This is a genomic window from Neptunicoccus cionae (assembly GCF_002860325.1).
In the GTDB taxonomy this organism is placed as follows: Bacteria; Pseudomonadota; Alphaproteobacteria; order Rhodobacterales; family Rhodobacteraceae; genus Amylibacter; species Amylibacter lutimaris.
Window position 1 is genome coordinate 1 of record NZ_PKOJ01000004.1, and the last position, 115,343, is coordinate 115,343.

Genomic DNA, 115,343 nt, shown 5'->3' on the forward strand with positions numbered 1-115,343 from the left:
GGTGTCCCAGTCATCGTTGCAGCCGATGCCGATATCATATTCGGAACGACGCGTTTCAAAGGCGGTATTCACTACAACGCTGTCAGTGTAGATATCGGCATTGGGTATGACGACACGGCGACCGTCATATGTTTTGATCAGTGTCGCGCGTGTCTCGATCCGCTCCACCGTACCCTCGTGGCCCCCCGAAACAATCTGGTCGCCTATTTCGAACGGCTGGCGCAGAAGAATAAGAATGCCCGCAAGCATGTTCTGCAAAATGTCTTTGAAGGCAAAGCCGATTGCGACAGAGCTGACCCCGAGACCAGCAATCAGGTCCCCCGGTGAAATCGTCGGGGCAACAATGGTGACCGCAAGCATAACTCCAATGATCACAATCGCCCATTTGACAAGTGACCCGCCGACATCTGCAAGGCTCGGGCGGTCTCTTTTGCTGGCGTATCTCCTCACAAGCGAGCTGACGCCTTTGGCTATCAGCCAGAAAATGACCAGCACCACAATCGCCACTGCTATATTGGGCAGCAGTTTGAACAGGCCATCCAGCCATGCATCTATTTTGTCAAATATCAAACCGGGGTTTGTGTCCACTTCATCCATATGCCTATCCTTATTGTTTATGTTAATTGAATTAGGGTCGTGTGGGATATTGGCAAACCCGCTTGTAAATTACGTGGATTGGCGCAGGGAACGCAGGACAGACAGCAAGAGCCATATTGTGGAAAATCAAGCTGGTGTTGTGCTTCCCAAACGGTAGAAGTCATGCGTGGGGAGACGGCAGCCACGAAAGGACGTTCCGATGAACATCGTTGAAGCATCTATCGCAGACCTCCGCCATGGTCTGGAAAGCGGGGAGATAACCTGCGTGGAATTGGTGAGGGCCTGTCTGGAGCGGATCGCGCTGTTGGATAAAAACGGGCCCTGCCTGAACGCGGTGCCTGTTCTGAACCCCGATGCCCTTCGCGAGGCAAAAGCTTCGGATGCGCGGCGCAAGGAAGGCCGCTGTCTCGGCCCGCTTGATGGCATCCCCTATACTGCGAAGAACAGTTACAAGGTGAAAGGTTTGACCGTCGCAGCCGGTTCACCGGCTTTTGAGACGCTGGTTGCAAATGATGATGCTTTTGCAATCGCGCAGTTGCGCGGGGCAGGCGCAATTCTCTTGGGTCTGACCAACATGCCTCCGATGGCGAATGGCGGAATGCAGCGGGGCGTGTACGGGCGGGCTGAATCGCCCTACAATCCTGACTATCTCACGGCGGCGTTTGCTTCTGGCTCGTCTAACGGCTCGGGCACTGCGACCGCTGCAAGCTACGCTGCATTCGGCCTCGCAGAGGAGACGTGGTCAAGTGGCCGTGCGCCTGCTGCAAACAATGGCCTTTGCGCCTATACGCCAAGTCGCGGCGTTATTTCGGTGCGGGGAAACTGGCCACTTGTGCCTACAATGGATGTGGTGGTGCCCCATACCCGCAGTATGACCGACATGCTGGAGCTTCTGGATGTTCTAGTAGCAGATGATCTTGATACGCGCGGCGATTTCTGGCGTTGTCAGCCTTGGGTGTCCTTGCCTTTGGCTTCGGAACACCGGCCTGAATCTTATGCTGCTCTGGCTGGACAATCGCTTCGGGGTAAACGCTTTGGGGTCCCTGCCATGTATATCAATGCAGACCCGCTTGCTGGAACTGCGGCAGACGGGGGGATAGGAGGACCGACCGGACAGAAAATTGACACCAGAGATTCTGTCATCGCTCTTTGGGAATCTGCAAAAAAAGCGCTGGAAGCTGAGGGTGCGGAAGTGATTACTGTCGATTTTCCGGTGGTGACGAACTATGAAGGCGATCGCCCTGGAGTCCCCAAAATTACCACCCGTGATCTTCTTCCGGCGGGGTATCTGAAGCGCGAAATCGTTGATCTGTCAGTTTGGGCATGGGATGATTTCCTCAAAGCCAACGGCGATGAACAAATTCCCGAACTGGCAGTGGTTGACAGGGCGCAGATCTTTCCTGCTCCAACAGGGGCACTGCCGGACCGGTATACAGGTTTTGAGGATGACATCGCCGACTATCCGAACCATGCCAGAACCCATCCGGTGAACAGCTTTCTTGAAATTCCCCTAATTGAAGAAGGTTTGCACGGACTGGAAGCGATCCGGCGGGTGGACCTTGAAGACTGGATGGACGATCTGGCGCTGGATGCCGTGGTCTTTCCTGCGGTGGCGGACGTGGGACCGGCCGACGCCGATGTAAATCCGGACTCGGCAGACAAGGCATGGCAGAACGGTGTCTGGGTGGCCAATGGAAATCTGGTGATCCGCCATCTGGGCATCCCGACGGTCACAGTGCCGATGGGGATGATGTCTGACATACGGATGCCGGCAGGGTTGACCTTTGCGGGCCGGGCCTATTCCGATGCCGCGCTGCTCTCCTATGCAAGCGCCTTTGAAAGCACCGGATCCTATCGCACGCCACCCCCGCTGTAATTCTTCGAATCCGGCGGCGGGCTAACTACTGCTACAGGATACGAATCACGGGTTCGCGAATTGCGGTGCCCGCAGGAAAGCGCTCGCGTGATCGTTTCCTTCCTGTCTGCCTGTAACATTTCTCCTTAACTATCCCGCAGATTTTAAATCGAAATTCTGTTGTTGGCCCATTTGTGTGACATTGTCACAAATATTAAGTGACATTGTCACATAATATGATACACATGTTAATTAGGGAGACAGGGGATTAGCGACGTGGAAGTAGAAACCGAGTATAAGGAATCCGTGGAAGAAACGCAGATTGAGAACCTTTCCGAGGCTCTCAGCTTTCGTATCTCCCGCCTTGCCGCGATAAACGAGCGGAATGGTTCCCTTTATTTTCGAAAGCATCTCGGGCTGAGCCTGTCGGAATGGCGTGTCATTGGTCTGGTCGCGGAATCCGAACCGATGCTGACGAGCACCCTGCGGGAAATCCTTGTGATGGACCACGGTTTGCTCAGCCGCGTCGTGAAGGAGCTGATCGCGCGGGGTTTGCTTTCGAGCGAGCCCTGCGAAGCGGACAAGCGGCAAACCGAATTATGTCTGACGCCGGAAGGCCACAGCCTTCATGAACAGTGCATTTCCTTCACGATCCAGCGCAACGCGGTGATGGCCTCTGTGTTGTCCACAAAAGAGCAGGCCGAGCTTCACCGCCTTCTGGAACTGATGATCACACATAACGCCGCATTGCTAAAAGCCAAACAGGAACCGAGATCATGATTGATACGCCGCTGCCCCCAAGAAACCCCCTACAGGTGCTCGGACGGGCGCTGGCGGTGGCGTTTTCTCTGCTCATTATTGCGATCATTGCCTTTTTTGTCGTCGACGAAGCGAACGCCCGTTTTGGTGTTATGGCGATCAGCCTGGCGATTGTGGCACTGACGTCTGACAAGGGGCGAATGGGCCGCTTGGGTTGGGCGATAGACTTGGGGCTCATTCTCGCGTTCTGTTATTCGGCTGTCTGGTTCTTCCGCGTGAAGGCAGAGCTGTACACAGGCTTTTTCACAGCGACCCCTGAAAACATTGTGGCCGGGCTGGCCGGTATGCTGGCAATCGTCGTTCTGTCGATCCGCTGTTGGGGTGTATCCCTTTCGATCATGGCCGTTGCCTTTGTCCTTTTCGGGTTTGCCGGTCCACACCTTCCCGGAATTCTGGAACATTTCGGAATGGATATGGGCAGTTTTATGCAGATCAGCTGGTATTCTTTTGACGGTGTTTTCGGTCGTGTAACGGGGCTGGTTGCGGATAACGTCCTTATCTTCCTGATCTTTGGTGCGGTGCTGGAGCGGACCGGAGCAGGGGCGAGCCTGATCCATCTGTCAACCGCTCTGACGGCCCGTGTGCGTGGCGGGGCGGCCCATGCCGCTATCGTTGCCTCTGCTGTTTTTGGTATGATGAGCGGGAGCGTCGCTGCCAACATTGCCGGAACCGGCGTCTTCACCATCCCGATGATCAAACGTCAGGGCTTTTCCGGTAACTTCGCCGGTGCGGTTGAAACGGCCGCTTCGTCGGGGGGGCAATTAACGCCGCCCATCATGGCAGCGGCCGTTTTCGTGATGGCCGATCTTGTGGGTATGCCGTTTGTGATGGTCATGGCTGCGGCTGCAATTCCTGCGCTGTTTAAATACATCGGACTTTTTGCTCAGGTGTATGCAGAAGCGATCCGGTTGGACATCAAGAACCTGCCGGAAGACCAAATTCCGGCCATTACCGCGCGGGACTGGCTGAACTCTGCTTTGGTCTTTGTGCCAATCGGTGCTTTGATGGTGGCGTTCCTTTCCGGAAAAAGTCCGGCAATGGCCGGTCTTTACGGCCTGCTAACTGCGATTGTCATGGGGCTTATCCTGAACCCTGATTTCCGCCGTGAACCCAAGCGCGTTGTTCACGCGCTGGCCGATGGTGGTGTCAGCGCTGCGCAAATCATACTGGCCGTTGGGGTTATCGGGATTGTGCTGGCCGTGGTGAATGAAACCGGTGTTGCGATCCGTTTTGCAACGTCTATCGCTGCCGCCGGCGAAAGCAGCCTGATACTTGCTTTGATACTGGCAATGTTCGGGGCGCTGATCCTTGGTATGGGGCTGCCAACCCTTCCGGCCTATCTGATTATCGCGATTATGATTGCTCCGGCCATTATCAAAGCAGGTGTCGAGCCGATTGCAGCACATATGTTCGTGCTCTACTTCGCAGTCTACTCCTCCATCGTTCCCCCGATTGCCTATGGCTGTTACGTTGCTGCTCCGATTGCGGACGGCAATCCGCTGGCTACATCATTCGTAGCATTGCGCATTTCGGTGATCGGGCTGGTTGTGCCTTATGTTTTTGTCTACTCGCCCTCGCTTCTGCTGGTTGCGGACGGGTTCACCTGGGTCGAGTTCGCCTGCACCATTGTCCGGTTGCTGGCCGCAGTCTGGATGTTGGCAAGCGCCTTTGGCGGAGCGGATCCCCGTTTGGGCCGGCTCGGGACGGGGCAGCGGGCCGTCCGGCTGGCCGTGGGTGCCGCCGCTTTGATGCCTCTGGCGTATTTCTGGATACCAGCCGTCGCGGCGACCCTTGCTGTAGGGCTGTTTTCCAAAACCTCACCCAAAACAAGCTTAATAAATACCACACAACAGGAGAAAATTTGAATGCTTAACCTTATCACAAAAGCCAAGCAAATAGCGCTGGTCAGTGTGCTGGCCGTCAGCTTGCCCTCGACCGCAGCATTGGCTGAACTCTACAAGGTGGCTTCCACCGCGCCGGGCATGTCCCCTTTCGTGGTGAATACCGCAATCGCCAAAGTCGTTAACAAGCATCTGGACGACGTAGAGTTTCAGGTCCGCGCGACTGGCGCGGCGACCAAACACATGGTTGATGCAGGCAAGGGGAAGGTGGATTTCCTCTTCGGTTCTGCGACAATCAACTGGTTGATGGCAGAGAACGTTGGTCCATTTAAAAATATGAAGGATGCGCCGGAACTGGAAAAAAACATCGGTATGGTGTTCTCTTACCAGATCGGGCCGTACCACTACGTGACCCGCGCGGATTCCGGTATTGAAACGATGGCAGACCTAAAGGGACACACTGTATTTGCAGGGCCTCCGGGTGGCGCGGCAAAAGGCGTTGTGCTGCGTGCAATCAAGGAAACGACCGGTCTGACCGAAGAAGACATGAACGTTCCGACCTATGGCTATGATGCGGCAATTCAGGCCTTTCAGGATGACAAGATTGATGTAATCGTCCTGCCGACAAACATGCCAAGCCCGTCTATCCAGCAATTTGCCCTGACCAAGAAAATTCGCATTCTGGATGTCGATATAGACAAGCTGACGATTAACGCGAAAGTTGGCGGTACGGCGAACACAATTCCCGGGGATGTCTACGGCAGCAATCAGGTCGGCGGCGATGCACGAACCCACGGCGCGATTGTGAATTTCTCAGCGGGAATGCACGTGGATGAAGAAATTGTTTACCAGGTAACTAAGGCAATCTGGGAAAACCTTGGGGAAATCCACGAAACGGCCGTCTGGATGCCCTCCACGATCCGCAAGGAAACCGGTTTGTCACAGATTGCAAGCCGTCTGCATCCCGGAGCAGAGCGGTACTACCGTGAGATGGGTTGGGACATTCCCGAACCCGTAACTTTCGGTAAGACCAACTGATCCCGTTATACGGGCCATGAAGTGATCCCCGTTGCATCATGGCCCGTAGCGCTCCTGACACGACACCGCAGGAAAAATTTCATCAAAGGTTTTGCGGGCTGATAAAGTCCGCGAGCCGAATTCAAACGCCTGAGAGTACGATGACTGATAAACCACGCACAGAATTTACCGGCTCCGAGCTGTCCCGTTTGCAGGCTTATGAGGTGGTCGAACTTCTTAGACGTAAAGAGGTTTCAACAACCGAGTTATTGGACGTGAGTTTTGCGCGGATCGAAGCGGTCAGCCCGTCGATCAACGCCACACCGACTGTGTGCCCTGATAGGGCGCGCCTTGCTTCAGAAAACATTGATGTTTCAGACAACGACCATCCCGGTAATCTTTACGGGTTGCCAATCGGAATCAAGGATTTGACCCCCGTACAGGGCGTGCGCACCACATTTGGCACCAAGGGACTCGCGGATAATATACCTGACACCAGCGATCCGCTTGTCGAGCGGTTGGAAGAACGCGGCGGCGTTGTGGTTGGCAAGACGAATACGCCCGAATTTGGCGCAGGTGGAAATACGTTCAACGATGTCTTCGGGCCGACTCGCAATCCATGGAATACGACCCTCAACGCTGGCGGATCTTCCGGTGGTGCAGCAGCGTCCCTTGCCGCAGGCGAAGTGTGGCTTAGTCACGGATCCGACCATGGCGGCAGTTTGCGCACACCGGCAGCTTTTTGTGGCGTGGTCGGCCTGCGCCCCAGTCCCGGCCGCATTAGCAGCGGCAATTTTGACAATCTTTACATGATCGAAGGCGCGCAAGGCCCGATGGCCCGCTCTACACGGGATTGCGCATTGTTCCTTGATGCCATGTCCGGTTTTGACGGGCGCTATCCCTTGTCCATTCCGGCACCGGAAACTTCTTTCCAGGATGCGGTTCTACAGGCAGACGGGAAGTTGCGGATCGCCTACTCTGCGGATCTGAACGGGTTTTCACCGGTCGATGCGGAGGTGCGCGAACATCTTGACGGCGTTCTGGGACTTTTGCAGCGGGAAGGGGCGATCGTCGAACAAACATGCCCTGACCTGACCGGACTGGACAAGACCTACAGGAGCCTGCGCGGTTTGATGTGGGCAGCTATGGGGCAAGGGGTGAAGCCTGAAATCCGCGCCCATTTCAAAGCCGCATTAGAAGAGAACATTGCCAGTGGCGAAGCCCTTGGAGTTGCCGATATTGCTGCGGCGCATCGAAACCGTTCTGCGCTTTACACCAGAATGGTCGCATTGTTTGAGCAGTTTGACGTGCTGGCTTGTCCCACTGTTGGCTGCCTGCCCCACGACCAGAGCGAAGAATGGGTAAGGACAGTCGGTGGTGTCACCTTTGAAGACTATCTCGGCTGGTTGCGGTTTGCCTACCTTGCAACCGTGACCGGACTGCCGGCAATTTCTGTCCCGGTGGGGATCGGTTCGCGTGGGTTGCCCGTGGCCTTGCAACTCATCGGGAAACCGCGCGGTGAAGCAGGGCTGCTTGCTGCTGCACGTGCGGTGGAAGTGGCTGTGGGCGGGCCGCTTGGTCCGATTGACCCTAATGTCACCCACACCACAGCGGCGGCCTGATCCGCGATTTAAAATACTCGAAAGGCGCTTACATGCTCAAAGCGGATACCATATTTCTGAACGGCCGTGTTCTGACACTGGACCCTGCACGGCCCCATGCCGAAGCAATCGCTGTGGCAGGCGGTCGGGTGTTGGCCTGTGGTAGCAACGATGACATTGACGCATTTGCAGGCCCGCAGACTCGGAGAGTCTCGCTTGGCGGGCAGTTCGTTATGCCCGGGCTTATTGAATCCCATACCCATGCGCTGTGGGGAGCCTGTCGAGATTTGTTCGAAGTTTACGTCGGCTATTCCGCAACCACTGATGCACTGGCACAGGCGCTACGCAAGCGGGCCGGGGCGACAGAAATAGGTAGTTGGATCAGCGGTGGACCCTGGCGTTATGAGATGCGCGACGGTCTGGGTATGACGCCGCGGGCGTGGCTTGATTTGTTGGCTCCGGCACATCCGGTGGCTTTGTTCGATACGAGCCAACACGCAGTCTGGTGCAACAGTCGGGCGCTATCTCTATGCGGTTTCGATGAAAACAGCCCTCCCATTGAGGGCGGCGTGATCGAGCGGGATACTAACGGCAATCTGACTGGCATGTTGGCAGAAGCCGCACTTGCTCCGATGCGAAACAAGATCAAGGAAACACCGGAACAGCTTCGAGAGGCTTGCGATTACGCTCTGCGCTATCTCAACAGTCTGGGATATACGGGGTTTAAAGAACCTATGGCAGACGAGCGGACGCTGGCCGCGTATGCCAAAGCCTGCGATGAGGGGCGGTGGAGCCTCCACGCAGCAGCACACATCACTGCATATTCCCCTCTGTCCGACGGCAATGTCCCGCTGGAAGAAATCGACCGCCTGCGGGATACCTATTCGCGGGATGATCTACGGCTGAATTTTGCCAAGCTGTTTCTGGACGGGGTGGCACCGGCGCATACGGCATCTTTCCTTGATCCGTATCAGCCGAAGGAAGGTTACGACCCGACGGCCCATGACCCTGATGCCACATTGCTGATGTCCCCGTCTGCGCTTAACGATAGGGTGACGGAACTGGACCGCCACGGTTACGTCGTCAAAATGCATGCGGTCGGGGACAATGCGGTCCGCAAGGGACTTGATGCGATCGAAGCGGCACGAAAAGCCAACGGACCTTCCGGTTTGCGCCATGAAATTGCGCATTCCGCTTTTGTCAGTGATGCAGACCTGCCCCGTTTTGCAGCACTTGACGCGGTTGCCGAAGTCTCTCCGAAACTCTGGATGCCAAACGGTGCCACCCGCGCCCAGATGGGTGTATTAAACGCAGAGCAGATGGGACGCCTGCACCGTATCCGCGATCTTCTCGATGCACAGGCGCAAGTGATTTTTGCAACGGACTGGCCCGCAAGCGCGCCGGATGCGGACCCGTGGAGCGGGCTGGCCGGAATGTTGACCCGACAGGATCCAACACAACAGTTCAGCGGAACCATGAATGCAGGGCAGGCAGTCTCTCTGGATCAGGCGCTCAACCTGTTCACGGTAAATGCTGCCCGTGCAATCGGTCTGGCTGGCGAAACCTCTGTCCTGAAACAAGGCGCATTTGCGGACTTTATCATTCTGAACAGTGATATCCGGACACTGTCACCGGCAGAAATTTCTGCTGTGCAAGTGCAGGAAACGGTTTGGAAAGGTGAAACCGTCTTCGCACTCTAGAGCGGCTTCGGGGTGCTGGGGGCCGAGAAAGTTGACCGGTCTATCACATCTTAGTAGGCTTATCACGAAGACGTGATCCTTGGGCGCACTCTCGCGCCGGCACAATTTTGCGTTAATCGGATTTCGTCAGTGTTTTGATGGAGCTGATTATGAACAAGCCCAATACCCCTGATGGATTTGAATTTTCAACGAAAATCGCCCCCGCAATAGAATTGCCAGAGATATCCCTGAAGGGGTTTGATGCCGGAGTCGGGGTAGACGACGCATCGGAATCGGCTGGTCTCCTGTCCGCACTGGCACGTAGTTTGAAAGACGTGGCTCATTCGGCTGATCTGTCTTCTGACACTTTGGCGGGTGCACTTTCAGAAGCGCTCGGGCTTGCCGGTTTTGCCGACGTACAGGTCCGGGAAAACACCTTGGAGGATTCCTTCACACTGGATCTGCTGCAGCCGGACGAGGCCGGAACATTTCAGTCTGTCCTGACTGTAACAGCCTATTCCTCCGGCTTCAGTTTGTCCGCTGGAGGGAACAGTTACAATTTTGACAGTTCGGGCGCGTTGGTTTCTTTGCAACCGGCGACAGGATCGCACAGTTCGGGCTGGCCTGCAGCTGGCGGCGCGAGCGCAGGGGCCGCACCACCTGCAGCCGGAGGCACCGTATCGCAGGCGCAGCTTGTGATGCTTGCAGAAGGTATTGAAGGCGCGCTGAGCGACCTCCATCAGAAGATTGTTGAAAGTGTTCTGGCCGAAGCGCTGCCGCTGATTGGTACGGGGCTCGCGCTCGCTGCCGAAGCAGAAGAGGTCGCCCTGACTGCAACAGCTGCATTGGGTGACGTTCTTTCAGAGGCTCTGAGCAGCATTGCGGATGTTGCTTCCCGTACTCAGGCAGAGGTGGAAGCCACTTTGGAAGCGGCATTGGCTGCAGCCGGTTTTGGCGGGAATTCCGTTGTTGTCTCTGTCGGGACAAGTGGCGTGCGTATTGCTTTGGAAACGCAAAAGATCGGCAGCTACTTGCAGGACCTTGCAAGTGATCTGGGGATGGCAGGGCTTGGGGCGACCGGCGGTGGCACATCAACGATTGGCACCACATTTGATTTCGACCTTGGGTTCGGTATCAGGAGCGGTGATTTCCTGATGGATGTTTCCGCCGGTGAGGATGTGTCGGTCGGCTTCACAGTGGATGATGTGGATTTTGACACGACGTTCGAGATTTCGGGGCAGGAGTTTGATCCGCTGGATGCCGGAACCGAATTCTCGGGGACATTTTCCGTAGATGTGCAGGGGACCGGAGGGCGGCTGTCCTCTTCTCAGGTGGCCAGCGCGACGATGGATGCCAGGCTGAATGGTACTGCACGTCTGAATGTGGAACTCGATGCGCAGATTGCCGGAGATATGGTTCCTTCGATCGGAACGACCCTGTCCACGGAATGGGATTTCACCGGAGCCAGAGTTGACGTGAGCGATGATAACGCCAGTTTCGGTGACAGGCCGGATGTGGCGTTCGAGACCGTGAAGATGGACCTTGGCAGGTTCATGGAAGATTTCATCGGCCCGCTGGTCGAGAAGGTTGATGCGCTGGTGGAGCCGATCAGGCCTTTGCTGAACGTGCTGGATGCCTCAATCCGCCTGTTGGAAGTCTTGCCCGGAATTGGCGGATTGATGGACAGAAACGATGACGGTCGGGTGACACTGATCGACATTATCGAAATTGCCTTCCCAAGAGTAGATACAACCGCTTTTCGCACCTTGGTTGATATTGCGAGTGACGTTGCCGACTGGGCGGCGTTTCTGGACAGCACCGGCTTTGCAGAAGGGGATCTGATCCTTGGGGATATTGAAATCGGGGCTGCGGACATCCGTCTGCCAGATTTCGATTTTGCTTCCGCCCTTGCCAAGGCCGGAGGACTGGCCGATGACATCGCTGATGTGATCGATGACCTTTCCGGTGCCGGTTGGGATACACGGGATTCAGGCAGCGGTTTTACCGGGGCGGAAATCCTCGATGAGATGGTGAACGGTGGAATCTTTGGCCTGCCAATCCTTACAGACCCCGATCAGTGGATAAATTTACTATTGGGTAATCCGGCGGAACTGGTGGAGGTCGATCTGCCGGAACTGGTTATCGGACAGGACAAATCCGTTAATCTGTTCAAGTTCCCTGTGTTCCCCCTTGTGTTCGTCAATATCACCGGATTTGCAAAGGCTGTTATCAATCTTGATTTCGGTTTTGATACCCGTGGTCTTCTTGACGAAGAATTGCAAGCAATCGACGGGTTTTACATTGTCGATGATCCGGACAGCGCCGAAATTGTATTGGAGTCCGGTGTGGGAGTTGAGGTGGAACTTAACGCCTTTGTCGCCTCGATCTCCGGTGGTGGCGATGTGGCAGGCACCATCAACCTTGATCTGAACGATGATTTGGGCGCAACGGCAGGCAAGCTCTATCACGACGAATTCATAGCAGCGCTGGAAAGCAACCCGTTTTCCATTTTCGACGCCTCCGGCTCGATCACTGCCGGTTTCACTGCTGTTGTCGATTCCCTCTTTGGCGAACTGTGGCGCTGGAGCAGCCCGAGGCTGACCATCGGTAACTTCGGCTTCGAGGGTGTCGGCGGCGGACACAACATCGCCTCCAAGTCCGGCAATACGTTGACCTTGCATATCGGTGATTTGTCGATGCTGCGCAGTCTGTCCGCCGGAATATCGGACGAGGAGGATCTGGTAACAATCGGGGCCTCGCCGAGTGAAGGAAAGATCACTGTAACGCTGAATGATGGATACACCGAAGAATTCAATAATATTACCAAGGTCGTGGGGGACGGGGGTAAGAAGGAGGACAGCCTCTATCTGGTCGAGGAAATGGCCATCAGCGCCGATTTTTCCGGTGGCGCGGGCGATGACATCCTGAGCGGTGCCGCCTTGGGCGACACGCTTGAAGGTAACGCTGGCAATGACATGCTGTGGGGGAATGGTGGCGATGACACCCTTCTTGGCCTGCTTGGCAACGATGTGATGATCGGTGGCGCTGGCGCGGATATCATCGACGGGGGGGACGGAGATGACCGTATCAGCTATTACAACAGTCTTGAAGCTGTAGACATTGATCTGGACCGCACGGTGCAAGCCGGCGGTGATGCGGAAGGTGACGCACTGACCTCTATCGAGTTTGTGGAAGGTACGCTCTACGACGACGTTATTAAAGGATCGCAGGGGACCGGTAGCATCTACGGGCTTGGCGGGAATGACACAATAGAGGGTGGTTCCCATACGCAGGGGCTTTTCGGAAATGCAGGAGATGACTTGCTTGAAAGTGCCAACTCCGGCGACACGATGTCAGGCGGCGAAGGAGATGACGTTTACATCGTGCGCGCCGACAACATCCGTTTGAACGAAGACGAACTGGATGAAATCAACGATGTGTCGGACAGCGGTTACGATTGGGTTAAAGGCCACGTGTCGATCGATCTGCGCGGCATGGACAATCACATTGAACGGATCAGTCTGTTTGGTACGGCAGAGGATGCCTTTGGCAATGATATTGATAACCTCATCACCGGCACGGGCGGTGGTAACGGGCTTTATGGACAGGCTGGAAATGACAAATTGCTGGGCCTTGGCGGAGAGGATGTAATCTACGGGCACAGCGGAAAAGACAAAATGTTTGGCGGCTTTGGAGACGACGAACTGCGCGGTGGCAGTGAAGCGGACAAGATTTTCGGCGGCTTCGGAATGGATACGATCTATGGCGGTGCGGACGCAGACAAGTTGCGCGGCGGCAAGGAAGCTGATTTCTACAAGGTGGACTCCCTTGATGAGGTGCGCGAACGCAAAGGTGGCGGGGCGGATTATGTCTGGGCGGATGACGATCACACCCTGTTGAAAGGCCAGCACGTAGAAGTGCTGTCGGCCTATTATTGGAACCCCGGAATTTTGTTGGCGATCACAGCCTCTGTTCTGAGTGGCAACTATGAAGCGGTTCGCGTGGCTGCCGGAACGATTGGCACGCTGGCAAGTAATCCGGAGGTTAACCTCACCGGCAACAACAAATCCCAGATACTGATCGCTGAAATGTCCGACCCCGATGTTTCTTATGTAAACACCTTGGAAGGTATGGCCGGTGCGGACGTTATTCTGGGCGATGGCATTGCGGATTTCGCGGCCTATACCCAATCGGATGCGGCTGTGACGATAGATTTGTCGGTGAGCAAGCAAACGGGCGGTCATGCAAAGAAGGATATTCTGCTGGGTATCCGCCATGTTGTCGGGTCCGAACACGACGATACCATTTCGGGTGAAAGCATACTGGCCGGAGCGGATGTCGAATATTCAAACACGCTGAAAGGGCTCGGGGGGGATGACCTGCTGGACGGGTTCGGCGGTGACGATGTTCTGTTCGGTGGTGATGGTAAGGATACGCTCTTCGGGGGCGTAGGCAACGATACGTTGAATGGCGGTGCGGGCAATGACACATTGGACGGCGGGGCAAATGACGACCGGTACATCGTCACGCTTGGCGATGAGATCATTGACAGCGGAGGCACGGATACTGTTATCGCGACAGAAGATTTCTACCTTGCTGCCGGTTTGGAGATCGAGGTTCTGGAAGCCTTCGCCGTTGGAGCCGAGGATATTATTCTATTCGGAAATACCTTCGATCAGACGATTACAGGCAATGCGGGGAACAATGTAATCCACGGCGGTGCAGGCGCAGACGTGATTGACGGCGCAGAGGGCGACGATTTCGCAATCTATACCCTGTCAGGCGCGGGTGTGGATGTTGACCTTAACCGTCAGTTGCAAAGTGGCGGCCATGCAGAACTGGACTTCCTTGAAAACGTCGAAAATCTGCGGGGTTCGGTTTTCGATGACATTCTGGTGGGGCAGAACTTTGCGAAAGTCACCGGCTCTCCGGACAATACCCATTACGGAGAGGCGGGCGACGATATAATCTCGGACTCTTACGGCAATAATACGCTCTACGGCGGTAAAGGTGCCGACACTCTCACCGGAAGCGGCAAGTTCTCCTCACTAGGAAGCGCTGGCAGTCTGCTATTCGGCGGGCTGGGGGCGGATACGCTGGAAGGCGGTGCAAGTACCACAATTGGCGGCGACACGCTTGCAGGGGGTAAGGGTGACGATACCTATCGTGTCACAAGTGTTGGCGACATTGTTGATGAAAACTTTGCAGGTGATATTCCGGACGGTGTTGATGGGGGACATGACCTGATTATCGTGGACGTGGATGTCTGGGATATGGACACACCGGGGCAAGCGGACATCGAAGATGCAGAGCTTGGGACCGGGCACACCGTCCTTGCCAATGATCTGGATAATACACTGACAGGAAACGCGCTTGATAACGAGATTTCGGGTCGCGGCGGGGATGACACCATTATAGGCAATGCTGGCAACGATATATTGCGCGGCGGGGACGGGGACGATCTTATCAAAGGGGGCACCGGCGACGACGAGATGTACGGCTGGTCCGGCGATGATGTATTTCTGGTCAACTCCGCGTTGGACACGGTTATCGAACTGGAAGGCAATGGTGTTGATCTGATCAAGTCCAGTGTCACTTATACACTTTCTGAGAACGTCGAAAATCTGCGACTGATTAACAGCGCGGATGTAAACGGGATCGGCAATGCTCTTGATAATGAGATCGTCGGGAATGACGGAGATAATGATCTGAACGGCCGTCTCGGAGCGGACACGCTGACAGGCGGGGACGGTGAAGACAGGTTCATTTTCCGCGTGTCTTTGGAGGACTTCGATACGATCACCGACTTTGAAACGGGCGTGGATGAAATACGCCTCGATGATGCAATTTTCACAACGCTGTCGACCGGATCACTGGCGGTGACGGCATTTGGGTCCAACCTGTCCGGCTCTGCTTTTACAGCGGCACAGCGCATCATCTACAGTGAGTCAACGGGTAAGCTCTATTACGACGAGGATGGTAGCGGCGGTGCGGACAGAGTGCATTTTGCGACGCTGGATGCCGAGCTCGACCTTGGTGCGTCCGACTTCTCCATTTTTTAATCTGATCAAAAATGCGTCGTTCTGGATAGTTTCTGAGCCTTTTTTAGATCGGAAAGGCTGTCAGATCGTGTGGTTATTTGTGTGTTTGAGTTTTTGTTTAGTAAATCCACAAAAACGCACTAATACATAATTATACTCAAATCAGCTTTTGATTCGGGTCGAAAGAAAGGCAGTAATTCCGAGGTTTCAGAGAGAGGATTCCGGTGGAACGGCTGTTAAACTTGGAACAGGGATTTATAAAAATGTACAAAAATGCGATTAAATTCTCCGCTTCTGCTCTGGCGCTGTGTGCAGCGTCTTCCGCTTTTGCAGAGTCGCTGACCGTCTATACAGCACTGGAAGAAGAAGAGGTTGCGATCTATTTGGATGCGGCCAAAGCGGCGATGCCAGACCTTGAAATCGACGTGTTGCGCCTGTCGACAGGCAAGCTGGGCGCGCGGTTGCTGGCCGAGGCGGGCAATCCGCAGGCAGATGTGATCTGGGGCTGGGCTGTGACCGCGATGATGGATCCGCAGGTTCTGGAACTGATGGCACCGGTAAAAATCGCTGGAACCGAGGCACTGGCCCCGCAATTCCGTGATGCGGAAGACCGCTGGTTCGCGCAAATCGGTTATATGGGGGCCTTCTGTGTGAATACGGCGCGGCTGGAAGACAAGGGTCTGACCATGCCCACAAGCTGGGCCGATCTGGCAGCGCCTGAATTCAAGGGTGAAATCCTGATGCCTGATCCCAATGAATCCGGCACTGGTTATTTGCATGTGAACGCGGTTCTTCAGGGCATGGGGCTGGAAAAGGGTTGGGCGCAGCTTGAAGCGGTCGATCCGAACATGGCGCAATACACGTCTTCGGGATCAAAACCTTGTAAGTCGGCGCGCACAGGGGAATATACGGTGGGTATTTCGCTGGCCTTTACCGCGATGCAGTCGATTGAGGAAGGCTATCCGTTGGCCATGGTGTTCCCGTCCGAGGGCGTTGGCTACGAGCTGGAAGCATCCGGTATTCTGGCCAGCAGTGACCAGCAGGAAGAGGCTAAAAAATTCCTCGACTGGACCATGTCCGCCGAAGCAATCGAACTGTTCGGCCAGTATAAGGCGCTGGTGACTGTTGCAGGGGCCAAACCGTCCGACACAGCCGTGAAAGCGGGATTGCCAAGCGATATTTCGACCGTTCTTGCCCCTGTGGATTTTGTTGAATCTGCTGGCCGCCAGAATGAGATCAAAGCCGAGTGGCGCGAAAAATTCGGCCGTTAATCAAGCCTTCGGGCTGTGGGGGCGCAATGTCCCCGCGGCCCGTCTGCGTGATTTTCCCCTTCATTTAATACCCGTTCGGCCCCGCGCCGAACCCCCTATTCAAGGCATGCGGTCATGTATCTTACCGTCAGCAATGTAACCAAGCGGTTTGGCACTTTCACCGCACTGGACAACGTTTCTATTGAAATCGAACAAGGCGAATTTGTTTGTCTGCTCGGCCCGAGCGGCTGTGGTAAAACCACCTTGTTACGGCTGATTGCAGGTTTGACCGATGTAGATTCCGGAACAGTGTCGCTTCAAGACGAGGTGCTGAGCAATTTGCCTGCACGCGAACGCGGCTTCGGGATTGTGTTTCAATCCTATTCTCTGTTTCCCAGCATGACGGTGGCTGAAAACATTGGGTATGGCCTGAAAATCCGTAACGTCCCGATGGCCCGTATCAATGCGCGAGTGTCGGAGTTGCTGGAAATCGTCAAACTGCCCCATCTGGCAGACAAGTTTCCGGGGCAGTTGTCTGGCGGTCAGCAGCAACGCATTGCGCTGGCCCGTGCGATTGCGGTTGATCCCCGTGTGTTGTTGCTGGATGAGCCCCTGTCCGCGCTGGATGCCAAGGTGCGCGGCAGTCTGCGGGACGAAATCAAACATTTGCAAAGAACGCTGAAAATTCCGACCCTGATGGTGACCCATGATCAGGAAGAGGCGCTGGCGCTGGCGGATAAAATCATCTGTATGAACCACGGTGTTGTGGTGCAGGCTGGCACGCCCGAAGACCTGTATCACCGCCCCGCCACGCGGTTTGTGGCGGATTTTATGGGGGTCAGCAATCTGGTTTCCACCGAAGTGATCCGCCGCGAGATGCCAGCGCTTCTGACAGCGCGTCCCGATGCGCCTGACGATCAGTTCGACGCCTGCATCCGCCCCGAAAAAATCGGGCTAGTTGCCGATGCTGACGGGGCGGCGACGGTGCGTTCGGTCGGGTTTCTGGGCAATCTGACCCGCTATAAACTGGATAGTGCTTTGGGCGATCTGGTGGTGGAATCCCACGGCTCCCTTGGTCTGACAGAGGGGCAGAAGGTTGCGGTGCAAATTGTGCCGTCTGATTGCATCTGGGTCGCCAATGACGGCACTGAGGTGTCTGAATGAGCGTCTCGGCTGCCAAAGAGTACGCGCCAAAACAGCGCTTGCGGATGGACAGTGACAAGCTGCTTGCGGCGGCTTGTATCCTGATCCCGCTGATCGGCCTGACGCTGTTCTTCCTCTATCCGATGGTTATCGTGTTTCTGCGCTCCCTTACTACGCCCGACGGGACTTACGGGCTGGGGAATTATGCTGAGGTTTTGTCATCCAAAGGGTTCTGGCGTGCAACGCAGCATTCCATGACCATGGGCGTGGCCACCACTGTGGTCAGCGTTTTTCTGGGCTTTATCATCGCCCATGGTCTGCACCGCTGCGCCTTTCGTGGGAAATGGCTGATCCGTGGCGTGATCGTCTTGCCGCTGCTGGCACCGTCCCTGGTGCAGGCGCTGGGGTTGATTTTTCTGTTGGGGCGCAACGGGTTGATTTCCCGTGCCATCGGGACGGAGCTGGATATTTACGGCTTTTGGGGATTGTTGATTGCCAACACGCTGTATGCGCTCCCCCAAGCGGTGATGATTATCGGCGCGTCGCTGGTTCTGCTGGATGCCCGCACCTATGAAGCGGCAGAGGTGATGGGCGCAAAGCCGATGCGCCAGTTCCGCGATCTGACCCTGCCTGCGATCTTTTTCGCCCTGCTGAACAGTGCTTTTGTTGTGTTCATCATCACCATCACCGATTTTGGCAATGCGGCGGTGATCGGCGGGGATTACTCGGTGCTGGCCACGGAAATCTACACCCAGGTGATTGGTTTGCGGAACTTTAACATGGGGGCGGTTGTGGGCATTATGCTGCTGCTGCCAACCGTGGTGTCCTATTATATCGAACGTCAGTCGATGAAGCGGCAACAGGGGTGGCACGCGACCAATGTGCAAAAGTTTGTGCCGCGCTTTTATCCCAACCGCGATATCCCGATGGCGGCGGCCTGTTTCGCGGTGGTGGCGATGATCCTGTCGGTGATCGGCGTGGTGATCTATGCCAGTTTCGTCAAATTATGGCCCTACAACCACGATCTGACTTTCAAACATTTCGATATTACTCTGGCGGGGGGCTATGCCTCGCTTTGGATTACTATCGCGATCTCGTTGGGGGCGGCGGCTGGCGGGACGGTGCTGATTTTCATCATGGCTTTGGGGCTGCGCAAGCTTTCGGGCGGAATTGCACAGGCCGTTCAGGTTCTGGCGGCGATGCCTGCGGCGGTGCCGGGCATTGTGCTGGGGCTGGCCTATATCCTGACGTTCAATTCAACCGCGACGCCTTTGTATCTGCTTTACGGCACGGCGACTTTGATTGCGGTGATCAATTTCTATCACTATCACACACAGGCGTTTTTGACGGTAATGACAGGGTTTCGCCAGTTTCCCACCGCACTGGAGGAAGCCGCGAGCACCCTTGGCGCGGGGTATGGCCGCACGGCGGTCACGGTAGTTGCCCCATTTGTGGCACCGATGCTGATTGCGGTGTTCTTCTTTCTATTCATGCGCTCCATGGTGACGCTTTCGGCGGTTGTTTTCCTGACCACAGCCAAGCTGGATGTGGCGGCTGTAACGATCATGCGGCTGGATGATGCGGGGCTGACATCACAGGCTGCGGCGTTCTCCACTTGTGTTATGGCTGTGGTGTGTCTGGCTTTGGGCATGATGAAACTGGGGCTTCGGCTGATGTCTCGGTCCCCCAAAGTGATAAAAGGGGGTTAGCATGTGGTCACAGGAACGCCATCATCGGATTTTGTCATTGCTGCAAAGCAGTCGGCAGGTCAGCGCAAATGAACTGGCTGATCTGCTGAATGTGTCGCGCGAAACGGTGCGCCGTGATCTGCTGGAACTGGAGCGCGGCGGGCTGGTAGACCGCGTTCACGGAGGAGCGGTGCTGCCGCACCGTGAAAGCGAAGCCCCGTTTGAAGCCCGCAAAGGGGCGCATCACAGGGCAAAACAGGATATTGCACGCAAGGCGGTTTCGCTCATTCCGGCAGGGTCTTCGATCATGGTGGATGCGGGCACGACCACTACCGTTTTTGGCGAGGTGCTGGCCAAATTGTCGGGGATCATGGTGGTGACGAACAGTATCGATATCGCCCAAACCATTCGTGCGGCGGGGTCTGATATTGATCTGATCCTGCTTGGGGGGCAGATTGTATCGGACGTGCCTGCGACCTACGGCGAACTTACCCTGTCGGAAATTGCGCGCTTCAATGTGGATCAGGTTTTTATTGCGCCTGTGGCTGTGAATGCCGCCGATGGGGCTTTTTCGTTCGAGTTTAAAGAGGCCGAAGTGGCCCGTGCAATGGTCGCGCAAGCCCGTGAAACAGTGCTGTTATGTGATCGGAGCAAGCTGGGGGAAACCAGCCGTGTGCGGTTTTGCAAAACAGCGCGGATCGACACGCTGGTTACAGACAGTAAGGCACTACCAGAACAGATCGCTCCGTTTGAAGCGGTTAACACGACCATAGTTATCTAGGTCTGAAGAGGAGACTTCCCTATGACCGACCCTACCGCCAATCCGGCAGGTGGCATCTGCCTACATCAAATTCTGGCAGATGGGACAGATTTTGTGCAAGCGGCTGGCGCAACGGCGCGCAGTTATTTCCGTCAACACAATGCGGTGGAGTTCAAAGACGACGAAAGCCCCGTTACCGTAATTGACCAACGGATCGAACAGGAGTTGAAAAAGGCGATTGCCGCCAAATACCCGATGGACGGAATTTTCGGCGAGGAGAGCGGCGTGGACGGCGGCCTTGATGGCAATCTCTGGGTCATTGACCCGATTGACGGAACACGCTCTTTTATTTCAGGGAACCCGCTGTTTGGAATGCTGCTGGCATATGTCCGTCACGGTGCGCCTTTGGCAGGGATTATTTCGATGCCGGTGCTGGACGAACTGTATTGCGGCGCGATCGGGCAAGGGGCAACATGTAACGGTGCGCCGATTTCAGTGTCGGATCAGCGCAATATTGACGACTGCACGCTTTACATTAACGAAGGCGAGAAGCTGATGGCAGAGCATCCCGAACCGCTGGCGCGGCTGCTGAAAGCAGGAAAGACTCGGCGGTTCGGGTATGATTGCTACCCCCATGCGTTATTGGCGGCAGGGCATATCGATGCGGTCGTGGATTATGATCTGAAGCCATATGACTATCTGGCGCTGGCTTCGGTGATCACGGCGGCAGGGGGGATTCTGACCGATTGGCAGGGCAGGGCGTTGGACCTGTCGTCCGACGGCGCGGTGGTTGCGGCTGCGACGCCCGAACTGCACCGCGCGCTATTGGCCCTGTTGAACGATTAGCGTGGCAGGCTGGTACGGTACTTCGCCTTTATCGGCTCAAATCTGCTGCGGTATCTTTGTCGCTACGAATGGGCGTTGCCGTACCAGAAACCATAGGGTCGAGCACACGGTGCCAATCACAATCAGCATCACGGCGTAGTTCCGGATCAGATCGTGGGAGTTTGCCGAAACGATCTGCACCGCAGCCGCCCCTAATAACGTGCCGCTGAACTGGATCAGGGCCGCAGCCGAGCCGGTGTCTTTAGATTGTTGATCAAGCAGAAGGTTCGTGCCCGGAACGCGCAAGACGATCACCGAAACAGTGACCGCGGCTGCCACTGCTGCAAAAATCCATATGGAGATACTGCCGGCAAAGAACATGGTTAATCCGCCAGCGATTATAATGAAGAAACACCCCTGAATAATCGATTGGACACTAATAAAACGGGACATGCGGATGTACAGATATGGCCCCAAAGTTGCGCAGGCGGCGTTAAAGGCAAAGATAATACTGAAAGCCTGTTCGCTCAGTCCGAAACCGTCGATGTAGACGTAAGCCGCAATGGCGAGAAACGCCATGATGCACATTGGTACGAGTGAGAACAGGACAAGCAGATAGGCGAAATGGGGGTTCTTCAAAACAACCGCCAACCGGTTCCATGATCGCAAGGTCGGCTCTGTTGATTTCTCAATCAAGGTTTCCTGATAAAGCATGACCAGTACGGTTGCAAAACAGGCAAACACGGCCAGCACAACGAACATTGCATGCCAGGTGGCAACCTTGAGCAGGAACGCACCGATCACTGGTGCAACCATCGGAGCAATGATCACCAGAGACATGACCGTTGCCATAACCTTCTCGCGCTCTCTCCCGTCGAACAGATCCTTGACGATCGCAGTGCCGACAACAGTAATACCACCACCCGCAAGACCTTGAAAAATGCGATAGATGATCAGGTTTTCAACGGAATTTGCCATAGCGCACAACAGAGTCGACAGGATGTAAATGGCAAGTGCAGCAAAGAGGATCGGCTTGCGTCCGGTCTTTTCGCTTAACGGGCCCCAGAAAAGCATCCCGATGGCAAAAGATACCATGTAGGCACCCAGTGTCAGGTTGATCATACCGTGGCTGGTGCCAAAAATTTCCGCCATACGGGGCAGGGCGGGCAGATACAGGTCCATCGTCAAGGGAGGAAACGCACCAAGAATAACCAGAAGAAAAAGCGTCCCGCGTCGTTGCAGCTTTGGTTGTTCTACGTTCATGAGCAGAGTCCTGTATTCAATGGTATTTTGTTAACAGCACTGCAGGTAATGCCTGCGGCGCTGTCGTGCTGATATCTGACATATGTTGTCAGGAATGGCGAGTTGCATAATCGTGATGATCTCGCCAAATCTGTTGAATTACCTACACTTACCCCCAAATCAGTACACGGTTTCAGTCCGGTCTATTCTGCAAGCGGTCCAGATTTGAATGGATAACCTCACTCTCACGCAAAGTTTTTGCGAATAGTTCGCAATAACAGTTGACAGTTGCGAGTGATTTGCATTTACAGGAGGCAGATTTATTTACAGGAGAACGATATGCTTCCCCGATTGTTAAAAAAGACATGCCTTGCGGCTGCTCTCATCGTTTCCGCAACAGGCTCTTACGCTGATGACAAAATGAAAGTGGTTACGACTTTCACTGTGCTGGCTGATATGGCTGCAAATGTAGCAGGCGAGGCGGCGGATGTGGTTTCGATCACCAAACCCGGTGCTGAAATTCACGGCTATGAACCGACACCGCAAGATATTGTCCGGGCTTATGATGCGGACCTGATCTTGTGGAACGGGTTAAATCTGGAGCTTTGGTTCGAACAGTTTCTTTCGAATATGAAAACCGTTCCCGCTGTCACACTTACAGAAGGGATCGAGCCAATTTCCATTTCGTCGGGCAGCTACGAGGGCAAGGCCAATCCCCATGCCTGGATGGGTTTGGATAATGCGTTGATCTATATAGACAACATTGTAGAAGCCTTCATCGCACAAGACCCCGACAATGCCGAGACTTACACTGCAAACGCCACGCGCTACAAAGAACAGTTGCGAGCCACAATCGATCCCTTGCGCGCTGCAATCGCGGCTATTCCCGAAGAGCGGCGCTGGCTGGTGACTTGCGAAGGCGCCTTCAGTTATCTGGCCCGTGATTTCGGGCTGAAGGAAATGTATCTCTGGCCGATGAACGCTGATCAGGTCGGCACGCCCCAACAGGTGCGCTCGGTGATCGACGGCGTGCGGGAAAACAACATTCCGGTGGTGTTTTGCGAAAGCACTGTGAACACGGCGCCTGCCGAACAGGTCGCCCGCGAAACCGGTGCTGCCTACGGGGGTGTACTTTACGTCGACAGTCTGAGCGAGCCGGAAGGGCCGGTTCCAACATACCTCGATTTGTTGAGCGTGACGGCACGGACTGTAGCAGAGGGGCTGTTGGCGGCACCGAAGTGACACTATATGAAATCTGAAAGAGCTTGCGGTTCAGAATCCGCAAGTCATTTGTTTAAGAAAAACGGGTTTATCCCCCAAAGGACATAAAATGCGCGATGACGCAATTTCTACCGGACCGGAAGACAGGGCCGTCGTGGCCGGTCTATCTGCCAAGGATGTAACGGTCACCTACCGCAACGGGCATACTGCGCTGTGGGATGCAAGTTTTGAAATTCCCCGCGGTACGGTAACAGCCCTTGTCGGTGTGAACGGCGCTGGCAAATCGACACTTTTCAAGGCCATTATGGGCTTTGTGCCTGCTGCCAGAGGCAGGATAAAAATCCTCGGGCTGGATGTGAACGAGGCTCTGGCAAAGAACCTTGTCGCCTATGTGCCCCAATCCGAAGAAGTCGACTGGGCCTTTCCGGTGCTGGTGGAGGACGTGGTCATGATGGGCCGCTACGGCCATATGGGGTTCCTGCGGCGGCCCAAGCAAGAAGATCATGCTGCGGTCGATCAGGCACTGGCCCGTGTTAATATGCAGGACTTCAGGAAACGGCAGATCGGGGAATTGTCAGGCGGGCAGCGCAAGCGTGTGTTCCTCGCCCGTTCTCTGGCGCAAGACGGTCAGGTCATCCTGCTGGATGAACCTTTCACGGGTGTTGATGTGAAAACGGAAGAGCAGATCATCCGGCTACTGCGGGAGTTGCGCGACGAGGGGCGCGTGATGCTTGTCTCGACTCACAACCTCGGGTCTGTGCCTGAATTCTGCGACCGTACGATACTGGTAAAGGGAACGGTTCTTGCCCACGGGCGCACCGAAACGACCTTTACCCGTGACAACCTTGAAGCGGCCTTCGGAGGCGTGCTTCGCCACTTCACCCTTGGCGGTGACGCGCTGCATGACGATGATGATGGCCGCGCTGTCACGATTTTCACCGATGACGAACGTCCACTCGTGCAATACGACGATAAAACCCAGCGCACGAAACGGGGCAAGTGATGGACTATCTGCTAGAGCCCTTTTCCTACGGCTACATGACCAATGCCATGTGGGTATCGGCACTTGTTGGCGGAGTGTGCGCCTTCCTGTCGGCCTATCTGATGTTGAAAGGCTGGTCGTTGATCGGTGATGCGCTGTCCCATTCGGTTGTGCCGGGTGTAGCCGGGGCCTACATCCTCGGTCTGCCGTTTGCCTTAGGTGCGTTTCTTGCAGGCGGCCTTGCGGCGGGTGCCATGTTGTTTCTGTCCGAACGGTCCGGTCTGAAGGTCGATGTCATCATCGGCCTGATCTTCACATCCTTTTTCGGATTGGGCCTGTTTATCGTTTCGGTCAATCCGATGTCCGTGTCGATCCAGACCATTACCATGGGGAATATTCTGGCAATCACACCGCAGGACACGCTGCAACTGGCAATCATCGGATTTGTCTCCCTTGCGGTTCTTGTGGCAAAGTGGAAAGACCTGATGGTCACGTTTTTCGATGAAAATCATGCGCGCACGATCGGACTGCGCCCTATGCTACTGAAGGCTGTGTTTTTCATCCTGCTGTCAGCCTGTGTTGTGGCGGCGATGCAAACGGTTGGGGCTTTTCTGGTAATCGCATTGGTGGTGACACCGGGTGCAACGGCATATCTTTTGTGTGACCGGTTTCCACGATTGATCGTTGTCTCCGTCGCAATCGGTTCCATCACCAGCTTTCTGGGCGCGTATGTCAGCTATTTTCTTGACGGTGCTACGGGGGGGATCATCGTAACCTTGCAGACCCTGATCTTTCTTGTTGTCTTTGTCTTCGCTCCGAAGCACGGTTTGCTGGCTGCCAAACGCAAGGCAAAACAAGCATTGGAACGTGGCCCTACAGGTCTGCCTGTGGAGGTGAAAGGATGACTCTCGACACATTGCTGCTGCCGTTCCAGTTCCCCTTTATGCAAAACGCCTTCCTGATTTCCATAATCGTTTCGGTGCCGACGGCTTTACTGTCCTGTTTTCTGGTGATGAAGGGCTGGGCGCTGATGGGGGATGCTGTCAGCCATGCTGTGCTTCCCGGAATCGTACTGGCCTATATCCTTGGTATTCCGCTGATAATCGGGGCGTTCGCTGCCGGTATGACTTGTGCGCTTGCGACCGGCTATCTGTCTACAAACAGTCGGGTCAAGCAGGACACCCTGATGGGTGTGGTCTTTTCGGGCATGTTTGGCCTTGGCATCGTGCTTTATGTCTCGGTTGAGACGGATGCGCATCTTGACCACATCTTGTTTGGCAACATGCTGGGGGTTGAGACACACGAGCTTTGGACCGCAGGGATCATCGCGCTTGGGGTAGGGCTGATCCTGACACTAAAATGGAAGGACTGGCTTTTGCACAGCTTTGATCCCGCACAGGCCCGCGCGTCCGGACTCTGGGTCAACTGGCTTCATTACGGGATGCTCGCCGCTCTTTCGCTGACAATCGTAGCCACGCTTTCAGCAGCGGGGTTGATCCTTGCAATCGGTTTGCTGATTGCACCGGGCGCAATCGCTTTTCTGATCGTGCGCAAGTTTTCGACCATGCTTTGGGTGTCTGTAATCGTCTGTATGGCGTCGATGTTGCTGGGAACTTATGCCAGCTTCTTTCTCGACAGTGCACCTGCACCTACGGTTATCCTTATTATGACTGTGCTGTTTATTGCTGCGTTTATCCGTCGTCAGATACGCACGCGGCGCACATCCATGCTGCGCGCCGGAGAGAAGCAAGGCGTTTAAGCCTTTTCAATGTCGCAACATGTTTTGGCGACCAACCCTTCGGGATGACCGTCAGAGGATTGCTCCGATTTCCCGTCTTTATCCTTGTCCTTGCGCCGTGCTAGCACCGGAACCATGACTGCATCCGCCCCGCCTTTATTGTATTCAACTGTTTCGCGATTGTTTATCGCGGACTGGCTGGAGGCGCTGAGGCCGCTATATTCACAGGCCGGATACCAATCGCTTTTAAATCGTGCGGATTTGACGGTGGAGCAGGATCTTTCCCAAGGGCGGGTGACGCTCGACCAACTGGTTTGCCTTTACCAGCTTGCCGCAGTAGAGACCGGCGATGAAATGATGGGTCTGTGGAGCCGTCCTGTAAGGCCCCGCGCTTTGCAACACCTGCTGACCTCGGTCCGGGAAGCAACGTCGCTGCCTTCTGCCTTGTACCGGTTTTCTACCTTCTGGAATTTGATACTCGATGATTACCAGTTCGTCCTGCACGAAGACAAAACCGCGTGGAAGCTGTCCCTTGAACCACTAGGCAAAGGGGGTGTTCAACGGTTCGGGCATATGTTGATACTAAAGCTGGCCCACGGTCTGCTCTCGTGGCTGGCCCGTCAGGAGGTACCCGTCAAAGAGGTAGGGTTTGCGTTTGAGAGGCCGGTCTTCGTGCAAGATTATGCGGTAATTTATCCGGCACCCGTCATCTTCCAAACCCGCGCCACTTATATTTCCTTCGCGCCTGAAGATATGGGACCGGTCGGGATGCGTAGTACGGCCGATCTCGACCAGTTCTTGGAAAACGCGCCCCGCGACTGGATATTCACACGCTCGCGCGAGCATACCCAAGCCCTGCGTGTCCGCAGTTACCTGAGCCGGACCGGATGGGAACAGGCTAACCTTACAGGCGCTGCGCAATTCTTGAACATGACCCCGCGTACCTTGATCCGAAAACTTGAAGCGGATGGTACGTCCTTTCAACGGATCAAGGATGACCTTCGCCGCGATATTGCGATCCGCTATTTGTCCGCGGGCGGGAGAAGTGTTGAAACTGTCGCCCATGAGGTTGGTTTTTCATCCGCGGCCAATTTCCATCGAGCGTTTCAGCGTTGGACTGGAAGCACGCCGCGCTCTTACCGTCGCCAGAGCAAGTCTTGAGCCGAATTTGTCATTTTTGGACAATAGGCTGTCAGCTGCAGAGATGGTTGCGGGTTTTTTGATTTGCTAACTGCGTATCAAGAATAACTTATTGAACATTCTTGGCATCTGTTATGCGCATCCTTCTTCCGAATGGTGGCGCTATAAGAATATGCCATTTTGAAAGGAGCTACCCTTGTCAGATAGAATTACCACAATTCTGAATGCCGCCCGCAGACACGCAAAAGAAGTAATCGCGCCGAATGTGGATGCTTGGAATGAAGCCCGAAAATGGCCACGCGATGCCTCTGATCAAGCGGGAGCCGCCGGCTTGACAGGGCTTTACGCTCCAGAAGCCTATGGCGGTCAGGGATTGCCTCTGTCCGAAGCGATACAGGTGTATGAAGAACTTGGCGTCGGAGACGGGGCCTATGCCTTTGCCCTGTCGATGCACAATATCTGCACCTATGCGGGATGTGGCTATGGGACGGAGGCTTTTAAGGAGGCTTGGGCGCGGGATCTGACGGCGGGGCGCAAGCTGGCGAATTTTGCCCTGACCGAACCACAATCCGGTTCCGACCCGATGAACATGTACACAAAAGCCACGATCAACGGCGACGGAACCTGGACGATCAACGGGGCAAAGGCCTGGGTCAGTCTCGCGACCGAAGCCGATATATACTTTGCGGTGGTTAAAACCAGTGATGTGCCCGGACACAAGGATATGGCGATGATTGCTATTCCTGCGGATGCGAAAGGCGTCAGCTTTGGCCCGCTCTACGATACGCCGTCTTACCGGTTCATGCCGCTTGCGGAAATGTATCTCGACGAAGTTGTTGTCAGCGAAGACAACATCATTCTGCCAATCGGGCAGGGGCTGCAGGGATCGCTTATGGCGATTGACATTGCACGGGTGTCTATCGCCGCGGGATGTTGTGGCTTGATGCAGGCTGCCCTTGATACGGCGCTGTCTTATTCCAAGAATCGTAAAATGTTCGGCGGAAAGAACCTCGACCTTGATGGCATCCAGTGGATGCTTGGAGAAGTATCAACCGAACTCGAAGCTTCAAAACTGCTCTACCGCAAAGCTGCCGAGGCGCTTGGCACAGATGATGGTCCCCTTATGGCGGCTCACGCGAAACGGTTCGTACCCGATGCTGCTTTGAAAGCAGCCAATACCTGTTCTCAGGTATTGGGCGGGATGGGGCTGTTGCAACCCTACGGATTGGATCGCCTGTCCCGTCTTGCACAGATGTTAAGGATCGTTGACGGAACCACTGAAATCAGCCGGTTGGTGATCGGACGCGCATTGCAGAAACGAGCGGCCTGCCTCCCTGATCTGCTAGTGCCAAAAGGATATGGTGAGACCTGAACCGGAGGCGGTTGATCAGACCCGATTCATCCGGCGCCCGTCTGCGTCCGATGATCGGCAAGGTTGGCGATCTGGCTGTATTGGTCTCGGGCAAGCATATTTCGCTCGGCACGATCAAGACGGGCGAGCGCTTCTGTGTCGCTGGCGCCCTTTGCGCGCGCTGCCATCCAGACGCGGCGGCAGGATGCGGGGGACCAGGGAAGGGCGGCCCCCGCGATCCAGCGCCGCAGGGCAGGGGGAAGTGCGTCATAGGCTGCCATCGGGTCAACCGTGCGTCTCCGACGGCGTAACGTGGTTGCGCCGAGATTGCGTTTCATATGGCCTCCTGCGGATCATGAATCGGATCGAGAACCAACACGAGACGGGTCTCGCCGGTGCCTTCGATCGGGGGCGAGCGGTGAAGCAGACCGGAGGCAGGGCGCTCGGGCCAATCGGTGCCCCGCAGGACAAAAGGGGCACCGGTCGGCACAGTAAAGACGCGCGACGGTGCCTCTGTATCTGCGGAAAGACCATACTGCGTGCCAGCTCCGCGATAGGTGCAAATCAACCGTGCTGTCAGGGCGTCAATATGGAACCTGCGGCAGGCGTTACTGCTTACGGGCGACAGCCGCATTCGAAGATGCTGGGCTTTCATCACAGCTGCAAAGACATGCGCCAGTGCAGCGATGTCATCAATCAGAAGTGTCCGTTCGGGACATTCCGGTGTTTTGTGAATTTCGCAAATTTCGGTGACGGCCCTGCGCACATCGCTTGGGCGCAGGATGATGCGCGCGGCGGGCAGAAGGGCGGGGTCAAGCCCGTCGATCCATCGCTGGAAGCCGCTTGCGGGTTGTCGCCACCATAACACCGCTGCGCACGCACGGTCTCTGATCGCGCCCAGTTCTTCCGGTGTGTCGCAAACGACGATACCTGAGCTGGCGTTCGCAATGATAGGGGTAGGTGACGGACGGTTCATGCCGTTGCCCCTGCTTTTTGCCAGCGGGGAAAAGGATCGCTCAACTGCGGCAAATCATCGACCCGACTTGCCGCATCCTGTGGCAATAGTGCTGCATCGAGACTTGATTTCAGCGCGGCCCAGTCAATGCCGGCACCAATAAAGACGATCTCCTGGCGTCGGTCGCCCCAGGGTTCTATCCAGTGTTGGCTGAGATAGGCCCTTCCGGTTTCATTGTCCGGCCAACGTTCCGGTGGTACCGTTGCCCACCACGTGCCCAAGGGTTTGACGGAGGATAACGCTCCGGCGAGGCTGAATTCTGCTACCCAGTCTGGCCGCGTTGCCAGCCAGAAATGACCTTTGGCGCGGATGACGCCGGGCATAGGCCCGTTTAAAACGGCGTGGATCGCTTCGGGTACAAAAGGCTGGCGTGCGCGGTAGACAAAAGACGCGACGCCGTATTCTTCGGTTTCCGGAATGTGATCAGCAAATCCGTAAAGTTCCTTCGCCCACATAGGGTGATCGTGGGCCTTTTCGAAATCAAAAAGTCCGGTGTCCAGAATTGCGTCAGCGGGCACTTCGGAGTGGGAGGTCTCGATGATACGGGCATCAGCATTCAGGGATCGGATGATCTTGCGCGCCGCATCAACCAGATGCGGTGCGGCATCTGCTACTTTGTTCAGGACAATGACATCTGCAAATTCGATCTGTTCGACCAGCAGATCAACAAGGGTCCGGTCGTCCCCGTCACCAGCGGTATCGCCTCGGTCTTTAAGAAAATCGTGGCTGGAATAGTCGCCAAGCAGATTCACGGCATCAACGACAGTAACCATCGTGTCCAACCGTGCCACATCCGACAGGCTATCGCCTTCAGCGTCTCGGAATTCGAATGTTGCGGCCACGGGCAGGGGCTCTGATATGCCTGTAGATTCTATCAAAAGTGTGTCGAAGCGATCCTCCGCTGCAAGCCGCCGGAGCTCTACCAGAAGATCGTCGCGCAACGTGCAACAGATGCAGCCGTTTGACATTTCGACCAGTGTTTCTTCTGTGCGGCTAAGATCAGTGTCGGCGCGAACATGATCTGCGTCGATGTTCACTTCGGACATGTCATTAACTATGACGGCTACACGCCGTCCGTCCCGATTGTTCAGAACGCGGTTCAGCAGTGTGGTTTTACCCGCCCCGAGGAAACCGGAGAGTACTGTTACGGGAAGGCGTGTATCTGGCATTGCAGGCTCCGTTGCAGATTATTCAGGTACCGGAACTTACAAGGTTGGTTATCAAGCGCAATAGAAATGTTATAACGTAACTATGCTTGTTATTGTGTCTGCTGAGAGCGGGCTGTCGATTTGGGATACAAGAATCGTATAATAATTGTTATGTTAATTTATAAATTTTGTCCCGCTTGTGACCAGAGAGCCGGTCCGGCAGGGAAAATCACTGCCGGACCAGTTTCTTGCAACAGGAAGTCAGACCATGTCTTCGATCCCGCCGAGCACTTGTTTACCTATTACCTTACCGCTTTCCTGCCGGAGGTGTGCTGCTTGCAACGCTTCAACAGTCAACGCTCCACCCCTCTCGGTTATTGTGGATTGCAAGGCGCCCGCGTCAATCATATCGGCGACGCGATTCAACAGATCCCGCTGCGCACCGATGTCTTTGGTGCCGAACATCGATCGGGTGAACATAAACTCCCAATGGATACTCAATGCCTTGGGTTTTGCCGCTTTAATGTCAATGGCTTCGGGATCGTCAATCAATGCAATCTGGCCCCGAGGCGCGATTAGGTCGATGATTGCGGGCCAGTGCTGATCCGTTGCGGTCAGCGCTGCGACATATTGCGGAGCTCGGCCAATTTCGGCAACCTGCGCGGAAAGATCGCCGCGATGGTCAACTACATGATCCGCGCCCATTTTGCGGACCCAATCTTGGGTTTCCGGGCGGGAGGCGGTTGCAATAACCGTCAGGCCAGTCAGCGCCTTGGCCAACTGTATCAGGATAGAGCCGACTCCACCGGCCCCACCGACTACAAGCAGGGTCTGGCCTGTGCCGTCACCTTCCTTCAACCGGAAGGATTCAAAAAGCAACTCCCAAGCGGTGATCGCAGTTAGCGGTATTCCGGCCGCTTCGGTAAAGTCGAGACTGGCAGGTTTGCGACCGACAATTCGTTCATCAACCGCGTGAAACCGGGCATTCGTGCCCGCCCGTGTGACGTCACCTGCGTAGAAAACTTCGTCCCCGACCGTATAGCCCGTAACGTCTTTTCCAATCTCCGCAACCACGCCTGCCGCATCAAAGCCGAGCACGCGTGGCCCTGTATCCGGCGCCACGGCTGCACGCAGTTTAACGTCAACCGGATTGACGGATACACCTTTGACTGCAACCAGAAGATCGCGCGGTCCGATCGTCGGGCGCTCCACACTGACAGGTTCCAGTACTTCGACAGAACCTGCTGTATTATATCCAATAGCGTTCATTCGCTTTTATCCTTTGTTCAAAGTTGTCGCGAAGATAACCCTTGCATAAACCATAAGAAGCAGGTGATTTTAGAATTGATTATTCGGATCGGGAATATAATCGAATGGACACCGACAATTTGCGCCTGTTTGTTATGGCAGCGGAACGCCTGAACATTTCAGGCGCTGGCAGAGAACTTGGCCTTGCCCCTGCGGTCGCGAGCGCGCGCCTTGCAAAACTGGAACAAGAACTTGGAGTGGAACTGTTGCGCCGGACCACGCGCAAGGTTTCCCTGTCACTCGACGGGTCCGATTTCCTGCCCTACGCCCGTGAAATTCTGGCCCAGACCGAAGCGGCCAAAGCGGCATTGGGCGGAAGCGAGACCGGCCCGAAGGGAACCTTGCGCTTCGCTGCTCCAAGCAGTTTTGCACAGCGCCATATCATGCCCTTGCTGCCGGAACTTCACAGGCTTTATCCTGATCTGACGCTTGACCTGCGTTTGTCTGATACACAGATCGATGCGATTGAAGGCAGCTATGATCTGGCCCTGCGGAGTGCGCCACTGACGGACAGCAGCCTTAAGGGTCGCAAGCTTGCCGAAGACACCCGCGTGCTATGCGCGTCGCCCGCCTATTTGCAATCGCACGGTACGCCCGAAACTCCGGCGCAATTAACGGACCACCGATTTCTTGCCTGGATTGATCTTGAACCTCGGGAACTGATTGGTCCGGACAAGGAGGTTTTCAAGCTTGATCCGGCCACCATGACCTGCCGCACCATTGTGAACGATGGCGATGCACAGCGCGAAGCAACACTTGCGGGTGCGGGCTTGTCGATCAACTCTCTGTGGAGCGTTTCGGAAGAGCTGGCTTCCGGCAGGCTGGTCCGGCTTTTGCCGGACTGGAAACTTAACGATAAGTCCGTTTTGTGGCTGGTTTACCCGCGCTCCAACGTTCTGACGCCCAAGACCCGGATATTCATCGACTTCCTGATTGATCGCCTGAAAAATCGTGCGGATTGGGGCGTTGCATAATTACGGGGCGACCGTGCTGAACCTGTAACGATGGTTTCGCCATGATCTGCGAAGACAGATTGCCTCTACCTATCCCTCGCGCCGCCAGTAAGCCGTGCTGAGTTGAGAGGTTTTGTCCAGCCCCAACCCTGCTTTGAAATGTTTACGCAGGGCCTGAGCATTGGAAAATTCGCCGGCGAAAAACCCGTAGTCCGTAACTTCGGCTCGGGTCAGACGAAGAGCGTGGTCCAGCACCTCGTTTTCAAACACTTCCGGCGGCAGTGCATGGATGGTAAGCGGTGTTTCCGGAAAATAGCTTTGCGGCGAAATTCCGTCCGGAAGGGCGACGACTACGTCACCACAAGCCGTAGCTGGAAGGTTTTCAAGGAAGCGCGCAATCGCGGGAAATCCGGTTCCGTCCGCGGCCAGAAAATAGGACTGTGCCTTCGGAAGGTTTACCCGCCCTGTCGGACCCATCGCGCCAACAATTTGGCCGGCTTGTGTATTTTGAGCCCAGCCGGATACCAGCCCTGTACCGTGGCGGACAATATCGATATCGACTTCCTGCACATCGGCGCGGATGTTTTTCAGGGTGACATATCGTGCATGCAGGGCGTCTTCTCCCTGTGGCCAGACAGGAGCGCCGTTTTCTCCCATGACCGGCCAGACCGGAGTGCGGGCCGGATTGAGAGGCATTATCAAGCGCAGGTGGATTCCGTCTCCCTGTAGGCTGTCGATATCCGGATAGTGCAGCGTGACGCGCTGCATACCGGTAAAAAGTATTTCTGAACGCTTTACAGTCAGCAGCCGGAAGTTTTTTGGAAACTCCCCGACACTTGGCGCAGCACCGGACCAGCGGATTTGCTGCGCTGCATCAGGATCCAGTTCTGCGACGTGGTGCACAATGCCTTCTTTGGAAAAGATCATTGCATTGTCGTCAGGCGCTTCCAGCCGGATCCGCAAGGCGCTGGATTGAACACTTAACTCCACCACGTAACCATCCTGCGCAAAGCTGTGGGTGTTATCACCGGACCGGTCAAATACCATGCCGTGGTCATCCAGCAAATGGGACAGAAACCCCGACAGCAAAGCCTGCGGAGAGTCGAGCGGAATGAGGGTTTCTGCGGTGGCTTTTTGCATGGCGGGCCTGCGGGAGTAAGCGTTGATGATCAGTGGAACAAAATAACGGGGCGGCGTATTCAATTGCGCCGCCCCGTCTCCCACTACTTCTGAATTGTTACCACTTGTGAGAGAGTTTCAGCTGAACCTCCCGCCCCGGGCTGTAGAAATCTGCATAGAAGCCACCGTAGGCAACGTGCTTTTCGTCAAACAGATTGGTCACATTCGCGGACAGCGTGGTTTTTTCGGTCAGATCATAAGAAACGCCTGCATCCACGACAAAGAAGCTGCCGGTTTCGCCTGCGGTGTTGCTGTCGTCATAGTAATAGCCACCATTGTAGCGGGCACCCAAGCCGACTGTCAGATCACCAGCGCCCACGTTGTCCCATGTCCGGCTTGCCCAGATCGAAGCGATATGCGTTGGCACCAGACCGGGCGTATTGCCTACATTGCCCGAAGTTCCGTTTTCGACGATTTCCGCATCGAGAAAGCTGTAAGACGCCGTCAGATCATAGGAACCAAACTCTGCTTTAGCTTCCAGATCCAGTCCGCGTACGCGTACTTCACCGATTGGTTCACTCAGGAGGGTCACCGGGTTGGTGCGGGTGATGTTGGTTTTGGACAGGTCATAAACCGATGCAGCGAACAGGGCGTTGGTTCCTTGTGGTCGCCATTTTACACCCAGTTCATATTGCTCGCCCTCTTCCGGTTCAACACCGGTTCCGGCAGGTACAACGGATTGTGCATAGCTGCCGTATACAGAGAGATCAGGCGTAATTTTGTAGGTTAGTCCCAAACGGCCCGTTGTCGCACTGACAGATCCGGATTCGACCGTGCCCGCCAGACGATCCCATTCGGTCGTGTCGATCCAGTCGTGGCGCAGCCCGACAGAGGCGATGAACTTGTCGCTCCAGTTCAGTTCCTGTTGCAGATAAATCGCCTGACCTTCGGTTTCGGTACGCAGGCTGGCATACATCGGTACGCTTGTCGGTGCGCCGGTATAGACCGGGTTCGTCAGATCAATTGAGGGTGCGGCTCCGTAGTAGCGCATATCCGAGGCTTCGGACTGGGACGCTTCGATCCCGACCAGTGTCGTGCTTTCCACGCCGCCGATGAATGTTTCATAACGCAGGTTCACATCACCGATGACACCTTCATTGGTGCCGTCACTGGCAAAGAAGGCGCGGTTCACGGTGGTGCCACTTGTTCCGGCCACGTATGCATAGCCGAAATCATCAGCGCTATCGCTGAACCGCAACGTTCCCGACAGTTTCAGCCCGTTGCTGAAATCATGGGACCCTATAACGGAAACTGTTGTACGCTCTGTTCCGCGATAGTTGTAATCCGGCTCTCCGAAGAAGGTCGAACTCCGGTCAAAATCATACCCGATCGGGAAACCGCCACTGCCCGGAACAGAGTCGCGATCGAGGTGATCCACCAGAACAGTCAGTTCTGTTGCATCGGTCGGGCGCCATGTCAGGCCGCCTTGTACGAAGACTTCATCATTTTCGGAGTATGGGTATTCCAGCTCCCCTTCGCGCACCAGACCGGTAATGCGATAGGACAGCGAACCTTCCTTGTTCAGGACATCGCCGAAATCTACGCCCACTTCAGTGGAACCGAAAGAACTCACAGAGGTATAGGCTGAACCGAACCGTTCAGCGCGGGGTTTTTTGGACACGTAGTTTACGCTGCCGCCCGGATCGGAGACGCCAAAGGTCGCAGAGTTTGCACCTTTGAAGACTTCTACCCGTTCGAAAGCAAACGGCTCTTCGCGGATACCACCAAAGTTTGCACCCAGCAGCAAACCGTCGCGGTAGGTGTAGGCTTCAAAACCGCGGATGGAGAAATAATCGAAGCGGTCATCCGCACCATAGCCGTCGGTGGTAGCGCCGGAGGTATAGTTCAGGACTTCTTCGATCGTGTCTGCACCACGCGCGGATATTTCCTCGCTGGTCACAACAGAGACACTGGCCGGAATATCGAGAATATCGCCGGACATTTTCCCGCCAGCAGTGATTTCCGTAGCCACGATTGTTTGGGAATCCGGTGCTCCTGCGCCCTCGTCCGATGCTTCCAGAATAACATCGTCCAGTTGGTAGCGATCCTGTGCGACAGCAAGGCCTGGCAGCAGCGCAGAACAGCAGAGCAGCACAGAACGCAGGGAACTGCGGCGGCGGGATCCGAAGGGTGAAAGAGTTCGGGACACAGAGGCCTCCATATTGTTGAGTGAATCAGTTGGTTACTGACTAACCCACTCAAACAAAAGGCTCCACCCTTTTCTTAGTGTTTCTATCAGATTTATGCGATCTTCCGGTTGCAAGACCTTGAAACAACTTTGTGTCGCCCTATTGGGACCATTGAGGGGGTGCCGGAAACGGGATCGGTGATGATGCGCGACTCCAGTCCGAACACTGCCTTGACCATCGATTCTGTTAAAATCTCTGAAGGTGGGCCCTCGGCGTGAATGCCCCTGTCGGCCACGGCGATCAAATGGTCTGCATAGCGTGCGGCAAGATTAAGATCGTGCAACACCATAGCAATCGTTGTGCCTCTACTGGTGTTCATATCCACCAGCAGGTCCAGCACTTCTATCTGGTGGGATACATCCAGAAAGGTGGTCGGCTCATCCAGCAGCAACAGGTCGGTTTCCTGCGCAAGAGCCATTGCAATCCACGCCCGCTGTCGCTGGCCACCCGAAAGCGTGTCGATCTCCCGCTCTGCCAGTTTTTCAATACCGGTTGCCCGCAGCGCCTGTTCGACAGCGTGATCATCCGCAGCCCCCCATCGGGAAAACAGGCTGTGATGGGGGTGACGGCCGCGTCCCACCAGATCGGCGACTGTGATGCCTTCAGGTGCGATCGGGGATTGGGGCAACAACCCCATAATCTGCGCCAGCTTGCGCGAGGGCATGGCATGAACAGACTGCCCGTCCAGCAATACAGAACCGGACACAGAGGGCAAGATCCGCGTCAGGGTACGTAATAGTGTGGATTTTCCCGACGCATTCCCGCCGACAATCGCGGTAATTTTTCCCGCCGGCAGGGCTATGGAAACATCATCCAGAATGGCCTGTTTTTCATATCCTGCGCAAAGGTTCTGCGCTTCAAGGCGGTGATCAAGGCTCATATACTTCCCCCGTTTTTATTGGCCCGCACGATAAGGTACAAAAGGAACGGTGCGCCCACTGCTCCTGTCACCACACCAACCGGCAGGCGGGCTGGTAAAAGAAACTGCCCGGTAAAATCCCCCGCCAGTACAAGAATTGCGCCTGTCAGCGCCGACGCCGCGAGAATTCCCGTGCTCCCGCCAAGCAGTCGGGAAGCGATGGGACCGGACAGAAAGGCGACAAAGGCAATCGGTCCGGAGGCAGAAGTGGCAAAGGCCACCAGCCCGACGGCTGCCAGCGTCACCAATAAGCGTGTTTTGTCAGCCCCGACGCCAAGCGCGCGGGCCGTATCATCGCCCAACCGCAGGACATCCAGATCCCGTGCGGACACAGCCAGAAGCCCGCCAAACAGGATGAACGCTGCGAAAACCGGCGCAACTTCCGACAGTTGCGCCCCGTTTACACTGCCTGTCAGCCAGCGCAGCGCCTCTACGCGGTCCCATTCAGGTGCTTCAAGGATGATATAGGCGGTCACACTGTCCAACATTGCCGAAATGCCGATGCCGACAAGGATGAGCCGGCCACCTGCCCCGCCCCGCCCTGATGACAGCCCCCATATTGTGAAGGCGACCAACAAACCCGCGCAGACAGCGACCAGTGACACGATCCAGCCGTTCAGGGAAAGGATTACAATCGCAAAAACGGCTGCTGCCCCAGCACTGGCACTGATGCCAACTATGTCAGGGCTGGCGAGCGGATTTCGCAACATGACCTGAAAGGCAACTCCGCCCAATCCGAAGCACAGCCCCGTCACGATCGACATGGCAGCACGCGGAAACCGCAGATCGTTTACCACAAACGAGGCTCCGGCGCTGTCGCTTCCAAACAGGGCCGAAAGCACCGCGCTTGGCGCAAGACAGCCGCGCCCGCAGCTTAAGGTCAGGGCGAACAGAAAAATAACCCCTCCCCCGAGCAGGCACAGAACAAGCGCACTGCGGCGGTTGATCCGCCTGCGCGGGGCGGTGCGGGGCGCGGGAAAAGTGATTGCGATACTCATAACCCGCGCATCCTTTGCCGCCGGACCGTCCAGATAAAGAAGGGCGCGCCTACAAAGGCAGTGACAATACCTACGTCCAGTTCGTTCGGGCGTGCAATGATGCGACCCAGCACATCGGCAAGCCCAAGCAGGCACGCGCCTGCAACAGCGGACATGGGCAGTAAGAGGCGGTAGTCAATGCCGAGCGTCAGACGGCAGACATGGGGGACAACCAAACCGACAAAACCGATCGGACCACAAAGCGCTGTGGCTGTGCCGCATAATACGATTGCGCCGCAAGCCGCCAGCGCACGTCCTGTCGCAATGTTCTGTCCCAGCCCTGCGGCCAGTTCCTCGCCCAGTGCAAGGGCATTCAGAATACGGGCCGACGCAAGGCTTAGCAGCAGTCCGGCCCCCAGAAACGGTAATGCAGGCAGGATGGTGTCAAACCGCGCCCCGCCAACACCGCCCACCTGCCAGGACTGGATGCTGCCTGCGATGTCATTTCGTGGCAGGACGACTGCAATGATAAAGGCCGATGCCGCGATAGACGTCGCCGTTCCCGCAAGGGTCAGTTTCAGAGGCGTTGCACCACCCTGCCCCGTGGATCCGACACCATAAACGAAAACCGCCGCACAACCTGCACCCGCAACGCCAAGCCACAAAAACGTGGTCGCGCCACTGATGTCAAACCACGCAATACCGATCACCACGAATAGGGCCGCCCCTGCGTTCACCCCGAGAATACCCGGATCGGCCAGTGGGTTGCGGGTCACACCCTGAATGACAGCCCCCGCCATACCGAGTGCTGCGCCCGCCAGAATAGCAAGAACCGTGCGCGGCACCCGCACCGACACAGCCGCCGCGCCGATAGTATCAATGTGGCCGGTCAACCCGTCCCAAATCTCGGCCCAGGGAACCGAGCGTGTGCCGATGGTCAGCGACAGGAATGCTGTCAGCATCAAAACGGCGATCACCACGATGATCCGCAAGGACAGATTGGGACGGGCAAGGTTCATTTTTCAGCGCGCGCCACGGCGTCTGACAGACGTTGCAGGTAGTCATCAAGAACGTAGTCGATGGACAGGGGTGTCGGGTTTGCAGCGGTGCCCATGGGATCATTTGCCAACAAAACGACAGACCCCCGCGCCATCGCCGGAAAACGTGCAATCAACGGGTTTTTAGCCAGTTCTTCCATGCGGTCCTGATCCCCGTATGTCACCACGAAATCCACATCGTCAAACATGTCGATCCGTTCGGCGCTGACGCGGCCGGAATACTTCCCAGCCTCGCTGGCCTCCTGCACGGCCTTTGGCGTGGTCATGCCCAGATCTTGCAGGAACTGCACGCGCTGGTCAGCAGCAGCGTAAAACCCGATTGTGCTTAGGTCGCGCACATCCAGATGGGTCACAAACATACCTGCCTTGCCGTGCAGTTGCGGATATTTGGCGGCGGCGGTTTCGATCCGGCCTTCAATTTCGGAGACCAGTGCCGCGCCCTCCTCTGCCATGCCCAGTCCTGCTGCGTTCTGGATGATCATTTCGCGCCAAGTCGTGGTCCATGCCCCTTGCGGATAGGCAACGACAGGCGCAATCCGGCTGAGCGTTTCATAGTCGGATTTTGAAATGCCGGAATAGGCCGCCAGAATGACATCGGGATTGGTTGAAGCCACGGCTTCAAAGTCTACCCCGTCGCCTTCATCAAACAGTACTGGTGTTTCTGCGTCCAGTTCTTCCAGTTTTTCCGTGACCCAAGGCAACAACCCGTCACCGTCATCATCCCCCCAGGACGCCCGTGCAAACCCCACCGGCACAATGCCAAGCGCAAGAGGAACTTCATGGTTGGCCCAACCCACAGTCGCAATACGCACGGGGCGCTCTTCGATGATGGTCTGCCCGAAAGCATGCTCCACAGTGACGGGAAATTCCTGCGCAAGAGCGGCAGGGCTTAACAAGGCGAGCCCAATTCCCAAGAGATATCGAAGCATGTGATTTCCTTTTCCGATTAAAATAGTAGGTTAATGCCTGATAGGCAGATTAAACAAGAAGCGCAACCCGTCATTGCCCCTTGATTCTAATAGAGAATTGCCGTCTTGCCCCAGCAGGTGGCGGTGGGAACGGAGCGGCTTTACGGATCAGTCGCACCGCTGCCTGATCAAGGGCCGCAGAGCCGGAACTGCGGGCAACAGATACAGCGGAAAGCGTGCCTCTGGTTGAAACCGAAAAGGCAATTACTGCTGTTCCCCTTGTCCCGACACGGGGTTTTCCGGCGCGCGCGATGCGGCGCATCACCTTGCCGGGGTAATTGCTTGCGACAGCATTCCCGGACTGGTTCGCCTGTGCTTTGCGCTGGCCTGTCTGAGTCGCCTCTGCGGCCTTGTTCTGACCGCTGTTTGCACCTCTTGTGTTGTTGCGCTTCGCATTGCCTTGAGGTGCTTTCTTGGCGGGCTTTTTTACAACCTTTGGTTCGGGTTTTTCGAGCGCTGTCCTGATTTTTTCAGGGTCGCGCGCTTTTGGTCTGGCTGATTGTCGGGGCGCAGCGGTTTCAGGGTCCTGCGCGACCAGAGCTTCGGTCTGTTCTTGTGGTTCAACCGCTTCGAGCGGTTCTATTGCGGAGGTGAGAAGTTGCGGCTCTGCCGCAGGCGGGGCTTCAGCGAGCGGCACCGGCAAGGCCTCTGCAACGGGGAGAATTTCGCTCGGCGTCAGTTCGGCAGGTTGCGCCGCATCGATCTGCGGTTCCGGTTGTTCCGGCTCGATAACGTCGGGCACTACGGGTTCGTCCACCAGTTCTTCGGTTGGTTCCGACATCAGGCTGCCAACTACCATATCTTCGAACTGTGCACCCATGCGTGCCTGCTGCTCGGGGCCGCTGCCGGCCATCTCGGTACCTGCTTCTGGCAGGCTGAACATGCTGGCACCGGCGATAATTCCCGTGGCGAGAACCAGAGAGACGACCTTGGCGGAAGGGGAGTGGAAGATCATTGCAATGACCTCTCTGTCGCCAGCATCACTTGTTTCACGCCTGCCGCCCGCAAATCACGGGTGAGCGTTACAAGGGTACGGGCGGGCAGTTCCCGATCCGGCAGCAGGCGCACTGTGGCGCGGTCCTCTTCGGACAAACTTTCGACAAATGCCGAAACATCGGTCTGGTCAGATCCTTCATAGGTCAGGCGCCCGTCCGGATAGACCACCAGAGCATTTGGCGGGGCTTTGCCTTCAAGTTCATCGGTCCTGACAAGTTTCAGAGCCGGATCGAGAGGTTGGGACAAGGTGCCAGCCACCATAAAGAATACCAGCATCAGAAATACGATGTTGATGAGCGCAATGGTCGGTTCCCGTTGCGGTTTTGCTTTTTCCAGACGCCGCATGATCTACCCCCCGAGAACCGAAACCTGCACCGAAGGAAGCCCCTTCAAGGCCACAAGTAAATCGGTAAGTCTTTGGGCATTGACCTCGCCTTTCAGGGACACCAGTAAAACCGTGCCCTGCTCCGCCTCTGCCAGATCGCTTTGCGCAAGGGTTTCAAGCATCAGATCCTCGCCGTTCAGCCGCAGGCTGTCCGGGCCAAGTTGCAGAAAGTACGGTTTCCTGTCCGATGCGACAGATGCACCAGAACCGGCCGCAGCAAGCTCCACTTCTGCGAATTTGGAAAAGGTGGAAGTAAGCATGAAAAATAGCAGCAGCAGGAAGATGACATCAATCAGGGATGTCATCGACAAACGCCGCCGCCGTCTACGGGTTCTAGCCATGTGAAGGGACCGTATCCGCCAGTGCTTTTTCGCTGCGCACCGCAGGAGACAGGATTGTCAGGATCGCCTTGTCTGTGATGACCCGCTCGGCTTCCATACGTTGTTCAAGCCAACTCAGGATCAGGGCCGTTGGCATGGCAACAACCAGTCCAACTGCTGTGGTCAGCAAGGCAACCCAGATGCCGCCTGCCAGAATGGACGGATCCACCTGTGAACCGGCGGCCTGCAAGGATTGGAACGCCTCGATCATACCCAGCACCGTGCCGAACAATCCCAGAAGCGGAGCGAGTTGTGCAACGGAATCAAGCAGGCGAAACCCGCTTTCCAGCCGCGCAAAACGGGTTTCAGCCTCTGCCTGCAACCGTTCCAGATCGTCTTTGGCCGAAGACATCGCCATCGTCACCACTGGAACGAGATAGCTTTTGGAGCGGGACAAGGCCTGCTGCGCCGCCACGGTGTCACCGCGATCCCAAGAAGCAACCGCTTGGGAAAGCGCCTTATGCCGCCCGACAGCAGACATGCGGAACTGCCAGACTTTGTAGATTGCTACAGCCAGCGTCAGCACAGCAACGCCCATCAGGACAACAACCACCGGACCGCCGGTTTGGGCAATCTGGCGAAAGGAGTCTACCAGTGTGGAAATCAGTTCCATTACCCGACAACCTCTATTTCAGTGCGGGTGGACGGCTCTAGGCCCGCGTCGCAGGCGGCAGGGTCAACCCCCTCACCCTCACAGGCGTTCGCGCCATTGAACAAAACACGGCCCAGACCGTCACACTGCGCCCCGGGCACCACCAACTGACGCACGCGCGCACGCTTCACGGGCAGACTGCCGAAGTTAAACAGGGTCAAACGGTCCACTTTGCCGGAGGTGTCAAATAAAACCGCCTCATAAACCAGTTTGTCGAGCGGGCTTCCCAGACTGTTGGTCAAGACAAAGGTGAGCTTACAGGAACCGTCGATCGATTCTGCAGCGTTCAGTTCGATAGCCAAAGTGTTCTCGGCGGTCTCGGAAGTGGCGGTCTCCGCCAAAGCCATATGGGGCAATAGAAAGAGTGGCGCCAGCACCAGCGCCTTTGGAAGACGGGACATAGGGGCTCCTGTCCTAATCAGAATGGAATGTTTTTGCTGAGATGGCGGGCCATCTTTGGCTGATCTCGCATCGACCACGAACGGGCGTGCGACATGTTCGCTGGGTGCATAACAAAGGTCACATAAAAGCGCAATCCCGACTTTTCTTGTCGGAAACCTGCCCGTGCCCGCGTAACTGAGCGCTGGAAAAGAATTTTCCGTCACGGATTCCACACGATCAAACGTTCCTAAACGCAGCGGACCTTGGCTGTTTTTAAGGCATATTCCGGTCCGGACGTGCCGGCTTTTGCCTCCAACACACCGCTATTGTTGACATATCTGCCTTTGCTAAGTTGTATTGCCCTGAATGCTGTTTCAGGCCTAACTTTTTAATTTATGTCCGCGATGCGGGCAAAAAGACGAATACCCAAGGACGCACGTCATGTACGATTTAGCGGATTATCCCTCCTCACCGACTGTTTTGACTGTAGGAAGCACCTACACAATAACATCTAAAGGCGCGGACCTCGGGGGCTGGTTTTCTTTTTGGGCCGAGTACGATTCTCTCTATACAATCATCGTTTCATCAAGTGATGAAACCTTGTCCAATGCCATCGGTTCGCTGGATGTCGAATCTACCTCCTTCGCCCCGATCGGAGTTAGCTGGCCAGCAGGCTCGGATACCTATGCCGGAGAAGGCGCGGTTCAAATTGCCGGTTATGACAGCGTCAATGCGGACTATTACACCCGTGTTACGCTGGAAACGGCTGCGGCCGACAGCTTCTACAGTTCGATCTTCGGTCCTGACGATTTATCCGGCTGGTATGTTGCACCGGTAGATGCTTTTGAACCGTATTACGGGGCGCGCACAATTGATCCGGACGCAACCTACACCTATCAGATTTCCGTTGTCGAAGGCGACGGGACGGATTTCGTCGTGGATGACTGGGGTGATGATGTAGCCAGCGGCGGTCGCTTTGACAAAGAAGCAGCGGCATCACTGACTTCGCCAGATCAGGTGATATCGGGGGTGATAGAGGAATCCGCTGACAAGGATGTGTTTAACATCACTTTAAGAGCCGGTTTTACCTATGACATCCATGTTGCTTCCGACGATGGCACGCTGATAGCGGACGGGTTGGACTTTATTGATGTCGATGTGAATCTGGCGAGCGGTCTCTGGCTGGGTTCGGGTCACTACGATCCGACTAGCGGAACGGAATCAGGAGCTATCGCGACGGCCGGTCTCTCACTGGACTGGCAGGGAAGCTGGACACCGGGACAAGACGTGGAAGCGGCTATTACCGTGCAGGGCGCGGTAAACCCTCTCACAGGGGAAAGGGACATTGGCGCTTATACCGTATGGGTTACGCCAGCGGATGATCGGGGCGGCAACGCGCTGACGCCGGATGTAATCTTTCGCAACGACAAACAGGCAGGCGTCATTCAGGAACCTGATCCGGAATCGCTGATCAACCGATTTGGCGAGGAAGATTGGTACCGTATTGACGGCGGGGTGATAGAAGGCTTCACCTATGTGATCACCGCGAAATCCCTGTCAAAGGACATGTCCGCGCTGGATCTCAGTCTTTATCAGGACACTGGCGCATTGCGGGTAACACCTCGCAGGGATTTTCTGGTCTACGAGGCCGATGCAACCGAAGACATGCTGATCGCGGTGGAGGCGGGTTTTGACGATGAATACGGCGCGTATGAAATCGAGTTGGGACAGTATTCGGGCAAGGTGAAAATCTACGAAGGCACCGATGCCAAGGTCGTGACAGGCACAGGCGACAGCGATTTGGTGTTGCTTGATAAGGGCGATGACCGGGTCAACGGGCGTGGAGGAGACGATACAATATCGGGTGGCGCCGGTGACGATTTCCTGTCTGGCAAAGGCGGGCGGGACAGTATTTCAGGAGACGGCGGCAAAGACAGTATCGAAGGTGGCAATGGCAGCGACAGCCTTTCGGGCGGCGGCGGCAAGGATACCCTGTCCGGACAGAAGGGAAGCGATATTCTGTTCGGCGGCGGCGGCAGTGACAAACTGTTCGGTGGAGGTGGCAGTGATAAGATCAGCGGCGGCGGCGGCAAGGACAAGCTGACAGGCGCAGCAGGTAAGGACACTCTTGATGGTGGTGCTGGCAACGACAGCCTGTTTGGTGGCGGCGGGAAAGACACCCTATTTGGCGGCGGCGGGAAAGACAGCCTTTCCGGAGGCAATGGCAGTGATCTGCTTGAAGGTGGCGGCGGCGCGGACAAGCTCGACGGGGGGGCAAAGGCCGATACCCTGAGCGGTGGCGCTGGCAATGACACACTGAGCGGCGGGGCAGGCTCGGATGTGCTGCGGGGCGATGCCGGTAAGGACTGGATAGAAGGCGGCAGCGGCGATGATCTGATTGAAGGCGACGTCGGGAATGATGTGTTGCTGGACGGTGCAGGTGATGACTCGCTGTTCGGTGGTGAAGGCAATGACAGTTTGCTTGGCGGAAACGGGTTTGACGTGCTGTTTGGCGGCGACGGAGATGACCTGTTGATCTGGTCGTCGCACAAAAATTCTGCTGGCGGGACGTTCTACGGTGGCGACGGTGTTGATACAGCACGCTTTTATGTGGACGCCGAACTGGCCGCATCTGCCGAGTTCCGTTCGGAGCTGGCGCAATATCAGCAACAGCTTTCCCTGAGCGCAGGGGCTGTCCCTTTCCGTTTTGAAACAATCGGCGTGACGCTGGCGGGAATTGAAGAAGCCAGTTTTCTTGTACAGGCCGATAAACTGACTGCATATGCGGATCAGGCTGCGCTTGATGCGTATCGTTCGGTTACAGGCAATGTGCTGGACAACGACGGATCGGAAAGCCCGTTTGACAGTTTGAAAATCGTGGCTGTGGCGGGCCAGAAAGCGTTGGTCGGTGCAGATGTCGCAACCGACTACGGGGTTTTGCGGCTCGAAGAAGACGGCAGCTATACCTACCAGTCAGAGTATTTTTCCCCTACAACCCAAGGACTTGCGGCGGGGGAGGTTGCACGCGACCAACTGACTTACACAGTTGCTACCGCAACCGGCAAGGAAACCGCGACGCTAACCTTGGAAATTACCGGCACCAACGAATTCCCGACCTTTGAAGCAGTAACCTACGCTGCGGTCGAGGACGGGTCTGCTGTGACGATCGACTTGCGGGACCACGCTGATGATATTGACTCTGACGATGACAGCACAACGCTGACCTATTCGGTATTCCGGCAACCCGCCGAAGGTTTGGTCTCTATTGACGGCACTTTCATGACCTTCGAACCCGGTGCCGATTTCCAGGATCTTGGTGAAGGGGAAACCCGCGAAGTTTCGGCAAGCGTAATGATCAAGGACAGCCACGGTGAAAGCAATCTTGGCACCGTTACCTTCAAGGTTGAGGGTCGGGCAGATGTGATTGATCCCAAACAATACGGCTTCCGAATTGACGGCGTCGATCCTGATGATGGCGTCGGATATGCTCTCTCTTCTGCAGGTGACATAAACGGGGATGGTTTCGATGATATTGTCATTGGCGCCTATAAGTCAGATCCGGATGGTTCAAGTTCCGCCGGTTTGGCCTATGTTGTCTTCGGAACAGCCGACTCCCCCGCGGCGCCGGTTGATTTGTCGGCTCTCGACGGCATCAACGGATTCACTCTGAACGGTGCTGCCGCGGGTGATTTTTTCGGGTTCTCCGTGTCGGCTGCCGGTGATGTAAATGGCGACGGCATTGATGATTTCATGATCGGGGCTTACGGCGTTGATTTCGGTCGCCAGCTTGACGCCGGAACGACCTATGTGGTCTTCGGGTCCACTTCGGGCTTTCCGGCCAATCTCGACCCGTCGGCGCTTGACGGAACAAATGGCTTCGCCGTTATCGGGAAGGGCTACGTCAATCATTCCGGATTTTCTGTTTCGGATGCCGGAGATGTTAACGGGGACGGATTTGCTGATATCCTGATTGGTGCCCCGAACAATGTGACTGGCAACAAGGCTTATGTGATCTACGGATCGGATACGGGGTTTGATGCCAGCCTCTATCCTGACGGGCTGGACGGGACACACGGCTTCGTGGTGTCTGACAGTGAGGACGGCAGCAAATTCGGCTATTCCGTCTCTGCCGCCGGAGATGTGAACGGTGACGGTATCGACGATATTATCATCGGCACGCCCTACTCTGATGAAGGCAGCTTCTTTAACGTTGGTAAAAGCTATGTCGTGTTTGGCACGGAAACAGCCCGCAGCAGCATTGATGTATCCGCGCTTGATGGAACAAACGGCTTTGAGATGTACCGCGCCAACGGCACGAACCGCTTGCTTGGATCAGAGGTTTCATCTGCGGGGGACATGAACGGGGACGGCATTGATGACATGCTTGTTCTGGAATCCGACAGCCGCGGGTATGTGGTGTACGGCAGGACAGACCCTTTTAACGCCCGTGTGGATCTGGCCAGTCTGGATGCAGCGCAAGGATTCGAGTTGCATACGGGAAGCGTCAAAGAAGTCGCGTTCGTCGGGGCCTCTGCCGGTGATGTAAATAACGATGGTTTTGATGACATCCTGATCGGTGCGAGGGGGACTGAAGTGGATGGCGCGGCTTCTGCTGGCGAAACATACCTGATCTTCGGTCAGGCAGAGGGGTATGAGGATGTCCTTCGTTTGACCGATCTGGACGGGACAAACGGCTTTGTGTTCCATGGAATGGATGAATTCGATTTGACCGGAAGCGCGGTTTCTTCTGCTGACGTGAACGGTGACGGAATTGCCGATGTAATTATCGGGGCAACCGGCCACAGTTCCGATCCGGGCAAGAGTTATGTCGTTTACGGCGGGGAAACAGCTCTGGCCGATTACGACGCGGCAGATGGGACACCTGATGGCCGCATTGCCCTGTCCTATCTCGGATCAGATCCTTTCGAGCTTTATGCCTAAAACCTGACGAAGCGGGGGCAGTCTGCTTTCAAGTCTCACGAAGTTGAGAGTTTAAAAAAGGTGATCTTGCATAGTAAGGCTTGCTTAATATAAGTATGACTTTCAACAAACAGGTCCCGTGAATGAAAAAACCTATCGACAGTGACAATTTTTCCTTCCTGCTGTTGGACGTGGCGAGGCTGTTGCGGGCGGATTTTGAACGGCGGGTCGCAGATGCTGCGCTTTGCGTGACACCGGGGGAAGCGCGGACGCTTGCGAATGTGGCGCGCTTCGGCCCGTTACGACAACATGATCTGGCCAATCTGACCGGCATTGGCCCGATGAGTGTGACAGGCATGATCGACAATCTGGAGAAAGCAGGACTGGTGGAACGAACACCTGATCCTGACGACCGCAGGGCGAAGCAGGTTCAGATCACGAATAAAGCGCACGCTTTGCTGGAAGAACTGCACCGGATCGGAGAGGACGTTCGCGCAGTCTCTCGGGGTGGCCTTTCGGCTGACGAGTGGGACACCTTCCACCGCTTGTTGAAAACTGCGCGGGACAACCATTTAAGCGCGCACCACAGTAGACGAAGCTCGGGAAAGACAGAGCCATGAGTATTGCAGAGACTATTCACCCGCAAAAAACCGCCACGGACAGTCCTAAAATGTCTGCCCGCAGGGTAAGCCTGCTCGGGGCGCTGTTCATTGCAACCGGCCCTATTGCGATGGCACTTTACACGCCGGCCATGGCCGAGGTTGTCACGGCTTTCGGTACAACGAACTCATTAGTAAAGATGACGTTGACGCTTTATTTTGCGGGGTTCGCCTCTGCGCAACTTATCGCGGGGCCGGTCTCGGATGCTTTGGGGCGGAGGCCGGTGATCATCGGGTTTATGGCCCTGTTTGTCGCGGCAAGCCTGCTGGCACTGGTGGCACCAACAATTGAAACACTAATCGCTGCACGTTTCATGCAGGGGGTCGGTGCCAGCGCGGGGGTTGCGATTTCGCGTGCCTTGATCCGCGATATGTTTGAAGGCGATGAGTCTTCCAAAATCATGAACCTGATGGGGATTATACTGGCTGTTGCCCCGGCGATGGCCCCTGCCCTCGGGGGAGTGGCTGTTACCTATGCGGGGTGGCATTCGGTTTTCGGCTTGATGATGGTGTTTGGACTTGTCGTTATCACTCTGGCGGTGTCAAGCCTTGAGGAAACCATCGTGCCGGACCGCAGCCGCCTGAATTTGCGGGCGCTTGGCGGGTCTTATCTGACTCTTTTGTCCAACCGCCACTTTATGGCGACAACGCTGACCATCGCAGGTTCTATCGGTGCGATCTACGCGCTTGCCACCATCCTCCCGTTTATCCTGATGCAAAGGCTGGGGCTCAGTCCGACTGTATTCGGGCTGTGGATGTTGTCCCAGTCCGGCAGTTTCTTCATCGGCTCCCTGACAGTAAGGCGGTTAATGAAAAACCGGAGCGCTTACCGGCTTGTGACACCGGGTCTGGTTGTGATCATGGCTGGCAGCGCCATGATCCTGTCCCTGCTTTTCGCTGAAGTCTCCGTTCTCCGCGTTATGGTTCCGGTTGCTTTTTATACTTTTGGCATCGCCTTCGTTATGCCAGCAATGTCAACGGCTGCTTTGGCTCCGTTTCCCAAAATGGCGGGCGCGGCATCTTCGCTAATGGGCTTTTTCCAGATGGGTGCAGGGCTTTTCGTCGGTTCGCTTGCGGCGTTGTTCGCTGACCCTGTGATCGCTCTTTCGGTTCTGATTCCCGCAATGGGAACAGTCGCCAGCCTGTCCTATATCTTCTACCGGCGGAATCCCCATCTGGCGGAACCTGAACCGCGCAAGAATGCTATCAGCGGGCCGCCTGTTGGCCGGTCTTGGATGCCATCCCGTAAGGATTAGGAAGAGAGGGGCAAACGGGAGTTGCGGATTTTCTGTTCCCGAAGCGCCGCCAGTCGGTCCCATAAATCCTGCGCGGTTTTCCACGCGATCTGTTGTTTTTCAGCGCTGCTTAGCCTTGCTGGTGCCAAAGCGTGACCATAAGGATCATCCTTGAAAATCGGATAATCCGATCCCAGCATCAAGCGGTCCGCGCCATACAACTGAACTGCCGCTTCCAATGCGCGTGGCCCGAGAGAAGCGCAATCATACCAAAGACGGCGCAGTCGATCTGTCGGGAAAGGGTCATCCGGCGTCCGGTGCCGCGCAATGCTTTCAATGCGTTCAAAAACAAACGGCAAAGTGCCCCCCAAATTCACCACCTGAAAGCTGATATCGGGGAAAGCTTCCAGCATATCCGACAGGATCACCGTCAGGGCCACCTGCGACGCGCTTGATTGCAATTCGATCGCAGAAAGTCTGAATTGAACGTTGTCTTGCGGTCGTGGCGGCAGCACTTGCCCGAGCTTCAGGCCGGGATGCAACATAATATGGCATCCATATTCGTTGGCGGCTTGCAGCAAGGGCCGCATTTCTTCGGCTTCCGCAAGAGAGTTGAAATAGTTAGAGGGCAGAATGATGCCCGGCAAGCCGAGATCCCGCCGCACTCGGATCACTTCGGCGCAGGCAAGCTCCATGTCAGCCAGCGGCACGCCCGCAAGCCCGATCAATGCGCCCTTTGTGTCTTTGTTAAGCTGCGCCAAACCGGTGTTAAAGGTCGAGATTGTCTCTGCAATTTCAGCAGCGGGCAGCAGTTCGACCCCCAAAGCGCCGGGAAAGGTCAACAGGCGGTGGGTCAGTCCGGTGGCCCTCATCTGCTGCAACCCCACGCGGTAGTCGTGATAGTGTTCGGTGAATTCAAACTCGCCATTCATAGCAACCATCATCAGCCTGCCATCATCGGCGCGTCGCAAATAGGGCCGTTCGCTACGGGACATCAGGGCTTCCACCAGCCCGCTCCCGTAGAAATGCGAATGCATATCTATGCGTTTGTCGATATTGCTCATGTTTGGTCTGAAAATTCGTTGGCAACTGTCATTTAAGCGAACGCCTTTAGATACGCTTTCTGTCTGTGCATACTCTTGTGGCACTTCGAATGCGTCAACGGTCTTCGCAAACTCGCCGGAGAATTCGTGTTTGCCGGCAGGGGCGCTTGCCTCGCTTTCTTATTCTGGATGACCGAAGAATGCTGAAAACCCCTTCCTAAGGGCATTCTTATGTTTTATATGTGCATACATATTATTAACGGAGTCGCGTGGATGATTTTTGCAAACCGAGCTTTGCTCCCGACCGGTTGGGTGGAAAACCTGCGCCTGACCCTGTCTGAGGGGCGGATTGAAACGATTGGTGTCTCGCAAACCGCCCGCGACGGAGATACGAGGGTGGATGTCCTTCTGCCCGCACTTGCAAACCTGCATTCTCACAGTTTTCAGCGGGCCATGGCGGGGATGACCGAATATCGCAAAGCCGGAAAAGACAGTTTCTGGACATGGCGCGATCTGATGTATCGGTTCACAAAAGAACTGTCACCGGATCAGATCGAAGCTATTGCCGCGCTTGTATTTATGGAAATGCAGGAAGCGGGCTATGCCAGTGTCGGAGAGTTTCACTATGTGCATCACCAGCCTGATGGCACACCTTACGACGACCTCGCCGAACTGTCGGGGCGGATTGCCGCGGCCGTTGCGGAAACAGGCATTGGTCTGACACATCTTCCGGTTTTATACACTTATGGCGGTGCCGGACAGGTGCCGCTGCAAGCCGGTCAGGCCCGCTTTGGCAACACGGTAGACCGTTACAACGACCTTGTGGAACGGGCACGTTATCTGCTTCGCTCGCTCCCCGCCGATTGTCAGGTCGGCATCGCACCCCATTCCCTTCGGGCCACCTGCCCCGAAGAACTGGGGGCGGTCTTACAGGATCATGGCAAAGGTCCGGTTCACATCCACATTGCAGAGCAACCCAAGGAAGTTGCCGATATTTTGCAATGGCTGGGCGCGCGTCCGGTAGAATGGTTGCTTGAAAATGTGGGTGTCTCCGACAAATGGTGCCTGATTCACGCAACTCACATGACCGAAGCCGAGACACGGGACATGGCCAGATCCGCTGCTGTCGCAGGTCTCTGTCCGATCACAGAAGCTAATCTCGGCGATGGACCTTTCAATGGCCCGTCCTATCTGGCGCAGGGTGGGCGGTTCGGGATCGGTTCTGATTCCAATGTCCTGATTTCCCTTACAGAAGAAATTCGAACGCTCGAATACTCCCAAAGACTGCGGGATGTGGCCCGGAATGTCATGGTTGTTGGTGAAGGTTCTATTGGCGAAACGCTCTATCGGGGGGCAGCCAGAGGTGGCGCGCAGGCATTGGGCCGTGGTACAGGTGAAATCGCCGTCGGGGAACTGGCGGATCTGATGGCTATAGACAGTACAGACATTGCGCTTTGCGCTTTGCAGACCCATCAGCTTATCGACGGCCTCTGTTTTGCCGGACGGGACCGCGTTGTTACCGACGTCTGGTCGGCCGGGCGGCATTCGGTCAGGGGCGGACAACATATCGGACGGGAACGGATTGTTGCGAACTACCGCACGGCTATGAAAAACCTGATGTCGGCGCTTTAAATTGTGAAACAGGGTAACTGCCTGCCCATGTTCTCGCTTCGGGGTTATCCATCGATGGGCTTGCTGGCCCCTGCCCGTTCCGCGTCAATCATCCGCTGTAGTTTCATTCGAAAGGTTTTCGCACCGAGATCCAGTCCAAGATCAATATTCGGCGTAACCATTTCCGCCATGTTCTTGTGAACAGCTTCCAGAACTGCCTTGTCTTCATTAAAGGCCATTATCGCCCCGTCATTCATCTGCTTTGACACTTCAGCATCATGCGGGTCGGTATTGCGGTGCTGGAACCAGATGTAACGGGTGTTGTTCTCATCCACCGGCGTCATGAAGTTGTAAGAGATGTTGATGTAGGTGTCATCCATAAGTGGCGCGTCGTCACCGCCGGTTCCGGCTGGTGTGTAAACCGACTTGTTCAATGCGATAGAAGGCAGACACAATTCGTAATGCTGTTTTCGATCGCAGTTGCCTTTGAACTTTACCAAGTTCTTATAATATGGCGAGGGGGGCTGATCTAATATCCAGCGTGACACGATTACTCCACGGTCTGTTTGTTCCATCTGCAATGGTGCATCATCGGTGCCGCTGCCCCCGAATGAAGTGACATGGACCCATGCGACATGGCTCGGATCAAGCAGGTTGTCACAGACCCAAAGATAATTGCAGGCGATTGGCAGTGTACCCCCGTCGGTGTAGCCCCAAGCCGGATTGTCGTAGTTCTCGATCTCGAATATTGCGTCCGGATCAGCCATTGCAGGATCACCCATCCAGATCCACAACAGTCGGTAGCGGTCGACTACCGGATAGGATTTCACCACAGCCCGACGCGGGGTCATGCCCCTTTGAGTTGGCGAATCTGTGCAGTTTCCGGTGCAGTCGAAAGTGAGCCCGTGATACCCGCACACAACGGTATCGCCTTCAAGTTGCCCCATCGAAAGCGGCAGTTTCCGGTGCGGGCACGCATCTTCCAGCGCAACCGCAGCTCCGTCGGACCGGCGATAGAAAACGATATTTTCGCCGAGTAGTTTCTGAGCCTTCAACTGACGGCCATAATCCTTACTCCAACCCGCAACATACCAGCAATTGCGCAGAAACATCGGCATCTCCTACTCGTACTTCGGCTTCAGGTTAAGTCGGACAAAGCATGGTTACAATTCATCATTGTTTATAAGTATCTTCAGCTGACCTTATGGACAGCGGCACGGCTTCCGGTCAGTGACGGAGAGAGTTTTCTTCACAACCCATGCAGAAAAGAGCCTTGGAATCGGGCAGCCCGCACTGTCTTGCCATTTCCCGGGCACAGACCTAGCATGAGAGGACTTAGTGAAATGCGGGTAAAGAAATGCCGCGCCTCACGGCGAAGTCTTGCAACCATGCGGCGCCAGAACATGAGCCTTGTCCGGTTCTGCAACCTTGTCCGTATCGCGCAATATTCGGTTACCCAACTCCTTTGGAAATTTGTCTGTTCATGTTGAAAACCCTGCCATTCAATGCCCTCAGAACGTTGGAAGCCGTGGTCAGGCTTCGCGGTTTCGGACGGGCAGCCGATGAACTGAACATTTCGCAAAGTGCTGTAAGCCAACATATAAAGCAGCTTGAAGACTGGCTTGGCCACCAGCTTATGATCCGTAAAAACCCCAAGGTTTTACCGACGGACGCGGGTGTCCGTCTGGCGACTGCCGCACGCAACGGGTTTGGCATGGTGGAAACGGTTTGCGACAGCCTTCGTGACAGCAAAGCAGCGGCGAACAAAGGGTTGTTGGTCGCGGCCCCGCCGGGGTTTGCCTTTATCTGGCTGTTGCCGAGATTGCTCGACTTTAACGACAGTCACCCGAGCATACAGATATCCCTTTCGACAGACCCGAAATCGCTCGATCCGGGTAGCAGCACAGCGGATGTAATTATCGCCTACAGCACCGGCGGCTTTCCTGCGCTGCATTCAGAAAAACTTATGGGCGAACGGATGTATCCTGTCTGCGCGCCGACACTGGCGGAGCAGATAAGAACCCCTCGGGATCTGGATCGTTTTACATTATTACAGGATGGCCCACCGGCAGAAGGCCATCTTTCGAACTGGGATTTCTGGGCCTCCGAACTCGGAATGAAGGTGCCGGTTCCTGATAAGAAGCAGGTTTACAGCCAAGCCAATATGGTCATTCAGGCTGCGATCAACGGCTCGGGGGTTGCAATGGGTCGCTGCCCGCTGGTGCGGGACGCGCTGCAAGCGGGCCAGTTGGTACGCCCTTTCCCGCAAGACGCAGAATCGCAATTCTCCTACTGGTTTGTCTGCACCCATAACAAGGCTCAGCTAAAATCCACGCGGCAGTTTCGTGACTGGCTGCACGGGAAGGCCGCTCCGTTCAACGAGGTACCGGCACCGGTTCACCTGTAAGACAGACGTTCGCCAGCACTTTGTCCTACCGAGGTGCGCGGATTGTCGAAGATTTCCTTCATCTCGGGATATCGGGACAATAGTGCTGCGCCGCCAGCGAGCCGTTCCGGAAAAAGCCGACCGTTTTCCCAAATTGCAACACCGTCGAGTCGCACAGTCGGGTCGAGAACGTTAAGTGATATTTCACCCGGTGGTTCCGTCCCGCAGGTATGCAGGTGCAGGATACGTGGATTGCCGAACGCGCCGCCGCTCCAGCGTTCAAAATGGCGCGCGGCTTTCTGTTTGTACGAAAGTCCGGGATGAATACCCGCGTGCCATGAATGCACCGCATAGGTGTCGAGGTTTAGTATGCGGCCGACAAATTCGTAATGTGCCCGCGCCGACTTTATGTCCTGTTTTGTGCCATCAAACCCTTGGATGCGTGAACCGCTGATCCTGACGAATAATGTGTCCCTGATTTCGCAGGTCCAGGGTGTGTAAAAACTCGAACCGGTCCCTGTGAGAAATCCCGTTTGCGCGATACGGCCTTTGAAACCTGCGGAAGAAACCGGCTTGAAAACGGATAGGGGAAACCGTTTCAAAGCGGTATCACAGGCGGAGGTTTTGGAACTTCCGACGCTGCCGCGGTAGTCCGTTCCGGCGGGACAGGTTACATGAATATCCCGTGCAGTGGACATTGCCTTGGATACAATCTGTTCCAGCGCAGCGAAGGCGTGGTAATCCGTTTCCCCGAACGGCGAACCCATCATCTCACAATCCAGCGCATGGCACATGACCTGCGCTGATTTCAACGCGTTGGGGCGGAACCTGATCTGATCCCCCAAGCGTCCCAGAAAAACCGCGCAATCTGCTCTTTCAATGCGCGCAACCAGATCGGGGGCGAGTTGTGTCGCCTGTTTGTGTAAGGCTACGCCGTAAAGTTCGGACTGATAGTCGAGTTGCTTGGCGGCTTTGGCAACCATTTCGGGGAGTGCCGGATCGTAGTAGCCGTCGTTTTCAGTCTCGTGAATAAACAGAACCGATTGTCCGGCTTCGCATCCGGCACAATTTTCCAACAGGTTGCGCGTGCTTTTGACCAGAGAGTTGTGAACAACTTCAAGCATATCCATCTCCTTATTCCGTGCCAGCCAGACGCGGTTTCAGGGTTTGGAAAAGGCGTAACAGGGTGCGAAACACGCCGCTATATACGAAAGGTTATGCGTCGCATTTGGTCAGCTTATGGGGAGGGGGCGAACCTTGCACATGCGGGCATTTAGCCTATAAAGATAGACATAATAATTTATGAAGGCAGCCCTATGCGAGTAAGTTACCGCGATGTTAAGGCCGAAATCCTGAAGCGCATCCGAAACAATACCTGGCCTTTGGGCACGAACCTTCCCGGTGAAATCGAACTGGCTAAGGAATTCGGATGTGCACGTGCCACCATGAATCGTGCCATGCGCGATTTGGTGAACGACGGTATTCTTGAACGCAAGCGCAAAGCCGGAACAAAGGTAAAGCAGTCTCCGGTCCGTCAGGCACAGTTTTCCATTTCAATCGTGCGCGAGGAGGTAGAGCAATCCGGTGCTGATTACACCTACAGTCTGATAGAAAGAGAACTGATCCCCGCCCCTGCTTGGCTGCGCGAACGGATCAAAGTCGAAAAGGACGCACCGATCCTGCATTTGAAGTGTATGCATTACTCCGGCAAAAACCCATTTCAGTTCGAAGACCGCTGGATCAATCTGGATGTCGTGCCCGCTGCCAGAGAATACGATTTTGAAAACATCGGCCCGAACGAATGGCTGATCCAGCAAATACCTTTCACCACGGGCGAGCTGGTCTTTTCTGCGACCAATGCGCCGGAAGGGATTGCGCGTTTTCTCAAAGCTCCGGTTGATACAGCATTGTTTTCGGTCGAACGGACGACCTGGCTGGAAGACAAAAGTGTGACCTATGCGCAGCTTTACTATGCCCGCGATCACAAGATGACGACGTATATCTGATACCGCCGGTTCCTCGCTAGCAAGGCCTGCTCTATCTGCATCGTTGTTTCCCGTCTTCGCAAACCATTTTGGGTAATCATTTTCTCGACCTACCCTCGTTTCGGCATATATTCCAAGTTGTCGGCGCTACCGTACCGCGCTTTCGTAAGCGTGGGACCGTAAGGCAATTTGGACTGTTAAAACCGTTGCTTTGGGGCGAGCAAAAGGGGAGCACATGAATATGGAGAGGATTTACTGCGGACCAGCGCCTCTGCCACAAGAACTCTGGAGCAGTTGGAATTTTGATCCGGTGGTGTTGGTGTGTCTTGCGGGGATGACTTATCTGCTGCGAAAACACGCAGCCGGACTGGGCGCTGTTGCGATCCTGTTTGTGGCGTTTGTTTCGCCGCTCTGTGCGCTTTCTTCGGCGCTTTTCTCGGCAAGGGTGGTGCATCATGTACTTCTCATCGCGGCTGCGGCGCCTTTGCTTGCACTAACGATACAAACGCGCAAACCGGCAACAATAGCCCGCCCCTTTGTCGTTTCTACCGTGATCCTATGGGGCTGGCACCTGCCTGCTGCTTATGATCTCGCCCTGTCGAACGTTGCTGTCTACTGGCTTATGCAGATAAGCCTCCTGATCAGTGCCACTTGGTTCTGGCGCGCGGTTCTGACAGCTGAAGCTGCGGTTGTGGAACGGATCGCCTTTATCGTTGCCGGATTCGCCCAAATGGGGATGTTGGGCGCGATCCTGACCTTTGCACCTACTGCACTTTACGCCGCTCACGCGTTGGCCCCGTTCGACTGGGGGGTCACACCGCTGCGGGACCAACAGCTTGGCGGGTTGATCATGTGGGTCCCTTCGGGCGTGCCTTATGCTGTCGCAGTTGTGCTTCTTGCGCGCAGGCACTGGCATCAACTGACGCGCGGTGCCCCGTGTTAGAGTGGATTTTTGCAACCATTCCCCTGTTCAAGGTAGCGCATATCGCAGCGCTGCTTACGTGGTGCGGCGGATTGCTGGCATTGCCGCTGATGCTGTCACGTCATGACCCGAACGGTTTCGCCGAAGACTATCGCAAAATCCGGCACGCAACCCACAATGTCTACACACTGGTTGTCACGCCCGCTGCCGTGCTTGCGGTGATTGCCGGAACATGGTTGATCTTCCTGCGCGGTGTTTTTGTGCCGTGGCTGTTTGCAAAACTTGCTTTTGTCGTGCTGCTGGTCGTAGCCCATGTCTGGATCGGGCATATCGTCGTTAAAGTTGCTGAATTGCCGGAAGACCACAATCCGCCTCGTCCGGTCCTGCCGCTTCTCGCCGTCTCTGTTCCGGTTGTCGCGATCCTGATCCTTGTGCTTGCCAAACCTGCATTTGACGGGGTCCGCTTTCCGGACTGGTTGCTTGAACCAAGGGGCGGTCAGTTACCTTTCGAGGTGCCAAGTTGATAGTCAAAGACAAGCTTGCCACCATGCCAGCCGGTGAAACTGACCACCAGAACGCAAAGGACCGACAGCAGGATGCCGTAAGGCAGCACGGCCGCTTCATATCCGAAAAGCCTGTATCCCCAATTCGCCCCGAGCAGGGCGAGAAGCGTGACGGCGATGATGAAATGGGTCCATGCCGGCGCGCGGGCGCGAATGCCGGGCACCAGCAGCAGCTCCGCCGTTCCGGAAACACCGGCGAGCATACCGAACAGGAAACCGGTGCCCGCCGCCCAAAGTGCGGCTCGCGCCCAGAAAATGTCTCCTGTCCACCAGTAAGCAATATCTGCGCCAAGCACACAGAAAGTCAGTGCTACGGGGAAAGCGACACTCATTGCGTGAATCGGGTGGCCGTGAATGGCAATGCGCGATTCCGTCTGGTCAAAGCCCGGCATCTCGCTGATCGGGTCGATCAGTTCTTCGCTGTCCTGCTTTCGGGTCTGTTTCGACATAATGCCACCATCCTGCGGTTTTTTGTGCCTGCCACGTTTCTCTTCCTGCTTACAGGGTGCGAGGGGGCGCTTTCAACTGTTGATCCCGCCGGACCGGCTGCACGGTCCATCGCGACGCTGTGGTGGGTGATGCTGGCGGGGGCTGCAGCAATATTCGGGTTGGTGATGATCCTGCTGGTATTCTCTTTCCGCCGCAACAAGAATTCCGGCGAAGAAGAAGGCCAGATAAGGGTCTGGATAATCGGGCTTGGGCTGGCATTTCCGGCGCTGGTCCTTGGCGCGCTGCTGGCTTACGGGCTGGTGGTTGGCGAACGGTTGTTACCAAGAGACGGCGTCAATCTGGTGCAGGTTTCGGCACAAGCCCGTCGCTGGGAGTGGCGTTTCACTTACGCCGATGCTCCTGCGCTTGAAACCACAGGTGTGCTCCATATCCCTGCGGGCCGGCCTGTCGATATTGCGATCACCACCGCTGACGTAATCCACAGCTTCTGGGTGCCCCGTCTGGCAGGCAAGCTTGACGCGATACCGGGTCATACCAACACCCTGCGACTGGAGGCGGATGCGCCCGGAACCTATCAAGGGGTGAGCGCAGAATTCAGCGGCGCCGGATACGATGCATTTGCCTTTCAGGTTGTCGTCCATGACGAATCCGATTGGGCCGCATTTTTACAGGGGCAACCGGAATGAGAGCGCTTGAGAGACACAGGAAACTCACCGCGATCTGGGCTTCGGAAACGGGGTTTAAGGGCTGGTTTTCCACGGTAAACCATAACGATCTGGGCCGGATGTTTCTGTTTACGGCTTTCTTTTTCTTCATCATTGGCGGCCTGCTGGCGATGCTGATCCGTGTGCAACTGGCCACGCCAAATTCTGCTTTTGCAGGGCCGGAAATCTACAACCAGATTTTTACAATGCACGGAACGGTGATGATGTTCCTCTTTGCCATTCCTACTTTCGAGGGATTGGCGATCTATCTTCTCCCCAAGCTGCTCGGCACCCGCGATCTCGCCTTTCCGCGCCTGACGGCTTACGGATTCTGGTGTTATGCTTTTGGAGGCACAATGCTGATCGTGGCGATGTTGTTCGGCATCGCACCCGACGGTGGCTGGTTTATGTATCCCCCGTTGAGCAGTGCAATCCATTCGCCCGGAATTAACGCGGATTTCTGGTTGATCGGTATCACTTTTGTAGAGATTTCTGCCATCGCCGCCGCGGTCGAAATTACGGTTTCGGTGCTGAAATACCGTGCCCCCGGCATGTCTCTGGAAAAGATGCCGATATTTGCATGGTACGCGCTAATCACGGCGCTGATGATCCTGACCGGATTTCCACCTTTAATTCTCGGCTCTGTCCTTCTGGAACTGGAACGGGCCTTCGGGTTGCCGTTCTTTCAGGCGGATCTCGGGGGGGACAGTCTGCTCTGGCAACATCTGTTCTGGCTGTTCGGGCATCCGGAGGTCTATATCATTTTCCTGCCTGCAGCGGGGGTTATTTCAACCGTACTACCCGTGATGTGCCGCACAACACTGCTGGGTTATGGCTGGATTGTTTCAGCGGCGCTTGCGCTGGCGTTTTTGTCCTTTGGCCTTTGGGTCCACCATATGTTTACAACGGGCATCCCCCATTTGGGACTGGCCTTTTTCTCTGCGGCTTCAACCCTTGTGGCCGTGCCGACCGGAGTCCAGATATTTGCGTGGATCGGCACCATGTGGAAAGGCCGGCCCGAACTGCATCTGCCAATGCTTCACATCCTCGGTTTTTTCGTCACCTTCGTTATAGGTGGTCTGACCGGGGTGATGGTGGCTGTTGTGCCCTTTGACTGGCAGGCCCATGATACGGCCTTCATCACTGCACATTTGCATTACGTTCTGTTTGGCGGTTTTGTGTTCCCGATTTTCGCGGGGATTTATTACTGGCTGCCCCATTTCACCGGTCGCCAACAGTTTTTTCGCCTTGGGGAACTGGCCTTTGCACTTGTGTTTGTCGGTTTTCACGTCACCTTTCTGGCGATGCATTGGGTTGGCCTGCTCGGCCAGCGCCGCCGCATTTCGGGGTATACGCCGGAAGACGGCTGGTCCGTTATCAATTTGATCTCTTCAGTGGGAAGCTTCATTCTGGCTATTGGCATCGCGATGATCCTGATTGATGTCCTTCTTCACATTTTCACAGCCCGTCGCAGCTGCCGGAACCCGTGGAATGCTACAACACTGGAGTGGGCGATGATCACGCCTGCTCCTGCCTACACTTTCGCCAGCTTGCCCCTGATTTCCTGTCGCGATCCGCTCGGTCGGGAACCAGCGCTTGCAACGGCACTGGCCCGTGGCGAAGGCTACCTTGGTGTGCCCAGAGAGGGGTTAAGAGAAACACTGGCTGTGGACAGTGCTAGCGGCCGCCCCGAAATGCACGTCCTTTATCCTGCGAATACACGGCTGCCTATTGTAATGTCCGCAGTGACGGGACTGTTTTTCCTTTCTCTGTTGTTAAAGTTCTACTGGACCGTTCCGCTGGCGCTTGTCGGTGTCATCATTCTCGCATGGAGATGGGTGTGGAGCTTGGGCCTTCGGGATGACCCAGCGATGCAGCCAGTCGGGCATGATCTGACTTTGCCAAGTGCAGCCACGGCCGAACGCGCGCCGGGTTGGTGGGGATCTGTATTTTTGCTGACGGCGAATGGCACTTTTTTTGGTGCGCTCTTGTTCGGATTCGCGTTCTTGTGGACCGTTGCGCCCGGCTGGCCGCCGCCTGTTTGGTTCAAACCTTCCGTGTTGGAATTTGCCCTTGGCGTAGCGGGTGCCGTTATCGCGCCGCTTGCCATGCGCCGGGCGATCCGCAAAAATCGTGCAGGTGACACACCGTTTTCAAATGTACTCATAGCATTGTTCGGGATTGCAGTGCTTGGAATTACCTGTGCGGCGTTAATGATGCGCGCGCCCGCCCCGACGAGCCACGCTTACGGCGCAACCTTGCTTGTATTGGGGGGGTACGGGCTGTTCCACGCAACAGTTGCAGCTTTGATGAGCGGCTTTCTGGCGACACAAATGCGGCTTGGTTTCACCTCGGCCAAGCGGCGTGCCGCCTTCCCTATTGTTGCGCTGTGGGTGAAGTACGCGAGTATTACAGGTCTCATCATTCTTTCTGCGGCCCATCTTCCCGGTATGCTCTCATGACAGAGCTTCTTCGTATCCTGCTCGCGCCGCTCGTCTGGCTCGTTTCATTCAGCGCAATTTACGGATTGCATGGTCTGCTGTGTGAAACCGCTGAGGGTTCATTTGCAGAGTTTCCGGTGCAAAGATTCGTCCTGCTTGCCGCATTTCTGCTGGCAATTGCCCTACAGATCACAATTCTTTGGGTGCTCTACCAGCCCCGCTTTGCGGCGCCTGCGGGACTCTTGCGTTTTGTCAGCCGCGCGGGCGGCTGGACGGGGCTGGTCGCAACGGTCTGGACCCTGTTTCCGATTGTGGCTCTCTCCACCTGCACCTAAACTCCGATGCGGGGTATAGTTAAAACCTATAGCTCCCCACGTAATGTTGAATGAGGGGTTGGCGCCCTGTTTCTGGCATGACGTTGCAAGGATTTGGCTTGGGGTACGGAAATGGCAGATTTATCAGGATTGTTTGTAGTCTCTGTCGAACAGGCTGTAGCAGCACCCTATGTGTCTGCCCGACTCGCCGAAGCGGGCGCCCGTGTGATCAAGGTTGAACGCCCCGAAGGGGATTTTGCACGCAATTATGACCAGCTTGTCCACGGCGAAAGCGCCTATTTCGTCTGGCTTAACCGGGGCAAGGAAAGTGTCTGTCTGGATTTACGCGAGGACGGAGACAAGGCTTTGCTGTCAAAACTGATCGCCCGTGCCGATATCTTCATTCAGAACCTTGCTCCCGGCGCGATCGAACGGTTGGGTTTTGCTCCGGACGTTTTGCGCGTTAAGCATCCCCGCCTGATAACGGTGTCGATCAGTGGCTACGGCGACGATGGCCCCATGGCGGACCGCAAGGCCTATGATCTGTTGGTGCAGGCGGAAAGCGGTCTGTCCGCGATCACTGGCAACGAGTCCGGTCCGGCCCGTGTCGGCGTGTCCGTTTGTGATGTTGCCTGCGGAATGACGGCCTATCAATCGGTGCTCGAAGCCCTGATAGCCCGGGGTACCACCGGCAAAGGCCGGCACCTCTCTATTAGTCTCTTTCACGCACTTGCTGACTGGATGAACGTTCCCTATCTGCAATACGCTTACGGTGGAAAAACGCCTGCACGGGCGGGGCTGTCCCATCCCACCATCGCGCCTTACGGCGTATTTACCTGTGCCGATGGCGGACAAATCCTGCTGTCGATCCAGAACGAACGGGAATGGATGCGGTTCTGTTCGGATGTTCTGGGGGACGAAAGGCTTGCCACCGATCCGCGTTTCTCCACCAATGCGCTGCGCGTTGAAAACCGGGGGGTGTTGGACGGGTTGGTCGCCGGTGCTTTCGCCTTGCGCGACAGGTCCGAAGTTGCACAACTACTTGACGATGCAGCGATCGCTTTCGGACAGGTTTCTACAATGGCCGACCTAGCAGGGCATCCCCAGAACCGTTTCGTCGAAGCAGATACGCCTTCGGGGCCGGTGCGCCTTCTGGCACCGGGGGCACGGATAAACGGAGAGTCCCGCCCCTTTGGCCCCGTCCCTGCCCTTGGCGCACATACGAACGCTATTCGGGACGAATTTTTGCATTCTGACAAATCCGAACATCTGACCGAGGAGTGATCTTATCGTGACCCTAGCCACCAGTGCCTCTGCCGCCCATGACGATTTGCGTGATGCCCTGCGCGCGCTTTGTGCCGGTTTCGCACCGGAATATCATCGCAAGCACGCACAGGACGGTACCTACCCGACCGAATTCATCGACGCGCTGACACGTGACGGCTGGCTCGCTGCGATGATCCCCGAAAGTTATGGCGGCGCGGGGCTGGGCCTGACCGAAGCCTCTGTCATCATGGAGGAAATCAACCGCGGCGGCGGAAATGCGGGACATTGCCACGGGCAGATGTACAATATGGGTACGCTCTTGCGTCACGGGTCAGATGCGCAAAAAGCCCGCTATCTGCCGGACATCGCCTCCGGCAAGCTCCGGCTGCAATCTATGGCGGTGACAGAGCCGACGACCGGCACGGACACAACCAAGATCAAAACCACAGCGCACCGTAAGGGGGACCGCTATGTGATCAATGGTCAGAAAGTCTGGATCAGCCGTCTGGAACATTCCGACCTGATGATCCTGCTGGCGCGCACGACGCCTCTGGCAGAGGTAAAGAAGAAATCCCACGGCATGAGTATTTTCATTGTCGAGCTTTCAGACGCGCTCGGTCAGGGCATGGAAATCCAGCCGATCCGCAACATGGTCGGCCATGAAACCCATGAGGTGTTTTTCGACAATCTGGAAATTCCCGCTGAAAACCTGATCGGCGAAGAAGGCATGGGCTTTCGCTATATCCTTGACGGTCTGAATGCCGAAAGAACCCTGATTGCTGCCGAATGTATCGGTGACGGCTACTGGTTTTTGGAACGTGCCGCGGACTATGCCAACGAGCGGGTGGTGTTCGACCGTCCAATCGGACAAAATCAGGGCGTATCCTTCCCGCTGGCGCGGGCCTATGTGAATGTCGAGGCCGCCAACCTTATGCGGTTTGAAGCCTGTCGCCGCTTTGATGCGCAACAGGATTGCGGGGCGCAGGCCAATATGGCCAAACTGCTCTCCGCCGATGCGTCATGGGAGGCTGCGAACGCCTGTCTCCAGACCCACGGCGGTTTCGGCTTTGCCGAAGAATACGATATCGAGCGAAAATTCCGCGAAACCCGGCTTTATCAGGTGGCACCGATTTCCACCAACCTGATCCTGAGCTATGTGGCAGAGCATGTGCTGGGCCTGCCCCGCTCATTCTGACGGATTTTGCTATTCCGGCGTCCAGACCAGTTCGCCCTCCCAAATCCCGCGTCGAACCATTTCAGCGGCGACCGTTAATGTCATCCGTTCAATCGCAGCGCTGGCGCGGGTTTGGGGGCGTAGCGGGTTCTTGGCGAGATAAACCGGACGGGAGATCGCCGGGTCGACAATCGGTGATTTGAGCAACTTTCCCTCTTGCACGTAGTCATGGCAGGCCGCAGGCGCAAAGATCGAAAACCCCGACCCGCGAGCCACCAGTTCCTTGATCTGGGTCATAGCGTCCAGTTCCGTTACCACGTTCAGACTGACGCCGCTTTGCGCGGCGGCGTTTTCAATGATCCGGCGTAATCCGTGCGGTTCGCCCGGAAGGATCAAGTCCAGACGCTCCAGCGATCTGAGAGATACGGGCGCACCGGGCGGTGTGTCCAGCGGCCACGCATCGGGCGCGGAAAAGAAGTAGAGTTGTTCATTCAAAACATGGGTCGCCTGAAAATGGGAAATCCCTTTGAGGTCGTAAAGAAATCCGATCTCGACAGTTTCATCCTCTATCCACGACTTGATGAAACCGCTCATCGCTTCGCTTGTCCTGAGCCTCACCTGTGGCAGTTCCAGACGCACGGTTTCAGACAAAGGAACGGCCATCACCATAGACACCGAAGGCGGCATCCCGAAGTGCACTTTGCCGGTGATGTGCCGGCCCGTCTCACGCAGTTCATCCACGCAGCGCGACATAGCCTCGCAAATTTCTCTGGCGTGGCGAAGCAGCAATTCACCTTCCGCGGTCAGAGTTGATCCACGGGGCGACCGGACCACAAGTTGAACCTGTAGTTCCTCTTCCATATTCACCAGATGCTGGGAAAGCGACGGCTGCGCAATATTCAGCCGCAGTGCTGCCGCTGACACAGAGCCGGTTTCCGCAATCGCGATGAAATAACGAAGCTGTCTTATGTCCACGGAAAACCTTTCACTTGCCCGATGGCAGGGCGATCCAGCGCCCCGCACGTTCCGGTCATTTTCTTCAGACTGTCCGTTCCGCGTGGAAGGGACAACCGGTTATTTCAAGGAACGGCCCCTGCGGTGCAAACGCTGCGGTATTTTCTTGCCAAGCAACAGCGCGATTTTGCAGTGACTTTCCTGCGCAGGTTTCTCGGACTCAACTACTCGGTTTACACCTGTTATTTTTTTACCAAATTAATTTCATGATGATAGACTGGCATCACATACTTGATTCTAACCATGGAAAGAGATTGATAATGATCAATGCCAAGGGACTGGTGATCGTCACATTTACGGCTGCCACACTCGCCGGTGGTTCGTTCGCGCAGGATATTGTGCGCATCGCATCGCCTAACAAAGTTACAACACTGGACCCGATTGCATCTGCAGCAGCGGGAAATATCGAGGCATTCGGCCAGCTCTACGCGCGGTTGCTTCGCAAGGACCGGGACGGCAATCTCCAGCCCGCTCTCGCAGAAAGCTGGACAATTTCCGACGATGGTCTGACCTACACTTTCGACTTGCGGGACGCAAAATTCTCTGACGGCACTACGATCACTGCAGAAGATGTGGCGTTCAGTCTCAACCGTGTCGCCAAAGATGAAGCATCCGCATATCCGGCGGCTTATGCGCCTGTCTCGGCGTTTACGGCGGTTGACGACGACACTGTCACTCTGACGCTGGAATATCCGAGTGCTCCGATGCTCTCTTATATGGAAATTTTCAACGCTGGCATCATCAGCAAAGATGATGTCGAAGCCCGCGGCGAAGAGGCATTTGCCGGCGATCCGGTCACATCCGGCCCGTTTATGGTGGAGGCATGGAAGCCGAATGATCGCCTGACCCTAAAGGCAAACCCGAATTACTGGCGGGATGGCTATCCCAAGGTGGCGGGTGCAGACCTGATTGAGGTTCAGGACGATAACACCCGCACGTCCATGATGCTTGCAGGGGAAATCGACGCCAGTCGCGGTGTTCCCTTTGCCCAAGTGGATGAGGTCGATGGCAGCGACTCTGTTACTGTGCCTCTGTCCCCCTCAACGCTGATTTACGGCGTGATGCCAAACCACGCCAAAGCGCCGTTTGATAACCTGAACGTGCGCAAAGCCGCAGCAATGGCCCTGAACCGTGAAGCGACGACCAAGGCGATGACCCTTGGTAAAGCGGTCGTTGCAAACAGCACCCTGCCCAATGCGCTGACCTTTCATAACGCTGACATTGCACCGCCTGCTTACGATCCGGCAGCGGCACGGGAACTGCTTGAATCCGAAGGCGCGCTCGGGGCTGAGATTACATTGATGATTACTCCAAGCTTTGAACAGGCAGCAACGCTTTTGAAGGCGCAATGGGACGCTGCAGGGTTTAAAACGACTGTGGAGCGCGTTGACGGCGGCTTGTGGTGGGATCGCCTGACCAAGGGCGACTATCAGGTAACAATCAACTGGTGGTATAATGAAACCGAAGACCCCGACCTTGCCGTTCGTTGGGCCGTTTGCGGCAGTTGCGGCAACAATTCCTATTACACCAACTATAACAATGACGATGTTAACCAGATGGTTGAAGACGCTCTTCGCGAACAGGATGAAGCCAAACGCGGCGCGCTTTACAAGGAAATCCAGCGGATCTCGACCGAAGAACTGGCGCAGATTCCGTTGTATTATCCGCCCTTTGCCAATGCCTATTCCACACGGATCAAGGGCCTGACCCTGACGCCGTCCCTGCAATGGACACTGGAAGAAACAGAGATCGTCAACTGATCCAGCTCTCTGGCCTGCCGCATTGGCGGGCCAGAGATTACAGGCGGAGCAAATACTTGAAAATTCTACGTTTCATCGTCGCCAGATTATTGCAATCTGTGCCGGTCCTGCTGGGTGTCAGCATCGTGACATTCCTGCTGATGGTGAACACACCCGGCGACCCGATCCGCCTGCTTGTAGGTGTTCGCGCGTCTGACGAGACAATCGCAATTATCCGCGACCGGTACGGTCTGGATGATCCGATTTTGTCCCAGTATTTTACCTACCTCGGGAACCTGGTGCAGGGGGATCTCGGGGCGTCCTTGCGTTTCAGAGTGCCCGTGTCCGAACTGATCGGCCAGTTCTATCCAGTCACTTTGTTTCTTGTAGTCTATTCTATCGTGTTGATCCTGCCCCCTGTGATCCTGCTGTCTGTCTGGTCTGCAAAACGGCCAAATGGTCCTGCGGACCAGATCATCCGGATTGTCGGGGTTGTCGGTCTTGCGATGCCTGTGTTCTGGGTTGGCTTGCTGTTTGCCCGTTTCTTCGGCGTGACGCTCGGTCTGTTTCCGGTTAGCGGTTTTGGTGACACAATTCCCCAGCACTTCCTGCACCTGTTCCTCCCCGCCCTGACAACGGCCATCTGGGTGGTTCCGATCCTGACACGCAATCTGCGCTCTGCGTTACTGGACGAAATGAACCGCGATTATGTGACAGCGGGCATGTCCAAAGGGCTGGGAGCGTCACAAGTATTCCGCACCCATGTGTTCCCGAACTCGGTTCTGCCAACGCTGAACCTGTTCGCGGTGATCGTGGCGTATCTGCTGGGCGGTTCCGTGATAGTTGAAACCGTTTACGCTGTCCCGGGAATGGGTAAGCTGATGGTGGATAGTATCCTTGCACGGGACTATTTCGTTGTACAGGGGGCCACTTTGGTATTCGCCCTTACGACCATTGTTGTCATGCTTGCTGTTGATATCCTGTCGGCGCTTATAGATCCGAGGATCAACACATGAAGCTCTCGCCGATGTTTGTTTGCGGTGCCACGCTGGTGGCCGTGTGGAGCCTCATTGCGCTTGCAGCCCCCCTGCTTGCCACCCATGATCCTTATGCGATCGACTTCGAGGCGCTTCTTGCCCCCCCGAGTGCCGAGCACTGGTTCGGGTCTGACAATGTGGGACGCGATACCTACAGCCGGGTGATCTACGGTTCGCGTCTTGCGCTTTATATTGGTTTGCTCGGAGTGATTGCACCGATGGTTATCGGCATGACAATCGGACTGCTGGCGGGATATTTCGGTGGCTGGGTCGACACAATCGCCATGCGTATTCTGGACATAACCGTGCCGTTTCCATTCTTCGTTCTGGTCCTGTCTATCGTTGCGGTACTTGGCCCCGGAATTGAAAACTACTTTATCGCTTTGGCGCTGGTGGGTTGGGTCGGCTATGCGCGGCTGGCGCGGGCCGAAGCCATCGTGCTGCGCAGTTCCGAATTCGTTCTCGCAGCGCGCACTATGGGTTTTTCACATCCCTACATACTGTTTCGCCACGTATTGCCCAATGCCTTGTCACCTGTCGTGGTCTATATGATGACCGACGTAACGCTGGTTATCCTGTTCGGTGCCGCGCTTGGCTTCTTGGGAATGGGTGTGTCCCCGCCAGCCGCAGAATGGGGCGTGATGATTGCCGAAGGACAAATCTATATTTCTACCGCCTGGTGGATCAGCTTCTTTCCCGGACTGGCGATGGTTCTGATCGGCGTGGGTTTTGCCCTGATGGGCGACGGACTGGCCAAAATGTTAAGGATCGAGCGATGACCCCCTTGCTGTCTGTCCGCAACCTTTCTGTACGTTTTGGCGAAACCCTTGCCGTTGACGATGTCTCCTTTGACCTGCCCCGAGGCGGGGCGTTGGGAATCGTCGGAGAAAGCGGATCAGGAAAATCGGTGACCTGCCGTGCCCTGATGAAACTGCTGCCGTCAACTGCCCGTACTGAGGGTGAAATCCGTTTTGAGGAACAGGATATTCTGGGGGCCTCCGAAGCCACCTTGAACACCCTGAGGGGCAAGCGCATTGCGATGATTTTTCAGAGCCCCGCTTCCCATCTCGATCCTCTTATGCGGATAGGGGATCAGGTCGCGGAAACCCTGCGCAAACACACAGAACTGAAGGGCCGGGCCATTCAGGAGGAAGTTCTGCGCCTGCTCGACGTAGTGCGCATCCCCGAGCCCGAACGCTGGGCGCGTTCCTATCCGCATCAACTGTCCGGAGGGATGAAACAGCGCGCGATGATCGCCGGTGCGCTCGCCTGCAAACCGGATCTGTTGCTGGCAGATGAACCGACCACGGCGCTTGATGCAACGGTGCAGAAAAGTGTGTTGGACCTGTTGGTGGAACTACGGCAGTCACAAGGGCTATCGATGATCTTTGTCAGCCACGATCTCGGCGCAGTTGCGCGGGTCTGTGAAGATGTAATTGTCATGCGTAAATCCCGCGTGGTTGAAACGGGCAAAACCCGAACCGTTATTGACTCACCACAACATGAATACACACGGATGCTGATCGCCTCCCATCCGGATCGCCTGACACAACACACACCACCAGTCGCCCCGAAAGCAGCACCGCTGTTAGAGGCGCGAGGCGTTCAGGTCCGGTACGGGGGCGGGGGATTAACTGATATCTTCACAAAACGGGCGAGCGGTTTTCTGGCAGTAAAAGGGGCAGATTTCTCCGTTCAGCCCGGAGAGACCCTCGGCATCGTCGGGGAAAGCGGATCGGGCAAAAGCACGATGGCCCGCGCGTTGGTGGGTCTGGTCAAACCGGCAGCAGGGGAGATCCTTTTCGAAGGTGCACCTGCCCGTCCTTTTGGGCGCAACCGCGCCGATTATCTGCGTGATGTGCAACTGGTCTATCAACACCCATATGAAGCCTTGTCGCCGCGGATGCGCATCCGCGACGCTATTGCGGAACCGCTGCGCCGCCACAAACTCTGCGCGCCACAGAACGTGGCGGCAAGGGTCGCGGATCTTATGGCACAGGTCGACCTCGACCCGTCACTTGGTGATCGCTTGCCTGCACAGCTTTCGGGTGGTCAATGCCAGCGCATTGCAATCGCGCGGGCATTGGCAATGGACCCGCGGGTTCTGATCGCGGATGAAGTCACCTCCGCGCTGGACGTCACCCTGCAAGCACAGGTAATGGACCTTTTGATCAGATTGCAAAAAGAACGGGGATTAACGATGATTTTCATCAGCCATGACCTCGCTGTCATCAGGCGGTTATGCAACTCCGTAATCGTAATGCGACGCGGCGAGATTGTAGAAGCCGGACCAACCGATCAAGTCTTTGACAATCCGTCAGAGGAGTACACACGCACTCTGATTAACGCGATCCCCCACCTAGAGGCTGCACACCCATGAGCGATGTTCACCCTGAACCCAGCGGTACCGTCCTTGAACGCGTGGCGCAGGCCAGCAATCTGTCCAAGGCAGAAAGCACCGTGGCCCGCTGGGTCGAGAGCGATCTGATGGATGTGCCGATTGATACAGCCGGAGAACTGGCGAAATACGCGGGTGTCAGCGAAATGACCGTGACCCGTTTTGTGCGCCGGTTAGGATACAAAAACTTCAAGGCGTTCATGAGCGCTGTAAACGCCGACCTGCGGTCCGAGATCGGGTCAAGCAGTGCATTGCGCAAATTGCGCGTCGCAATCCCGCTGACGACAGAAGACGAACTGGCCCGACAACTGGAGTTGGAGATTGAAGCCATCGTTGAGGTGTATCGCCTTGCAAGCACCGACCAATGGCATGCGGCGCTCGATATAGCTATGCAGGCCCGCTACATCAAGATCTGCGGCTTTCAGGGGTCGATGGGGCTTGCGATGGATTTTGCGACCCGTTTGAAATATGCCCGCTCCGGTGTTCGCTATGTTTCCGGCACCAGCGGTAACTGGTCCGAGATTTTTGAGGATGACGTGGAGGACAGTTGCGTCATCATGGTAGATACCGTTCCCTACGCCAAAACTTCTTTGAAGATTGCTGAACTCTGCCTTCGCCGTTCCATACCGCTGATTACCGTAACCGACCGGTTTGATCCTTGGCCAAGGCAGTACACGCCCCATGCGCTTTCCGTCAGCACAGTCACCAAAACCTTTTTAGACAGCACGGCGGGTCTGTCTGCTTTGTTGAATTTGATGCTGAACGGCATAACGGCCCGTGCGGGTCGTTCCGCAAACGAGCGGCTGAACAAGATGGGCGCACTAGGCCGGCACTTCGAAGCCTATACCTTTGAACCGGGTGCACAGAACCGCCCGTTACAACGCGACAACAGAAAGAAATCCGAATGACCCAGAAGCCCCGCGCCCGTGATATCGGCCTGAAATTCTCCGGCATGCCCGGACCCTATAACGCTATCACAGACGTACCGGGAGTCACTGTGGGGTACTCGACCATTCTGGAAAATCCGGTTGAGGGTGTTCACAAAGGACTTTGCACCGGTGTGACAGCGATCATTCCAAGGGGCGTGTCCGGTAGCATTCAACCGGTCTGGGCCGGTATCGATTCATTTAACGGCAACGGAGAATTCACCGGCAGCCATCTGATCAACGATCTGGGCTGGTTCCTCGGGCCGGTGATGATCACCAATTCCCACGGTGTCGGCATGACCAGTCATGCAACCGTAGGCTGGATGATCGATCGCTACAAAGAGATCTTCAACGACGATCACATGTGGTGTCTTCCCGTGGTGGGCGAGACTTATGACGGTGTGCTCAACGATATTAACGCCCGTGCTGTGCAGGAACATCATGTGCTGGAAGCCCTCAACACAGCAACCGGCGGGCCGATTGCCGAAGGCAATGTCGGTGGCGGAACCGGCATGATTGCTTATGAGTTCAAAGGTGGAACCGGCACTGCCTCCCGCAAGATTACAGTGGCAGGGGCCGATTACACATTGGGCGTCATGGTGCAGGCGAACCACGGCACCCGCAACTGGTTTGAAGTCTCAGGCGTACCGGTCGGGCACCAGATGCGGGAGGATATGGTATTCGGTCACGAGCAGGGATCGATCATCGTGGTTATCGCAACAGATGCGCCACTGATGCCACACCAGCTAAACCGGCTGGCGCGGCGTGGCTCTATCGGTATCGGGCGCAACGGCAGCAAAGGGGGCCACAATAGCGGTGACATATTCCTCGCTTTCAGCACTGCCAACGGGCACGATAATCCGTGGCGTGCGCCCGACGTGATGAAGCTTGAGATCCTCAACGACGTGCATCTCGATCTATTTTACGAGGCCGCAGTCCAGTCTGTGGAAGAAGCGGTCCTGAATGCAATGATTGCCGCAGAAGATCGGGTTGCAGTGAAACCTGCAGGAAAGCTCGTCAGGGCAATCGATCCTGTAAGGCTGGTTGAAATCGTAAATGGGGCGTAACGCCCCCGCCTAATCGGCGCAGAGCGTGTTCATCCAACCCAAACCGGCTTTGGTTGTGGCTTGCGGATGGTATTCCGCCCCGATGAAACCGTTGTAACCAAGATCGTCGATGCGCTGTAAAAGCCAGCGATAATCGACTTCGCCGCGATCGGGTTCGGCGCGGTCAGGGACTGATGCAATCTGGACGTGGCCGATCTTGGGCATCAGCCGTTCCAGCGTTTTCGCCAGATCGCCCTGCATGATCTGCATGTGATAACAGTCAAACATGATCTTCAGTTCGGGCCGTTCCAGCGCGTCCACAATCCGTTCCGCGTGATCAGTGGTGGACAGGTGATAGCCCGCTACATCGCGGGTGTTGATGGGTTCGATCAGTACGCTAATGCCGTGCTCTGCCGCCAGATCACAGGCATGGTTCAGATTGCTGCGAAAACAGTCCTCGGCCGCAGCACCACCATCAGTGCGCCCTGCCATAACATGAACCGCGTCCACCCCTGCTGCTGCTGCATAATCTACCGCGCGGGCAATTTCAGCGCGGGCCTCTGACACGCGGTCGGGCAAGGCCGCCAGCCCGAAATCCCCTGCCCCGCGGTCACCCGGCCATGTGTTCAGGCCCAGCATCCGCAAACCGGTTTCAGCCAGTGCCGCGCGCATCTGTTCGGGGGGCGTATCGTAGGGAAAGTGGCATTCAACGGCATCAAAACCGGCTGCTTTTGCTGCACGGATCGCGTCGGGCAGATCGTGTTCTGTGAACAGAAACCCCAGATTGGCAGAAAATCGGATCAATCGTCCCACTCCACATCGAATTTGGTCACAAGCGCCTGCACATGTGCATCGGTGAGTGCCCGTGCATTCATCCCGCGCAGCATCAGGGCGAGCCTTGCCGTATCTTCGAGTTCTTCGATTGCATTACACGCCGCTTCCACATCCTTGCCGGCCACAACCGGACCGTGATTTGCCAGCATCACAGCCGAACGTTTACCGGCAAGGCCGCGCACGGCCTCCCCCATCGCGGGATCGCCGGGCATGAAATAGGGCAGCAACCGTACCTTGCCGAGCTTCATAATACCATAAGGCGTCAGCGGCGGCAGGAAGTTTTCGGGGTCGGTATCGGGCAACATCGACAGGGCCACGGAGTGGCAGCTGTGCAGATGCACCACCGCCCCGGCTGTGCTGCGGGTGTCGTAGAACGCTTTGTGTAAGGGCATTTCCTTGGTCGGTTTATCGCCCCCGATCAGCGTGCCGTCGGCATCAAAACGGGACAGGCGCGCAGGATCAAGCCGCCCGAAACTGGTTCCTGTAGGAGAAACCAGCAAACCGCCGTCTTCGGTTCGCGCAGAGATATTGCCGGTGCTACCGCCCGTCAGACCACGGTCGAATATGGATTTCGCCAGCAGGCAAATATGTTCGCGCAGCGCGTTTTCCTGCATCAGTCCTGTCCCAACACTTTTGAAGCCTTCTCGAAGTAATCTTCGGTGCCAAAGTTACCGGATTTCAGCGCGATAACCAATTCATCACTGGCCCGCAGGGCCGGAACGCCCGGATCAATCTCCGGTCCGATTTCCAAGGTTTTGAAGTCGAGCGCCTCAACCACGGCGCCAGATGTTTCGCCACCGGCGGTCAAAATACGTGAAACACCCAGCTCTGCCAGACAAACTGCGGTTTGACCAAAAAACGTTTCCAGTGCATGAGCGGCGGCTTCACTGCCGAATTTCTTCTGAACCGCTGCCACATCATCCGGATCAGCCGAACTGTAGGCAAGGGGCAGGCCCTCTGTCTCATACAGCCACTGCGCGGTTGCCTGTGGCGTTTGGGCGCCGCTGATCACATCGGCGGGATCAATCTTCAGGCTGGGATGGCGGGCCACATGATAGGCAATCTGCCCCCGCGTTGCCACAGAACAGGAACCCGATAGCACTGCTGCCTTACCCGATTGCGGCGTCCATGGAACCTCTGCCGGGGAGATACCGAAATTGGCAGGCAAGCCAAGCGCCACGCCAGACCCGCCGGTTATCAGAGGCAAGCCTTTGGCCGCAGCACCGATTTCCATAAGGTCATTGTCACGCAACGCATCTACGATCAGCATCCGGTGACCTGCCGATTTTTCCGCATCCATTCTGGCGCGGATCGCGGCAGCCCCTTCAAAGACAGCACTGGCAGGAACATGTCCGACGCTGTTTTTGCTTTGCGCCGCCATCAGCCGGCGCAGGTTTGCATCCTTCATCGGCGTCAGGGGATGATTTTCCATGCCGCTTTCATTCAGCAGCACATCTTTCACGAACAGATACCCCTGATAGACCGATCGCCCTGCCCCCGGAAATGCGGGGCAGACAATCACGTTATGAGCATCGAGCGCATCGGCCAGCGCATCGGCAACGGGGCCGATATTGCCTTCGGCTGTACTGTCAAAAGTAGAACAGTATTTGAAGAAAATCTGTTCACAGCCTTGTGCTTGCAACCATGCCAAAGCCTCCAGCGACTGGCGGATTGCTTCCTGCGGGTCGATGGAGCGTGATTTCAGTGCAACCACACCGGCCTGAACATCCGCGCCAGCAGGGGCTGTCGGTACGCCGCTGTACTGAACCGTGCGCATCCCTGCCTTGGCCAGAGTATTTGCCAGATCGCTCGATCCGGTGAAATCGTCTCCGATACATCCCAGTAACATTATTCATCCCCCGGAAGTTTAACGCCGCCCTGACGGGCAAAATATTTTGCGATAGCTGCGTCGTCTTCATCCCCGAGCCCCGCAGCAGAGGCGGCCTTGAACTGTTCCAGCGCATTGGCCGAAATCGGCACTGGCAAATCGGATGCGGCTGCAATCTCGCCGACAATCCCCAGATCCTTCAGCCAGATGTCCACTTTGGAATGCGGTGTATAATCGCCCTGCACCACATGGGGGCCACGGTTTTCAAACATCCACGATGTACCCGCAGACACCGAAACAACATCCACAACCTGCGCAGGGTCAAGCCCTTGAGACGCGCCAAAAGCCAACGCTTCGCCCATGGCAGCAATATGAACCCCTGCAAGAAGCTGGTTCACGGCCTTCATCGCAGACCCCGGACCCGCGCGATCCCCCAGACGGTGCACGGTTTCGGCCATTGCCTCCAGCGCAGGTTCTGCAGCCGCGAAGGCCGCTTCCGTTCCCGAGGCCATAATAGACAGCCGTCCTTCGGCAGCTTTGACAGCACCGCCCGAAATCGGAGCGTCAAGATAAAGCAACCCGAGCGCTTCTGCTTCCGCTTCCATCTCGCTCGCAAACGCAGGAGCTACAGTAGCACAAGAGATGATCACCCCGCCCTTGCACAACCGCGCCGCAGCACCGTTTTCACCGAACAGTGCGGTGCGGGTCTGCTGTGCATTCAGCACTGTGCAAACCACCACCTCAACCGGCGCGTCATCTTCAGCAAAGCGTTTGCCGCCTGCTTCACACAACAGATCGACCTGACTTGCAGCCGGATCAAATCCGCACACTTCAAAACCGGCGCGCACAAGGCTTTTCGCCATTCCCAGCCCCATAGAGCCGAGACCAACACAATATACAGACATCATTGTCCTCCGAATATCCATTCAACCGGCCACAGCGTGATTGCCGGTACATAGGTGATCACCATCAGTGCTGCGAAAACTGTCAGCACAAACCAGATCAGTTGCGGGATAATTTTTTCGACCTTCAACTGCGCGACCGAGCAGGCCGCAAACAGATTAACTCCGAGCGGCGGTGTGATCATCCCAAGCGCAAGGTTCACCACGATGATCAGACCGAAATGCACCGGATCCACCCCGTAGCTCAGCGCGATAGGTGTCAGGATCGGTGCCAGTACAAGGATCGCCGCCGAAGTTTCGATGAACATGCCAACGATCAGAAGAAGGATATTTACGGCCAAAAGAAAGGCGACGCGGCTTTCAAAGATTTCCTTGAACCACTGGGCGATTTCATTTGGCAGGCCGGAGCGTGTGATCAGGAATGAAAACAGCGATGCGGCCGAGATAATGATCATAATCGCCGAGGTGGAGATCACGGTCTTTTTCAGAATCTCGGGCAAATGGGCGAATTTCAGTTCCTTATACAGCCCCATACCAACGATCAGCGCCGCAGCCACAGCCGCTGCACTAGCCTCGGTCGGGGTGAAGATGCCGGAATAAATCCCTCCAAGGATCACCACTGGCACCAGCAGCGCAGGCAGCGCCGCTTTCAGCGCAGCCCCCGGACTGGCGCGGCCCATGCCGTCGTCCTTGCCGATGCCACGGATCCGGCAAATCACCAGCACCAGCGCCATCAGCGAACCGGCCACGACAACACCCGGCCCAAGGCCCGCGACGAACAGCTTGCCGATGGAGGTATCTGTGGACACCCCGTAAAGAATGAGCGGAATCGAAGGCGGAATAAGCACGCCCAGTTCGGCAGAGGACGCCTGAATAGAGGCCGCCAGCGGCTTGGGGTAATTATGCTTTACCATCGCCGGAATAAGGATTGCCCCGATGGCGAAAGTCGTTGCAACAGAGGAACCGGACACCGATGCAAACAGCATACAGGTCAGAACACAGGTACAGGCCAACCCGCCCTGAATACCCCCGACCAATGATTTGGCCAGTTCAACCAGACGGTGGGAAATCCCCCCTGCCGACATCAGGTTGCCTGCCAGAATAAACAGCGGGATCGCCATCAGCGGGAAGCTGTCGATGCCGGTAAACATACGTTGAGCAATCAGCAACAGGGGCAAGCGGCCCTCTGCCTGAATGCCGATGATGGATGCCAGACCGATTGAAACCGCAATCGGAACCCCGAGTACAAAGAGGATTGCGAGCGAAAAACCGAGTGCGCTGTTCACAGTGCGTCCTCCTCGTTGCGGGTGACCAGCCAGTCCCCTTGGACCGCACGGACAATAGAGGCCAGAATGGCGACAAGAATGAAACCGGATCCGGTGGGCAGCGCCGCATAGACCCATGCGATGGAAATCTCCAGCGCCGACAGGCTTTGCGGGATGACGCGAAGGGTCATCAGATACCCCTGCCAGAACAGGAAGGAAAAGAAGATCAGGGAACCGATGCTTGCCAGTACGTAAAGCGCAAGACCAAGGCGCGGCGGCAGGGCATTCTGTATCATATCAACAGAAATCATCGCGCCGTGTTTGAAGGCGACAGCCACCCCGAGAAACACCGACCAGATCATCGCCGAACGGGTGATCACCTCGGACCAGGTGGAAGGGGCGCCAAAGACAAAGCGGGTGACGACCTGATAGAGCGCCAGACTGGCAGCGATCACCAGAAAGGCAATAGAGAGCCTCAGCGCGACTCCTGTCGTGAAATTTTCGAGGCGCAGGAAATAGCGCATGTCGGGGCCTCATGGATAGATTGGGAAAGGACAGGCAGGCGCGGTTTTGACCCGCGCCTGCCAAAAAATCGGGTTATTCGACGTTCTGGATACGGGTTACCAGCTCGGTGCCGTATTTGTCGGTGTAAACCGCGTAAGCCGGCTCTGCCAGTTTGGCGAAGGGCGCTTTATCCACGTCGGTGATCACTTCCATGCCGTTTTCCCGCAGCAGGGCCACGCCTGCTTCTTCCAGACGGTTCACTTCCGCCCGGGTTGCCGCAGCAGATGCTTTGGCAGCTTCTGCAAACCAGCCTTTTTGCTCATCTGTCAGACCGTCCATCAGGATCGGAGAGGCCAGAACAACCGCAGGAGAATAGACGTGTCCGGTCAGGGAAACGTGGTTTTGCACTTCCCAGAACTTGGAAGAGGTGATCACGGTCACAGGGTTTTCCTGACCATCGACAACACCTTGCTGCAGGGCTGTGAACAGTTCAGGAAAAGCCATCGGGGTCGGTGATGCGCCCATGCCGGAGAAGGCTTCCATATGAACCTTGTTTTCCATGGTGCGCAGCTTCAGACCGTCCAGATCGGCGGGTGTTTTCACTGCGCGTTTGGAGTTGGTCACATGGCGGAAACCGTTTTCGGACCAAGCAAGACCGACAAGCTGGTTCTCTCCGATCTTGCCAAGCAGTTCCTGACCGATTTCACCGTCCAGCACCTTGCGCGCGTGGTCATAGCCACGGAACAGGAACGGCAGGTCGAGCGCGAAAACTTCCGGTACAAAGTTGCCCAGCGGACCTGTGGACGTGATCACCACATCCATAGAACCGATTTGCAGACCCTCGATCATGTCCCGCTCCCCGCCGAGTTGACCGGCAGGCGCTTGAGAGCCTGTGAACTCGCCACCCGAAAGTTCTTCGAGTTTTGCGATGAAGGCATCTGCGCCAACGCCGTAGTGGGACGTTGGTGACAGGGCGTGGCCGATCACGATGGATTGTTCGGCCTGTGCCGGTGTGAAGCTTAGCGCGGCGATCGCGCTTGCCACGGCAAATACTGTGTGTTTCATGTTGGTTCCTCCAATGGTATTAAAGTCTTAGGGTCTTTGTGACGCGCCGTTCAATGCAAACGCGCCTCTCCCAGTCAGGCCGTTTGGCCCATCTCATCCTCGAGATAAATCCTGATGATTTCCTCGAAAGAATTCTCGGCACGAAAGCCCGCTTCAAGGGCGCGTGCGGTGTCAAAATCACGGGGCCATCCCGCGACAATGCCAGCAATCGTTGCATCGGGCTCACGCCGGATCAGGGCAACCGCCTCGTCTCCGGCCACGGCGCGTAGGGCCTCGATCTGTTCGGCCACAGTTGCAGACACGCCGGGCATGGTCATGCAGCGCTGCGCCCCGAGCGGAACCGTATCCATGGATGCGGCATGTTCGATATAACCAACAGCTGCGCGGGGGCTGGCGAACCAGTGACGCACATCATCGTCAACCGGCAGGATTGCTTCCTGACCGTTCAAAGGTTCTCGCAATATACCGGAAAAGAAGCCGGAAGCGGCCTTGTTCGGCTTGCCCGGACGGATGCAAATGGTGGGAAAGCGGATGCCGACGCCGTCCAGAATGCCGCGGCGGGAATAATCGTTCAGCAGCATCTCTCCCATCGCCTTTTGCGTACCGTAACTGGTCAGCGGCGTAAGGTTGAAATCGTCGGAAATCTTGGTCGGGAAAGGTGCGCCGAACACTGCCAGTGACGACGCATAGATCACGCGCGGACAGTAATCAGGCAGTGCTGCAATGGCTTCCAGCAGCGCCCGTGTTCCGTCCAGATTGACGCGATAGCCTTTGTCCATATCGGCCTCGGCCTCTCCGGAGACAATCGCGGCGAGATGCACGATTACATCCGGCCTGTCAGCGACCAACTTGGCAGCGACTCCGTCTTCGGTCAGGTCAGCAGCATAAGACACGCGCGGGCCATTGAAATCACTTGCAACGTCTGGCGCAACCACGTCCACCAGCGTCAGGGCATCTACACCCTGCCCGCCAAGCGCACCTGTTTGCGCGATACGTTCTGCCAGCTTGCGGCCGATCATGCCGGCTGCGCCAATGATTGTGACTTTCATTTTGATGCCTTCTGTTCTGATGTCGAAAGCACGGCCCGCGTGCTGTCGTAAATACGTCTTTCGTGAATCCCCAAACCTTCGGCCAGCGCATCTGCATCCCCTGCCTTCAGGGCAGCAAGGATAACGCGGTGGTCCTCGATACTTTGGGCGATAGCTCCGGTTGCGCCGATTGCTCGGCGACGGTGGTCCAACTGGTAAGAATAGAGAGTCGTGGCGAGGTCTGAGAGAACCGCATTACCACAGGATTGATAGATGGTTGTATGGAACGCGCGGTCTGCGATCAAAAAACGTACCGGATCACCCATGGCGGCGGTTTGTTTATCAATCAGCTTTTCAAGTTCGGATATCGTCGCGGCGTCTACACGTTGCGCAGCCAATCTGGCCACACGCTCTTCCACCATCAGGCGACCTTCGTGCACATCCTCCAGCGCGTAATCCGTGACACGGCCACTAAAGAAGGCGGACAGACCGAGACCCCCGACATCATCCGAGACGACTTTGGTTCGCGCCCCTTGAACAACTGAAACGATTCCCTTGGTGGAGAGGATTAGCAATGCGCCACGGATGGTCTCGCGGCTGACACCCATAGTGGCGGCCAATTCCCGTTCGCTTGGCAGGGCATCGCCAACATTCAGCACACCAGAAGCAATAAGCGTAGCGAAACGCTCTGCCACTTCATCTTTAACAGACCGGTGCGTTACCTTTTCCAAAGGGGCATTCTGTCCGGCTAGTAAAGCGTTCTCGCCCATTTGTGTCCTCCCGAAAAAACCAGTCGCCTCCCAACTGGTCCGGTTATTAGACCACTAGACCAGATAGGAGTCAATCGGATTCCAGGGGACGGGTTTCAGGTTTTTACGAAGGACGCGGCCGCTAGCCGTCCTGACGGAATATCGCGCCTGTTCTGGTGGCGAGGAAAGCTTCCAACGGAATGTCTTCCTGCTTCAGAAAACCGCTTTGGGGCAACGCTCCGTCGCGCACCATTTCAATCACAGCCACAACCGAACAGGTTGTGGTCCATGCGATCGCGGTGCGGGTCGAACCGGCCAGCTCTCGGGGTTTGTATGCGCGCACAAACTCCTCGCGTGCCAGATCCCCGTCGCGCCACCCTTCAGCGGCGGCGTGTATGTAAACCACATCATCGCGCACCGGCGGTTTGGCATTCACAAGAATTTCGCCCGCTTCCTTACGCCGCTCCCGCATCAGCAGTTCGTGAAAGAAAAAGTTCATCTGCGCCGCATGTCCCGGGTAGCGCATGGTCTTGTAGTCTATATTCGGCACCCGCCCAAGGTAGGTCTCGCACATGGTTCCAAGCCCGCCGGATGTGGTGAAGGCTTCCAGCTCGACCCCGTTGATATAGTGCTTTTCCATCCACTCCATCGCGGACACGGATTTGATTTCGCCATTCTCCAGAACTTCGCAGTCGTTCAGATATTCGTTGACCACCCCTTCGGGCGACCAGTTAAAGGAATATCCCATCAACCCCGTCGGATTTTGCGGCAGCGCTCCGACCCGCATTTTACAGGACCGGCAGTCATCCAGTCGCGAGATTAAGTCGGCCCCGACAATCCCGATGAACCCCGGCGCCAACCCGCATTGGGGTGCCATCAAACGGTTGGAGGATTTTGACATTTCCAGAATAGCCTTGGTGGTCGGCACATCTTCAGTCAGATCAAAGTAATGGATATTCGCAGTCAGCGCGGCGCGGGCCAGCTTGGCGTTCAGGTTGTAGGGCAGGCAGGACAGAACCGCGTCCACATCGTTGAAGGCCGATTTGATCGCGGCATCATCCTGAACATCCGTGGCACGCACTTCAAACGGCAGGTTGTGTTTTCCTGTTCTCAGATCATGGGCGATGACAGTAAACCCCGCATCGTGAAGCAGTTCTGCCGCCAGAGTGCCGATTTTACCCAATCCTAAAACCGCAATTTTTTTCATTTGTTCTGTCCTTTGAGTCTCGGGCGGGGGTATCCCGCGTGCCTGTATTCCCACCCCAGCGTCAAAGATTGCGATGTTAGACAAAAGATACAAACTTCTGACAAATCGCTAATATAGTGACATAATGTCAAAGCTATACTGAAAGGGCGCGGCATGGATGAAATAGATCAAAGGCTTTTGACCCTTCTGGGCAAAGATGCCCGCACAAGCGCAAGCGATCTTGCTGCGAAGTTGAAGGTGTCACGCGGCACGGTTCAGAACCGGATCGGGCGTATGCAGGATCAGGGGATTATCAAACGCTTCACAGTAGAGCTTGGTAACGGGCAGCAGGATCAACAGATCAGCGCTTTCACCCTGATCCGCGTGGCGGCAGATGATGGAAAACTTGCCATCGCAGCGTTGAAGCGGATCGAAGGGGTGATGGATATTTCCACCCTAAGCGGCGAGTTTGATCTGGTGGTGGAATTGCGCACCGGCTCCCTGCGGGAGCTGGACAGTTTGCTCGACAAAATTCGCGCGATCAAGGATGTGGCCCAAACCCAAAGCCATATTCGCCTGATGACGGTGGCCCGCTAGCTCTGGGTCAGTCCACCCGAAACACTGTGCCGTTGCCCGCATCGCGAATAAGATCAACGGTGGTTCCATTCCAGTGATAGTCCAGATGCCGCCCCTGCACCGGAGGGTCTGCCAGATCTGGGAAAAACAATCCGGCGCAATCGCCTTCACCGCGCACGCTCGGGTAGGCGACACCTTCACCGCCCGCTGCCCGCACCGCTGCGCCGAATCTCTGCGCCGCCTGATAGCTGTCAGGGTTAAGCAGCGCATCTGCCCCCTGCCCGCGCAAGTCGTAAAGTTCGGCGTGTACATCTAAAACCAATTCACGGAATTGGGATGTCCAGCCCGCCGGTTGTGCCGTCGCCGCCATGAACCGCGCGTGGTGGTGGATTGTTTCGTAAACCGCCGTTTCAAAATCGCTCGCAACATAAAGCACACCGCGGCGACCGTCTGAAAACCGGCTGGGACGGTCGGTGCTAGTATGGGTGAAAGGGGCCATCAGATAGCTGGCCCCCTGCCCCCCGACACGACGGTCGGGCGGGATCAGATCGAGATTGCCGATGGTTTCCATCAGGCGGGGATTGGTTTTCTGTTCTGCAGAGATCAACAGCGGCCAGTCCTCGGGGGCGGCGATGTCTTCAAACAGGTCAATCGGGGGATAAACGCTGCGGATGATCCGCACCGCGCCGGTCCAGTCAATCCGGTTCACGGGTACATCCTGCGGCGAAATCACCAGGCGCCGCGCTCTGCATCAAGGTAGCGGCGCACCCGCATCAGGTCTGTCAGCTCCCCCCCCAGCATGACAGAAAGTGCAGATTTTCCGTTGAACGCTGCATTTCCGGCTTTGATCCAGTCATAGCCCCGCTGCGGTTCGCTGAACAGCAGGCGCAGGACTTTGTGGATGCCAAGAAGGTTGGACAGACGCGCCCGCGTGTCCCGGTCCAGACGTCCGGGCTGGCCCGCCTTCCAGCGGCGATAAGTTCGCACCGGAAGGTCCAGCAGGGTCGCGGCTTCGTCATCAATCACGCCCCATTTTTCAAACAGGGTCAGGGTCGCGCGCAACATCGCTGCGGCCTCGGCATCGGTGATTGGGTCGGGCGCAAAATCCTGCGCTTTGGTTTCCAACGGGTGCAACGCCATGGCGGAACTCCTTTATGGCATCATATAGCGCATATGCTGCCATTTGGCAAGGGCCGCTGTTCTAACCCGCCTTCGCCGCCAGCGTTTCTGGCGGACGATAGGCGTCATAGGCCCGCTGTATCGCGATTTGATCCGCCACATACTTTGCATCATGCCAGACCCCCCAGATAAAGGAAGATCCGCGACGGGATTGCCACGGCAAGCCGACAAAATAGACGCCCCGCTCGGGTGAGACACCGCGCTGGTGGATCGGTTTGCCATTGTCGTCAAAGGCGTCAATTTTAAGCCAGCCATAGTCCACCGAAAATCCGGTGGCCCAGATGATCGACGTAATTCCAGCCTCGGCCAGATCCAGTTCCGTGATCGGGTTGGTCAGGCAGTCCGGATCAGGCCAGCATTTACGCTCTTGCAGATCTTCGGGCAGGTCGAGCCCGTGGCGCGTCACATAGGCGTCCGCCTCATCCAGAACCGAAGCGTGGTTGGCATCACCCCGCGCAATATTATCGACGAGATCAGGGGCAAAGTGCAGCTTGCCATTCTCAAACCGTTCTGTGCGCCCGACAAGCTGCATTCCACCCGCGGCGAACCGCCGGAAATCCACGGTTTTGCCGCCCTTGGCCCCGCTGACAGCGATGGTGACATGTTCGGTTCCCGGGCCCGGGGTCTGCATATCCCATTTGCCCAGCACGCCGAGCCACCAGACGAAATCCCGCCCCCGATAGCTGCGCGGCGGGCGGTCGTGCGGCCCGACAGACAGGTAAACCTTGCGCCCCGAGTCCATCAGTTCTTCTGCGATTTGCGCACCGGACGATCCGGCCCCGACCACCATGACAGCTCCTTGCGGCATCTGATTGGGATTGCGGTAATCGTGAGAGTGGATTTGCGTCAGCCCCGCGCTTTGAGGCACCAGTTGCGGGATCAGCGGTTTCTGAAACGGTCCGGTCGCAGCGACGATCCGTTTGGTTTCAATCTCTCCTGCACTGGTCTGGACCAGAAAGGCGGAACCGTCAGCCGTGCGGCGTGCACGATGCACTTCGACGCCACAGCGCACAGGGGCGTTGATCTGCTTGGCATAGTCCACAAAATAATCCGCGACACCTTCTTTGGGCACAAAGGCTTCAGGGTCACAGCCTTCAAAATCGCGGTTCGGGAAGCGGTCGTGCCATGCGGGGCCGTTGGCCACCAGCGAATCCCACCGCCCTGTACGCCAGCGTTCGGCAATGCGGTCCCGCTCCAGAACAATGTGATCCACCCCCAGAGCACCGAGATGTTCGCTCATCGCGATTCCGGCCTGACCGGCACCAACAACCAATGTGTCTGTCTTTTCTACGGGCATTCCGGAATCCTTTGTCCTTTTTGGCAATGAAGGCACCCTAGGGGGCCGGTCGGAAGCTGAAAAACAGTAAATCTCGCAGCATTGCTTAGGCAGAGGCTAAATCGACTCACAACATTGGGTTCAATATGCCGGACCGGATTAGGCAACAGCTAATCGGGGCTGAGGCACTCCGTACTTTTCGCCGCTGGATATTCACATATTGCTGGGGCCATAGTGCGCAGGGGTACGGGTGAACCCGTCCCCGCCCGTCAGTTGCAGAGGATCTCTCATGGCCCACACACGTATTCGCAAATTCAACACCTCGGACACCTACCCAGAACAGAAACTCGACAATGATCTGTGTCAGGCTGTGATCACTCAGGGCGGCAAAACCGTCTGGCTGCGAGGACAATGCCCGCAAAATCTGGACGATGCCAAAAACATCGACAGTCACGATCCGGTCGAACAGACCCATAAGGTAATGCAGAACATCCGCCAGCTTATTCAGGAAGCCGGCGGCGAGATGGAGCATCTGGTCAAAGTGGTTGTCTACATCACAGACGTGCGCCACCGCGAGGCGGTTTACCGCACAATGGGCGAATACATCAAAGGGGTGCATCCGGTGTCGACCGGTCTTGTCGTGCAGGCGCTGGCGCGGCCCGAATGGCTGGTGGAAATCGACGGCACAGCGGTGATACCGGAATGACCTTTTCGCTTGTTGCCCGCTGTCCTGATACCGGCATGTTCGGTGTTGCCATTTCTTCATCCTCTCCGGCCGTTGCGGCGCGGTGTTCTTATGCCCGCTCCGGTGTCGGGGCGGTCGCCACACAGAATGTCACCGACCCGAGCCTCGGCCCCCTTACGCTTGATCTGATGGGGCAAGGGCTTGGCGCGGAAAAGGCAATCGATCAGGTTAAGGCGCGGGGGAAGTTCATCGAATACAGACAAGTGCTCGCCGTGGATTATGAGGGGCGCACGGCCATTCATTCCGGCCCGAACTCTCTTGGCATCTGGACACAGGCAATAACCGAAAATGTTGCCTCCGGGGGCAATCTTTTGGCCAATGACACGGTGCCACAGGCCATCGTGGACGGCTATCTTGCAGCAACGGGCCATATCGGGGACCGTCTGATCGCGGCGATGCGGGCAGGTCTCGCTGCCGGCGGAGAGGCCGGACCAGTTCATTCCGCCGGAATGATGATAGTGGATAAGGTCAGCTGGCCTGTGGCCGATCTGCGCTGCGACTGGACAGAAGATTGCCCGATTGAAAATATCGCCACCGCTTGGGACATCTATAAACCCCAGTTGGACGCTTACGTGCAGCGGGCACTTGATCCGCGCGAGGCCCCGTCCTACGGGGTGCCGGGTGACGATTAAACCGTTAAAGCGGTGTCTTCCCCTCGCAAAATCCTGCCCTTATAACAGGGGAATACCCGCTGCACGCCGCAGCGTTTGAAGACTGGAAACCCCATGCTGAGATTCACCCTGCGCCAGCTTGAATACTTCGTCGCCGTTGGTGAAATGGGAAGTATTGCAATGGCTGCCGAGAAGGTGAATGTGTCCTCACCGTCTATCTCTGCGGCTGTGAACCAGCTTGAAAAAGAGTTCGGCCTGCCCTTGTTTGTGCGCCAGCATGCACAAGGCTTGTCCCTGACGCTGGCTGGGCGCGAGATGATGAAGCAGGCCAAGCTGGTGCTCGACAATGCCGAAAAGCTGGTAGATCTGGCGGCGGATGTGTCGGGCAATGTGCAAGGCCCGCTTTCCATCGGTGTTCTGCTGACCTTTGCGCAAATGGTGGTCCCTGCCCTGCGTGCCAGTTTCGAGGCGTTGTTTCCCGATGTGCGCGTCACCCAGCACGAACTGGATCAGGCGCAGATTTTCAGCAAGTTACGGCGCGGCGAAATCGACATTGCGCTCACTTACGACCTTGATCTGCCGAGCGATCTTAAATTCCAGCCAATCGCCACCCTGCCCCCTTATGCAATCCTGAAGCCTGATCATCCGCTGGCGGTGCGCGCCAGTGTCAGCGTCGAAGATCTGCTGCCCTACCCGATGGTCCTGCTGGACCTGCCGTTCAGTTCGGAATATTTCCTGTCGTTTTTCGGCGCCTCCGGAACCAAGCCGAAAGTGACGGAACGTACAAGGGACATGGCGGTAATGCGGAGCCTCGTAGCCAACGGTTTCGGCTTCTCCATCGCCAACGTGCGCCCGCTGAACGATCTGTCACCGGATGGCAAACCCTTGTGTTTTGTTCCGCTCAACGGCGAAGCCCGTCCGATGCAACTCGGGCTATTGGCTTCAAAAGATGCGGACAGTGCCAGTGTGATCCGCGCCTTCATACAGCACTGCCTGACCGAATACCGCGACGGTCGCCTGCCCGGTCTGAACGTCACTTCCAAAGACGCTATGAAAGCAGATTAGGCGCGGCCTAAGCAGCGGTTTTGCAAGCCAGACTGTTGCCCGCTTCTCGCCAAGGCTAATCTGCGCGCAATTGCAGCCTAAGGAGGTGCCCGTGCGCGATCCCCGTTATGATATTCTGTTTGAGCCGATGGATATCGGCCCCGTAACATCCAAGAACCGCTTTTATCAGGTGCCCCATTGTAACGGCGGCGGCTATCGCGATCCGTCGGCAGCGGCAGCGATGCGCGGGATCAAATCCCAAGGCGGCTGGGGCGTGGTCTTTACCGAACAATGCGAGATGCACCACACATCGGAAATTACCCCCTTTATCGAGTTGCGCCTTTGGGAAGACAAGGACATTCCCCAGTTGCGCAAAATGTCGGAAAAGATGAAGGAACACGGCGCGCTTGCGGGCATCCAACTGGCTTATTCCGGTATCAACGGTCCGAACCTTTACAGTAAGGAAGTGCCGCTTGCGGTGTCGGCCATGCCGATCCGCACCTTTACTAATGATCCGGTACAGGCCCGCGCGCTCGACAAATCAGACATACGCGACCTGCGGCGCTGGTTTGTGAATGCGGCGAAACGCTCCAAAGACGCGGGCTTTGATCTGATCTGCCTTTACGGGGCGCACGGCTTTGGCATCTTTCAGCACTTTCTGAGCCGTGCCACCAACCAGCGCTCTGATGAATACGGCGGCAGCCTTGAAAACCGAGCGCGTTTCGTGAACGAGGTGATCTCGGATATGCGCGATGCGGTGGGCGATACGATGGGGATCACCCTGCGGGTCAGTCTGGATGAAACCATCGGGGATCTCGGCTTTTCCAACGCCGAAGTGCGCGACTTTATCGAGATGAACCGTGATCTGCCAGACCTTTGGGATCTGGCACAAGGCACGTGGGAGGATTGCTCCGGCCCGTCCCGTTTCAAGGAGGAGGCCGCGCAGGAACAACTGGTGCGGGGGATACATGATCTGACCGACAAACCGATCGTCGGGGTCGGACGGTTCACATCGCCAGATGTTATGGCCAAGACGATCCGAAGCGGCACACTGGATTTTATCGGCTGCGCTCGCCCGTCCATTGCCGACCCGTTCCTGCCCAAAAAGATCGAAGAAGGCCGGATTGAGGACATCCGCGAATGTATCGGCTGCAATATCTGCATCACCGGCGACATGACCATGTCTATCAGCCGTTGCACACAGAACCCGACCTTTATGGAGGAATGGCGCAAAGGCTGGCATCCCGAACAGATGAACGCCAAAGGGGGCAGCAGTTCCGTATTGGTCGTAGGCTCTGGTCCCGCAGGACTGGAAGCGACCCGCGCTTTGGCGGAGAGGGGGTATGATGTGGCGCTGGCCGAAGCCAAAACGGTTCTGGGCGGTCGCGTTGCCCGCGAACGCCAGCTTCCGGGCCTGAGTGCTTGGGGTCGTGTGGTGGATTACCGCGAATACCAGATCAGCCAGAAACCGAATGTGGAAACCTATTTTGACAGTCCACTGGATGCCGAAGGTATTCTGGAGTTCGGCTTTGAAAACATCTGTGTAGCAACCGGTGCCAAGTGGCGGGAAGACGGTGTCAGCCGCCAGCATGTTGTACCAATGCCTATCAACGGGGACATGCCGGTCTATACGCCCGATCACATCATGGACGGGAAAATTCCTTCGGGGAAAGTCGTGATCTATGATGATGATCACTACTACATGGGCGGCGTTCTGGCCGAACTCTTGGTCAACGCGGGTTGTGACGTTACGATTATAACTCCTTCGGCCTATCTGTCGGACTGGACGGTAAACACGCTGGAACAGCATGCGATCCACAAGAAGCTGGCGGGGATGGGTGTTAACGTCGTACTAAACCGCGGTGTCATCCGGATTGAAGCGGATCATGTGGTGTCCGACTGCGTCTACACTGGCACTGAGCAAAATTTTGACTGCGGGTCTGTGGTCATGGTGGCCAGCAAGCTGGAAAATAACGAACTTTACCACGCCTTGAAAGCACGGGAATCCGAATGGGCAGATGCGGGGATCAAATCGGTTGAACTGATCGGGGATGCCAATGCCCCCGGCCCGATTGCATGGGCCACATATGCCGGTCACCGCTATGCACGGGAACTGGACGGAGAGGACATCGGAGATGCCCTTCCGTTCCGCCGGGAGATCACCGAACTGGCTATCGGCTGAGAACTCTTACGGCGGGGGGTATTTTACCTCCTGCCGATTTGCCAGCGGCGCGAATCCGGTCCATTTCCGCTTTTCAAAAGTGTTAAAATACAGGCAGTTGCATGCAATTTCCGCTTATAATTCTCGCATTAGGATTTCCCTAATATCAACTGAGGGAGACAATTCTTACCAAGGTTCGAAGGCTCTCTTACTGTCCTGTCCAACACCACCGCCACCGGGGAGCGCCTGTGTCTTTAGAACAACCCAACGCCATTGAAGTCCGCAACGCTGTAAAGCGGTATGGCGATTTCACCGCGTTAAAAACCATTTCTCTGTCGATCAAGGACAATGAATTTTTCACACTGCTTGGCCCGTCGGGCTGTGGCAAGACAACTCTGTTGCGGATGATCGCCGGATTTGAGGATGTGACCGAAGGGGCAATCTTTCTTTACGGTGAGGAAATCGAAGGCCTGCCGCCCCACAAACGCCCTGTAAATACTGTCTTTCAAAACTACGCGCTGTTCCCTCATAAAACCGTGCTCGACAATGTGGCATTCGGGCTGCAAATGCGTGGCAATTCCAAAGCGGATGCCCGAAAGCGTGCGGGCGAAATGCTGGAACTGGTGCAGCTTTCCCAATTTGCAGGACGCAAACCCTCGCAGCTTTCGGGCGGACAGCAACAAAGGGTTGCACTGGCCCGCGCGCTGGCCCCGCAGCCAAAGGTTCTGCTGCTGGACGAACCTCTCTCTGCGCTCGACCTGAAGCTGCGCAAGGCCATGCAACTGGAACTGAAGCATCTGCAACGGGAAACCGGCATTACCTTTATTTTTGTGACTCACGATCAGGAAGAAGCCCTGACCATGTCAGACCGGATTGCTGTCATGTCATCGGGCGAATTGCAGCAATTGGGGGATGCGCGGGATATCTATGAAAGGCCGTGCAACATGTTCGTGGCCGATTTCATCGGCGAAACCAACCTTCTGGACGTTTCTGTTGACCGGATAGAAAGCGGGCAGGCCATCTGTCATCTGGGCGGAGGGCACGCTCTGACCTGCCCGTCTGTTGAAGAGGTCTCCGCCGGTTCCAAAGTGCATCTGTCCGTCCGACCGGAGCGATTGTTCCTGACAGCAACACCGGATGCCGGGAATGCACTGAAAGCTAGCGTACGCGAAAACATTTTTGTCGGCACGGACATCACGACGCTGGTCGATCTGGCAGGCGGCCCCGAAATCATCATCCGCACTTCAAATTCCGAACGGGGAAACCAGCGCATTTTTGATCCGGGTACACCGGTTTATGTGAACATGGAGCATGGGGCCGCTCGGCTTCTGGTGGACTGATGGCAGGCGGAGCAACTTCGGGCGGCAACGCCGTCACAGACACATACAAAGAGGCCCGCAACTGGCTGTTGCTGCCTGCCTGGGTCACGCTTGGCATTCTGGTGCTGGCACCGGTCCTGTTGATGCTGGTCTATTCCTTTCTGACGAAAGAATTCAGGGGCGGTGTGATCTGGGAATTTTCCCTTGCGGCCTATGACCAGTTTTTCTTTGACCGCGGCCTGTTCGGGGATGATCCCGCAAAAATCGAATGGACCTATATTGCGATCTTCTGGCGCTCGATCTGGCAGGCCGGTGCGGCAACTATTCTCAGCCTCGTCATTGGTTTTCCAACTGCTTATTTCATTGCGACCCGTCCCGAAAAACAACGGGTGATCTGGGTCTTTCTTATTACGATCCCGTATTGGGTGAACCTGCTGATCCGCACGGTATCCATGCGCTTCCTGTTGCGCGACGAAGGGCCGTTGAATTCCTTTCTGATGACGACAGGTCTGGTGGATGCCCCTATTCATATGATCAACACCAATTTCGCGGTTCAGGTCGGGCTGTTCTATTCCTACCTGCCGTTCATGGTGCTGCCGATCTATGCCGCAGTGGAACGCTATAACTTTACGCTGAGCGAAGCAGCCGCAGACCTATATGCCAACAAGTGGATCACCCTGCGTCACATCCTTCTGCCCGCCGTAAAACCCGGGGTAGTGGCAGGGTGTATCCTTGTATTTGTGCCCTCGCTTGGATCGTTTCTGGCGCCCGACCTGCTGGGCGGCGCGAAAAACTTCATGATCGGATCCCTGATCGAAGAGCAGTTCAAAGGCAACGCGGGGAACTGGCCCTTTGGCGCGGCGGCATCGATGATCCTACTGACGATGGTGCTGATCATTCTGGTAATCTACGCACGGGCGCAGGCCCGCAGCGACAAAGAGGCGGGCTGATCCATGACCCATAAAAGGTATGATATTAAATCCTACCCCGGCTTTTTGCAGATCACACTGCTGTGCCTTTTCGTACTCTACGCACCCTTAATTGTAGTGGCGATATACAGTCTAAACGCTTCGGCTTCGATTGCGGTCTGGGAAGGGTTTTCGTTCCGCTGGTACGTTGATGTCTTTACAGGGCCCGAAAGCGCAAAGTTCAAAACCGCCGCGCGAAACAGTTTTGTTATTGCGATCATTGCGGCAACGCTTGCAACAGCCATCGCAACGCTTGCCGCGACAGCGATGGTGCGTGGCGGGAAATTCCGGCTGCGGGCGTGGTCTTTCGGGCTGATTTCCCTGCCCCTTATGGTGCCCGAAATTGTCACCGCCGTAGCCACATTGATCTTCTTTAATTCCATCGGCTTCGATCGGGGATTGCTGACGATCCTGCTGGCCCATATCGCATTTTGCATTCCCTTCGCCTATTTGCCGATTTCCGCACGGATGCAGGGGATCGAGGACAGTTATGAACAGGCCGCGCAAGACCTTTACGCCACGAAACGGCAGGCCTTTACCAAGATCCTGCTGCCCTTGATGCTGCCGGGTATTATTTCCGGTTTTCTACTGGCTTTTATCATTTCCCTTGATGATTTCATCATCACCAACTTCGTCAAAGGGGCCGGAGTGGAAACCCTGCCCACCGCGATTTTCGGGGCGGTCAAGCAGGGCATCAAACCGAATATCATGGCCATTTCAACCATGCTTCTGGGCTTTTCCGTCCTGATGGTTCTGATTTCCTACCTCGTAAGCCGAACAGACAAAACTTCCTAACCAACACCAACAGTGGAGACAAAAAATGAAAAAACTACTTACAACCACCGCCGCTGCCACGGCGCTTTTGATGGGCGCTACAGGCGCGCAGGCAGAGGGCAAACTGGCCATCTATCACTGGTTTGAATACATTCCACAGGATTTGCTCGACAAGTTCAGCAAGGAACACGACGTGGAAGTCATCATGGACACTTACGACTCCAACGAGGCCATGCTTGCCACGCTGAAAGCGGGCGCCATTGGCACATATGACGTCGCGGTTCCAACCGATTACATGGTCTCTATCCTGATCGGAGAAGGGCTGGCAGATGAAATCGCGTCCGGTGAACTCTCAAACATTGGCAACGTTAAGGCTGCCTTTACCGATCCCGCTTATGACCCCGGCTTGAAACACTCCATCCCTTATCAGGGCGGCACAACCAGCTTTTCCGTAGATACGGCAGAATACACCGGGGATATTGATTCCACCGACATCATCTTCAATCCCCCCGAGGAACTGCACGGCAAAATCAACGTTCTGGACAGTCAGGGCGAGGTTCTGGCACTGGCGGCGGTCCATATGGGTATTCCCCAGTGTTCGACCGATCGCGATCAGCTCAAGGCGCTGAACGACATGCTGCAAGCAGCCAAACCCCATTGGGCCTCTTTCAACTCTGATACAGCGAAAGAGGTTCTTGCCGCCGGTGATGTTGTGGCTGGCATGATCTTCAACGGCTACGCCGCCAAAGCCCGCGAGACCCGCGAAACGTTGAAATACGCCTACCCGAAACAGGGCTGGGTGAACTGGATGGACAGTGTTGTCCTGCTGAAAGATGCGCCTAACCGCGAAAATGCGCTAAAGTTCATGGACTTCCTGCTTGAGCCGGAAAACATCGCGCAGGTTACAAACTTTGCCCGCTATACCGATGTGGTCGAAGGCACTGCAGAGTTCATTGATCCGGAACTGGCATCCATGCACGAAAGCAACCCGCCAGCCGGTATTGAAGGTGTTTTTGTAGAGGCCTGCGACGCGGAAACTCAGGCGGTTTACGATAAGATCTGGACCAACCTGAAGAAGTAAATCACAGTTGAAGCGCGGGTTGTCACAGTCATGGCCCGCGCTTTTTTCATTTGCGAAGGACAAGCAATGGAAACCATATTCACGGAAAAACACAGGTTGCGGGACGCCAAAACAGAATTGTTTGGCGGCGAACTTGTGCAACCCCACGAACGGCCGAGCCGCGCTGAATATGTGATCAACCGGGTTCGGGACGTTGCACTCGGACCGGTCAGCGATCCGCAGGATTTCGGGCTGGACCCGATCCTTGCCATCCACAAACCGGATTTTGTCGAATTTCTGCAAACCGCATGGAACCGCTGGTCCGAGGCAGGTTTCAAAGGGGAGGCGATGCCCACAACATGGGTCGGGCGCCGGATGTCGGACAAGCGGCCCAATTTCATTGAAGGTCAGATCGGCTATTACGCACTGGCAGGCGAAACCAGCCTGACGGACGGCACATGGGAGGCAGCCTATGCCAGTGCGCAAGTCGCGCTGACGGGGGCTGACCGGATCAACAAGGGCGCGGGAAGTGTCTTTTCGCTCTGCCGTCCACCGGGGCATCACGCAACTGCGGACATGTATGGCGGCTATTGTTTTTTGAACAATGCTGCGATTGCGGCCCAGTACTATCTGGATACAGGCGCCAAGCGGGTCGCAATACTGGATGTGGATTTCCACCACGGCAACGGAACACAGGATATCTTTTACACACGCGATGACGTGCTTTTTGTATCGTTGCACGGTGATCCACTGGAAACCTTCCCTTATCATCTCGGCCACGCTGACGAGACCGGAGAAGGCAAAGGTGACGGTTATAACGTTAACTATCCGATGCCTCCCGCCACCCCCTTCGAGATATGGCAATCTGCGCTATCAAAAGGGTTGGACCGGATCGCAGACTATGGGCCCGATGTTCTGATTGATTCGCTTGGCGTGGACACGTTTGAGAATGATCCGATCAGCTTCTTCAAGCTTAAAAGCGGGGATTTCACCACGATGGGCGCAGACATTGCCCGTGCAGGATTGCCAACCCATTTTATTATGGAAGGCGGTTATGATGTGGAAGAAATCGGTGTGAACGCAGTAAACGTGTTGCAGGGTTTCATTTCAGAGCAAGGAAAATAGGGTCATGCGCATCGGGGTCTGGCAAGATGAAACACCATCAGGCGGCGTGGGTGCCGCACGGAAAATTATTGCAGCAGCCCTTGGAGAGGCAAAAGCAGACGGCGTGGATATCCTTGTTTTTCCCGAGTGCTTCCTGACCGGATACTACCGCGACGCCGCAGAAGTCTCCCCTTGCGCGGCGGCCGTCACCCCCGATGAAATAACCGCCCTGCAAGCCTTATGCGATGACACCGGCATTGCATTCGTGCTGGGCAGCTACCTTCCGACCGCCGCTGGTACCGAAAACGTGGCACTGGTCTTCCGGCCCGCCACCCGAGAGCCGCTGATTTATCGCAAGCGCGCCCTGTTCGGAGAATGGGAGAAAACGGTCTTTCAAGCCGGTTCCGCTCCCCTGCTGTTTGATTATAAAGACACCCGTTTCGCCGTTCTTATCTGTTTTGATGTTGAATTCCCCGAACTGGTCCGCGAAGCCGCCCAAGCGGGGGCGCAGGCGGTTTTGGTGCCAACCGCGCTCATGGCGCCGGAGCATTGGGTGCCAGACATCATTGTCCCTGCCCGCGCGATCGAGAACAAACTGACAGTGGCCTATGCCAACCGGATCGGGGACGAGGGGCATTTTACCTATATCGGGAAAAGCCAGATATCGGGCACGGACGTAAAGAACCGCGTGGTCCACAGCACGACGGCATCCGGACTGATCAGCGCCGAATTGGCGTCTGACCCGAAGGCCATGGATTACATCCGCGAAATAAACTCCCAAGGCCTGCCCCGTGTAGGGGGCGCAACCGAAGATCTACAGCCAAGCTAAAGTTGCAGCGATCAGGACAAGATAGCGTCCCGCCTTGGCAAGGGTGACCAGCAGAAGGAACGGCAGGAACCGTTCACGCATCACGCCGGCCACCAGTGTTAGCGGATCACCGACAACCGGAAGCCAGCTTCCTAACAGGGACCAGCGCCCGTAACGGTGGTACCAGGCCTGCGCGCGCGCAAGCTGCTGTTCATTTGCAGGGAACCACCGCTTGTGCTGGAAAGACAGCAGGAACCGACCTAAAAACCAGTTGATGACCGCGCCCAAAACATTTCCGCCGGTTGCCACAAGGAACAGGACCGACACCGGATAGTCCTGCGTCAACAACAACCCGACCAGCACAGCTTCGGATTGAAGGGGGAGAATTGTTGCAGCAATCAGAGCAGCACCGAACAGACCGAGATAGGCAATCATTCAGGTGATCCGAACGGGGTAGTTCCAAATTTCAACACGTAAGCCCTTGATTGCGAGAGTTGGTGTTTCTTACCCTTGAACCGGCTGCGCCGCCACAGAAGACCGAACCGGCCGCCAAAGTTATCCACAGGTCGGGGGAACCTTTCCACGCTTGGAACGTTGATCCACCGAGCAGACGTTCTAAAAAACCGGAAAGGTAAGAGCATGGCTTTGCAGGCGGATTATTCACCGGCATCCCGTCGGGGCAGCAAAATTACAGGCATCAAAGACACCAAACAGGACCAGAGCGGCGAAGGCGGCGCTGTGCGATTTGCCACTTTGGTTGTGGTCTCTACCGGTGTGATGTTCGGGATTATGCATCTGAATTCCTTCGCGCTCGACCACATGCAAGGTGCGCAGACGCTTATGTGGCTCGCCGTCTACATCGGCGGATCTGCGGCACTTGTCTCGCTCGGGTTGCTGGCTGGAATTTTCACCCATCCCAAAGCCAATATTGCGATCGTCGCAGGGTCGCTACTTGCTTTCGGGATCGGCGTAGGGATCGAACGTTTGCACCCGTCTGCCGACGTGCTTGCACAGGTTGACAGGGCCAGTGAGGAACGGCAGAAAGCCGAAACCACTGCTCATCGGATCAAGATCGAAAAGATCGAAAGCTATGTGACAGAGGCGAACTACAAAATGCGCCCGTCACGGGCAAAGGATACTTCGGTTCCGGGCTAAACGGCTATTTGTCGCGATCCATTTCCTCGATCAAGCGCGTTTCGAGCAACTGGCCACCCCGATAGAGGATCGGGTAAGCGACCGCTGAAATATGGCTGTTAAACTCTTTCAACGCCCGTGTTGTTTCCAGATGGATATCACTGGACTCAAAACTTTTTGCAGTCCCTTCACTTAAGCGGCGCAGATGCTTTTTGCGGCTGCTGCGCTCCATTCGGGTCATCTCTGCCTTTTCTTCCAGCAACAGCCTTGCACTGGCCAGATCATCGGACACCAGCACATTGGAGGCCAGTTTCAGGTTCGCCAGAACCCGTTCATGCATGCTCACCAGTTCGGCCTGTCCGGCGACTGAAAAGCTGATCCTGTCCTTGTTCTTTTCTTCTGCCAGCGGCAGCATCGACTTGACAATGATATCCCCGGCCGATTTCAGCGCGATTGCGTATTCCGTCAGCTCCCTTGCCTGTTTGTTCTCTTTTTTGCGCAACGTATCGCTCGGGATGGCAGCCACATAGAGACGGATACTGTCGAGCGCACTGTTCAGCGCTTCGTCTTCGTTTTTGATATAAGCGGCACGATCGCTGTCATAGGTACCGTATATATCCATCACCGGCAGCATCATTCCTTCGATAATCTGGGTCATCCTTAAGGCTTCGCGTTTAAGAGAGGCAAGCGCCAGACTGGGCGACACAGGCGTTTCGCCTTCCAGAACGCTGCGGTGAAGGACGGGTGTAACCTCTTCGGGGTCCAGCCTGTCCGGCAGCAGCCGCAACATCGGCGCTTCCATAAACCGGCAGAACGGCAGGACCAGCAGTTGCGCAAGGTTGAACGCAATGTGAACGTTCACCAGCGTTTGACCCGCCTTTCCGCTGCTCAGCACTGCAAGTATGGGAAGGTTATTCACAAGGATCACTGCGAGGATAGCCCAACTGCCCCGTATCACCAAATTGGCCAATGGCACGCGGCGGGACTGGAGCGACATGCCACGGCTAAGCCAGACAGGGATCACGGACGACCCCAGATTTGCGCCAAGCACGAGCGATACTCCGGCTTCAACCGGAACGGCGTTCAAGCTGACCAGCGTTACGCACATCAACACCACTGCAAGCGAAGAATGCATCACCAGCGCAAGCGTTGCACCAACGATGAATGCCGTCACATAATCCTGCGCCAGATAACCGGCAATGGCGGGTAGAAAGTTGCTGTCACGGATCGGGTCCATGGTTTCGCGCAAAAACCGCAGGGAAATCAGAATAAACGCAATGCCAAGAATGATCCGCCCCGCCTGCTTTGCGTTACGACTTCCCGAATGGATGAAAGTTGCTCCCCCGACTGCCAGCAACAAGGGCACGAGCCAATCCAGCGGAAAGGACAGTATCTGTATCAGCAGGGCTGATCCAAGATCCGCACCAAGGGTCATCGCCAGCCCCTGCCCGAAGCCGAGTGCAGCCGTCCCTGCAAAACCGGCCACCAGCAGGCCGACCGCCGCCGAACTTTGCAGGATGATCGCCATAACCAGCCCTGTTGCAGAAGCCCCTGTCACACTTGCATTGCGCGTAATGATACGCCGGAACGAAGCCCCGAAAGCACGCTCGATCCCGGTTCGCACCAGCCGCACCGCGTAAAGCAACAACATTGTCGCCCCTGCGAGGTGTATGATGAAGGAAAGAATAGTCACTTTGGCTGTAATGCTCCGGATCTGTTGCCTGACCACATATGACCTGACACCTTCCCCGCTGGCTTTCAATACATGTGGTACAAATATGATGGGGTTTTTAGGGTGTGTGTACCGGAAAAAGCCGCCCCGAACGGGGCGGCTTTTCAATGTCGTTAGTGAAGCCGTAGCGTCACACCAGCAGTACCAGCAGGATAACTATCCAAAGCGGTACGCCAATCAACCAGAGTAGTATCGCACCCATCTGTCTTCCTCCTATGTCCAGCGGCCAAAGCGCCCGAAAACGCGGCCTTCGTCACGGTGTTGCCCGCCCATTCCGGCGGCCCAATAGGCGCCAGCTGCGGCGATCAGCAGGGAGGCACCTGCAATGAATGCGGAAATGACAGAATAAATCCGTGCGGTTTCGGCGGCTTCTTTTGCTTCCGCCTCCGTCATGTCAGTGGCTGCTGCTGCCTGTTGTGCCGGCTGCTCCGCTGCTGCCTCCACGTTCACTGCATCATCCGCAACGTTTGCGATGGCGGTACTAACATCTGCTGTCGCCTTAACAGCAGTGTCCGCCGTAGAACCGAGCAGAAACGCGCCAAGCAATAAAGCCACGCCCCAAACGGCCAGTCCGTGGATACCATCTCTTACAGCGGCTTCATCATCGTTCACTGGATCAATCCGGCGGCGCATCCGTCCGGCGATATATCCCCCCACCATGAAGCTGGAGATCGTAGTCCACAACATCCAGGAGCCTACAGCAATCATGGATGCCATCGCCGAGCCGTCACCCTCGTACGGGGAGACCAGCGACAGACCAAGAGCGGCGCCAAATGTGGTGAACACAAATGCTATGCCTGATGCGACAACAGCGCCGGCGATGATGGACGACCAGTCCACATAGCTTCCGTCATGCTGATAGGCGACAGGCGCAGCGGCCAAACCTTGAGTTCGTTCAGTCATATGCTTTTCCCTTTAAAAGTTGAATTGGCGACCTCAACCGAGGCCGAGAAGTGAAAGAACCGCCAGTACAACGACGACCAGTCCGACAAGGTAAATAATTCCGTGCATGTTTATTCTCCGTTTAGTGGCTACGCCTGATACGGGCGCCAAGCGCTCGTGGAAAAATAACGCGCGGCTCACAAAAAAGTTCCCGGTGGTGATTTTAGGAATGAGGATAGGCTGGTCCGGCGGCGAAAAAACGCTGGGCTTGCGCATGAATCACGGGGTCGATCGGTGGATTCCTGCCAGCGGAGGCAGACACCGGAAATGGCGGGAACTCTCGGCCACTGTCGCTCGTTATGGAAGCATCAACACTCAACAAAGGAGGATTATCAAATGACGACTTCATCCAGCAGTCTGGTTTCTTCTGCCGATGTAAACGGTACTAATGTGTACGGTGCCGACGGAAGCAAGATCGGCCACATTGACCACCTTATGATTGATAAACTGTCAGGCAACGTGGCTTATGCCGTCATGGGCTTTGGCGGCTTTCTCGGGATGGGTGAGGATCACCATCCGGTGCCATGGGGCAAACTGACCTATGATCCGGCCAAAGACGGCTTTGTAACCGACCTGACCGAGTTTGAGGTCAAAGGCGCGCCGGAGCGCCACGACAGTTGGTATACCGACCGTGACTGGGAGCGCCGCACCCATGACCATTACGGCGTACCAACCTATTGGTTCTGATACGCTAACGACGACAGGCAAACGGCCCCGTAACGGGGCCGTTTTGTTGTTTTACCCTGTCCGGGATACCTCTCCACCTGCATACCGCGACAGGCGGTTCGCCAGAATGCCAACTGCGATATGCAGCAGGACCGTCAGACAGGCCAGCACGATCAGGCTGGCAAACATCAGATCAATCTTGGCGCGACCATTGGCCAGTAGCATCAAGTACCCCAATCCCTTGGACGCCCCGACCCACTCCCCGATGACAGCACCAATCGGTGCATAAACCGCCGCCAGCTTCAAACCGGTGCCAAGACTGGGCAGGGCATTCGGAATCTGAATCTGGCGCAAGAACTGAAGTTTTTTCGCGCCCATACTCTGTGCAAGATCACGATAGTTCTGATCAATTCGGGTCAATCCGTCATGAAACGCAGAGGTTACCGGAAAATAAATGATCAGAACCGCCATCACAATTTTTGACCCCATCCCGTAGCCGAACCAAAGCGTGAGCACGGGTGCCAGCGCGAACACCGGAACCGCTTGGGTAAACACAAGGATCGGCAACATGATACGCTCGGCTGTGCGGGACAGAGCAAGCTGGATTGCAGTTGCCACCCCGAGCAGGGACCCAAACAACAGACCGAGCGCCACTTCGCTGGCGGTGACAAGCGCGTTTTCGGCAATGATAACGCGACTGTGCCACATGGCCTGTGCCACCCGCAGCGGAGAAGGCAGAATAAAATGCGGCGCATCGGTTATGATCACCAACCCCTGCCACAGCGCAAGGCCGATTCCGATAGCAAGCACGATGTCAAACGGTCTCATACGGTAACTCCGCGCAAATGGTCGAGCAGACGGGTCTGACAGGACAGCGTTTCCGGATCACTCAGGCTTCGCAACGGAGGACTGGCCGGTACCGGCCAAGGGGCCGCACCTGCGGCAGACAAGACGATAATCTGATCTGCCAGCCGTGTTGCCTCTGCCGGATCATGTGTGACCAGAAGGACTGTCCGCCCCGCTAACACTTCTACCGCAAGCTCTTGCATATCTGCCCGCGTTCCTGCGTCCAGTGCCGAAAACGGTTCATCCAGAAACACCACAGGCTGATCTTCCATCAGGGTGCGCGCCAGTGCTGCCCGCTGCCGCATTCCGCCCGACAGGGCTGCCGGTTTCGCGCCTGCCCGATCGGCCAGTCCGACACGATCCAGCAAGACCTGCGCCCTTTCAAGATCCGGCGCAGTTCCACGTAGCCTCGCGCCGATGCAGATGTTTTCCAGAACGGTAAGCCAGGGCAGCAGCAAATCGGATTGCGCCATATACCCGATACGTCGGTCCAGCGGCACACCGTCACTGGCAGCGATACTGCCTTCAAACCGTCCACCGGTTTCCAACCCAAGGATCAGGCGCAGGATCGTCGACTTTCCCACACCCGAACGTCCCAGAAGGCAGGTCCACTCACCCGCAGGCAGCTCCAGTTCCGCTTTGAACAAAAGCTGCCCTTCCAGATAGTGTTGTCCGGACAGGAGTATCCCCGGTGGCAGTGTCATTGTGGCGTGAGCCCCATCTGCCAGAAACCGACCTCAAGTGCTGTGGCCTTGGTGAACCGTGCCTGAACGGATGCGCGGCGCGGTGATGTGGCGAGGTCACCAATACGGCGCGCCACAGCGTTATCAAGCATCTCGCCAACCGTGGTGCAAACGCCCTGATATTCGGGGTCTGCATAGGTCGCGATCCATTCGCTGTAGGGTGTATCCGCAGACTTCTCTGCCGCAAGACGCAGGCCGATTTCACCGTATCCCATAACGCAAGGGGAGAGTGCTGCGATAAGATCTACAAAATCCCCCTGCAGCCCCGCGTCCAGAACATAACGGGTATAGGCGAGGTTTCCATCTGCCTCTGCCGCATTGAACAGCGCGGATTCGTCGATCCCTGCCGCCGCGCAGGTTTTTACATGTAGCGACATCTCGTGATTGACGAGCGCATCCACCGTCTGCGCACAGACCCGCATCTCTTCCTGCGTTTCGGACTTCACGACCCCCAGAGACCACGCACGTGCAAAGTGCACAAGAAACACGTAATCCTGTACGAGATAGTGCAGAAAACACTCCCGTGGCAGGCTTCCGTCCTTCAACCCTTCGACAAATGCGTGGCGGGTGTAATCTGTCCAGGTCTGGCCTGCTCCTGTGCGGAGCAGTCCGAAGGTTTTACCGTAATCAGGCGCGCTCATTTCACTGTCACGTCGATTGCGATTGCAGAAACAGGATTTTCGGACGGGATCAGGTCGGCTTCTTTAAGGAAACGTTCAAAGGCTGCATAGCGGCCCGCATCCATGGCCGTAGGGCGCAAGGCAAAACGGGGCACGGTATCCACCCAGGCACGGGCGTTCAGCTCGTCCTGCAACTCTGCCGAAGTGGAGGCAAAGATCTCCCAGCTTTCACTCGGGTGGTTCACGATGTACTGAGTGGCTTTCTCGGTCGCGGCCAGAAAACGCGCGATCATATCCTTGTCCATCGTTTCCGTATTGGCCACGTAGATCAGCTCATCATAGGCGGGCAGACCCTGTTCCTCGACAAAGAAACACTTGCCTTTGACACCTTCGATGTCCATCTGGTTCAGCTCGAAGTTGCGATAGGCGCCGATCACTGCATCCACCTGCCCCGACATCAGCGAAGGCGACAGGGACCAGTTCACATTCACCAGTTCCACATCATCCAGCGACAATCCGTTGTGGCGCAGGATCGAACCAAGCACAGCTTCTTCCACGCCGCCCACAGAAAACCCGACCTTCTTGCCTGCCAGATCAGCCGGAGATTTGATCGGCCCGTCTTCCAGCGCCAGCAGACAGTTCAGCGGTGTCGCCACCAGCGTACCAACCCGTTGCAATGGCAGACCTTCATGGATTTGAAGGTGCAGTTGCGGCTGGTAGGAAATCGCCAGATCAGCCTTGCCCGCGGCAACCATTTTCGGCGGGTCGGATGGATCGGCAGGGGCGACAATTTCGACTTCTAGGTTCTGATCGGCAAAATAGCCTTTTTCCTGCGCAACGATCACCGGGCCGTGGTCGGGGTTTACGAACCAGTCCAGAAGCAGCGTCATTTTATCCTGTGCCAGCAGGGGTGAGGCTGTCAGGGACAGAACCGCAACAAGGGAAGTGAGTTTCATGGTATTACCTTTCGTTTTCCGGCGTATCGCCGAGAGCAATTAAAGAAATTTCGCCGTCCCAGTAGGACCGCAGGTGTGTCGCCGCATTCCAGGCCCGCAGGCCCGAGCGACAGGCAAAAACGGCCCGCTGGCCGGTTTGTGGTTCAGGATTTTCTGCCGCAAACTGCGCCACGGTGAGGCGCTGCGCGGTAGGGGTGACGGTTGCGGGAGCTTCGTCTTCTCCGCGTAGGTCCACGACAAAATCCGTCTGTGTAATTTGCTTTGCTGCGATAAAGCGCAGGTCTGCATCCGGTTCTGGTGCTGTGTCAAAGCGAAAACCGCCACTGTGAAACCGCTGCATGTCAAAGCTGATCACCTGCCCGAGCGGTGAAGGACTCTGCCCGATTATCACGCCGAGCGCCATCTGTGCCTGTGCAGCCCCGATTAGCCCGACAACAGGGCCCATCACACCCGCAGTGGCGCAGGTGGCGGCGCGGTCTGGCAAGTCGGGGAATACCGCGCGAAGCGAAGGCGCCGTGCCGCAGAAACCGCCCACATATCCCGCAAAGCCCAGCACAGAGGCGCTGACCAGCGGAACGTTAAGGCGCAGACAGGTGTCCGACAACGCGTAGCTGACAGCGAAACTATCGGCACAATCCAGCACCAGCGTGCTTTGCGCGACCAGATCATCCGCATTCTGCGGGTCTAGCACTTTGACAAGCGGCGTTATTGTGCAGTCTCCGTTCAAACCGCGCATTGTTTTTGCAGCGGCTTCGGCCTTGGGTCTGCCCGCATCTTCCTGCCGGAACAGGGTCTGGCGGTGCAGGTTCGACAGGGAAACCGTATCGCTGTCCACCAGCGTGATATGTCCCACTCCGGCCCCGACAAGGTATTGCAGAACCGGTGCGCCCAGCCCCCCTGCCCCGACCACCAGAACGCGGGCCGCACGGATGGCCGCCTGCCCTTTTGTGCCCACCTCGGGCAGGATCATCTGTCTTTCATACCGGTTCATCGGGTGGCCGCCAGCCATGCAGATACGCGGTCCTCGGGGCTGGCATTCAGGGTGATGTCTGTCACTGCCGCCACCACATCCGCGCCCGCGTCAAACGCACCTGTTGCGCGTTCGATGGACATGCCACCGATGGCAATCAGGGGAATTGTACCAATCCGGTCACGCCATTTCGACAGACGCTCCACCCCCTGTTCGTGCCATTTCATCTTTTTCAGAATGGTCGGGTAAATCGGGCCAAGCGCGATGTAATCCGGTTTCAGGTCCAAAGCGCGGTTCAATTCCGCCCTGTCATGGGTACTGACCCCGAGCCGCAATCCCGCCGCGCGGATCGCCGCAATATCTGCGGTGTCCAGATCCTCCTGTCCCAGATGCAGCCAGTCGCAGCCTTCTTCTATCGCGATCTGCCAGTAATCGTTGATGACCAGAGTACAATCATGGGCAGCACATACCGCTTTCGCATGGCGGATCTGATCGCGGATTTCGTCGGGGGTTTGATCCTTGATGCGCAGTTGCACCAGCTTGATACCAAGCGGGACCAGCCGTTCTAGCCAGTCTGCGCTGTCAAAGATGGGGTAAAAACGGTCGAGTTTCATGACAAAAACGCCTTTCCGATAACGGGGGTTGAGGGGGCGGCCATGTCGCGGGGTTCCATCGGGTCCGCAGCAGCAGCAAGCTGGCCTGCGCGGATCGCGGTGGCAAAGGCTTCGGCCATTCCAGCAGGGTCTCCCGCCTTCGCAACAGCTGTGTTTAGCAGCACCGCATCAAACCCGAGTTCCATCGCCTGTGCCGCCTGTGACGGCAGGCCCAGCCCTGCATCAATCACCAGTGGCACATCAGGGAAATGGGCGCGCATAGCCCGCAAACCGAACAGGTTGTTCAACCCCAGACCCGACCCGATCGGCGCACCCCATGGCATCAGAACCTCGCAGCCGGCGTGCAGCAACCGGTCCGCCACAACCAGATCTTCGGTGGTGTAGGGAAAGACCTGAAAGCCGTCTTCGGTCAGGATGCGCGCGGCTTCGACCAGACCGAAAACATCGGGTTGCAGGGTGTCTTCCTCGCCAATCACCTCAAGCTTGATCCACTTCGTATCAAACACTTCCCGCGCCATATGGGCGGTGGTGACAGCCTCTTTCACACTGTGGCATCCGGCGGTATTTGGCAGGATATGCACGTCCAGCGCGCGGATCATCTGCCAGAAGTCCTGCCCCGCCCGATCCTGTCCGCTTTCACGGCGCAGGGATACGGTAGCAACGCTGGCACCGCTGCGCCGGAAGGCATCTGCAAGGATCGCAGGCGACGGGTATTGCGCAGTGCCAAGCATGAAGCCGTTGGCAAGGGTCGTTCCGTAAAAATCGCGCATGTTCTAGCCCCCCTGCATCGGGGCGAGCACTTCAACGAGGTCACCATCGGACAGAGATTGCGTGGCACGCGCCGATGCTGGCACGAATTCACCGTTCACAGCCGTTGCGATTTTAGCGCCGGTGAACCCCTGTTCTTCCAGCAGCCCGTCCAGCATTTTCGCCTGCGTTTCGATCATTGCGCCGTTAAGTTGCAGTTTCATCCATCACCTCCGGTGTTGTGTTGTCAAAGATCCGCTCTGCCACCATCCGCGCCAGCGCTGGCGCCAGAAGGAAGCCGTGCCGGAACAGCCCGTTGGCGCGAATCAGGTTGCCGCTCTGGCGGATGCGGGGAAGGTTGTCGGCAAAGGCAGGGCGGCTATCGACGCCGATCTCCAGCACCTCGGCCTCGCCAAAAGCGGGGTTTAGGGCATAAGCCGCGCTGAGCAGTTCCAACAGGGCGCGGGCGGTTACATGCCGGCCTGCCTGCCCTTCGATCATCGTTGCGCCCAGCATGAAAACCCCGTCTCCACGCGGCACGATATAAAGCGGGATGCGCGGGTGCAGCAGACGGATCGGACGGGACAGGGACACATCGGGACAGGAGAGCACCAACATCTCTCCCTTAACGCCGCGCAGGTCTGGCAGATCGGCCCGGGCCTGAAACCCGCGACAGTCCACCGTCAATCCTTTGGCGGCGTAATCCGCAGGGTCGACATCGGCCTCAACGAACTCCGCACCATCCGCCAGAACGGACTGGCGCAACTGCTGCAAAGCTTCACGCGGGGCGAGGTGGGCCTCGGTCTCAAAGAACAGACCTTTGGAAAACCGTCCTCCCAGATCAGGTTCCAGTGCGTCGATCTCGGCCCCCGATACCTCACGATATCCGGTGGTGCGACGGGCAAAGCGGGTCAGCTCCGACCTGTCCCGCGCGGGCGACACAACCAATGAGCCGTGACGGTGGACCGCCTGCGTTTTTGCCTCCCACCAGTCAGCGGCTTCCTGTCCCAGACGCACGACGGGTTCTTCTGCACTTTCCCCCTCGCAATAGGGTGCCAGCATTCCGCCCGCCCACCATGAACAGGCCGCCGGACCAAGGTCGCACTGGCGGTCGATCAGGGTGACACGTGCGCCTCGATCCAGCAGGGTGCGGGCCACGCAAAGCCCTGCCACACCCGCGCCGATGACGGTAACGTCTTTCATGTCCAGTATCCGTGGAAGTGGTGGACCGGACCGTGCCCCGCCCCGATATAAAGCTGGTCCGCCGCTTTAATCGCCGCTTGCAAATAGCCGTGCGCCGCCGTCACCGCGTTGGACAGATCAGACCCTTTGGCGAGATGAGCCGCAATCGCTGCGGAATAGGTGCAGCCTGTGCCGTGGGTGTTGCGGGTGTGGATACGCGGCGCAGAGAGGGTTAGCGGTTCGCCGTCCTGCCCGATCAGCACATCCGTGCAGGTTTCGCCGCTGGAATGTCCGCCCTTCATCAGAACCGCCTTCGGTCCGAGATCCATCAGCGCCTCTGCCTGCGCAGCCATAGCTTCGGGCGTCTCTGCTTCTGCCACATCCAGCAGCCTTGCCGCTTCGGGCAGGTTCGGGGTCAACACTGTCGCGAGAGGCAGGATTTTCTCGCGCATCGCATTGATCGCCGCGTCTTGCAGCAGCGCATCGCCGGATTTTGCAATCATCACAGGATCAACAACAATCGGCCCCTTAAAACCGGCAAGCTGATCTGCCACCGCATCAATAATGCGCGGAGAGAACAACATGCCAAGCTTGATCGCGTTTACCGGAATATCTGCCAGAACCGTTTCGATCTGCGCGGCGACCACATCAGCGGGCACCTCATGCACCGCTGTCACTGCTTGCGTGTTCTGCGCGGTGATCGCGGTGATCACGCTGGCCCCGTAAGCACCATTTGCGGAAAACGCTTTCAGGTCGGCCTGAATACCAGCCCCGCCGCCACTGTCGGACCCTGCAATAGTAAGTGCTATCGGTGTTTTGCCGGTCACTGGTCTGTCTCCATCGTTTAACGGGATGACCAGCGAAAGAAAGGACTGCGGGCGATGTTCGCCTGTGCAGTGTACCCGTTCCCTACGCCGGTATGACCCGGATCAGGTTCGACGGGTCGGTGCGAACACCTCTCAGCCCGATGTGGGCTCCCCGACGGATAAAATTGTCTGCGCCAATGGTTAGGACAGTTCGCACTGCCTTGCAATGGGCAATTCGGACCGTTTTGCCGATCCGTCAATCTGGCGTGTCAGACGGTCAGTCCGCCGTCCACTTTCAGGGACTCCCCTGTAATATAAGAACTGTCATCGGACCCTAGAAACAAGGCCGCTTTGGCGATATCCCACGCGCTGCCCTGACGGCCCATGGGAACCATCGCGGAGCGGCGGCGGGACAGTTCTTGGGGATCGGTTTCGGAATCTACAAAGGCTGTTACATGGGGCGTGTCGATCACACCGGGCAGAATCACATTGGACCGGATCTGATAGCTGGCGTTTTCGTGGGCCACAGATCGGGCAAAGCGGACCAGCGCCATTTTGGAAACTTCATAAGACACATAGCTGTAAGGCGCGGAGTACACCGCCGCCAGCGAGGAAACATAAACCAGCGATCCGCCGCCCTGATCGCGCATCAATGGCAGCACCGCACGGGTCATCCGCAGCGCCCCTGTCAGGTTGATGTCAAACACACGGTCCCAGTCTGCATCCGTGGTTTCAAGCACGCCACCCTGCTGGCTGATCCCCACATTATAGTCGAGCACATCAATCCCGCCCCAGAGTTCAACAGCCCGCGCAGCGACCTGCTCTCCGGACGCTGCGTCCGTCACATCCGCGACAGAGGTTTCAGCGATGCCACCCTCGGCGCGGATCAGATCGGCGGTTTCCTCGGCAGCCTCTGCGACGCGGTCCACACACAGCACTTTCGCGCCTTCCCGAGCAAATAACACGGCGGTCGCTTTTCCGTTGCCCCAGCCCGCGCCGGACGATCCTGCGCCGATGATGGCGACCCTTTTTCCCGATAAGCGGCTCAATTTCCTAACACCTTGCCTGGCAGCCACATGGCCAGATCCGGTTGCCAGATCAGGATGAACAGCACCGCAACCTGCAACAGAACGAAGGGGATAATACCGCGATAGATGTCGCGCATTTCCACAAGGTTCCCAGCCGCACCTTTCATGTAAAACAAGGCGAACCCGAAGGGCGGCGTCAGGAAGGAGGTTTGCAGGTTCACTGCCACCAGAATGGTAAACCAGTAGACCAGATCCTTTTTGTCAATGTGATCCCCGAGATCCATCAGATCCACAATCGGGGCAAAAATCGGCAGTAGGATCAGGGTGATTTCTATCCAGTCAAAGAAAAAGCCGAGCACAAAAACCATGATCATCATCATGAACAACAGCGCCCAATCCCCGAGGTTCAGGCTGCGGGCGAGTTCAACGATCAGATCATCCCCGCCCACTTTACGAAAGATGTAGGAAAATGCGGTGGCGGTAGCAAAGATGAAGAATAACAAGGCGATGGTGCGCAGCGAACTATCGGTCGCCTCGCCCAGAACGGTCCAGTTGATCCGACCCCGGATCAACCCCAGAAACAGCGCCGCAAATGCCCCCACACCGGAGGCTTCGGTCGGACTGGCAAACCCACCGATGATAGAGCCGAGCACGGCCACAATAAGGATCAGCGGAAAGGACACAGAGACAATAGCCTCGCGCCAGAGACCGGATTTCTCCTCAATCGTAAGGCCGCGGGGCACAGGTGTTTCACTGGGGCGCAGGATAGAGCGGGTCACAAGATAGACCAGATAGACCGCCGCCAGAAACAAGCCGGGCAGAAAGGCTGCAACAAACACTTTGGCAAGGTTCAGGGACAGCAGGTCCGACATGAACACCAGCATGACAGAGGGCGGGATGAGAATGCCAAGTGTCCCTGCGCTTGCCACTGTGCCGGTGGCCAGCGGCGCGGAATATCCCGCCCGCATCATGGTCGGCAGGGCCATCACTGTCAGCATCACAACCGATGCTCCGATGATCCCTGTCGCTGCGGCCAGAATTGTCCCCATCAGGACCACCGCCAGCGCCAGCCCGCCCGGCACCCGCACCAGAAGTTTTTGCAGCGTCAGCAGCAGGTCTTCGGCGATGCGGGTTTTCTCCATCACAACACCCATGAAGATGAACATAGGCGCGGCCACCAGCACTGCGTTGTCGATCACCCCGCCGTATATCCGTGTCGGCACAAGGGACAGATGAACGAACCGCATCTCGCCCAAGGCAAGGGCAATAATGGCGAAGATCAGCGTCACTGCTGCCAGCACGATGGGCACCGGCAGGGCTGTGAACAACCCTGCGATCAGGCTTAGGAACATAATCGCGGGCAGGAATTCAGTCAGCGTTTCCATAGGCCTCTTTCAAGGAATGTCTGTGAAATCAGATCGGGGCGTTTCAGCGTGGCCAGAATGCGCAGGGCAACTGCGCTACAGCCCGCCACGGTCAGCAGGGCCGAAACGGGCACTGCGGATTTGATGATCCAGCGATGGGGCAAGCCGCGCCCGCCGTTGGCACCTTCACCCCGCTCGAACGCGCGGGCGGCAAATTCGTAGCCGTGCCATGCGATGAACAGGAAGAAGGGAATAACCAGCAGTACAACCACCCAGAATTCCAGCCAAAGCCGGAAGCGCGGGGTCATCTTTCCGGCAATAACGTCAATGCGCACATGGGCGTCACGGGTATAGGCATAGCCAAAGGCAAACACAGCGATCACGCCGTGCAGGTGCCATTCCAGTTCCTGCAGCATGGTTGATCCGGTTGAGAAGAACTTGCGCCCGATCACGTCATACATGATCACCCCGACAAGTACGAACAGCAGTACTGCGGCCAGCCTTGCAGCCCAGTCACATACGGTCGTCAGCGCCGAAGCGATTTTCAGACTGGTGTGCATGTTCCCCCCTTTGATAAATCCGGTCCGGCAGCTCCCCCCGCCGGACCGGTCTCGTTTAAACGGCTTACTTCAGGTAGCCGATGTTTTTCCATTCCGAATAGTTTTCGCGGAACGTTTGGATGCTTTCCCAAGTGGTTTTGAAATCTTCATCCGCTGCGGATTTTTCGGCGGCCACTTCAGTCCAGGCCGTCTCGTAAGCGCTCAGAATTTCCTGAGGCCATTCATGAACGATCACACCGTTTTCAGCCTGCATTTTCGCCAGAGGCTCCAGTTGCACCGCTTCGCCTTCAGCCATCGTTTTCAGGACTTGCGCTTCGCAGGCGGTTTCGATGATGGCGCGTTCCTGATCGCTCAGGTCGTTCCAAGTATCCAGATTGATAATCACGCTCAGGAAGCTGGTTTGCTGATGCCAGCCCGGGAAATAATAATGTTTGGCGTGGTCGTACATGCCAACCATATTATCAAGGAAAGGGAAGCCGAGTTCCGCACTGTCAATCGCGCCGGTGTTCAGTGCAGACATCGTGTCGGCCAGCCCCATGGACTGAGCCTCTACGCCAAGCTTGCCCATCACAGACGCACCCAGACCGAAGAACCGCATCTTCTTGCCCTTCAAATCGTCCAGCGTTTTGATTTCATCGCGGAACCAGCCAGAAGCTTCGGGCACCAGCGTGGAGCAATGCAACGTCTTGATGTTGTATTTCGCTTCAGTGATCTCGGCCCAAGTTTCCTGACCGCCGCCATAGTACCACCATGCTGCATATTCCTTGATGTCAGGACCAAACGGAAATGTCGTGAACAGGGGCGCAGAGGGCACCACGCCTTCGGCAAAACCGATTGAATACCATGAACTTTCCACAGCACCCGTTGAAACGGAATCCCAAACCTCGCCGGTAGAGACGATCTCACCCGGTGCCTTTACGTCGAACTTGATACCACCGGCAGTAAGCGTATCGACCCGTTTGGAAATATCCCAAGCCGGCTTTCCCAACAGTGGCAGGGATTCCGGAAAAATCGATTGCATTTCGATATCCTTTGCCCCTGCCGTTCCGGCCAGAAGTGCGGCAGCACAGGCTGCCATTGTAAAGTTGCGTTTCATATTGATCTCCTCCCAATCAAATAAAGTTTGTAAATCTGTCGTGTATCAGGCCACACGGTCGCCTTTCTTCACTTGCACCGTCCGGTTATCCACTGCGGGCAGCATCTTTGCCGGATCGCGCGTGACCATCACGTCAATAACGCTCGGTCGGTCTTTTTCCGCAAAAGCCGCCTTCAGCGCATCCGCGATCTCTGCCGGGTCCTCCACCCGAATGCCGTGACAGCCCATCGCATCTGCCAGTTTTGCATAGTTCGTTTCCGCCAGATCGGAGCTTTGGTAATTCCCTTCCCCGTACATCAAATGTTGCAGCGCCTTCACGTATCCGGACGCAGCGTTGTTTACGACGATCACCGTAACGCCCAGTTTCATCCGCCGCGCTGTCTCAAGCTCTCCGAGTACCATGTTAAAGCCGCCATCGCCGGTCAACCCCACAACCACAGCATCGCGGTTGGCAAGCTGGGCGCCCATTGCGCCGGGCAACCCGTACCCGATAGAGGCAAAGCCGCGATCCGGCACAAAGGTGCGCCGCGCTTTTTTGGAGTTGAACAGCAAGCCGCCCCAGTGCGCCGCAAAACCGCCATCTGCAATCAGGTGGCCGTCTTCGGGCAGGTGGGTGTTCAGCTCGGTGATCAGACGCGCCATGTTGATCGGGGTTTCTTCGGAATACAGCCGCTCTGCCGCGACTTCATCATGCCAGACCTGCATTTTGGCCGGAATTTCCGCCAGATAATCCACCCGCGCCTTGCGCTGGTCCGTGGCCCGATCCGCAAGAGCATCACACAGATCGTTCAACCCCTCCCGCGCATCCCCCCAAAGCTTGACCGTCGGTTGATAGGTGCGGCCCATTTCCTCGGCCACATTGTCCAGATGGATCACCGTCTGGCCTGCTGTGGGAATGGTAAACCGCTTGGTCGCGATTTCGCCCAGCTTGCAGCCTGCCACGATGATGCAATCCGAAGCGGCGATCAGATCGTTTGCGATCCGGTCATAGCGTCCGAACAGTCCGGCGGATAAATCAGAGGTGCAGGCAATCGCGCCTTTACCGCTCATGGTGTGGGCGACGGGGATGGCGTTTTCCTCGGCAAAGCGGGTGACGGCCCCGGTTGCCTGAGAAATATGGATGCCCCCGCCGCACAACAGGATAGGGCGTTTGGCAGCGGCGATTAGGCCTGCTGCTTTAGCCAGCGGTTCAGCCGCAGGGCGACAGCGGATGGCAGGGGCGGATTCATGGGCGGGGTCAACTGCAAAGTCCGACTCCTCGAACCCGTAAAGCCCGTGGGCGATGTCTTCGGGCACATCCACAATCACCGGACCCGGACGCCCCGAGGTGGCAACCTCAAAGGCGCGGCGCATGATTTCGGGGATGCGCTGGATCGCCTCGACCCGCAACAGTTCCTTACAGGCAGGGCGCAGGATGGACACCTGATCGGTTTCCTGCGTCATGTTCTTGCCAGCGTGATCCCGCTGTGCATCGCCAATGATCGCAACCATCGGGCTGCCCGCGTTCAGTGCCTCTACCAGTCCGGTGACAAGGTTTGTCGCCCCCGGCCCCAGTGTAGCATCCACCAGACCGACGCGCCCCGAAACCTTGGCATAGGCATCTGCGGCAAACACCGCACAGCGTTCGTCGTTGATCAGATTGTGGTCCAGCCCAAGACGCCGCGCTGCATCGTAAAACGGCAGCAACTGGAATCCACCCATGCCAAACATCGGTCCTGCGTTATGAGCCAGCAGCATCCGGACGAGCGCCTCGCCCCCTGTCATTTCATTGGTATTACTCATGCGGGTTCATTCTCCATCATGTCTTGCGCGGCTTTTGCAATCATCGGTGCAGTGACCCGCATTTGATCTTCAAGGTTTGGTGCATAGGCGATCAGCCCGCGCGGGCTGCCCAGACGTTTGGGCAGGGTTTTCATCGGGATATTCTGGGCCACGGTCGCCACCACTTCGGCCCCGAAGCCAGCGACAGAAACCGCTTCATGTGCCACCAGCAGACGACCCGTCTTGCGCACGCTGTCAAACACCGCCGCCTTGTCCCAAGGCCAGAGGCTGCGCAGGTCGATCACCTCGGCCTCTACTCCCTGACGGGCCAGCGTATCGGCTGCCTCGACACACAGGTTCGCGGTGTGGGACCATGAAACGAGCGTCACATGTTGGCCGGAACGGCGCAGGGCTGCCTTGCCGAACTCCACAGCCTTTGTGGTATCCACCTCGCCTTCGTGCGCCCAGATATTCTTGTGTTCCAGATAGACCACCGGATCATCACAGGCGATGGCGGCTTTCATCATGGAATAATTGTCCTGCGGTGTCGCCGGACAGCAAACAACCAGCCCCGGAATATGGGCATACCAGCTTTCAAGCGATTGGGAATGTTGCGCCGCAGAGGACCGCCACATCCCCATAGGCTTGCGGATCACCATGGGCGCACGGCTTTGACCGCCGAACATGAACCGCGCCTTGGCGATCTGGTTCACCAGCTCGTCCGTAGCACAGAGCGCGAAATCGGCAAAGCGCATTTCCACGATCGGGCGGGTGCCCGCCATTGCCGCACCAAAAGCCGCACCCATAATCGCCGCCTCGGAGATTGGCGCATCGGATATCCGCTGCGGCCCGAATTCTTCCACCAGTCCGGTGTATTGTTTGAACACACCGCCACGGCCCAGATCCTCGCCCACGCACCAGACAGTTGGATCGTCCCGCATCGCTTCGGCCACGGCCAATTTCGCGGCATCGGCATAACTCATCACAGCCATCAGAACGCCTCCTGCAGGGGGGAACCGATGTCCTGCACATCGGCAAAGGCTGTTTCATCCGCAGGCCAAGGCGCATCCCGCGCTGCATCAAGGGCGCGATCCATTTCCGCTCGGGCTTCCTGTGCCAGCCCGTCCAATTCGTCCGTTGAAACGCCCGTTTCACTAAGCGTTTCGCGTAGGCGGGCAATCGGACAGGTGGTGGCTTTCATCCGCTCTGCCTCTCCTTCGGGTCGGTAAGTGGCGGGGTCGAAATAGGTATGGCCGCTGATCCGGTAGGTCTTGGCCATAAGAAATTCCGGCGTTCCGGTTTCGCGGATACGCGCTGTGATCTCTGCTGCTGTTGCGGCCAGCGCGGTCACGTCATTACCATCCGCTTCGGTGGTGCGCAGGCCAAGCGCACGGGCGCGGTCTGCAATGTTGCCAGAGGTCATATCACTGGTCAGAGTGGATGCGGAGTACTGGTTATC

General features: G+C 56.4%; 106 protein-coding genes and 1 riboswitch (1 of these 107 running past the window's edge). Of the genes, 51 read left to right on the forward strand and 55 right to left on the reverse strand.

Annotation, left to right across the window (positions count from 1 at the left end; genetic code table 11):
* Positions 1–597 (reverse strand): mechanosensitive ion channel family protein (locus C0U40_RS10725; RefSeq protein WP_145991928.1); only part of this gene is annotated, 597 nt, incomplete at its 3' end.
* 199 nt (positions 598–796) lie between these two features.
* Between C0U40_RS10725 and C0U40_RS10730 the strand changes: the two genes are divergently transcribed.
* The 12 genes from C0U40_RS10730 (at position 797) to C0U40_RS10785 (ending at position 21,137) form a co-directional block, all read left to right on the forward strand.
* Positions 797–2,473, forward strand: coding sequence for an amidase (locus C0U40_RS10730; protein WP_101655790.1), 1,677 nt, complete (start codon positions 797–799; stop codon positions 2,471–2,473).
* A gap of 255 nt (positions 2,474–2,728) precedes the next feature.
* On the forward strand, positions 2,729–3,232 hold the full coding sequence (locus C0U40_RS10735; protein ID WP_180957677.1) for a MarR family winged helix-turn-helix transcriptional regulator: 504 nt from the start codon (positions 2,729–2,731) through the stop codon (positions 3,230–3,232).
* Positions 3,229–5,136, forward strand: a complete 1,908-nt coding sequence (locus C0U40_RS10740; RefSeq protein ID WP_101655792.1) for a TRAP transporter permease — start codon at positions 3,229–3,231, stop codon at positions 5,134–5,136. Before C0U40_RS10735 ends, C0U40_RS10740 begins: the two co-directional genes overlap by 4 nt.
* Complete coding sequence (locus tag C0U40_RS10745; RefSeq protein ID WP_101655793.1) at positions 5,137–6,150, forward strand: TAXI family TRAP transporter solute-binding subunit; 1,014 nt, start codon at positions 5,137–5,139, stop codon at positions 6,148–6,150. It begins immediately after the preceding gene.
* 140 nt (positions 6,151–6,290) lie between these two features.
* On the forward strand, positions 6,291–7,751 hold the full coding sequence (locus tag C0U40_RS10750) for an amidase (protein ID WP_101655794.1): 1,461 nt from the start codon (positions 6,291–6,293) through the stop codon (positions 7,749–7,751).
* Between the two features lie 32 nt (positions 7,752–7,783).
* On the forward strand, positions 7,784–9,430 hold the full coding sequence (locus C0U40_RS10755; RefSeq protein ID WP_101655795.1) for an amidohydrolase: 1,647 nt from the start codon (positions 7,784–7,786) through the stop codon (positions 9,428–9,430).
* A gap of 149 nt (positions 9,431–9,579) precedes the next feature.
* Positions 9,580–15,471, forward strand: a complete 5,892-nt coding sequence (locus C0U40_RS20100) for a calcium-binding protein (RefSeq protein ID WP_145991929.1) — start codon at positions 9,580–9,582, stop codon at positions 15,469–15,471.
* 242 nt (positions 15,472–15,713) lie between these two features.
* The gene (locus C0U40_RS10765; protein ID WP_101655796.1) at positions 15,714–16,721 is read left to right on the forward strand and encodes an ABC transporter substrate-binding protein; all 1,008 of its coding nucleotides are present in this window, start codon (positions 15,714–15,716) and stop codon (positions 16,719–16,721) included.
* 114 nt (positions 16,722–16,835) lie between these two features.
* Positions 16,836–17,864, forward strand: a complete 1,029-nt coding sequence (locus tag C0U40_RS10770; RefSeq protein ID WP_101655797.1) for an ABC transporter ATP-binding protein — start codon at positions 16,836–16,838, stop codon at positions 17,862–17,864.
* Positions 17,861–19,552 (forward strand): ABC transporter permease subunit, encoded by a 1,692-nt coding sequence (locus C0U40_RS10775; RefSeq protein ID WP_101655798.1) that lies wholly within the window; start codon positions 17,861–17,863, stop codon positions 19,550–19,552. The genes C0U40_RS10770 and C0U40_RS10775 overlap by 4 nt, the downstream gene beginning before the upstream one ends.
* 1 nt (position 19,553) lies before the next feature.
* The gene (locus C0U40_RS10780; protein ID WP_101655799.1) at positions 19,554–20,312 is read left to right on the forward strand and encodes a DeoR/GlpR family DNA-binding transcription regulator; all 759 of its coding nucleotides are present in this window, start codon (positions 19,554–19,556) and stop codon (positions 20,310–20,312) included.
* A gap of 21 nt (positions 20,313–20,333) precedes the next feature.
* Positions 20,334–21,137: an inositol monophosphatase family protein gene (locus tag C0U40_RS10785; RefSeq protein WP_101655800.1), complete on the forward strand. Its 804-nt coding sequence runs from the start codon at positions 20,334–20,336 to the stop codon at positions 21,135–21,137.
* A gap of 36 nt (positions 21,138–21,173) precedes the next feature.
* Here the strand turns inward: C0U40_RS10785 and C0U40_RS10790 are convergent, their stop codons facing one another.
* Positions 21,174–22,379 (reverse strand): multidrug effflux MFS transporter, encoded by a 1,206-nt coding sequence (locus C0U40_RS10790; RefSeq protein ID WP_101655801.1) that lies wholly within the window; start codon positions 22,377–22,379, stop codon positions 21,174–21,176.
* 318 nt (positions 22,380–22,697) lie between these two features.
* Here C0U40_RS10790 and C0U40_RS10795 point away from each other — a divergent pair, with 318 nt between their 5' ends.
* The 6 genes from C0U40_RS10795 to C0U40_RS10820 all read left to right on the forward strand — a co-directional run bounded on the left by C0U40_RS10795 (position 22,698) and on the right by C0U40_RS10820 (position 28,811).
* The gene (locus C0U40_RS10795; RefSeq protein WP_101655802.1) at positions 22,698–23,600 is read left to right on the forward strand and encodes a metal ABC transporter substrate-binding protein; all 903 of its coding nucleotides are present in this window, start codon (positions 22,698–22,700) and stop codon (positions 23,598–23,600) included.
* 88 nt (positions 23,601–23,688) lie between these two features.
* Entirely contained in the window at positions 23,689–24,582 is an 894-nt protein-coding gene (locus C0U40_RS10800) for a manganese/iron ABC transporter ATP-binding protein (protein ID WP_101655803.1), read from the forward strand.
* Positions 24,582–25,466 (forward strand): metal ABC transporter permease, encoded by an 885-nt coding sequence (locus C0U40_RS10805; RefSeq protein WP_101655804.1) that lies wholly within the window; start codon positions 24,582–24,584, stop codon positions 25,464–25,466. The genes C0U40_RS10800 and C0U40_RS10805 overlap by 1 nt, the downstream gene beginning before the upstream one ends.
* On the forward strand, positions 25,463–26,320 hold the full coding sequence (locus tag C0U40_RS10810; protein WP_101655805.1) for a metal ABC transporter permease: 858 nt from the start codon (positions 25,463–25,465) through the stop codon (positions 26,318–26,320). Before C0U40_RS10805 ends, C0U40_RS10810 begins: the two co-directional genes overlap by 4 nt.
* A 114-nt stretch (positions 26,321–26,434) precedes the next feature.
* Positions 26,435–27,460 carry a helix-turn-helix domain-containing protein gene (locus C0U40_RS10815; protein ID WP_101655806.1) on the forward strand — a complete coding sequence of 342 codons (1,026 nt, stop codon included), beginning with the start codon at positions 26,435–26,437 and terminating at the stop codon, positions 27,458–27,460.
* Positions 27,461–27,635: 175 nt separating this feature from the next.
* Positions 27,636–28,811, forward strand: coding sequence for an acyl-CoA dehydrogenase family protein (locus tag C0U40_RS10820; protein ID WP_101655807.1), 1,176 nt, complete (start codon positions 27,636–27,638; stop codon positions 28,809–28,811).
* A 26-nt stretch (positions 28,812–28,837) separates the two neighbouring features.
* On the opposite strand, the gene C0U40_RS10825 is transcribed toward C0U40_RS10820, so the two are convergent.
* The 4 genes from C0U40_RS10825 to C0U40_RS10840 all read right to left on the reverse strand — a co-directional run bounded on the left by C0U40_RS10825 (position 28,838) and on the right by C0U40_RS10840 (position 32,222).
* Entirely contained in the window at positions 28,838–29,128 is a 291-nt protein-coding gene (locus tag C0U40_RS10825; RefSeq protein WP_101655808.1) for a DUF6525 family protein, read from the reverse strand.
* Positions 29,125–29,766 (reverse strand): DUF1826 domain-containing protein, encoded by a 642-nt coding sequence (locus C0U40_RS10830; protein ID WP_101655809.1) that lies wholly within the window; start codon positions 29,764–29,766, stop codon positions 29,125–29,127. The genes C0U40_RS10825 and C0U40_RS10830 overlap by 4 nt, the downstream gene beginning before the upstream one ends.
* Complete coding sequence (locus C0U40_RS10835) at positions 29,763–30,974, reverse strand: GTP-binding protein (protein WP_101655810.1); 1,212 nt, start codon at positions 30,972–30,974, stop codon at positions 29,763–29,765. The genes C0U40_RS10830 and C0U40_RS10835 overlap by 4 nt, the downstream gene beginning before the upstream one ends.
* Positions 30,975–31,214: 240 nt before the next feature.
* Positions 31,215–32,222, reverse strand: coding sequence for a zinc-binding alcohol dehydrogenase family protein (locus C0U40_RS10840; protein ID WP_101655811.1), 1,008 nt, complete (start codon positions 32,220–32,222; stop codon positions 31,215–31,217).
* A 104-nt stretch (positions 32,223–32,326) separates the two neighbouring features.
* On the opposite strand from C0U40_RS10840, the gene C0U40_RS10845 reads away from it, so the two are divergent.
* Positions 32,327–33,235, forward strand: coding sequence for a LysR family transcriptional regulator (locus C0U40_RS10845; RefSeq protein ID WP_101655812.1), 909 nt, complete (start codon positions 32,327–32,329; stop codon positions 33,233–33,235).
* Between the two features lie 69 nt (positions 33,236–33,304).
* Here C0U40_RS10845 and C0U40_RS10850 read toward each other — a convergent pair whose 3' ends face one another.
* The 11 genes from C0U40_RS10850 to C0U40_RS10900 form a co-directional block, all read right to left on the reverse strand.
* Complete coding sequence (locus C0U40_RS10850) at positions 33,305–34,354, reverse strand: siderophore-interacting protein (RefSeq protein ID WP_101655813.1); 1,050 nt, start codon at positions 34,352–34,354, stop codon at positions 33,305–33,307.
* A gap of 97 nt (positions 34,355–34,451) precedes the next feature.
* Positions 34,452–36,542: a TonB-dependent siderophore receptor gene (locus C0U40_RS10855; RefSeq protein WP_286134910.1), complete on the reverse strand. Its 2,091-nt coding sequence runs from the start codon at positions 36,540–36,542 to the stop codon at positions 34,452–34,454.
* Between the two features lie 92 nt (positions 36,543–36,634).
* Positions 36,635–37,462 carry an ABC transporter ATP-binding protein gene (locus C0U40_RS10860; protein ID WP_101655815.1) on the reverse strand — a complete coding sequence of 276 codons (828 nt, stop codon included), beginning with the start codon at positions 37,460–37,462 and terminating at the stop codon, positions 36,635–36,637.
* Entirely contained in the window at positions 37,459–38,499 is a 1,041-nt protein-coding gene (locus tag C0U40_RS10865; protein ID WP_101655816.1) for a FecCD family ABC transporter permease, read from the reverse strand. The genes C0U40_RS10860 and C0U40_RS10865 overlap by 4 nt, the downstream gene beginning before the upstream one ends.
* Positions 38,496–39,497 (reverse strand): FecCD family ABC transporter permease, encoded by a 1,002-nt coding sequence (locus tag C0U40_RS10870; RefSeq protein WP_101655817.1) that lies wholly within the window; start codon positions 39,495–39,497, stop codon positions 38,496–38,498. Before C0U40_RS10870 ends, C0U40_RS10865 begins: the two co-directional genes overlap by 4 nt.
* Positions 39,494–40,465 carry an iron-siderophore ABC transporter substrate-binding protein gene (locus C0U40_RS10875; RefSeq protein WP_101655818.1) on the reverse strand — a complete coding sequence of 324 codons (972 nt, stop codon included), beginning with the start codon at positions 40,463–40,465 and terminating at the stop codon, positions 39,494–39,496. Before C0U40_RS10875 ends, C0U40_RS10870 begins: the two co-directional genes overlap by 4 nt.
* 70 nt (positions 40,466–40,535) lie before the next feature.
* Positions 40,536–41,459, reverse strand: a complete 924-nt coding sequence (locus tag C0U40_RS10880) for an energy transducer TonB (protein WP_101655819.1) — start codon at positions 41,457–41,459, stop codon at positions 40,536–40,538.
* Positions 41,456–41,845: an ExbD/TolR family protein gene (locus C0U40_RS10885; protein ID WP_101655820.1), complete on the reverse strand. Its 390-nt coding sequence runs from the start codon at positions 41,843–41,845 to the stop codon at positions 41,456–41,458. Before C0U40_RS10885 ends, C0U40_RS10880 begins: the two co-directional genes overlap by 4 nt.
* A 3-nt stretch (positions 41,846–41,848) precedes the next feature.
* On the reverse strand, positions 41,849–42,226 hold the full coding sequence (locus C0U40_RS10890) for a biopolymer transporter ExbD (RefSeq protein WP_101655821.1): 378 nt from the start codon (positions 42,224–42,226) through the stop codon (positions 41,849–41,851).
* The gene (locus C0U40_RS10895; protein WP_101655822.1) at positions 42,219–42,878 is read right to left on the reverse strand and encodes a MotA/TolQ/ExbB proton channel family protein; all 660 of its coding nucleotides are present in this window, start codon (positions 42,876–42,878) and stop codon (positions 42,219–42,221) included. Before C0U40_RS10895 ends, C0U40_RS10890 begins: the two co-directional genes overlap by 8 nt.
* Positions 42,878–43,318 carry a hypothetical protein gene (locus C0U40_RS10900; protein ID WP_101655823.1) on the reverse strand — a complete coding sequence of 147 codons (441 nt, stop codon included), beginning with the start codon at positions 43,316–43,318 and terminating at the stop codon, positions 42,878–42,880. The genes C0U40_RS10895 and C0U40_RS10900 overlap by 1 nt, the downstream gene beginning before the upstream one ends.
* 421 nt (positions 43,319–43,739) lie before the next feature.
* On the opposite strand from C0U40_RS10900, the gene C0U40_RS10905 reads away from it, so the two are divergent.
* The 3 genes from C0U40_RS10905 to C0U40_RS10915 all read left to right on the forward strand — a co-directional run bounded on the left by C0U40_RS10905 (position 43,740) and on the right by C0U40_RS10915 (position 50,133).
* Positions 43,740–48,239, forward strand: coding sequence for a calcium-binding protein (locus C0U40_RS10905; RefSeq protein WP_101655824.1), 4,500 nt, complete (start codon positions 43,740–43,742; stop codon positions 48,237–48,239).
* A gap of 122 nt (positions 48,240–48,361) precedes the next feature.
* Entirely contained in the window at positions 48,362–48,838 is a 477-nt protein-coding gene (locus tag C0U40_RS10910; RefSeq protein WP_101655825.1) for a MarR family winged helix-turn-helix transcriptional regulator, read from the forward strand.
* On the forward strand, positions 48,835–50,133 hold the full coding sequence (locus C0U40_RS10915) for a multidrug effflux MFS transporter (RefSeq protein WP_286134911.1): 1,299 nt from the start codon (positions 48,835–48,837) through the stop codon (positions 50,131–50,133). The genes C0U40_RS10910 and C0U40_RS10915 overlap by 4 nt, the downstream gene beginning before the upstream one ends.
* Here the strand turns inward: C0U40_RS10915 and C0U40_RS10920 are convergent.
* Positions 50,130–51,176: an amidohydrolase family protein gene (locus C0U40_RS10920; RefSeq protein WP_101655826.1), complete on the reverse strand. Its 1,047-nt coding sequence runs from the start codon at positions 51,174–51,176 to the stop codon at positions 50,130–50,132. The genes C0U40_RS10915 and C0U40_RS10920 overlap by 4 nt on opposite strands.
* 252 nt (positions 51,177–51,428) lie before the next feature.
* Between C0U40_RS10920 and C0U40_RS10925 the strand changes: the two genes are divergently transcribed.
* Positions 51,429–52,787 carry a formimidoylglutamate deiminase gene (locus C0U40_RS10925; RefSeq protein WP_101655827.1) on the forward strand — a complete coding sequence of 453 codons (1,359 nt, stop codon included), beginning with the start codon at positions 51,429–51,431 and terminating at the stop codon, positions 52,785–52,787.
* Between the two features lie 44 nt (positions 52,788–52,831).
* Here the strand turns inward: C0U40_RS10925 and C0U40_RS10930 are convergent, their stop codons facing one another.
* Complete coding sequence (locus C0U40_RS10930) at positions 52,832–53,878, reverse strand: aromatic ring-hydroxylating dioxygenase subunit alpha (RefSeq protein ID WP_101655828.1); 1,047 nt, start codon at positions 53,876–53,878, stop codon at positions 52,832–52,834.
* Positions 53,879–54,249: 371 nt separating this feature from the next.
* On the opposite strand from C0U40_RS10930, the gene C0U40_RS10935 reads away from it, so the two are divergent.
* The gene (locus C0U40_RS10935; RefSeq protein ID WP_180957678.1) at positions 54,250–55,173 is read left to right on the forward strand and encodes a LysR substrate-binding domain-containing protein; all 924 of its coding nucleotides are present in this window, start codon (positions 54,250–54,252) and stop codon (positions 55,171–55,173) included.
* Here the strand turns inward: C0U40_RS10935 and C0U40_RS10940 are convergent.
* Positions 55,164–56,276: a hypothetical protein gene (locus C0U40_RS10940; RefSeq protein ID WP_101655830.1), complete on the reverse strand. Its 1,113-nt coding sequence runs from the start codon at positions 56,274–56,276 to the stop codon at positions 55,164–55,166. The genes C0U40_RS10935 and C0U40_RS10940 overlap by 10 nt on opposite strands.
* A gap of 192 nt (positions 56,277–56,468) precedes the next feature.
* On the opposite strand from C0U40_RS10940, the gene C0U40_RS10945 reads away from it, so the two are divergent.
* From C0U40_RS10945 to C0U40_RS10955, 3 genes are all read left to right on the forward strand, one after another.
* Entirely contained in the window at positions 56,469–57,158 is a 690-nt protein-coding gene (locus C0U40_RS10945; protein WP_101655831.1) for a GntR family transcriptional regulator, read from the forward strand.
* Positions 57,159–57,372: 214 nt separating this feature from the next.
* The gene (locus C0U40_RS10950; protein ID WP_286134913.1) at positions 57,373–58,080 is read left to right on the forward strand and encodes a cytochrome c oxidase assembly protein; all 708 of its coding nucleotides are present in this window, start codon (positions 57,373–57,375) and stop codon (positions 58,078–58,080) included.
* Positions 58,074–58,583 carry a CopD family protein gene (locus C0U40_RS10955; RefSeq protein ID WP_101655832.1) on the forward strand — a complete coding sequence of 170 codons (510 nt, stop codon included), beginning with the start codon at positions 58,074–58,076 and terminating at the stop codon, positions 58,581–58,583. The genes C0U40_RS10950 and C0U40_RS10955 overlap by 7 nt, the downstream gene beginning before the upstream one ends.
* Here C0U40_RS10955 and C0U40_RS10960 read toward each other — a convergent pair.
* Complete coding sequence (locus C0U40_RS10960) at positions 58,556–59,071, reverse strand: DUF2231 domain-containing protein (protein ID WP_101655833.1); 516 nt, start codon at positions 59,069–59,071, stop codon at positions 58,556–58,558. The two genes, C0U40_RS10955 and C0U40_RS10960, sit on opposite strands and share 28 nt — an antisense overlap.
* A gap of 24 nt (positions 59,072–59,095) precedes the next feature.
* On the opposite strand from C0U40_RS10960, the gene C0U40_RS10965 reads away from it, so the two are divergent.
* The 5 genes from C0U40_RS10965 (at position 59,096) to C0U40_RS10985 (ending at position 64,992) form a co-directional block, all read left to right on the forward strand.
* Positions 59,096–59,758, forward strand: coding sequence for a cytochrome c oxidase subunit II (locus C0U40_RS10965; protein WP_286134914.1), 663 nt, complete (start codon positions 59,096–59,098; stop codon positions 59,756–59,758).
* Positions 59,755–62,238: a cytochrome c oxidase subunit I gene (gene ctaD / locus C0U40_RS10970; protein WP_101655834.1), complete on the forward strand. Its 2,484-nt coding sequence runs from the start codon at positions 59,755–59,757 to the stop codon at positions 62,236–62,238. Before C0U40_RS10965 ends, ctaD begins: the two co-directional genes overlap by 4 nt.
* Positions 62,235–62,552 carry a hypothetical protein gene (locus tag C0U40_RS10975; RefSeq protein WP_101655835.1) on the forward strand — a complete coding sequence of 106 codons (318 nt, stop codon included), beginning with the start codon at positions 62,235–62,237 and terminating at the stop codon, positions 62,550–62,552. Before ctaD ends, C0U40_RS10975 begins: the two co-directional genes overlap by 4 nt.
* 111 nt (positions 62,553–62,663) lie before the next feature.
* Positions 62,664–63,815, forward strand: coding sequence for a CaiB/BaiF CoA transferase family protein (locus tag C0U40_RS10980; RefSeq protein ID WP_101655836.1), 1,152 nt, complete (start codon positions 62,664–62,666; stop codon positions 63,813–63,815).
* 7 nt (positions 63,816–63,822) lie between these two features.
* Positions 63,823–64,992 (forward strand): acyl-CoA dehydrogenase family protein, encoded by a 1,170-nt coding sequence (locus C0U40_RS10985; RefSeq protein WP_101655837.1) that lies wholly within the window; start codon positions 63,823–63,825, stop codon positions 64,990–64,992.
* Positions 64,993–65,001: 9 nt separating this feature from the next.
* On the opposite strand, the gene C0U40_RS10990 is transcribed toward C0U40_RS10985, so the two are convergent.
* Positions 65,002–65,946 (reverse strand): LysR family transcriptional regulator, encoded by a 945-nt coding sequence (locus C0U40_RS10990; protein ID WP_101655838.1) that lies wholly within the window; start codon positions 65,944–65,946, stop codon positions 65,002–65,004.
* Positions 65,947–66,245: 299 nt separating this feature from the next.
* Between C0U40_RS10990 and C0U40_RS11000 the strand changes: the two genes are divergently transcribed.
* Genes C0U40_RS11000 through C0U40_RS11025 form a run of 6 tightly spaced genes read left to right on the forward strand, consistent with a single transcriptional unit; the run spans position 66,246 to position 73,152 of the window.
* A complete protein-coding gene (locus C0U40_RS11000; RefSeq protein ID WP_101655840.1) occupies positions 66,246–67,745 on the forward strand; it encodes an ABC transporter substrate-binding protein in 1,500 nt (499 codons plus the stop codon).
* 56 nt (positions 67,746–67,801) lie between these two features.
* Positions 67,802–68,740 carry an ABC transporter permease gene (locus C0U40_RS11005; protein ID WP_101655841.1) on the forward strand — a complete coding sequence of 313 codons (939 nt, stop codon included), beginning with the start codon at positions 67,802–67,804 and terminating at the stop codon, positions 68,738–68,740.
* A complete protein-coding gene (locus C0U40_RS11010) occupies positions 68,737–69,540 on the forward strand; it encodes an ABC transporter permease (protein WP_286134915.1) in 804 nt (267 codons plus the stop codon). The genes C0U40_RS11005 and C0U40_RS11010 overlap by 4 nt, the downstream gene beginning before the upstream one ends.
* A complete protein-coding gene (locus tag C0U40_RS11015) occupies positions 69,537–71,141 on the forward strand; it encodes a dipeptide ABC transporter ATP-binding protein (RefSeq protein ID WP_101655842.1) in 1,605 nt (534 codons plus the stop codon). Before C0U40_RS11010 ends, C0U40_RS11015 begins: the two co-directional genes overlap by 4 nt.
* Entirely contained in the window at positions 71,138–72,067 is a 930-nt protein-coding gene (locus C0U40_RS11020; RefSeq protein ID WP_101655843.1) for a MurR/RpiR family transcriptional regulator, read from the forward strand. Before C0U40_RS11015 ends, C0U40_RS11020 begins: the two co-directional genes overlap by 4 nt.
* Positions 72,064–73,152, forward strand: a complete 1,089-nt coding sequence (locus C0U40_RS11025) for a P1 family peptidase (RefSeq protein ID WP_101655844.1) — start codon at positions 72,064–72,066, stop codon at positions 73,150–73,152. The genes C0U40_RS11020 and C0U40_RS11025 overlap by 4 nt, the downstream gene beginning before the upstream one ends.
* 9 nt (positions 73,153–73,161) lie before the next feature.
* Here C0U40_RS11025 and C0U40_RS11030 read toward each other — a convergent pair whose 3' ends face one another.
* The 10 genes from C0U40_RS11030 to C0U40_RS11075 all read right to left on the reverse strand — a co-directional run bounded on the left by C0U40_RS11030 (position 73,162) and on the right by C0U40_RS11075 (position 82,513).
* Positions 73,162–73,932 (reverse strand): hydroxypyruvate isomerase family protein, encoded by a 771-nt coding sequence (locus tag C0U40_RS11030; protein WP_101656119.1) that lies wholly within the window; start codon positions 73,930–73,932, stop codon positions 73,162–73,164.
* Positions 73,932–74,579, reverse strand: a complete 648-nt coding sequence (gene otnC, locus C0U40_RS11035) for a 3-oxo-tetronate 4-phosphate decarboxylase (RefSeq protein ID WP_101655845.1) — start codon at positions 74,577–74,579, stop codon at positions 73,932–73,934. The genes C0U40_RS11030 and otnC overlap by 1 nt, the downstream gene beginning before the upstream one ends.
* Positions 74,579–75,814, reverse strand: coding sequence for a 3-oxo-tetronate kinase (otnK, locus tag C0U40_RS11040; RefSeq protein ID WP_101655846.1), 1,236 nt, complete (start codon positions 75,812–75,814; stop codon positions 74,579–74,581). Before otnK ends, otnC begins: the two co-directional genes overlap by 1 nt.
* Positions 75,814–76,698, reverse strand: a complete 885-nt coding sequence (gene ltnD, locus C0U40_RS11045) for an L-threonate dehydrogenase (protein WP_101655847.1) — start codon at positions 76,696–76,698, stop codon at positions 75,814–75,816. The genes otnK and ltnD overlap by 1 nt, the downstream gene beginning before the upstream one ends.
* The gene (locus C0U40_RS11050) at positions 76,698–77,981 is read right to left on the reverse strand and encodes a TRAP transporter large permease (RefSeq protein ID WP_101655848.1); all 1,284 of its coding nucleotides are present in this window, start codon (positions 77,979–77,981) and stop codon (positions 76,698–76,700) included. The genes ltnD and C0U40_RS11050 overlap by 1 nt, the downstream gene beginning before the upstream one ends.
* Positions 77,978–78,484, reverse strand: a complete 507-nt coding sequence (locus tag C0U40_RS11055) for a TRAP transporter small permease (RefSeq protein ID WP_101655849.1) — start codon at positions 78,482–78,484, stop codon at positions 77,978–77,980. The genes C0U40_RS11050 and C0U40_RS11055 overlap by 4 nt, the downstream gene beginning before the upstream one ends.
* A 73-nt stretch (positions 78,485–78,557) precedes the next feature.
* Entirely contained in the window at positions 78,558–79,529 is a 972-nt protein-coding gene (locus tag C0U40_RS11060) for a TRAP transporter substrate-binding protein (RefSeq protein ID WP_101655850.1), read from the reverse strand.
* Between the two features lie 74 nt (positions 79,530–79,603).
* On the reverse strand, positions 79,604–80,578 hold the full coding sequence (gene denD / locus C0U40_RS11065) for a D-erythronate dehydrogenase (protein ID WP_101655851.1): 975 nt from the start codon (positions 80,576–80,578) through the stop codon (positions 79,604–79,606).
* Entirely contained in the window at positions 80,575–81,327 is a 753-nt protein-coding gene (locus C0U40_RS11070) for a FadR/GntR family transcriptional regulator (RefSeq protein WP_101655852.1), read from the reverse strand. The genes denD and C0U40_RS11070 overlap by 4 nt, the downstream gene beginning before the upstream one ends.
* A 121-nt stretch (positions 81,328–81,448) precedes the next feature.
* Positions 81,449–82,513: a saccharopine dehydrogenase family protein gene (locus tag C0U40_RS11075; RefSeq protein WP_101655853.1), complete on the reverse strand. Its 1,065-nt coding sequence runs from the start codon at positions 82,511–82,513 to the stop codon at positions 81,449–81,451.
* Between the two features lie 153 nt (positions 82,514–82,666).
* Between C0U40_RS11075 and C0U40_RS11080 the strand changes: the two genes are divergently transcribed.
* A complete protein-coding gene (locus C0U40_RS11080; RefSeq protein WP_101655854.1) occupies positions 82,667–83,089 on the forward strand; it encodes an Lrp/AsnC family transcriptional regulator in 423 nt (140 codons plus the stop codon).
* A gap of 7 nt (positions 83,090–83,096) precedes the next feature.
* Here C0U40_RS11080 and C0U40_RS11085 read toward each other — a convergent pair whose 3' ends face one another.
* The 3 genes from C0U40_RS11085 to C0U40_RS11095 form a co-directional block, all read right to left on the reverse strand.
* Positions 83,097–83,777, reverse strand: a complete 681-nt coding sequence (locus tag C0U40_RS11085; protein WP_286134916.1) for an RES family NAD+ phosphorylase — start codon at positions 83,775–83,777, stop codon at positions 83,097–83,099.
* A 20-nt stretch (positions 83,778–83,797) separates the two neighbouring features.
* Positions 83,798–84,208 (reverse strand): MbcA/ParS/Xre antitoxin family protein, encoded by a 411-nt coding sequence (locus C0U40_RS11090; protein ID WP_101655856.1) that lies wholly within the window; start codon positions 84,206–84,208, stop codon positions 83,798–83,800.
* A 61-nt stretch (positions 84,209–84,269) separates the two neighbouring features.
* Positions 84,270–85,544, reverse strand: a complete 1,275-nt coding sequence (locus tag C0U40_RS11095; protein WP_101655857.1) for a flavin-containing monooxygenase — start codon at positions 85,542–85,544, stop codon at positions 84,270–84,272.
* A 268-nt stretch (positions 85,545–85,812) separates the two neighbouring features.
* On the opposite strand from C0U40_RS11095, the gene C0U40_RS11100 reads away from it, so the two are divergent.
* The 10 genes from C0U40_RS11100 to C0U40_RS11145 all read left to right on the forward strand — a co-directional run bounded on the left by C0U40_RS11100 (position 85,813) and on the right by C0U40_RS11145 (position 96,138).
* Positions 85,813–86,229 (forward strand): RidA family protein, encoded by a 417-nt coding sequence (locus C0U40_RS11100; protein WP_101655858.1) that lies wholly within the window; start codon positions 85,813–85,815, stop codon positions 86,227–86,229.
* Positions 86,226–86,900 carry a DUF1028 domain-containing protein gene (locus C0U40_RS11105; protein WP_101655859.1) on the forward strand — a complete coding sequence of 225 codons (675 nt, stop codon included), beginning with the start codon at positions 86,226–86,228 and terminating at the stop codon, positions 86,898–86,900. The genes C0U40_RS11100 and C0U40_RS11105 overlap by 4 nt, the downstream gene beginning before the upstream one ends.
* Positions 86,901–86,993: 93 nt before the next feature.
* A complete protein-coding gene (locus C0U40_RS11110) occupies positions 86,994–87,944 on the forward strand; it encodes a LysR family transcriptional regulator (RefSeq protein WP_101655860.1) in 951 nt (316 codons plus the stop codon).
* Positions 87,945–88,035: 91 nt separating this feature from the next.
* Positions 88,036–90,105 (forward strand): NAD(P)-binding protein, encoded by a 2,070-nt coding sequence (locus C0U40_RS11115; RefSeq protein ID WP_101655861.1) that lies wholly within the window; start codon positions 88,036–88,038, stop codon positions 90,103–90,105.
* A 227-nt stretch (positions 90,106–90,332) separates the two neighbouring features.
* Positions 90,333–91,424, forward strand: coding sequence for an ABC transporter ATP-binding protein (locus C0U40_RS11120; protein ID WP_101655862.1), 1,092 nt, complete (start codon positions 90,333–90,335; stop codon positions 91,422–91,424).
* Complete coding sequence (locus C0U40_RS11125) at positions 91,424–92,353, forward strand: ABC transporter permease (RefSeq protein WP_101655863.1); 930 nt, start codon at positions 91,424–91,426, stop codon at positions 92,351–92,353. The genes C0U40_RS11120 and C0U40_RS11125 overlap by 1 nt, the downstream gene beginning before the upstream one ends.
* 3 nt (positions 92,354–92,356) lie before the next feature.
* On the forward strand, positions 92,357–93,166 hold the full coding sequence (locus tag C0U40_RS11130) for an ABC transporter permease (RefSeq protein ID WP_101655864.1): 810 nt from the start codon (positions 92,357–92,359) through the stop codon (positions 93,164–93,166).
* Positions 93,167–93,191: 25 nt separating this feature from the next.
* Positions 93,192–94,226: an extracellular solute-binding protein gene (locus C0U40_RS11135; RefSeq protein WP_101655865.1), complete on the forward strand. Its 1,035-nt coding sequence runs from the start codon at positions 93,192–93,194 to the stop codon at positions 94,224–94,226.
* Positions 94,227–94,292: 66 nt separating this feature from the next.
* On the forward strand, positions 94,293–95,330 hold the full coding sequence (locus tag C0U40_RS11140; RefSeq protein WP_101655866.1) for a histone deacetylase family protein: 1,038 nt from the start codon (positions 94,293–94,295) through the stop codon (positions 95,328–95,330).
* Between the two features lie 4 nt (positions 95,331–95,334).
* Complete coding sequence (locus C0U40_RS11145; protein WP_101655867.1) at positions 95,335–96,138, forward strand: nitrilase-related carbon-nitrogen hydrolase; 804 nt, start codon at positions 95,335–95,337, stop codon at positions 96,136–96,138.
* Here the strand turns inward: C0U40_RS11145 and C0U40_RS11150 are convergent.
* Complete coding sequence (locus tag C0U40_RS11150; RefSeq protein ID WP_101655868.1) at positions 96,124–96,552, reverse strand: YqaA family protein; 429 nt, start codon at positions 96,550–96,552, stop codon at positions 96,124–96,126. The genes C0U40_RS11145 and C0U40_RS11150 overlap by 15 nt on opposite strands.
* Positions 96,553–96,756: 204 nt before the next feature.
* Here C0U40_RS11150 and C0U40_RS11155 point away from each other — a divergent pair, with 204 nt between their 5' ends.
* Positions 96,757–97,272, forward strand: coding sequence for a hypothetical protein (locus tag C0U40_RS11155; protein ID WP_101655869.1), 516 nt, complete (start codon positions 96,757–96,759; stop codon positions 97,270–97,272).
* A 4-nt stretch (positions 97,273–97,276) separates the two neighbouring features.
* On the opposite strand, the gene C0U40_RS11160 is transcribed toward C0U40_RS11155, so the two are convergent.
* Both C0U40_RS11160 and C0U40_RS11165 read right to left on the reverse strand, forming a co-directional pair.
* Positions 97,277–98,902, reverse strand: coding sequence for a Na/Pi cotransporter family protein (locus tag C0U40_RS11160; protein ID WP_286134920.1), 1,626 nt, complete (start codon positions 98,900–98,902; stop codon positions 97,277–97,279).
* A 294-nt stretch (positions 98,903–99,196) separates the two neighbouring features.
* Positions 99,197–99,886 (reverse strand): hypothetical protein, encoded by a 690-nt coding sequence (locus C0U40_RS11165; protein WP_101655870.1) that lies wholly within the window; start codon positions 99,884–99,886, stop codon positions 99,197–99,199.
* A gap of 375 nt (positions 99,887–100,261) precedes the next feature.
* On the opposite strand from C0U40_RS11165, the gene C0U40_RS11175 reads away from it, so the two are divergent.
* The gene (locus C0U40_RS11175) at positions 100,262–100,612 is read left to right on the forward strand and encodes a PRC-barrel domain-containing protein (protein WP_101655872.1); all 351 of its coding nucleotides are present in this window, start codon (positions 100,262–100,264) and stop codon (positions 100,610–100,612) included.
* 51 nt (positions 100,613–100,663) lie between these two features.
* Here C0U40_RS11175 and C0U40_RS11180 read toward each other — a convergent pair whose 3' ends face one another.
* The 17 genes from C0U40_RS11180 to C0U40_RS11260 form a co-directional block, all read right to left on the reverse strand.
* On the reverse strand, positions 100,664–101,419 hold the full coding sequence (locus C0U40_RS11180) for an ABC transporter permease (RefSeq protein ID WP_101655873.1): 756 nt from the start codon (positions 101,417–101,419) through the stop codon (positions 100,664–100,666).
* Positions 101,416–102,141, reverse strand: a complete 726-nt coding sequence (locus tag C0U40_RS11185) for an ABC transporter ATP-binding protein (protein WP_101655874.1) — start codon at positions 102,139–102,141, stop codon at positions 101,416–101,418. Before C0U40_RS11185 ends, C0U40_RS11180 begins: the two co-directional genes overlap by 4 nt.
* Positions 102,138–102,821 carry a thiaminase II gene (gene tenA / locus C0U40_RS11190; protein WP_101655875.1) on the reverse strand — a complete coding sequence of 228 codons (684 nt, stop codon included), beginning with the start codon at positions 102,819–102,821 and terminating at the stop codon, positions 102,138–102,140. Before tenA ends, C0U40_RS11185 begins: the two co-directional genes overlap by 4 nt.
* Positions 102,818–103,756, reverse strand: a complete 939-nt coding sequence (locus C0U40_RS11195) for an ABC transporter substrate-binding protein (protein WP_101655876.1) — start codon at positions 103,754–103,756, stop codon at positions 102,818–102,820. The genes tenA and C0U40_RS11195 overlap by 4 nt, the downstream gene beginning before the upstream one ends.
* 4 nt (positions 103,757–103,760) lie before the next feature.
* The gene (locus tag C0U40_RS11200; RefSeq protein WP_101655877.1) at positions 103,761–104,765 is read right to left on the reverse strand and encodes a HesA/MoeB/ThiF family protein; all 1,005 of its coding nucleotides are present in this window, start codon (positions 104,763–104,765) and stop codon (positions 103,761–103,763) included.
* Positions 104,744–105,340: a thiamine phosphate synthase gene (locus C0U40_RS11205; protein ID WP_101655878.1), complete on the reverse strand. Its 597-nt coding sequence runs from the start codon at positions 105,338–105,340 to the stop codon at positions 104,744–104,746. Before C0U40_RS11205 ends, C0U40_RS11200 begins: the two co-directional genes overlap by 22 nt.
* Positions 105,337–106,110: a thiazole synthase gene (locus tag C0U40_RS11210; RefSeq protein ID WP_101655879.1), complete on the reverse strand. Its 774-nt coding sequence runs from the start codon at positions 106,108–106,110 to the stop codon at positions 105,337–105,339. The genes C0U40_RS11205 and C0U40_RS11210 overlap by 4 nt, the downstream gene beginning before the upstream one ends.
* A 3-nt stretch (positions 106,111–106,113) precedes the next feature.
* On the reverse strand, positions 106,114–106,311 hold the full coding sequence (gene thiS, locus C0U40_RS11215) for a sulfur carrier protein ThiS (RefSeq protein ID WP_101655880.1): 198 nt from the start codon (positions 106,309–106,311) through the stop codon (positions 106,114–106,116).
* Positions 106,295–107,290 carry an FAD-dependent oxidoreductase gene (locus C0U40_RS11220; protein WP_101655881.1) on the reverse strand — a complete coding sequence of 332 codons (996 nt, stop codon included), beginning with the start codon at positions 107,288–107,290 and terminating at the stop codon, positions 106,295–106,297. The genes thiS and C0U40_RS11220 overlap by 17 nt, the downstream gene beginning before the upstream one ends.
* The gene (gene thiD / locus C0U40_RS11225) at positions 107,287–108,096 is read right to left on the reverse strand and encodes a bifunctional hydroxymethylpyrimidine kinase/phosphomethylpyrimidine kinase (protein WP_101655882.1); all 810 of its coding nucleotides are present in this window, start codon (positions 108,094–108,096) and stop codon (positions 107,287–107,289) included. The genes C0U40_RS11220 and thiD overlap by 4 nt, the downstream gene beginning before the upstream one ends.
* A gap of 62 nt (positions 108,097–108,158) precedes the next feature.
* A riboswitch (TPP riboswitch) is annotated at positions 108,159–108,260 on the reverse strand.
* A gap of 84 nt (positions 108,261–108,344) precedes the next feature.
* Entirely contained in the window at positions 108,345–109,124 is a 780-nt protein-coding gene (locus C0U40_RS11230) for an SDR family NAD(P)-dependent oxidoreductase (protein ID WP_101655883.1), read from the reverse strand.
* Positions 109,121–110,488, reverse strand: coding sequence for a TRAP transporter large permease (locus C0U40_RS11235; protein ID WP_101655884.1), 1,368 nt, complete (start codon positions 110,486–110,488; stop codon positions 109,121–109,123). The genes C0U40_RS11230 and C0U40_RS11235 overlap by 4 nt, the downstream gene beginning before the upstream one ends.
* Positions 110,476–111,027: a TRAP transporter small permease subunit gene (locus C0U40_RS11240; protein ID WP_101655885.1), complete on the reverse strand. Its 552-nt coding sequence runs from the start codon at positions 111,025–111,027 to the stop codon at positions 110,476–110,478. Before C0U40_RS11240 ends, C0U40_RS11235 begins: the two co-directional genes overlap by 13 nt.
* 64 nt (positions 111,028–111,091) lie before the next feature.
* Positions 111,092–112,123 carry a TRAP transporter substrate-binding protein gene (locus tag C0U40_RS11245; protein WP_286134922.1) on the reverse strand — a complete coding sequence of 344 codons (1,032 nt, stop codon included), beginning with the start codon at positions 112,121–112,123 and terminating at the stop codon, positions 111,092–111,094.
* A gap of 45 nt (positions 112,124–112,168) precedes the next feature.
* Positions 112,169–113,905 carry a thiamine pyrophosphate-binding protein gene (locus C0U40_RS11250; RefSeq protein WP_101655886.1) on the reverse strand — a complete coding sequence of 579 codons (1,737 nt, stop codon included), beginning with the start codon at positions 113,903–113,905 and terminating at the stop codon, positions 112,169–112,171.
* Entirely contained in the window at positions 113,902–114,876 is a 975-nt protein-coding gene (locus C0U40_RS11255; RefSeq protein ID WP_101655887.1) for an alpha-ketoacid dehydrogenase subunit beta, read from the reverse strand. The genes C0U40_RS11250 and C0U40_RS11255 overlap by 4 nt, the downstream gene beginning before the upstream one ends.
* Positions 114,876–115,343, reverse strand: partial view of a thiamine pyrophosphate-dependent dehydrogenase E1 component subunit alpha gene (locus C0U40_RS11260; RefSeq protein WP_219619784.1) — the 3' portion only. It continues 528 nt past the right edge of the window; 468 of the gene's 996 nt are visible here — the last part of the coding sequence; its start codon lies beyond the right edge, outside the window — the gene reads right to left on this strand; its stop codon occupies positions 114,876–114,878. The genes C0U40_RS11255 and C0U40_RS11260 overlap by 1 nt, the downstream gene beginning before the upstream one ends.

Coding starts and splice junctions, on each gene's coding strand:
- C0U40_RS10740 (WP_101655792.1), top strand. CDS start 3,229: ATGATTGATACGCCGCTGCCCCCAAGAAACCCCCTACAGGTGCTCGGA.
- C0U40_RS10835 (WP_101655810.1), bottom strand. CDS start 30,974: ATGCCAGATACACGCCTTCCCGTAACAGTACTCTCCGGTTTCCTCGGG.
- C0U40_RS11155 (WP_101655869.1), top strand. CDS start 96,757: ATGGCTTTGCAGGCGGATTATTCACCGGCATCCCGTCGGGGCAGCAAA.
- C0U40_RS10865 (WP_101655816.1), bottom strand. CDS start 38,499: ATGAGTATCGCAATCACTTTTCCCGCGCCCCGCACCGCCCCGCGCAGG.
- C0U40_RS11070 (WP_101655852.1), bottom strand. CDS start 81,327: ATGGGCGAGAACGCTTTACTAGCCGGACAGAATGCCCCTTTGGAAAAG.
- C0U40_RS10800 (WP_101655803.1), top strand. CDS start 23,689: ATGCGCGATGACGCAATTTCTACCGGACCGGAAGACAGGGCCGTCGTG.
- thiS (WP_101655880.1), bottom strand. CDS start 106,311: ATGAAACTGCAACTTAACGGCGCAATGATCGAAACGCAGGCGAAAATG.
- C0U40_RS11165 (WP_101655870.1), bottom strand. CDS start 99,886: ATGACTGAACGAACTCAAGGTTTGGCCGCTGCGCCTGTCGCCTATCAG.
- C0U40_RS11135 (WP_101655865.1), top strand. CDS start 93,192: ATGAAAAAACTACTTACAACCACCGCCGCTGCCACGGCGCTTTTGATG.
- C0U40_RS10840 (WP_101655811.1), bottom strand. CDS start 32,222: ATGAACGCTATTGGATATAATACAGCAGGTTCTGTCGAAGTACTGGAA.
- C0U40_RS11245 (WP_286134922.1), bottom strand. CDS start 112,123: ATGAAACGCAACTTTACAATGGCAGCCTGTGCTGCCGCACTTCTGGCC.
- C0U40_RS10850 (WP_101655813.1), bottom strand. CDS start 34,354: ATGCAAAAAGCCACCGCAGAAACCCTCATTCCGCTCGACTCTCCGCAG.
- C0U40_RS10880 (WP_101655819.1), bottom strand. CDS start 41,459: ATGATCTTCCACTCCCCTTCCGCCAAGGTCGTCTCTCTGGTTCTCGCC.
- C0U40_RS11220 (WP_101655881.1), bottom strand. CDS start 107,290: ATGAAAGACGTTACCGTCATCGGCGCGGGTGTGGCAGGGCTTTGCGTG.
- C0U40_RS11235 (WP_101655884.1), bottom strand. CDS start 110,488: ATGGAAACGCTGACTGAATTCCTGCCCGCGATTATGTTCCTAAGCCTG.
- C0U40_RS11020 (WP_101655843.1), top strand. CDS start 71,138: ATGAGCGATGTTCACCCTGAACCCAGCGGTACCGTCCTTGAACGCGTG.
- C0U40_RS11000 (WP_101655840.1), top strand. CDS start 66,246: ATGATCAATGCCAAGGGACTGGTGATCGTCACATTTACGGCTGCCACA.
- C0U40_RS10825 (WP_101655808.1), bottom strand. CDS start 29,128: ATGAAACGCAATCTCGGCGCAACCACGTTACGCCGTCGGAGACGCACG.
- C0U40_RS11210 (WP_101655879.1), bottom strand. CDS start 106,110: ATGCGCGATTTTTACGGAACGACCCTTGCCAACGGCTTCATGCTTGGC.
- C0U40_RS11075 (WP_101655853.1), bottom strand. CDS start 82,513: ATGAAAAAAATTGCGGTTTTAGGATTGGGTAAAATCGGCACTCTGGCG.
- C0U40_RS10975 (WP_101655835.1), top strand. CDS start 62,235: ATGACAGAGCTTCTTCGTATCCTGCTCGCGCCGCTCGTCTGGCTCGTT.
- C0U40_RS11010 (WP_286134915.1), top strand. CDS start 68,737: ATGAAGCTCTCGCCGATGTTTGTTTGCGGTGCCACGCTGGTGGCCGTG.
- C0U40_RS10815 (WP_101655806.1), top strand. CDS start 26,435: ATGACTGCATCCGCCCCGCCTTTATTGTATTCAACTGTTTCGCGATTG.
- C0U40_RS10900 (WP_101655823.1), bottom strand. CDS start 43,318: ATGTCCCGTCTTCCAAAGGCGCTGGTGCTGGCGCCACTCTTTCTATTG.
- C0U40_RS11090 (WP_101655856.1), bottom strand. CDS start 84,208: ATGGCGTTGCACCCGTTGGAAACCAAAGCGCAGGATTTTGCGCCCGAC.
- C0U40_RS11255 (WP_101655887.1), bottom strand. CDS start 114,876: ATGGCTGTGATGAGTTATGCCGATGCCGCGAAATTGGCCGTGGCCGAA.
- C0U40_RS11175 (WP_101655872.1), top strand. CDS start 100,262: ATGACGACTTCATCCAGCAGTCTGGTTTCTTCTGCCGATGTAAACGGT.
- C0U40_RS10915 (WP_286134911.1), top strand. CDS start 48,835: ATGAGTATTGCAGAGACTATTCACCCGCAAAAAACCGCCACGGACAGT.
- denD (WP_101655851.1), bottom strand. CDS start 80,578: ATGAAAGTCACAATCATTGGCGCAGCCGGCATGATCGGCCGCAAGCTG.
- C0U40_RS11125 (WP_101655863.1), top strand. CDS start 91,424: ATGGCAGGCGGAGCAACTTCGGGCGGCAACGCCGTCACAGACACATAC.
- C0U40_RS11240 (WP_101655885.1), bottom strand. CDS start 111,027: ATGCACACCAGTCTGAAAATCGCTTCGGCGCTGACGACCGTATGTGAC.
- C0U40_RS20100 (WP_145991929.1), top strand. CDS start 9,580: ATGAACAAGCCCAATACCCCTGATGGATTTGAATTTTCAACGAAAATC.
- otnC (WP_101655845.1), bottom strand. CDS start 74,579: ATGCAGGAAAACGCGCTGCGCGAACATATTTGCCTGCTGGCGAAATCC.
- C0U40_RS11140 (WP_101655866.1), top strand. CDS start 94,293: ATGGAAACCATATTCACGGAAAAACACAGGTTGCGGGACGCCAAAACA.
- ltnD (WP_101655847.1), bottom strand. CDS start 76,698: ATGTCTGTATATTGTGTTGGTCTCGGCTCTATGGGGCTGGGAATGGCG.
- C0U40_RS11200 (WP_101655877.1), bottom strand. CDS start 104,765: ATGGCTGGCGGCCACCCGATGAACCGGTATGAAAGACAGATGATCCTG.
- C0U40_RS10925 (WP_101655827.1), top strand. CDS start 51,429: ATGATTTTTGCAAACCGAGCTTTGCTCCCGACCGGTTGGGTGGAAAAC.
- C0U40_RS10885 (WP_101655820.1), bottom strand. CDS start 41,845: ATGCGGCGTCTGGAAAAAGCAAAACCGCAACGGGAACCGACCATTGCG.
- C0U40_RS10870 (WP_101655817.1), bottom strand. CDS start 39,497: ATGAACCTTGCCCGTCCCAATCTGTCCTTGCGGATCATCGTGGTGATC.
- otnK (WP_101655846.1), bottom strand. CDS start 75,814: ATGTTACTGGGATGTATCGGAGACGATTTCACCGGATCGAGCGATCTG.
- C0U40_RS10755 (WP_101655795.1), top strand. CDS start 7,784: ATGCTCAAAGCGGATACCATATTTCTGAACGGCCGTGTTCTGACACTG.
- C0U40_RS11150 (WP_101655868.1), bottom strand. CDS start 96,552: ATGATTGCCTATCTCGGTCTGTTCGGTGCTGCTCTGATTGCTGCAACA.
- ctaD (WP_101655834.1), top strand. CDS start 59,755: ATGAGAGCGCTTGAGAGACACAGGAAACTCACCGCGATCTGGGCTTCG.
- C0U40_RS10730 (WP_101655790.1), top strand. CDS start 797: ATGAACATCGTTGAAGCATCTATCGCAGACCTCCGCCATGGTCTGGAA.
- C0U40_RS10860 (WP_101655815.1), bottom strand. CDS start 37,462: ATGAGCCTTGATCACCGCCTTGAAGCGCAGAACCTTTGCGCAGGATAT.
- C0U40_RS11055 (WP_101655849.1), bottom strand. CDS start 78,484: ATGCGCTATTTCCTGCGCCTCGAAAATTTCACGACAGGAGTCGCGCTG.
- C0U40_RS10890 (WP_101655821.1), bottom strand. CDS start 42,226: ATGGCTAGAACCCGTAGACGGCGGCGGCGTTTGTCGATGACATCCCTG.
- C0U40_RS11060 (WP_101655850.1), bottom strand. CDS start 79,529: ATGAAACACACAGTATTTGCCGTGGCAAGCGCGATCGCCGCGCTAAGC.
- C0U40_RS10795 (WP_101655802.1), top strand. CDS start 22,698: ATGCTTCCCCGATTGTTAAAAAAGACATGCCTTGCGGCTGCTCTCATC.
- C0U40_RS10960 (WP_101655833.1), bottom strand. CDS start 59,071: ATGTCGAAACAGACCCGAAAGCAGGACAGCGAAGAACTGATCGACCCG.
- C0U40_RS11250 (WP_101655886.1), bottom strand. CDS start 113,905: ATGAGTAATACCAATGAAATGACAGGGGGCGAGGCGCTCGTCCGGATG.
- C0U40_RS11180 (WP_101655873.1), bottom strand. CDS start 101,419: ATGAGACCGTTTGACATCGTGCTTGCTATCGGAATCGGCCTTGCGCTG.
- C0U40_RS10780 (WP_101655799.1), top strand. CDS start 19,554: ATGTGGTCACAGGAACGCCATCATCGGATTTTGTCATTGCTGCAAAGC.
- C0U40_RS10775 (WP_101655798.1), top strand. CDS start 17,861: ATGAGCGTCTCGGCTGCCAAAGAGTACGCGCCAAAACAGCGCTTGCGG.
- C0U40_RS10940 (WP_101655830.1), bottom strand. CDS start 56,276: ATGCTTGAAGTTGTTCACAACTCTCTGGTCAAAAGCACGCGCAACCTG.
- C0U40_RS10810 (WP_101655805.1), top strand. CDS start 25,463: ATGACTCTCGACACATTGCTGCTGCCGTTCCAGTTCCCCTTTATGCAA.
- C0U40_RS10875 (WP_101655818.1), bottom strand. CDS start 40,465: ATGCTTCGATATCTCTTGGGAATTGGGCTCGCCTTGTTAAGCCCTGCC.
- C0U40_RS10905 (WP_101655824.1), top strand. CDS start 43,740: ATGTACGATTTAGCGGATTATCCCTCCTCACCGACTGTTTTGACTGTA.
- C0U40_RS10930 (WP_101655828.1), bottom strand. CDS start 53,878: ATGTTTCTGCGCAATTGCTGGTATGTTGCGGGTTGGAGTAAGGATTAT.
- C0U40_RS10980 (WP_101655836.1), top strand. CDS start 62,664: ATGGCAGATTTATCAGGATTGTTTGTAGTCTCTGTCGAACAGGCTGTA.
- C0U40_RS11160 (WP_286134920.1), bottom strand. CDS start 98,902: ATGTTGTTGCTTTACGCGGTGCGGCTGGTGCGAACCGGGATCGAGCGT.
- C0U40_RS10895 (WP_101655822.1), bottom strand. CDS start 42,878: ATGGAACTGATTTCCACACTGGTAGACTCCTTTCGCCAGATTGCCCAA.
- C0U40_RS11195 (WP_101655876.1), bottom strand. CDS start 103,756: ATGAAACTCACTTCCCTTGTTGCGGTTCTGTCCCTGACAGCCTCACCC.
- C0U40_RS11080 (WP_101655854.1), top strand. CDS start 82,667: ATGGATGAAATAGATCAAAGGCTTTTGACCCTTCTGGGCAAAGATGCC.
- C0U40_RS11025 (WP_101655844.1), top strand. CDS start 72,064: ATGACCCAGAAGCCCCGCGCCCGTGATATCGGCCTGAAATTCTCCGGC.
- C0U40_RS10830 (WP_101655809.1), bottom strand. CDS start 29,766: ATGAACCGTCCGTCACCTACCCCTATCATTGCGAACGCCAGCTCAGGT.
- C0U40_RS11105 (WP_101655859.1), top strand. CDS start 86,226: ATGACCTTTTCGCTTGTTGCCCGCTGTCCTGATACCGGCATGTTCGGT.
- C0U40_RS10910 (WP_101655825.1), top strand. CDS start 48,362: ATGAAAAAACCTATCGACAGTGACAATTTTTCCTTCCTGCTGTTGGAC.
- C0U40_RS11095 (WP_101655857.1), bottom strand. CDS start 85,544: ATGCCCGTAGAAAAGACAGACACATTGGTTGTTGGTGCCGGTCAGGCC.
- C0U40_RS10945 (WP_101655831.1), top strand. CDS start 56,469: ATGCGAGTAAGTTACCGCGATGTTAAGGCCGAAATCCTGAAGCGCATC.
- C0U40_RS10920 (WP_101655826.1), bottom strand. CDS start 51,176: ATGAGCAATATCGACAAACGCATAGATATGCATTCGCATTTCTACGGG.
- C0U40_RS11015 (WP_101655842.1), top strand. CDS start 69,537: ATGACCCCCTTGCTGTCTGTCCGCAACCTTTCTGTACGTTTTGGCGAA.
- C0U40_RS11145 (WP_101655867.1), top strand. CDS start 95,335: ATGCGCATCGGGGTCTGGCAAGATGAAACACCATCAGGCGGCGTGGGT.
- C0U40_RS10745 (WP_101655793.1), top strand. CDS start 5,137: ATGCTTAACCTTATCACAAAAGCCAAGCAAATAGCGCTGGTCAGTGTG.
- C0U40_RS10790 (WP_101655801.1), bottom strand. CDS start 22,379: ATGAACGTAGAACAACCAAAGCTGCAACGACGCGGGACGCTTTTTCTT.
- C0U40_RS10785 (WP_101655800.1), top strand. CDS start 20,334: ATGACCGACCCTACCGCCAATCCGGCAGGTGGCATCTGCCTACATCAA.
- C0U40_RS11130 (WP_101655864.1), top strand. CDS start 92,357: ATGACCCATAAAAGGTATGATATTAAATCCTACCCCGGCTTTTTGCAG.
- C0U40_RS10845 (WP_101655812.1), top strand. CDS start 32,327: ATGGACACCGACAATTTGCGCCTGTTTGTTATGGCAGCGGAACGCCTG.
- C0U40_RS10935 (WP_180957678.1), top strand. CDS start 54,250: ATGTTGAAAACCCTGCCATTCAATGCCCTCAGAACGTTGGAAGCCGTG.
- C0U40_RS11110 (WP_101655860.1), top strand. CDS start 86,994: ATGCTGAGATTCACCCTGCGCCAGCTTGAATACTTCGTCGCCGTTGGT.
- C0U40_RS10805 (WP_101655804.1), top strand. CDS start 24,582: ATGGACTATCTGCTAGAGCCCTTTTCCTACGGCTACATGACCAATGCC.
- C0U40_RS11100 (WP_101655858.1), top strand. CDS start 85,813: ATGGCCCACACACGTATTCGCAAATTCAACACCTCGGACACCTACCCA.
- C0U40_RS10750 (WP_101655794.1), top strand. CDS start 6,291: ATGACTGATAAACCACGCACAGAATTTACCGGCTCCGAGCTGTCCCGT.
- C0U40_RS11185 (WP_101655874.1), bottom strand. CDS start 102,141: ATGACACTGCCACCGGGGATACTCCTGTCCGGACAACACTATCTGGAA.
- C0U40_RS11205 (WP_101655878.1), bottom strand. CDS start 105,340: ATGAAACTCGACCGTTTTTACCCCATCTTTGACAGCGCAGACTGGCTA.
- tenA (WP_101655875.1), bottom strand. CDS start 102,821: ATGAGCGCGCCTGATTACGGTAAAACCTTCGGACTGCTCCGCACAGGA.
- C0U40_RS10765 (WP_101655796.1), top strand. CDS start 15,714: ATGTACAAAAATGCGATTAAATTCTCCGCTTCTGCTCTGGCGCTGTGT.
- C0U40_RS10950 (WP_286134913.1), top strand. CDS start 57,373: ATGAATATGGAGAGGATTTACTGCGGACCAGCGCCTCTGCCACAAGAA.
- C0U40_RS10770 (WP_101655797.1), top strand. CDS start 16,836: ATGTATCTTACCGTCAGCAATGTAACCAAGCGGTTTGGCACTTTCACC.